The following is a 112,930-nucleotide window of genomic DNA, read 5'->3' on the forward strand; positions in this document are numbered from 1 at the left end:
GGCTATCCGGGCCTACCTGGCAATATTCACCGCGGAGTCAATAAAAAGACGGGGATGGGCCGCGAAGTCCGGCTCTGGTAGCCGCTGTAGCGGTTGGCGTTGATCTTATTGACCAGCTCCCAAAGCCGCGGGTAGTCGGCATCGTCCGGGCCCACTTTGCGGGCGGTCACTGGAATGCGCTTGGCTCCGACGTTGATCTCGCAGTCGGGACGCTTCCGCAGGTTGTGGTACCACCCGGGGTTGTGGTCGTCGCCCCCCTTGGACGCGACGATCACGTACGAGTCGCCGTCCTTGGCGTAGGTCAGCGTCGTGGTGCGCTGCTGGCCGGTCTTGGCGCCGATCGTGTGGAGCAGCAGGCTGGGCGGCATCCCCGGTATCTGGTGACCGACCCGGCCGTCGGTCTTGCGGTAGATCGTGTCGTGCAGGCGCAGGAACGGAATAAGCACGAATTGTTCTAGCGGAGTCAGATTGCTCATGGTTTCAGTCTGGCTGACTCCCGTTGAGCCGCGACACGGCCTCCCGCAGGATCTGCGCGGTGGCCTCCCGGTCGGGGTCGCGGCGCAGCAGCATCCCCTTGGCGAAGGACAGCTTGTCGCCCTCGCGCCGCGGCAGCACGTGCAGGTGGATGTGCATGACCGTCTGGAACGCGGGGCGGCCGTCATTGATCGCGATGTTCGTCGCGTCGGCCAACTCCGTTGTTCGGGCCGCGCGCGCGATCCGCTGGCCGATGGTGGCCATGCCGGCCAGCGTCTGCGGCGGGGTGTCGGTGAGGTCGACGGTGTGTCGTTTGGGGATCACCAGCGTGTGACCGCGGGTGAACGGGCGGATGTCGAGGATCGCCAGGTATCCGTCGTCTTCGTAGATCCGGTGGGCCGGGGCCTCGCCGGCGACGATCGCACAGAACACGCAGGGCATGTCGCCCACGGTACTGATCGCCGGATACGCTGCGGCGGTGGACGCTCGCGACGTCGCCTTCGCCGGCGCGGCCGAACAGGCCCGGATGCTGGCCGACGGCGAACTGACCGCGCCGGAGCTGCTCGAAATCTATCTGGACCGGATCGCGCGGCTGGACAGCGAGCTGCGCTGCTACCGCGTGGTGCTGGCCGACACCGCCCGCTACGAGGCCGCCGCGGCGCAGGACCGCCTTGACGCGGGGGAGCGGCTGCCGCTGCTCGGCGTGCCGATCGCGATCAAGGACGACGTCGACGTCGCGGGCGAGGTGACGGCGTGCGGCAGCGGCGGGCACCGCCCCGCGGCGACGTCCGACGCGGAGGCGGTCCGGCGGCTGCGCGCCGCCGGGGCGGTCGTCATCGGCAAGACCAATGTGCCCGAGCTGATGATCTTTCCGTTCACCGAGTCGCTGACCTTCGGCGCCACCCGCAACCCGTGGGACCTGAGGCGCACCCCGGGCGGCAGCAGTGGCGGCAGCGCCGCCGCGGTGGCCGCCGGGCTGGCGCCGCTGGCGCTGGGGTCCGACGGCGGTGGCTCGATCCGCATCCCGTCGTCGTGGTGCGGGTTGTTCGGCGTGAAGCCGCAACGCGATCGGGTGTCGCTGGAGCCGCACGACAACGCGTGGCACGGGCTGAGCGTCAACGGCCCGATCGCCCGATCGGTGCGCGACGCCGCGACGTTCCTGGACGCGACCTCGACCGTGCCGGGTCCCGAGGGCGAGTTCGTCGGGGCCGCTTCCCGTGACCCCGGCCGGCTGCGAATTGCCTTGAGCACCAAGGGCCCAATGCCGGTTCCCGTCCGGGTGGGCAAGGCGCAGCTGGCGGCCGTGCAGGAGGCCGGGGCGTTGCTGCGCGACCTGGGGCACGACGTCATCACCCGCGACCCCGAATACCCCCCGGCGGCGGTGTTGACCAACTACCTGCCCCGCTTCCTGCGCGGCATCAGCGACGACGCGGACGCGCAGGCCCACCCCGAACGCCTCGAAGCGCGCACCCGCAGCCTGGCGCGCGCCGGCGCGCTCTTCTCGGACCGCAGGATGGACGCGGTCCGTGCGGCGGAGCCGGCGGTGGCCGCCCGGATCCAGGCGATCTTCGATGACGTCGACGTCGTCCTCACGCCGGGCAACGCCACCGGCCCCTCCCGGATCGGCGCCTACCGGCGCCGCGGCGGCGTCTCGACGCTGCTGCTGGTGGCGCAGCAGGTTCCGTATTTCCCGATCTGGAACCTGACCGGGCAGCCCGCCGCGGCGGTGCCGTGGGACTTCGACGGCCACGGCCTGCCGATCGCCGTGCAGCTGGTCGGCCGGCCGTACGACGAGGCGACGTTGCTGTCGCTGTCGGCGCAGATCGAGGCCGCCCGCCCGTGGGCCCACCGGCGCCCGCCGGTGTCATGAGCCCGGTGTCATGAACATCGACGATCTGCTCGAGGGGCTCGAGGGCGACGCCCGCGCCGAGCGGGCCGAACTGGTGGAGTGGCTGCTGGATCAGGGCATCACCCGTGACGAGATCCGGAGCACCAACCCGCCCCTGCTGCTGGCCACCCGCCACCTCATCGGCGACGACGGCACCTACGTCTCCACCCGCGAGATCAGCGAGACCTACGGCGTCGACCTGGCGCTGCTGCAGCAGGTGCAGCGCGCCATCGGCCTCGTCCGGGTGGACGACCCCGACGCGGTGGTGCACATGCGCGCCGACGGCGAGGCCGCCGCCTTCACCCAGCGGTTCGTCGAGCTGGGCCTGGACCCCGAGCAGCTGGTGCTGGTGGTCCGGGTGCTGGCCGAGGGCCTGTCCCGCGCCGCCGAGGTCATGCGCTATGCCGCCCTGTCGACGATCATGCGCCCGGGGGCCACCGAGCTGGAGATCGCCAAGGCGTCGAAGGCATTGGTCAGCGAGATCGCGCCGGTGCTCGGCCCGATGATCCAGCACATGCTGTTCATGCAGCTGCGCCACATGATGGAGACCGAGGCCGTCAACGCCGCCGAGCGGGCCGCGGGCCAGCCGCTTCCCGGCGCGCGTCGGATCACCGTCGCGTTCGCCGACCTCGTCGGCTTCACCCGGTTGGGCGAAGTGGTGTCGGCCGAGGAACTGGGGCACCTGGCCAACCGGCTGGCCCACCTCGCCCGGGACGTGACCGTCCCGCCGGTGCGGTTCATCAAGACCATCGGCGACGCGGCGATGTTCGTCTGCCCCGAGCCGGCGCCCATGCTCGACGTCGTCCTGAAGCTGGTCGAGGCCGTCGACACCGACAACGACTTTCCCCGGCTGCGGGCGGGGGTCGCCTCCGGCATGGCGGTGAGCCGGGCCGGCGACTGGTTCGGCAGCCCCGTCAACGTGGCGAGCCGAGTCACCTCCGTGGCGCGCCCGGGCACCGTGCTGGCCGCCGATTCGGTCTGGGAGGCGCTCAGCGCCGCGGGCTACGACGGGAATTTGCAGGGCTCGTTCGCCGGTGCGCGCCGCCTCAAGGGCATCAAGAACGAGGTCAAGCTGTTTCGGATTCGCCGCGGCAACGCATAGGCAGGCCCGGGCGACTCTAGGGGGCGTTTGACGCTTAGGTCGTACGCGGCTGGTTTCCTACCCCGTTTCCCAGCGCTTCGAATCGGTCGCTTCCGGGCCTGCTTCGCTACCAAAAATACAACTCCGAACAGCCCATATCAACGGTTTTTCCGCACCAGAAGGACCGGACGGCCGCCCGGCCGGCGTTCGCCTCCGGTGAACGCCATTCCCTTACACGTGTAACGGTGTAATCATGTAATCATGAAGACCCACCACACCCATGGGCGGCGCTACGGCCGCCCCGGCGGCTGGCAACAGGCCCAGCAGCCCGACGCGAGCGGCGCGGCGGAATGGTTCGCCGGACGCCTACCGGAAGCCTGGTTCGACGGCGACCCCACGGTCATCGTCGACCGCGAGGAGATCACCGTCATCGGCAAGCTGGCCGACGCCACGGAAGAGAGCGAGGAGCGCGCGGAAGGCCGCGTCTCCCGGTTCCGCGAGGAGACCCGTTCCGAGCGAATGCGCATCGCCGACGAGGCGCAGGATCGCTACGGGCGCAAGGTTTCCTGGGGCGTCGAAGTGAACGGCGAGCGAATCCTGTTCACCCACATCGCCGTACCGGTGATGACCCGCCTGAAGCAACCCGAGCGCCGGGTGCTCGACACGCTGGTCGACGCCGGCGTCGCCCGGTCCCGCGCCGACGCGCTCGCGTGGACGGTCAAGCTGGTCGGCGAGCACACCGAGGAATGGCTGGCCAAGCTGCGCGACGCCATGTCGGCGGTCGACGACCTGCGCGCCGAGGGCCCCGACCTCCAGCAGTAAAGCCGCGGTGCGCCTTGGCTATTCGTTGCCAATCTTGGCGATGATCTTGTCGATGATCTGCCCACCCTGATCGGTGATGTGGTAGCCGCACGCGTTGATGTCGACGACGACGTTGTTCGCCACACCCATCGCCCGCTGGCACTCCCAGCCGTCGGCGCCTTCCTGCGTCTCCATCATGCTGATCTTCGGCGGGGAGCCGTTGAGTTGGGCGAACGACCACCGGTATTGCTTGCTCTTGTTCGTCACCGTCACCGTCTTGCCGGCGCAGCCCTTCCACTTGTCCGAGGAGGTCTGCACGAACGCCTTGGCCTTGTCGGCGGACGGGAACGCGACTACGGCCTGGTTGACCCAGTGGTCGTAGTTGTCACCCGGTTCGGAGGACACCAGCCCGCTCACCCCGGTGTAGCCGGTCCCCGCGTACACCGGGTCCTGGCTGGTGTAGAGCGCGCCCTGGCAGTTCGGCAACGACAGCGTCACCGACGAGGAGTCCATCGACGTGATGGGCTTGCCGGGCGTCATCTCCGAGGAACCCATGATGCTGTTGACGCCCGACGGGTCCAGCAGCAGCGCGCTGAGCCGGTCCGGTGACACGGGCTCCGGCGGCGGCGGCGCCGGTTTGGGCTTCAAGATCAGCCACGCCCCGACCGCGCCGACGGCGAGGACGACCACGACGGCGACGGCGGCGACGATGGGCCACGGGCTGCGCTTGGGCTTGGGCGGCGGCTGATTCCACCCCGGTTGAGCCGGGCCGGTGAATTGCGCGGGCGGCGGGGTGCCCCAGCTGCCGCTGCCGCCCTGGTAGTACGGCGCGCTGGGTTGACTCGCGGCCGGAACGGGGCCGCTCTCGGGCGCCCACGGCGGGGGGGTTTGGCCGGCCTGCGGGATGGGGCCGGAAGCGGGTCCCGGCGGCGCCGGGTAGGGCGGCGGCGTGGTGGCGCGCGGCTGCGGCGGGGTCACCGGGGGGGCCGCCAGCGTGGGGCCGGGGACGTCGGCGGTGCTGGCCTGTGCGGTCGCGGGCAGCGTGGCTTCCTGGCTGCGGCGCACGATGTTGTCGGCGTGGTCCTGGTCGGGGTCGGACAGGGCCTCGTGGGCGGCCAGCGCCAGATCGCCCGCGCTGGCGTAGCGGTCCTCGGGTTTCTTCGCCATGCCCCGCGCGATCACCGTGTCGAACGCCCGGGGGACGCCGGAGCGGACGTCGCTGGGCTTCGGGATGGGCTCCAGCAGGTGGGCGGTCACCAGGGTGCTGGCGCTGTCGGCGCGGTACGGCGGCGATCCGGTCAGGGCCTCGTGCAGCACGCAGGCCAGCGCGTAGATGTCGGCGCGGTAGGTGACCTCGTCATTGGAAAACCGTTCGGGCGCCATGTATTTCCACGTGCCCACCGCCGTGCCCAGCTGCGTCAGCTTTTCATCGGTGGTCGCACTCGCGATGCCGAAGTCGACCAGGTAGGCGAAGTCGTCCCGGGTGACCAGGATGTTGGGCGGCTTGACGTCGCGGTGCATCACCCCGGCGGCGTGCGCGGCGTCCAGCGCGGAGGCGATCTGGGTGATGATGGCCACCGCGCGCGGCGGGGTCAGCGGGCCGAACCGCTTGAGCAGGCTGTCCAGGTCCACGCCCTCGATCAGGCGCATCTCCATGTACATCTGGCCGTCGATCTCGCCGTAGTCGTGGATGGGCACCACGTGCGGCTCCTGCAAACGGCCGGCGATGCGGGCTTCGCGCTTCATCCGCTCGCGGAAAACCGGGTCCTTGCTGAACGTGTCGGACATCAGCTTGACGGCGACCGTCCACTCCTTGACGGTGTGCTCGGCCTCGTAGACCTCGCCCATGCCACCGCGGCCCAGCAGCCGTTTCAGGTGATAGGGCCCAAACATCGAGCCCACCCGTGAGGCCTGCGCGTCGCTCATCCCTGACCCTCCAAACCAACCCCGGACCCGCCGACCATATCAACACCGTCCGGCCCGAGCGGCCAGCCGCGTGCCCCTGATCCAGCAATCATTGTCACCGCGGGCGCCGCCACAGCAGGAGATAACGCCAAAACAGCAGCCGGCGCACGCGGGCGCGCGGCAGGGCCGCGGCCGCGACCGCACGGGCCTGCCGGGTCGTCAGCGGCGCGTCGACGACCTTCGGCATCGCCTCGTCGACCGGGTCCGGCGCGTACCAGCCGCCGGAACCCGTCGCCCGGAGCGTGGCGAAGAGCGCGCCCAACGCCCGATTGCCCAGCGCCGCAACGACTTCGGTGGGCGCCTCGCGGGGCAGGTCCACCCGGGGCAGGACGACCGCGGCCAGCACGCCGCCCGGCCGCAGCGCCGGCGCCAGGTGCCGCAAGGCCTCGTCGAGCGGCAGGTGATGCAACGCCGTGATCGACACGATCGCGTCGTAGTGATCCGCCGGCAACGGCAGTTCCAGCACGTCGGCGAGGATGGGGGTGACGTTGGCCGGTGCGCGGCGCCGGGCCGCTTCGATCATCGCCGCCGACCTGTCGACCGCGTCGACGTGCCGGGCCCTTCCGGCCAGCCGCGCCGCGAATGCGCCCGTGCCACAACCGACGTCGAGCACCCGCCCGCACGCCCGCGGCAGCTGGTTCAGTAGCACCCGCTGGTAATACGCGTTGTGGTCCCAGTCGAGTTTCACTAGGAGTGGGCGGCCCACCACTTGTAGAGCTGATCGAGGTTGGGTCCCTGCACATCCCCGCCGACGACCGCGAGCACCATGGTCTGCTGGTTGGTCCACATCACCTGCGGCTCATCGCCTTTGTATTTTCCGCACCCGATCTGACCGAGGATGGTGTTCGGGTCCTTGTTGTGCCACCAGGTGCCCGGTGAGGCCCTGTCCCCGGGGCACTTGACGGTCGTGGCGGCCTCCATGTAGCCGTTGAACGCGTCTTGCAGCCCCTTGAGATCGGTGAACAGCCCGTATTCCCCGACGTTGGGGCCGTTGGGTTCGGTGTTCTGCCCGCACATGACCGAGACGCTCGCGCCCGGCATCGGCTGGCCCTCCAGCTTGCAGACGCCGGGCGGGTAGCCCGCGGGCAGCAGGCCCAGCAGCTTGGTCGCGGCCCCGGGCGGCGGGGTGGACGTCGGCACCGTGGTGGTGCGGGTGGTCGTCCTCGTCGTGGTGGTGGTCGTGGTCGTGGTGGTGCCCGCGTTGGGGGTTTCGCTGTCGTCGTGCCCGACGGCCATCGAGATGCCGATCGCCGCGGCGACGAGGACGACGACGACGGCGGCCGCGCCGGCGACGATGACCCACGGGTTGCGCCTGCGCGGCGGCGGCGGATGCGCATGGCCGAAGGGGGGCGCGGTGAACTGCGGTGGCGGACCGGCCCACTGGGGTTGGCCGGGCGCAAGATTGGGCGCGGACGGGGCCGCGCGGGGAATGGGTCCGCTGTCCGGCGCCGGGGTCCGGACCGGTGCGGGCCGCGCGGGCGGGACGACGCCCTGGGTTGCCTTCACGCCCGGCAGGGTGGACTCCTCGCCGTGGCGCAGGATGTTGACCGCCTGGGTCTGATCGGGGTTGGTCAGCGCGTCGTGGGCGGCGCGGGCCAGGTCACCCGCGCTGCGGTAGCGGTCCTCGGGCTTCTTGGCCATGCCGCGGGCGATCACCCCGTCGAAGGCGCGGGGGATGCTCGAACGCTTGGCGCTGGGATGGGGGATGGGCTCCATCAGGTGGGCGCTGACCAGCACCCCGGCGCTGTCGGATTCGTAGGGCGGCGACCCGGTCAGGCATTCGAACAACACGCACGCCAGCGAGTAGATGTCGGCGCGGTAGTCCACCTCGTCGTTGGAAAACCGTTCGGGCGCCATGTATTTCCAGGTGCCCACCGCGGTGCCGAGCTGGGTCAGCTTCTCGTCGGTCTTCGCGCTGGCGATGCCGAAGTCGACCAGGTAGGCGAAGTCGTCGCGGGTGACCAGGATGTTGGGCGGCTTGACGTCGCGGTGGGTCACCTCGGCGGCGTGGGCGGCGTCCAGGGCCGAGGCGATCTGGGTGATGATGGCCACCGCGCGCGGCGGGGACAACGATCCGAACTGTTTGAGCAAAGTCCCCAGATCGGTGCCCTCGATGAGGCGCATCTCCAAATACATCTGCCCATCGATCTCGCCGTAGTCGTGGATGGGCACCACGTGGGGTTCCTGCAAACGGCCGGTGATGCGGGCCTCGCGGCGCATCCGCTCGCGGAACACCGGGTCGCTGCTGACCGATTCCGACATCAGCTTGAGCGCCACGGTCCACCCCTTGACGGTGTGCTCGGCCTCGTAGACCTCGCCCATCCCGCCGTGGCCCAGGGCCCGCTTGAGCTCGTAGGGTCCGAACATCGACCCCACCCGCGAGCCCGGCGCCCCGCTCATCGTTCCTCCCAACAACCGCGACCCGCCGACCCTATCAATCCGTTCCGATCCGGCCGGCCGGTCGCAGCAAGCACTCAGTTATCGCTGGCGGGGTTGGTGACGACCATCGTCTCGTTGGCGGCGTCCCATGCCTTGAGGAAGAGCGCCATCGGAATCTTCGAGTCGCGGCCCGCGTGAATGCCGCTGTCGTTCAGGTGGACGATGTTGGTCACGGTGTCGACGCCGATCACCACCACCGCGTGGTCACCGCGCGGGTTCCCCAGCTCGTCCGTCGCTTCGACCGGCACTCCCCAGATGAGTTCGGCGTTGACGCCGACGATCACCTTGTGGCCGGCGCCCAGTTCGCGCTCGAGGCCCTCCATGCCGGTGAGGAACCCGTCGGCCGGAGCGTGCTTCTTGTCGGTGGCCACAGATCCGATTTGGTAGCGGGCCAGCAACGTCGGGATGTCCGCAGGGGTGGTGCCATTGCCGGAATTGGGATTGTGGGTATCGGCGGGCTTGGTGTAGATCGAGCCGGGATGATTGGCGCTCGGGGTCGATTGGGCCATCTTGATGATGGCCTCCTCCGACGGCTCCTTGCCCGTCACCTGACCGATCACGTCGGCGCTCGCCATGAGGACGCAGTCGTCGTATTTCTGGTAGCGCCACCACTTGGCGGCGGCGGCCGGGTCGCCGTACATGGTGCCCGCGGCCGCGTCGGCCGTTCCGGCCGCTCCGAGGGCGACGGCCCCGGCCACCACCGCGAGGGTGGCGGCCTTGGCGATGTTGGCGATCTTGCTGGTTTTCATTGCTTGTCCTTTTCTCATTCCGTTCTCGTTCCGCTGTGTTGCGGTTTGGTTGAGAAAAGGTTCCAATGTCGGCCTTCTCGTTATCTCAATAGATTCTTGAAATTTACTGTCCGGCAAGATATTTCGTGCTTAAACTCCGACCCGAAACGAAGAATGAGGGACCCCGGTGATCGGGATCCCCCATTCGGGCGGGCGGGTCGGCTAGGTCAGCTGGGCGGACAGCTGCGGGCAGTACACCTGGGCCGCGTCGACGACGAAGTAGGCGGCCTGCTTGGTGGTCAGGTTCGTCTGGCTCAGCACCTCCGTGGCGACGTCCGTCCCGGTTTTGCCGGCGGCCAGCTCCTTGCACACCTGGTGGCCTTCCTTGATGGCCTCCTGCGGCGTGGTGAAGGTGACGCCGAGGCCCCTCATCTCGGTGATGAAGGTGTCGTCGGCGGTGCTGGCACCGGCGGCCCCGGCGGTGGCGATCGCCAGACCTGCGGCGGCGGCGCCGATGGCCGTGGTGACGACGGCGGTGATGCGGGGAGAGAACCGGGGAGAAAACATTGTCGTGATCCTTTGCTGGTGGGTTTGGCCCTTGGTGTGCTCAGCTTCGGGCCGAACCCTTGGAGGATTCTCAACGAATTCTTGATGCCCGCGTTACCCCTGGGTGACCTCGAACGTGAACTCGTGCTCACCGATGCGGATGTGGTCGCCGTCGTGCAGCGGGGTGGCCGAGCGGATGCGCTCCTGCTGCACCTGGACGCCGTTCGAGGACCGCAGGTCGTTGATGACCCAGCTGGTGCCCGTGTCGACGATGACGGCGTGGTGGCGGCTCACCTTGGGGGTGTCCAGCACGATGTCGTTGTCGCTGAGCCGCCCGATGCGGGTCGCCGCCTCCTGCAGCGGATAGCTGCGCCCCGCGCTTTCGCGCAGATACGCGACGGCGTTGCGCTCGGAAACCCTGGTGTGCTGGTCCATGACCGTCTGCGTGACGGCGGCGGTGGTCACGGCGATCTTCTTGACGTCCAACGGCTCCTGCCGCAGGATCCGGTCGTTCAGCGCCCGCAGGTTGGGCCCCGGGTCGATGCCCAGCTCGTCGGCGAGCGCCTGCTTGACGCGGCGGTAGGCCGCCAGCGCGTCGGACTGGCGCTCGGTGAGGTAGTAGGCGGTGATCAACTGCGCCCACAGCGGCTCGCGGTACGGGTGCTCGGCGATCAGGGCCTCGAGCTCGGTGATGACGGAAAAGGCGCGCCCGCAGGCGATTTCGGCTTCCGCCTTGGCCGTGTGGACCAGAATCTTCTCCTCGACGAGCGAGGTGGCGTAGGTCTCGACGAACTGAAAGTCGCGCAGGTCCTCGAGCACCGGCCCGCGCCACTCCGCCAGGGCCGCCGACAGGTGCTTGCTGGCCTGTTCGAACCGGGCAGCGGCGGCCGCGTGCACGCCCGCGGTCTTCTCGGCGATGAACCGCCCGATGTCGCAGGCGTTGTCGGCGGTGCTGAGGCGGTAGCCCGGGGGCGCCGCGGCCAGCGCCACCCGCGGGTCGATCCCGACGCCGCTGAGCAGCTTGCGCAGGTTGGACACGTAGGAGTGAATGCTGGCCCGGGCCCCCGACGGCGGCGACTCTTCCCACAGGGCCGTGATGAGCCTGTCGACGCCGACCGGGCTGTTGCGGTTCATCAGCAGCATGGCCAGCACGGCCCGCTGTTTGGGCGTGCCGAGGGGCACCAGGGCGCCGTCAACGCTCATCTCCAGCGGGCCGAGCAGACCGAACTCGAGGCGTTTGTCCACCATCGCGCGTCACACCCTCCCGTCTTCCGCGGCGTTGCGTCAATAGGTTGCGTCAATAGGTTGCGTTAATAGATTGTGATACGAACCCCGCGAATTCGGTAACACCACAACGCGACTAGAGCGTAACGACCATCAATTCGTCGCTCGTCGCCCACGCGCGCACGAAAAGCTCCATGGGAACCTGCTCGTCGCGGCCCTCGGCGATGCCGCTGTCGTTGAGGTGAACGATGCCGCGGGTCGCGTCGACACCGGTCACCACCACCGCGTGGTCGGATTCGGGGTTGCCGCTCTTGTCCTTCGCGTCGACGGGCTCGTGCCAGATGAGCTCCGCGTTGAGGCCGACGATCACCTTGTGGCCGCCGCCCAGCGCCTGCTTGAGCCCGGCGATGCCCGGGCGGATTCCGTTCACGGCGCGGTCGTCCCGGTCGATGACCACGGCGGTGACCCGATAGCGCGCGAGCAGCGTCGGGATGTCCTCGAGGCTGGCGCCGGCGCCCGAGTTCGGGTCGTCGGGGTTGGCCGGCTTGGTGTAGATCGGGCCGCCGTGGACCACGCTCGGGGTCGAGTGGGCCTTTTCGATGATGGCCGCCTCCGAGGGTGCCTCACCGGTTATCTGACCGATGACGTCGGCGCTGGACATGAGCACGCAGTCGTCGTATTGCTGCTGGTGCCAGTACCGGCCGGCGGCGACGGGGTCGCCGTACACCGCTTCCGAGGCCGCATTGGCCGGGGCGGCCAGCCCGAACGCCAGCCCCAACGTGGAGGCTCCGGCGAAGAGTGCGAAGGCGATTGTCCTGGCTGCGTTCATGAGAAAGACGTTCCGGCACCGGCCTTGTCGTTCTCTCTGCGAATTCTTGGAGCGCCCGGGTTACTTCGCGAACTGCGGGCAGTACGCCTTGGCGGCGTCGACGACGAAGTGATCCGCCTGGACCGCGCCCAGGTTGGTCTGGCTCAGCACCTGGCGGGCGATCTCGGGCCCGCTGTGGCCGGCGTTCAGCTCCAGGCACACCAGGTAGCCGTCCATAACCGCCTGCTGCGGCGAGTCGAAGCCGATGCCGTGTCCGCTGATCGTGGTGAGGAAGGCGTCGTCGACGCTGCTGGCCGACGCGCCGCCCGCAGTGGCCACAGCGAGCCCGGCGGCGCCCAGAGCGACAGCCGCGATGACGCGAGGTCTGAACATGGCGTCCAGAATTCGGCCGGCCCCTTGAGGGTTCCTCAACGAATTCTTGATGCGTGGCTAACCCTGGGTGGCTATGCCTGGGTCGCTATGCCTGGGTCATCGCGTAGTAGGCGCCGCGGCGCGCGAGCAACTGGGTGTGGTTGCCCTGCTCCACAATTCGGCCGGCCTCCACGACCAGGATGCGGTCGGCGTCGCGGATGGTCGAAAGGCGGTGCGCGATAATGAAACTCGTGCGGCCCCGGCGGAGCTCGCGCATGGCGCGCTGAACCAGGACCTCGGTGTGGGTGTCCACCGAGCTGGTCGCCTCGTCCAGGATCAGCAGTTGCGGCCGGGCGAGGAACGCGCGGGCGATGGTGATGAGTTGGCGTTCACCGGCGCTGAGGTTGGCGCCGTCGCCGCTGACCCGGGTCTGGTAGCCGGCCGGCAGGGTGCGCACGAAGCGGTCCACGTACGCCGCCCTGGCGGCCTCGATCACCTCGTCTTCGCCTGCCTCCGGGCGCCCGTAGGCGATGTTCTCCGCGATCGTGCCGTCGAACAGCCAGGTGTCCTGCAGCACCATGCCGATTCGCGATCGCAGCGACTGCCTGCTGACCGCGGTGATGTCGACCGCGTCGATCAGGATCCGGCCCGAGTCGACGTCGTAGAACCGCATCAGCAGGTTCACCATCGTGGTCTTGCCCGCCCCGGTCGGTCCGACGATCGCCACCGTGCTGCCCGGCTCGGCCACCAGCGACAGGTCGTGGATCACCGGCGTGCCCGGCCGGTACGCGAAGTTCACGTGCTGAAACTCGACGCGGCCGCCGTCGCGCGGGCCCTGGCCGTTGGGCAGCGTTCGCGCGGGGTCCGGCGGCTCCTCGGGCTCGTCGAGCAGGTCGAACACCCGCTCGGCGCTGGCCACCCCGGATTGCAGCGTGTTGTACATCCCCGCCACCTGGCTGACCGGCGCGTTGAACTGCCGCAGGTATTGGATGAAGGCCTGGATGCTGCCCAGCGTGATCTGCCCGGTCGCCACCTGCAGGCCGCCGACCACCGCGACGGCGGCGTAGCCGACGTTGCCGATGAACCCCGTCGCCGGCCCCACCAGGCCGGAGAAGAACTGGGCGCCGAAGCTGGCGCCGTAGACGTCGTCGTTGAGGCGGCGGAACTGCTCGCGCGCGGCGGCCGCGTGCCCGAACGTCCTGACCACCGTGAAGCCGCTGTAGGTCTCCTCGATGTGGGCGTTGAGGCGCCCGGTGCTGCGCCACTGGGCCACGAACAGGCGCTGCGAACGCCGCGCGATCGCCCGCGTCGCCAGCAGCGAGATCGGCACGGCCAGCAGCGTGATGCCCGCCAGCAGCGGCGAGATGGACACCATCATCGCCAGCACGGCCACCACCGTCAGGACCGCCGTCAGCAACTGGCTGATCGTCATCGACAGCGACGACTGGACGTTGTCGACGTCGTTGGTGACCCGGCTCAGCAGCTCGCCGCGCTGGCGCCCGTCGAAGTAGGACAGTGGCAGCCGGTGGATCTTGTCCTCGACGTCGGCGCGCAGCGCGACCATGGTGCGCTGAATGGTGACATTGAGCAACCGGACCTGCGCCCAAATCAGCAGCGCGGAAACAACATACAGCGCCAGGGCCAGCGCCAGCGTGCGGGCCACCGCCGCGAAGTCCACGCCCCGGCCCGGCACCACGTTCATCCCGGACAGCAGGTCGGCGAAGGCGTTCTGGCCGCGGGCGCGGGCGGCGGCGACGGCCTGTGCCTTGCTGATGCCGGCGGGCAGACCCCGCCCGATGACCCCGTTGAACAGCAGGTCGGTAGCGTGGCCGAGGATTCGCGGGACGACGACCCCGATCGCCGTGCCGGTGACGCCCAGCGCGATCACCGCGAGGCTCAGCCGCCGTTGCGGCGCAAGCCGTTTCACCAGCCGGGCCGCCGAGGACCAGAAGTCGCGGGAGCGCCCCGCCGCCGGCGCCACGGGCGCCACGGTCATTGCTCGCCCCCCACCCCGGCCCCCACCGACTGCGAGTCGGCGAATTCCGCGTAGACGGCGCAGTCGGCCAGCAGCGATTCGTGCGTGCCCGAGCCCACCAGCTTGCCGTCGTCGACGACGATCACCTGGTCGGCCTGGGCCGCGGTCGAAACGCGTTGGGTGACAACGATAATCGTGGAACCGCCGGACGCGCGGGCCAGCGATGCGCGCACCCGCGCGTCGGTGTGCACGTCGAGCGCGGCGAAGGAGTCGTCGAACAGGTAGATCGCCGGCCGGCGGATGACGGCCCGCGCGATCGCCAGCCGCTGCCGCTGGCCGCCGGAGAAGTTGATGCCGCCCTGGGCGACGCGCATCTCCAGCCCACTATCTGCTGGGCCGTGGGCCCGGACGAACCCGTCGGCGTCGGCCACCCGCAACGCCTCCCACATCTCGTCGTCCGTCGCGTCCGCCTTGCCGTACCTTAGGTTTTCGGCCACCGTCCCGGAGAACAGGTAGCCGCGCTGGGGGACCAGCCCGATCGCCGACCAGAGCCGCTCGCTGTGGTAGTCGCGGACGTCGACGCCGTCGACCAGGACGGCGCCGGAGGTGACGTCGTAGAGCCGGCAGATCAGGGACATCAGCGTCGACTTGCCCGAGCCGGTGCCGCCGACGATCGCGGTCGTCGTCCCGGGTGGGGCGGTGAACGAAATGTCTTGCAGCACCGGTCGATCGGCGCCCGGATAGGTGAAGCTGGCGCCGTCCAACCGCACCACGCCCGTGATCCCGCCCGGTGGGAATTGCGGGTTCGGCGGGTCCTGGACCGCAGCGCGGGTGTCGAGCACCGCGGTGATCCGTTCGGCGCACACCGCGGCGCGCGGCAGCACCACCAGCGTCATCGTGGCCATCAGCACGGCCATCAGGATCTGGGTGAAGTACACCAGGAAGGCGGTCAGCGAACCGACCTGCATCTGGCCGCGATCGATGCGCAGGCCGCCGAACCAAATCAGCGCGACGCTGGACACGTTGATGGTCAGCGTGGTCAGCGGCAGCATGAGCGCCTGCAGGTTGCCGGCGCTCAGCGCGGTGTTCGACAGCGCGGTGTTGGCGCGGGCGAACCGATCGCGCTCGTAGCCTTCGCGCGCGAACGCCCGGACCACCCGGACCCCGGACAGCTGGTCGCGCACCACGCGGTTGATGCCGTCGATCAGGCCTTGCATCCGCCGCAGCAGCGGCAGCATGCGCGACATGACGAGGTAGTTGGTCACGGCCATGACGGGAACGCTGACCAGCAGCAGCCAGGCCAGCGCCGCCTCCTGGTGGATGGCCATGAAGATCCCGCCCACGCACATGATCGGGGCGGTGATCAGCACGGTGCCGCTGATCTGGACCAGGTATTGGATCTGGCGGACGTCGTTGGTGCTGCGCGTCAACAGGGTTGGCGCGCCGAATCGGTCGGCCTCGGGCTCGGAGAAGGTGGTGACGTGTTCGAAGATCGCCTGGCGCAGGTCGCGGCCGAAGCCCATGCCCGCCCGCGAGCCGACGTAGACGGCCCCCACCGCGCACAGCACCTGCAACCCGGTGACCGAAAGCATCACCATGCCGAGCCGGACGATGGTGGCAGTGTCGCCCTTGGCGACGCCCTCGTCGATGATCGCCGCGTTGACCGTGGGCAGGTACAGCGACGCCAGGGTGCTGGTCAGCTGGAGCGCCAGCAGCACCGCAACCAGCCGCCGGTACGGCCGGATGTACTGGCGCAGCAGTGCCAGGAGCATGTCGTTACTGTCGCACACGGTGCGCGCCGCGTCGGTCACCACCGCGCTGAAATGCCTGCTCAGGCGTTGCGTCGGCGGTTGGCCCCCGCGCTGCCGCTACAGTGCATCGTGTGACGAGCAGAAGGCCCAGCATTGGGCCACGCGCGCGGGCGCTGGCTCTCGTGGCGTCGGCCTTGGCGATTCTGATCCCGACGATCGCGGGTTGCTCGGGTTCCGGCGACAACAAGCCCGGAGCGACGGCCTCGTCGACGCCGGGCAACGGGGAGGGCCACCACGGGCCGATGTTCCCGCAATGCGGCGGCGTCAACGATCAGACCGTGTCGGAACTGACCAAGGTGACCGGGCTGGTGAACACCGCCCGCAATTCGGTGGGCTGCCAATGGCTGGCGGGCGGTGGGATTCTCGGTCCCCACTTCTCCTTTTCCTGGTACCGCGGCAGCCCGATCGGGCGCGAACGCAAGACCGAGGAGCTGTCGCGCGCCAGCGTCGACGACATCAACATCAACGGCCACGGCGGCTTCATCGCCGTCGGCAACGAGCCCAACCTGGGCGACTCCCTCTGCGAGGTGGGCATCCAGTTCCAGGACGACTTCATCGAATGGTCGGTCAGCTTCAGCCAGAAGCCGTTCCCGCCGCCGTGCGACATAGCCAAGGAACTGGCCCGTCAGTCGATTGCGAACTCCAAATGAGCAGACGACCCGCGCGCGCCGCCGTCGCCGTGGTGTTCGCCGCGCTGCTGGTGCTGACCGGTTGTTCGAGGTCCATCGGGGGCAACGCGATCAAGGCGGGCGGCAACCCGCCGCGCAACAACAACTCTCAGCAGCAGTACCCGAACCTGCTCAAGGAGTGCGAGGTGCTGACCAGCGACATACTCGCCAAGACCGTCGGCGCCGATCCCCTTGACATTCAAAGCACCTTCGTCGGCGCCATCTGCCGGTGGCAGGCCGCCAACCCCGCCGGGCTGATCGACATCACCCGGTTCTGGTTCGAGCAGGGCAGCCTGGGCGAAGAGCGCAAGGTGGCCGAGTTCCTGAAGTACAAGATCGAGAACCGCGCGATCGCGGGCATCGAGTCCATCGTGATGCGCCCCGACGACCCCAACGGCGCGTGCGGCGTGGCGAGCAACGCCGCGGGCGTGGTCGGCTGGTGGGTCAACCCGCAGGTGCCCGGGATCGATGCCTGTGGGCAGGCGCTCAAGCTGATGGAGCTGACGCTGTCTACCAATAGCTAGCGCGGCACTTCGAAATCGGTCAGCGCCGCCCCGCCCGGTTCCAGCCCCTGCCACGCGCCCGGCACCGCCAGCACCGCGATCGCCGACGTCGGGAATTTCGCCGAAATGCGTTCCAGCACAGCGACGTCCGTCCCGTCATCATCGGCCAGGACGAGCGCCAGCGAAGACATCGTCGGCTCGTGGCCGATGACCAGCAGCGTGCCGACGTCGTCGGCCGTCTCGTTGATCTCCTCGATCATCGTCCCCGGGGTGGCGCCGTACAGCCGCGCGCTGTAGCGGACCGGGGCGCCGATTCCGGTCCTGTCCAAGGTCTGCCGCGCGCGCGTCGCGGTGGAGCACAGCACCGCATCGACGGCGGGGGCGTTGGCGCGCAACCAGTCCCCGGCCAGCCCGGCCTCCCTGATGCCGCGCGGCGCCAACGGCCGGTCGTGGTCGGGTACACCATCCGGGTAGTCGGATTTCGCGTGCCGCATCAGCAGCAGGGTGTGCCGTTCGCTCACGGGCTCACGCTAATCAGTGCCGGGGCGGCCGCGCTACCGTTGGGCGCCCTCGTCGCGCGGCGGCCTCCCGGCGGGGTTGCTGCGAGCGTCCGGGGTTGATCACAGTCGGGCTTGTGAAATTATCTATTCTCGCGCGGCGTCGGCAGGTGTAGCGTCACCCATGTTCGGATCGGTTCGCCTGGCCGATGGGGGTCGGGATCGACGAGACAGGTTCGTCAAGGCCGTCGGGGGCCGGGACCTCGCGTGGCAACTGAATGCCGTAGCACCCTAGTCAGCTTCGATTTGCTGAGTGCCTGCTACGGATGATCGCCCTGCCTCGAAGGAGGGAACCCTGATGAACGCCAACGACACGCGCCACAGGTTGGCTGATGACGAGAAGCGCCGGCGAATGGAGCAAATCGAAGACATCCTCCGCCGGCTCAATCCGGACTTGACCGACGAGCAACTGGAGGAGCTCATGGTGCAGTTTTGCCGGCGATCCGGCTTGTCCGATCGCTGAGCCCACCGCGGCCGGGCCGATCTTCGCGGTTTCGTCCGCACGCCAACGTGTTTCACATCCGCCGGCACATTATGCCGCATCGTCGTCGTCTTCCCCTCCTTCCTCGCGGCGGAGGAGCTTTTCGGGGTGCCAGTAGGTGTTGGTGCGGGGCTGGCCGCGCTCCAAGTGCGGTGGGGGGATCCACTCGGTTTCGCCTTTGGTGTTTTTGCGGGTGGTCCAGCCGTCGGGGCTGAGCATGCGGTGTTGCGCGCCGCAGGCGAAGGTGAGGTTGTTGACGTCGGTGCAGCCGCAGACGGCGTAGCCGGTGACGTGGTGGACTTCGCTGAAATAGCCGGGCACGGTGCAGCCGGGTGCGGTGCAGCCACGGTCCTTGGCGTACAAGACGATTCGTTGGGCAGGGGAGGCCAGCCGCTTGGTGTGATACAGCGCCAGGGTTTTGCCTTTGTCGAAGATCGCCAGGTAGTGCCGGGCGTGGCGGGCCAGGCGGATCACGTCGCTCATCGGCAGGATGGTGCCCCCGCCGGTCAGGGCACGCCCGGCGGCGGCTTCCAGCTCGGCCAGCGTGGTGGTCGCGATGATGGAGACGGGAAGCCCGTTGTGCTGGCCCAGGTTTCCCGACGCCAGCAGGGCGCGCAGCGCAGCCAACAGCGCGTCGTGGTTGCGTTGGGATGCCGAGCGGGCGTCTTTGTCGATGGCTTCTTGGGATGGTGGGCCGTCCACGCACGGCGCGTCGTCCAGGGGGTTGCACATGCCGGGGGCGGCCAGTTTGGCCAAGACGGCTTCGAGGGTGGCGCGCAGCTCGGGTGTGAGCCAGCCGCGCAGCTGCGACATGCCGTCGGCCTGCTGGTTACCCAGGGTCAGCCCGCGCCGGCGGGCGCGGTCGGCGTCGGTGTAATTCCCGTCGGGGTTGAGGCAATCGGCCACCGTGTCGGCCAGCGCGCCCAGCTGCTCGGGCCGAAACCGGGTGCCCTCTTGAGCCAGCTTGGCCTCGACCTGTTCGCGGGTGGCCTGATCGATCCAGCCGGGCAGCTCATGACAGAACCGCCGGATCACCGCGACCTGGCCGGTGCCGAGCGCACCGGCGCGCTGGGCCGCGGCCGTCGCGGCCAGCGCCGGCGCCAACGGTTCCCCGGTCAGGCCGTGGCGCGGACCCAGATCCGCGGCCTCCTTGATGCGCCGCGACGCCTCGGCGCGGGTGATCAACGTCGCCTCGGCGATCGCATGCGACAACTTGCCGCCCAACTCTTCGGCGGTGGCCTGGCGGGCGAGGCAATTGATCATCGGATGCTCAGCGGCCGGTAATCGCCGGCGCACCTTCTCGCAACGCTCCAACAATCCCAACCACTCCTTGGTGGTCAACGCCTCGCAGTCCAGCCCGACCACCTTGTCCGCGGCGGCATCCAGCGCGTCATAGGCAGCAGTGATCGCCTCCCGATCGGCGCGGCTGGAACTCATGCCCCCAAACTAGCCAAGGGGTCCGACAAAAAACGGCGGCGCAGAAGCCCATGAAACCAAAGTGACAGAAGGGATTTGGCGGGGCGCGATCGGGGACGAGTCGCATCGGGCACCGAGTCTGGCGAACAGGGGCCGAATGGCCCTAGGCCGGGATCGCGCCAAGAGCGGAGTCTGTGAAGTCGAATACGCCGAGTCCATCGCGTTGGCCGGGAGGAAGGTACCGACCCTTATGCTGCATTGCCCGAGCGCGCTGGACAACGGCGAGCACCTGCACGGCCAATGCGGTGCACGGTGAAGGCGATTCGGATCTCCGCCAGCCGCCTGGGGGAAGCCATCACGACTGATCTCTGCGAACGCTGCTACTGGTTGAAGCTTCATCTCAATCATCAGTTGCCGTTCCAGATATTTCCGAGCATCTTCAGTTCGATCGATTCGTACACGAAAGACGTCGTCCACTCCTGGTTTGATGCGCACGGAGTGCCGCCACAGTGGCTCGCACCGCTGGGACCGATTGTCGCCTACCAAGAACCCCGACACTGGTCCGACTTTCATACCGTCGATCCGGAGTATGGCATCGAGCTCACCGGGGTCGCCGACGCAATTTTCAAGTATGCGGACGGTTCCTACGTAATCGTCGACTATAAGACGGCGCGCTTCAGGGACCGTGAGAACAGGAAGTTGATGCCGCGCTACAACGTGCAGCTCAATGCGTACGCCCGCATTGCGGCTGACCGCGGCCCGCGCCCGGTGTCGCATCTCGCGCTCGTTTACATGGAGCCCGCCACGAAGGGCCACGCCGTAAACCACTGCGGAAACTGTCGCGAAGATGGTTTCGTCATGGGCTTCCGGGCGCGCGTGGTCGAAATCCCGCTCGGTGATGGGTTATTGAAGGACGCGATGGCCAGGACGAGACGGATTTTCGACCTGGCAGACGCACCCGACGGCGCTCCAGGGTGCGGCGACTGCCCGCTCGTGCTCGACTTGGCCGAGACGCTCTGGCCTGGAATCAGCGACGTCGACTTGGTCGACAAGCTGCAGCGCATGCTCGCGGCTCACGAAAAAAGCGCCGCGGTACCGCGACGCTAGGTCGATTCCCCCAACGGCGCGGAGACCTGCCGGTCCGCATCCCGCGCGTTGTCGGTCGGCGGTCCTAGACTTCGCGGTGCCCAGATAGCCACGACTCGAAAGGGGTCCGCCGGATGCGATTCCTGCACACCGCCGACTGGCAATTGGGCATGACCCGGCACTTCCTCGCCGGCGACGCCCAGCCGCGGTATTCGGCCGCGCGCCGCGACGCGGTGGCCGGGCTCGGCGCGCTGGCGGCAGAGGTGGGCGCGGAGTTCGTCGTCGTCGCCGGCGACGTCTTCGAGCACAACCAACTCGCCCCGCAGGTGATCGGGCAATCGCTGGAAGCCATGCGCGCCATCGGGATTCCCGTCTACCTGCTCCCCGGCAACCACGACCCGCTCGACGCGTCGTCGGTGTACACCGGCGCGCTGTTCACCGCCGAGTGTCCCGACAACGTCACCGTCCTCGACCGCGCCGGCGTTCACGAAATCAGGCCCGGACTCGAGATCGTCGCCGCGCCATGGCGCTCCAAGGCCCCGACCACCGACCTCGTCGCCGACGTCCTCGACGGCCTCACCCCCGGCCCAACGACCCGCATCCTCGTGGCCCACGGCGGCGTCGATGTCCTGGACCCCGACCGCGACAAACCCTCGCTGATCCGGCTCGCAAAACTCGAGAGCGCGCTGCGGCAAGGCGCCGTCCACTATGTGGCGCTGGGGGACAAACATTCGCTCACCGAGGTCGGCGACAGGGTCTGGTACTCCGGCTCGCCCGAAGTCACCAACTTCGACGACGTCGAGGCGGACCCCGGCCACGTGCTCGTCGTCGACGTCGACGACGACGGCGTCACCGTGGAGCCCCGCCACGTCGGGCGCTGGCGCTTCGTCACCCTGCACCGCCAGGTCGACACCAGCCGCGACATCGCCGACCTCGACCTCAACCTCGACCTCATGACCGACAAGGACCGGACCGTCGTGCGGTTGGCGCTGACCGGATCGCTGACGGTCACCGACCGCGCCGCGCTGGACGCGTGCCTGGACCGGTACGCGCGGCTGTTCGCCCACCTGCGCACCTGGGACAGCCACACCGATCTGGTGGTCGTCCCCGCCGACGGCGAGTTCACCGACCTCGGCATCGGCGGGTTCGCCGCCTCGGCCGTCGACGAGCTGGTCGCCACCGCGCGCGACGCCGACGCCGACAACGCCGCCGACGCCCAAGCCGCGCTCGCGCTGCTGCTGCGCCTCGCCGATCGGGGCGCCGCGTGAAACTGCACCGCCTCGTCCTGACCAACTACCGCGGCATCGCGCACCGCGAGATCGAGTTCCCCGACCACGGCGTGGTGGTGGTCTGCGGCGCCAACGAGATCGGCAAGTCCTCGATGATCGAGGCGCTCGACCTGCTGCTGGAATCCCGCGACCGTTCCACCAAAAAGGAAGTCAAGCAGGTCAAGCCGACCCACAGCGACGTCGGCTCCGAGGTCAGCGCCGAAATCAGCTGCGGCCCTTATCGTTTCGTCTACCGCAAGCGGTTCCACAAAAAGTGCGAGACGGAGCTGACGGTGCTCACCCCGCGCCGCGAACAGCTCACCGGCGACGAAGCCCACGAACGGGTCCGGGCGATGCTGGCCGAGACGGTCGACAACGACCTATGGCACGCCCAACGGGTGCTGCAGGCCACGTCGACGGCCGCGGTGGACCTGTCCGGGTGCGACGCGCTGTCGCGCGCCCTCGACGTGGCCGCGGGTGACGCGGCCGCGCTGTCCGGCACCGAGCCCCTGCTGATCGAGCGGATCGACGCCGAATTCGGCCGCTACTTCACCCCGACCGGACGGCCCACCGGCGAGTGGGCCGGCGCGATCAAACACCTCGACGACGCCGAGGCCGCGGTCGCCGAATGGGCGGCGGCGGTGGCCGAGGTCGACGACCGGGTCCGTCGCCACGCGGAGCTGACCGAGCGGGTGGCCGCGCTGGCACAGCAGCGCGCCGCCGCCGCGCCCCGGCTCGAGGCCGCTCAGCAAGCCGCCGAGCGGATCGCCGAACTGAGCAACCTGGCGCGCGAGGCCAAGCTGGTCGCCGAGGCCGCGGCCGCCACCGGCGCCGCGGCCACCGCCGCCCACGACGGGCGCGTGCGGCTGCTCACCGAAATCGAGACCCGCACCGCGAGCGTCGCCGCCGCGGAGGCGGAAGCACAAGAGGCCGCCGAAGCGCGCAACACGGCGGCGGCCGACGCAAAGGCCGCCCATGAAGCCGTCGAGCAGGCCGTCCAGGAGCTGGCCGACCTGCAGCTCCGCGCCGAATCCGCGCGCCGGGCCGTCGACCAGCTCGCCGCCCGCGAGGAGGCCGACCGGCTCGGCGCCCGGTTGGCCAAGATTGCGGCCCTCCAGCGCGACCGAGACCGCGTCTGCGACGAGCTCGCCGCGGTCAAAATCACCGAGGAATCGCTACGGCGAATCGAGGACGCCGCCGCCGCCGTCGACCGCATCGGCGGGCAGCTGGCGTTGACGTCGGCCGCGGTGGAATTCACCGCCGTCGCCGACATCGAGCTCGCCACGGGCGACCAACGGGTGTCGCTGCCGGCCGGCCAGAGCTGGTCGCTCACCGCGACCGGCCCCACCACGGTCGAGGTGCCCGGCGTGCTGATCGCCCGGGTCACTCCCGGCGCGACGACCCTCGACATCCAAGCCAAATACGCCGCGGCACAAGAAGAATTCACGAAAGCGCTGAAGGCCGCCGACGTGCCGGACCTCGCGTCGGCGCGATCGGCCGACCAGCGCCGCCGTGAATTGCAGGGCGGCCGCGACCAATTGGACGCCACCGTGTCCGGGCTGCGCGGCGATGAAGACGTCGACCAACTGCGCGACCGGCTGGCCCAGCTGCGTGCCGACCACCCTGCCGACCCCGGCCAACCAACGGACCCCAACGTCGCCCGCGCCGAACTCGACGCTGCCGAGGCAGCCCACACCGCCGCGACCACCGAATGCGAACAACGCCGCCGGGCCGCGGCCACCACCACCCCCGCCCTCGCCGAGTCATCCACCCGCGCAACGGTTTCCCGGAACCAGCTCGACGCCCAACGCGCCGAGCTGAACGCCGCCACCGACCGGCTGGCCCGCGAGCGCGCGCAGGTGAGCGACGAAGACCTCGCGACGGCGGCGCAAGCCGGGCTCAACGCCGCACAAGACGCCGAGCGGCGCGTGACCGAAATCGCCGACGAACTGGCGGCCGCCGCGCCGGACGCTGTCGACGCCGAATTGAAAGCCGCCACCGCGGAAGCGGAGACGCTGAGCAATCGGTACGAAGACGCCAACCGCGCCTTGCGCGAAATCGCCATCGAGCTCTCGGTTTTCGGCAGTGAGGGTCGCCAGGGCAAGCTGGACGCCGCCCAGACCGAACGCGAGCACGCCGCCAGCCAGCACGCCCGGATCGGCAGCCGGGCCCGGGCCGCGCAGCTGTTGCGCTCGGTGATGACACGCCACCGCGACACCACCAGGCAGCGCTACGTCGAGCCCTATCGCACGGAACTGCAGCGGCTCGGCCGCCCGGTGTTCGGTCCCAGCTTCGAGGTCGACGTCGACAGCGATCTGTGCATCCGCAGCCGCACCCTGAACGGCGTCACGGTGCCGTACGAATCGCTTTCCGGCGGCGCCAAGGAGCAGCTCGGCATCCTGGCCAGGCTGGCCGGCGCGGCCCTGGTCGCCAGGGAGGACACCGTCCCGGTGGTGGTCGACGACGCGCTGGGCTTCACCGATCCCGACCGCCTGGCCAAGATGGGGCAGGTGTTCGACACCGTCGGCGAACACGGCCAGGTGATCGTGCTGACGTGCAGCCCCGACCGCTACGACGGTGTACACGGCGCGCACCGGATCGACCTCAACGTTTAGCATGTAGCGCTCGACGGTATTTGTCTTGGTGGAGCGCTATGACCATGAACTCGAAACGGCGTCGGCAGCAGCAAAAGCTGGCGGCATTGCCCGGTGTGCGTGCGGTGCGTCGGCCCGTCTCGCCGGGTAGCGCCGACGAGTTCGACCTCTACTACGTGCGCGGCGGCCGCAAGTCCGACCACCCGCTGGTGATCATCCCGGGAGGTCCGGGAGTCGCGTCGGTCCAGATGTACAAGGGGCTGCGGCGCCGGGCCGCCGCCGCGGGCCTCGACGTCATCATGATCGAGCATCGCGGCGTGGGGATGTCGCGCCACGACGACTCCGGCGCCGACCTGCCGCCTGAGGCCCTCTCCGTCAATCAGGTCGTCGACGACGTGGCCGCGGTGCTCGACGACGCCCGCGTGGACTCGGCCGTCGTCTACGGAGCGTCGTACGGCACCTACATCGCCGCCGGGGTGGGGGTGCGCCACCCGAACCGGGTGCGGGCGATGGTCCTCGATTCGCCGCTGCTGTCGCGGCACGACATCGTGATCGTGCGACGCGCGATTCGCCGGCTGTTGCTGAGGGGAGACAGCCCCGAAACCGCCCCGCTCGCACCGAAAGTCCGCAAACTGGTCGACGCCGGCGTCATGACCGCGGCGGCCACCCAGGTGGTCGCGACGATCTACGGCCATGGCGGGGCGGCCCTGCTCGACCGGCAACTCGACCTGCTGCTCGACGACCGAAAGGTGTTGTGGTGGGCGCTGTCCCACTTCGCGACCCTGGGCAACCTGCCGTACCGCTACGAGGAAGACCTGGTGAGCCGCATCGCTTTTCGCGAACTCGACTACGCCGCCGAGCCCGACGGCCTGCCGCTCGACCCCGCCGTGGCCGAGCGTGAAAGCCGGACCCAGACGGCGACTTTCGAGGACGAGCCATACGACCTGCCGGCCGAGATGCCGAATTTCGGCTGGCCCACCGCGGTCGTCTCCGGCGGCCGCGATCTCATCACGCCGCCGCCGGTCGCCCAGCGGGTGGCGTCCCTGATTCCCAACGCGCAGCTGCTCAAGCTCCCCACCATGGCCCACAGCGCGCTGGACTTTCGCGAGCCCGCGGCCCTGGCCATCGCCGGCGCGGTGTGGCGCGGCGAGTTCGAGGGCCTGGTCGCCCAGGCGCCGGCGCTGGATGAGCTCCCGCCGCGACCGTCGGTCCGGTTGCTGTGGAAGGCGATCGAGCTTGCCGCCATCGCCGAGGGCGCGCTGCCGGCGCTGCGGCTGCCCGCGGTGTTGCGGCGGCGGGTCAGGTCCGCATGAACCCGATCGCGGTGTAGTTCAGGTCGCCGAGGCCGGCGGCCCCGAAGTTCGCCAGCGTGCTGCGCACCGCGACGTCGCCGGGGGACTGCGTCAGCGGCAGGCTGAATCCCTCGGCCCAGATGAGCTTGTCGAGGTCGTTGGCCAGCGCCTGCGCCTTGGCGGGATCGAGTTCTTCGAGCGTGCGCTCGATCGCCTCGTCGATCTCCGGGCTGCCGATCTTCCCGAAGTTGCTCGCCCCGTCGGACTGGTAGATCTGCGTGAGCGACGACAGCGGGAACGCGTCGCCGAGCCAACCGAACTGTGCGATGTCGAAGGCCCCGACGTTGACGTAGTTGGTGAAGAAGCCGCTGCCGGACCTCGCGACGAGTTCGAGCTTGACGCCGATCTGCGCCAGGCTGTGCTGGGCGATCTGCGCGAACACCTTGCTGCCCTGCGCGTCGTAGAACAGGTCCCGGATCACCAGCTGCCGGCCGTCGCGCTCCCGGAACTGGCCGTTGAGCTTCCACCCCAGGGCGTCGAGCTCCCGGCTCGCCGCGGCGGGGTCATAGGGGACGACGAAGCTGTTGTCCTGGTAGCCCTGCTGCCCGGCGACGTAGATGTGGTTGCCCAGCGCCACCGGGTTGCTGGTGAGGCCGTACTGGACCACCTTGGCGATGGTCTGCCGGTCGATGCCCTTGGACACGGCGACTCGTAATGCCTTGTCTTCCAGGATCGCCCCGTGGGCGCCGTTGAAGGTGAAGTGCGACCAGCTCGGGGCGGGGGCGCGCCGTATCGAAATGCCCTTGGTCCGTTGGGCGATGGTCAGCTGGTCGACGGTGCCGATCCCGGCCGCGTCGATCGTGTTGTTCTGCAGCGCCGGGATCCGGGCGGCGTCGTCGAGGACCAGGTAGGTGATGCTGTCCAGCCGTGGGCGGGCCCCCCACCATTTCGGGTTGCGGGTCAACACGATTCGCTGCGTGGTCCGATCCAGCGACGACACGATGAACGGGCCCGCCGTCGGGCCGGGCCCGTCGAGCTGGCCCTTGTTGAACGTCTCGGGCGTGGACGTCATGCTGGCCGGCAGCAGCATGCCGTTGCCGGCGAACATGCCGCGCCATTCGGCGTACGGCTTGGCGAACGTCATGACGGCCTGCCGGTCGTCGACCCCGCGGGTCACCGACGCGACGCGGTCGGCGCCGCTGGGCCCGGCGATCTGGAATTCCTTGTCGACGCCGGACAGGGCATGGATCTGGCTGGCGATGTCCTGCCAGGTGACCGGCGTCCCGTCGGACCACACGGCCTTGGGGTTGATGGTGTAGGTGACCACCTGCGGGTTGGTCCCGGTGAGCTCAACGCTGGTGAAGTAGTCGGTGTCGACGGTGGTCGAGCCGTCCGGCCCGATGACGAACGCCCGCGGCAAGGTCGCCTTCATCATCGAGGCGACCTCGGCCGAGTTGCCGTCGATGTTGAGAATGTTGAAGTTGGGCGGAAAGTCGCTGAGCGCCAGCCGCAGGTTGCCGCCGTCCCGCAGCGTGGCGGGGTTGCGCGGGTTGAGGTCGCTGGTCGTGCCGATCGAGGCCGTGTTGCCCGTCGGGGGCGTCAGGTCGATGGCCGGCGAGCACCCGGTGAGCACCAACCCGGCGATTATCATCAGACAAAGCCACGGCCGAGACTGCGCCCAGCGCGTGAAAACACCCCCAAACGACGCTCTGAGCGCAGACTCGGCGCCAAAGAACCTAGACATGCTTCCCCGGATCCGGTTGCGGGACCGCGCCCAGCAGCCGGCGCGTGTAATCGTGCTGCGGATTGGCGAACAGCTGCTCGCTGTCGCCCTGCTCCACGATGGCGCCGGCGTACATCACCGCCACGTCGTGCGCCAGGTGCTTGACCACCGAAAGGTCGTGGGAGACAAACAGATACGACAGCCCGAATTGCTCCTGCAGGTCGAGCAGCAGATTGATGATCCCGGCCTGGATGGAGACATCCAGGGCGGACACCGGCTCGTCGAGCGCCAGGATCTTCGGCTGCAACGCCAGCGCCCGCGCGATGCCGATGCGCTGCTTCTGGCCGCCGGAGAACTCGGCGGGGTAACGGGTCGCGTCCGCGCGGCGCATGCCCACGATCTCGAGCAGCTCGGCGACCCGCGCGAACGTCGCGTTCTTGTCGAAGCCGTTGGCGCGCAACGGTTCGGCCAGCAGCTCGTAGACGGGCAGCCGCGGATCCAGCGACGCCACCGGGTCCTGGAACACGACCTGGATGTCGCGCCGCAGCTCCCGCCGCCTCGCCGGGCTCAACGCGGCGACGTCGTCGCCCAGCACCTCGATCGAACCGGATTGCGGCGCAACCAGTTCCAGGATTTCGTGCAGCGTGGTCGACTTGCCCGAGCCCGACTCGCCGACGATGCCCAGCGTCCGGCCCTGCCGCAGCTCGAAGCTGATGCCGTCGACTGCACGGACCTCGCCGACGGCGCGGCGGAACACCACGCCCTTGGTCAGCCGGTAGGTCTTGACCAGATCGCGCACCCGCACCACGACCCTCGAGTCACCGGTCGGCTCGACACGCGAGAAGGTGTTGACCCCGTAGATGTCCGCGGCGCTGCGATCGCCAACCTGATCGGTGCGGATGCAGGCGGCCCGATGATCGGCCCGATGATCCAAGCCGACCTCGATCAATTCCGGTTCGGCGGCGCGGCATTCGTCGATGGCCAGCGGGCAGCGCGGCGTGAAGGGGCACCCCGGATCGAGCCCGGCCAGCGACGGCGGCGCGCCGGGTATGGGCACCAGCCGGGTGCCCTGCGCGGCGTCCAGCCGGGGCACCGACCCCAACAGCCCCACCGTGTAAGGCATCTGGCGGGCCCGGTAGAGGTCGCTCACGCTGGCCGACTCCACCACCCGCCCGGCGTACATCACCAGCGCCCGGTCGGCGAACTCGGCGACCACGCCCAGGTCGTGGGTGATGATGAGCACGCCGGCGCCGGTGACGTCGCGGGCGGTCTTGAGCACCTCGAGGATCTGCGCCTGCACCGTGACGTCCAGGGCGGTGGTGGGCTCGTCGCAGATCAACAGGTCGGGGTCGTTGGCGATCGCGATCGCGATGACGACGCGTTGCCGTTCACCGCCCGACAGCTCGTGCGGAAACGCCCGGGCACGCCGCTCGGGCTGCGAGATGCCAACCAGCTCAAGCAGTTCGACCGCGCGCCGGCGGGCGGCCTTGCGGCCGACGCGCGGCTGGTGCACCTCGATCGCCTCGGCGATCTGGTCGCCGACGGTGTACACAGGCGTCAGCGCGGACATCGGATCCTGGAACACCATGCCGACCGTCTTGCCGCGGAACCGTGACATCGCGTCGTCGCCCAGCCCCAGCAGCTCGGTGCCCTGCAACCGGACCGAACCCCGCACCCGCGCGTACTCGGGCAGCAGCCCCACCACCGCCATCGCCGACACGGACTTGCCCGATCCCGATTCGCCGACCATGGCCACGACTTCGCGGGGCTCGATGCGGTAGCTGATGCCGCGCACCGCGGTCACAGGCGGCCCGTCACTCGGGAAGGTGACGGCCAGGTCGGCAACCTCCAGCAGGGGGCTCATCGGCGCCCCAGCCCGCTGCCCGGGTCGAGCGCGTCGCGCAGCCCGTCGCCGGTCACGTTGGCGCACACCAGGATCAGCACCAGCACCCCGGCCGGGAACAGGAACACCCACGGGAACGTGGTCGCGGACTGGGTGCCGTTGGCGATCAGCGTGCCCAGCGACACGTCGGGCGGCTGGATCCCGAAACCGAGGAAGCTCAGGCCGGTTTCGGCCAGGATGGCCGAGGCGACGTTGAGCGCGGCGTCGATGATCAGGATGGACGCCACGTTGGGCACCACGTGGCCGACGATGATCCGGCGGCTGGAGACCCCCATATACCTTGCGGCGCGGATGAATTCGCGCTCGCGCAGGCTCATGGTCATGCCGCGGACCATGCGCGAGCTGATCATCCACCCGAAGGCGGCCAGCAGCAGCACCAACAGTAGGACGCTCGACGACTTCTTGACCCGCGGGGTGAGGATCGCGATCAGGATGAAGCTGGGCACCACCAGCAGCAGGTCGACCACCCACATCAGCACCCGGTCCCGCCACCCGCCGAAATAGCCGGCGACCGATCCGACCGTCGCGGCGATGCCGGTCGAGATGAACGCCACGCAGACGCCGATCAGCATCGACTTCTGCATGCCCCGCAGGATTTGCGCCAACAGGTCCTGGCCCATCGCGTTGGTGCCCAGCCAGTGCCGGTTGTTGGGCGGCTGCAGCAGCGCGTTGAAATCGAGGTCGTCATACGAGTACGGGAGCAGCGACGGCAGCGCGTAGCAGCCGACGAACAGCAGCACCAGCAGCGCCAGCGACGCCACCGCGAGCCGGTTGCGGCCAAACCGGCGCAGCACCAGCGTGCGGCGCGACGTGAACCCTTCCGGGGTCGAAACCCCTTGGGCTGCAGTAACTGTCATGACACCCGCACCCTCGGATCGAGCGCCGCGTAGAACACGTCGGACAGCAGGCCGGCCAGCAGCACCACCGTGCCGGAGAACAGCGTGATCGCCGCGATGATGTTGGTGTCCTGGGCCGAAATGCCTTGCACCAGCCACTCGCCCATGCCGTGCCAGCCGAAGATCTTCTCGACGAACACCGCGCCGGTGACCAGCCCGGCCACCCCGTAGGCGAACAGCGTGGCCAGCGGGATCAGCGCGGTGCGTAACCCGTGCTTGAACAGCGCGCGCCGGCGGGTCAGCCCCTTGGCGCGGGCGGTGCGAATGAAGTCCTGCCCGAGCACGTCGAGCATCGCGTTGCGCTGATAGCGGCTGTATCCCGCCGCGGCCATCAGCGCCAGGGTCATCGTGGGCAGGATCAGGTGCCGCAACCGGTCGAGCGACTGCGCCCAGAACCCGCCGGCCACGCCCGGAGACGTCTCACCGGTGTAGTCGAACAGATGAATCCCGACGGCCCAGTTGGTCCGCAGCGCACCCAGGATCAACAGGTTTGCGATGACGAACGACGGGGTGCTCAGCACGAGCAGCGCCAGCAGGGTGACGACGCGGTCGCTGAGCCGGTACTGCCGGATCGCGCCCCATGCCCCGGCGACGATGCCCAGCACCGTGCCCACCAGGGAGCCGACCACCAGCAGCCGCAGGCTGACCCCGACCCGGCGCCACAGCGTCGCGGCGACGGGCTGACCGGTGATGGTGGTGCCGAAGTCGCCCTGGGCGACGTGCGAGGCCCAGTTCGCGTAGCGGATCGGGATCGGCTTGTCCAGGCCGAGCGCGTGGGCCTTGGCGTCGATGACGGCCTGCGGTGGGCGCGGGTTGCGCTGCAACAGGCTGTCCAGCGGCGAGAAGGCCACCGAGGTCAGGCAGTAGGTCAGAAACGACGCCAGCGCCAGCAGCACGATGTAGTTGAGTAACCGGCGCGCTAGAAACCGGATCATGCCCGCCCGTTCCGCATTGGGACAGGTTAACCAGCCGAGCGGAGCCTTGTGATCCGGCTGATTTTCATGCGTGAATTACGGGTGGCCCGCTGCTACCTTCAGGCCGCCACACCCAGAGGAGGCTTGCGTGACGGTTACCGACGACTACCTGGCCAACAACGCGCAGTACGCGAGCAGCTTCAAGGGCCCGCTGCCGATGCCGCCGAGCAAACACGTCGCGGTCGTGGCGTGCATGGACGCGCGGCTCGACGTCTATCGCCTGCTCGGCCTCAACGAGGGCGAGGCCCACGTCATCCGCAACGCGGGCGGCGTCGTCACCGACGACGTCATCCGCTCGCTGGCCATCAGCCAGCGGCTGCTGGGGACGCGGGAGATCATCCTGATCCACCACAGCGACTGCGGCATGCTCACCTTCACCGACGACGACTTCAAGCGCGGCATCCAGGACGAGACCGGGGTCAAGCCGCCGTGGGCGGCCGAGGCGTTCCCCGACGCCGCCGAGGACGTCCGGCAGTCGCTGCGCCGCATCGAGAACAGCCCGTTCGTGACCAAGCAGGTCTCGCTGCGCGGCTTCGTCTTCGACGTCGCCACCGGCAAGCTCCAGGAAGTCACCCTCTAGCGCCCTCGCCTTCCCCGCGCGAGCAGACGCAGAATCGCACGGAAAGCCGCGATCTGATGCGATTCTGCGTCTGCTCGCCGCAATAACTAGCCCACCTTGTACGTGGCCAGCGCCTTGGCGACCAGCGTGCCGGCCGGGTCGACGATCTCGGCCTCGCAGTTGACCAGCGACCGGCCGCGCCGCAGCACCCGGCCCACCCCGATCAGATCGCACGCCCGGGCCGGCGCCATGAAATCCAGCGCCATCGACACCGTGACGCCCCGCAGCGACGGGGGAGCGTCCGCGCCGCACCACGCCGCCGCCATGACGGTCAGGTCGGCGAGGGTGGCGATGGCGCCGCCGTGCACCATGTCGCCGACCGTGACGTTGGAGGGATCCCACGGCAGCCGCAGCCGCACCCCGTCGTCGCCGAGCTGATCGGCGACGATCCCCAGCTTCGCGACGAAAGGCGATTGGGGGAGGAATTGCGAGATGACATCGCGGCCGCTCTGCGTTTCAGTTGCCATGCGTCCATGCTTTCGCACCGGCGAGCGCCCGCAAATACCCGACAGGTCATTGACACCCGCGGGACCGGCTGGTTCTATATAGGACAATGACCATAAAGATGGTCAATTCGATCAAGTTTACAGGGAATGCAACTATGACCAGCGCTGTCAACGCGGCCCCCGCCGCCGGCCAGTACGAGTTGAGTCATCTGCGCTCGCTCGAGGCCGAGGCGATCCACATCATCCGGGAGGTGGCCGCCGAGTTCGAGCGCCCGGTGCTGTTGTTCTCGGGCGGCAAGGACTCGATCGTCATGCTGCACCTGGCGCTCAAGGCGTTTAAGCCCGGGCGGCTGCCGTTCCCGGTCATGCACGTCGACACCGGACACAACTTCGACGAGGTGATCGCCGCCCGCGACGAGTTGGTGGCCGAGTCGGGGGTGCGGCTGGTGGTGGCGTCGGTGCAGGAGGACATCGACGCCGGCCGGGTCGTCGAGACGATCCCGTCGCGCAACCCGATCCAGACCGTGACGCTGCTGCGCGCCATCCGGGAGAACAAGTTCGACGCCGCGTTCGGCGGCGCGCGCCGCGACGAGGAGAAGGCGCGCGCCAAGGAGCGGGTGTTCAGCTTCCGCGACGAGTTCGGGCAGTGGGACCCCAAGGCCCAGCGGCCCGAGCTGTGGAACCTCTACAACGGCCGGCACCACAAGGGCGAGCACATCCGCGTCTTCCCGCTGTCCAACTGGACCGAGTTCGACATCTGGTCCTACATCGGCGCCGAGAAGATCAAGCTGCCGTCGATCTATTTCGCGCACCGGCGCAAGGTGTTTCAGCGCGACGGCATGCTGCTGGCGGTGGACCGGCACATGCAGCCGCGTCCCGACGAGCCGGTGTTCGAGGCCACGGTGCGGTTCCGCACGGTGGGCGACGTCACGTGCACCGGGTGTGTGGAGTCGGAGGCCGCCACCGTGAGCGAGGTCATCGCCGAGACGGCGGTGGCACGGTTGACCGAGCGCGGCGCGACCCGCGCCGACGACCGCATCTCGGAAGCTGGAATGGAAGACCGCAAACGGCAGGGTTACTTCTGATGACAACGTTATTGAGGCTCGCAACCGCCGGCTCCGTCGACGACGGCAAGTCCACCCTGATCGGGCGCCTGCTGTATGACTCCAAGGCCGTGATGGAAGACCAATGGGCGTCGGTGGAGCGGGCGTCGGAGGAGCGCGGCCACGACTACACCGACCTGGCGCTGGTCACCGACGGCCTGCGGGCCGAGCGGGAGCAGGGCATCACCATCGACGTCGCGTACCGCTACTTCGCCACTCCCAAGCGGAAATTCATCATCGCGGACACCCCGGGGCACATCCAGTACACCCGCAACATGGTGACCGGCGCGTCGACCGCTCAGCTGGTGATCGTGCTCGTCGACGCCCGCCACGGCCTGCTGGAGCAGTCCCGCCGGCACGCCTTCCTGGCGTCGTTGCTCGGCATCCAGCACATCGTGCTGGCGGTCAACAAGATGGACCTGATCGACTGGGACAGAGAGAGATTCGAGTGGATCCGCGACGAGTTCCACGCCTTCGCGGCCCGGCTCGACGTGCAGGACGTGGCCACCATCCCGATCTCCGCGCTCAACGGCGACAACGTGGTGACCAAGGGGGACAACTCGCCGTGGTACGAGGGCCCGGCGCTGCTGTCGCACCTCGAAGAGGTCTACATCGCCGGTGACCGCAACCTGGTCGACGTGCGTTTCCCGGTGCAGTACGTCATCCGCCCGCAGACCCACGAGCATCGCGACCACCGCAGCTACGCCGGCACGGTGGCCAGTGGGGTGATGCGCCCCGGCGACGAGGTGGTGGTGCTGCCGATCGGCAAGACCACCCGGATCACCGCGATCGAGGGCGCAGGAGGCCCTGTGGAGGAAGCGTTTCCGCCGATGGCCGTCTCGGTGAGCCTGGCCGACGACATCGACATCTCGCGCGGCGATATGATCGCGCGCACCCACAACCAGCCCAGGGTCACGCAGGATTTCGACGCGACCGTGTGCTGGATGGCCGACAACGCGGCGCTGGAGCCGGGCCGCGACTACCTCATCAAGCACACCACCCGGACCACCCGCGCGCGGGTGACCGCGCTGGAGTACCGGCTCGACGTCAACACCCTGCACCGCGACAAGGGCGCAGCGGCGTTGCAGCTCAACGAACTTGGCCGCATCTCGCTGCGCACCCAGGTTCCGCTGCTGCTCGACGAGTACACCCGCAACTCCAGCACCGGCTCGTTCATCCTCATCGACCCGAACACCAACGGCACGGTGGCGGCGGGCATGGTGTTGCGCGACGTGTCGGTGCAGACTTCCAGCCCCAACACCGTGCGGCACAAGTCGCTCGTCGGCGAGGGCGCCCGGACCCGCGGCAAGACGGTGTGGTTCACCGGCCTGTCGGGCTCCGGGAAGTCCTCGGTGGCGATGGAGGTCGAGCGGACGCTGCTCGAAAGCGGTATTCCCGCTTACGTTTTGGACGGCGACAACCTGCGCCACGGCCTGAACGCGGACCTGGGCTTCTCGATGGCCGACCGCGCCGAGAACCTGCGCCGGCTGGCGCACGTGGCCGCGCTGCTGGCCGACAGCGGCCAGGTCGTGCTGGTGCCGGCGATCAGCCCGCTGGCCGAGCACCGCGAACTGGCCCGCAGGGTCCACGCCGACGCCGGCCTGGAGTTCTTCGAGGTGTTCTGCGATACCCCGCTCGACGAGTGCGAGAAGCGTGATCCCAAGGGGCTGTACGCGAAAGTGCGCGCCGGTGAGATCGAGAACTTCACCGGCATCGACAGCCCGTATCAGCAACCGGAGAATCCCGACCTGCGGCTGACGCCGGACCGCGACGTCGAGGAGCACGCGCAGAGGGTCATCGACCTGCTGGAGTTGCGCCCGTAACCAGCCCACCGGCCAGTGGCACAATCCTCACCATGCGGATGTCGGCCAAGGCGGAGTACGCGGTGCGCGCGATGGTCCAGCTCGCCACGGTCGACGGCGGCACGCTGGTGACGACCGACGAATTGGCCCAAGCCCAGGGCATACCGCCGCAGTTTCTCGTCGACATCCTCACCAACCTGCGCACCGATCGTTTGGTGCGCAGCCACCGCGGCCGCGAGGGCGGCTACGAATTGGCCCGGCCCGGAAACGAGATCAGCATCGCCGACGTGCTGCGCTGCATCGACGGGCCGCTGGCCAGCGTCCGCGACATCGGGCTCGGCGATCTGCCCTATTCCGGGCCGACCGCGCCGCTGGCCGACGTGTGGCGGGCGCTGCGGGCCAGCATGCGCTCGGTGCTGGAAGAAACGAGCGTCGCCGACGTCGCCGCCGGCACCCTGCCCAAGCACGTCGCACAAATGGCCGACGACTACCGGGACCAGGAACACACGCGGCACGGTTCGCCGCGCGGCGATTAGCCGCCCGAGCCGTAGGGGCGGGTCAGGATCTCCATCGCGTGACCGGAGGGATCGAGGAAGTAGACGCCGCGCCCGCCGTCCCGCTGGTTGATCTCGCCCGGCCGCTGCTGGCGCGGGTCGGCCCAATGTTCCAGGCCGCGCGAGGAGATCTTGCCGTAGATCGCGTCGAAGTCGTCCTCGGAGACGAGAAACGCGTAGTGCTGGCGCCGCACTTCCTCCCCCTGGGGGGCGTCGGCGTAATCGAGGCTGGCGCCGTGCTCGAGCTCGACGATCATGAAGGGGCCGAACGGCTTGGGGCTGGGCAGGCCGAACAGTTCGGCGAGGAATTCCGCGGACGCCCGCTTGTCGCGGGCCGCGACGATGGTGTGGTTGAAACTGATGGGCATATCTCAATCATCCGCTTCTCGCGAGCGCGCGTGTCTGTACGGCGACACGCCGTGCGGGCTGACATTTTGCGCACCTTCGCGCGGCGCCGCGCCGCCCCTACTTGGGCGCCGTCAGTTCCAGCGCGATGTTGTCCGGGTCGCGGAACTCCAGAATGTACGACGGGCCAATGTCTTTGACGGGCTCGTGCGGCACGCCGACCTCGTCGAGATGCGTTGCCGCGGCGTCTAATTCGGCCCTGCTGCCGAGCCGGAACGCGATGTGGTCGAGGCCGCAGCGATCCTCGTTGAAGCGGTCCGTGGCGACCGGCCGCAGGCCGAGCAGCGTGCCGCCCAGGTCGTAGATGACGCCGCCGAACAGGAAGGCGAACTGGTTGCGGGTGGCCTCGTCGGCGTTCTCGGGAACCTCGAGCAAGACGGGCCAGCCGAACACGCTCTCGTAGAACCGCCGCGACCGCTCGATGTCGGTCACGGTCAGCCGGACATGCGCGATGGAGGTACTGGTGAAACCCATCTGTCTCATGCTGCCAGAATCGCGTCTGTGCAGATAGCGATGACCATGCCGGTGATGGAACCCGACCTTGACGCGGCGGTGCTCGAAAACTGGGCCCGCGCCATCGACGAGGGCCCGTTCTCGTCGCTGTGCTGGGGCGAGCGCATCGCGTTCGAAAACCCGGACAACCTGACGCTGCTCGGCGCGCTGGCCGCGTGGACCACCCGGGTGCGGCTGATGACCACGGTGATCGTGCCGCAGCTGCACGATCCCGTCATGTTGGCGAAGGGCCTGGCCACCGGCGACGTGCTGAGCGGCGGCCGGCTGACGGTGGGCATCGGCGTGGGCGGCCGGCACGAGGACTATCACGCCGTGGGCGCCGACCCGGCGTCGCAGACTATGCGCGGCATGGCCGACCGGGTGGCGGTGATGAAGCGGGTGTGGGCCGGCGAGAAGATCACCGAGTCGGTGCTGCCGGTCGGGCCGGCCCCGGTGCAGCCCGGCGGTCCGCCGCTGTTCGTCGGCAGCATCGGGCCGAAGACCGTCCGCAGCGCCGCGGCCTGGGCCGACGGGCTGGCCGGCACCACGCTGGACCTCGACGTCGCCAAGCAGAACGAGCTGTTCGACGTGGCGCGGGAGGCGTGGAGCAGCGCCGGCCGGCCCAAACCGCACCTGGTGACGTCGTTCTGGTTCGCGTTCGGCCCACCCGGGCAGGCCCGCGCCCAGGTCCATCGCCACCTGCTGCACTACATGAACTGGATTCCGGCCGAATACGTCGACGCGATGGCGCCCATGACCGGCTGGGCCGGCAGCGAGGACGAGCTGCTGGCGGTGCTGCGCAAGTTCGAGGGAATCGGCGCCGACGAGGTGCAGCTCATCCCGACGAGTTCCGACCTCGACCAGCTGCGCCGCGCGGCCGACGTCGCCGCGAAGCTTTAGGCCGACGCCCGTTCGTCGTCCGCGGCCGGCTCCTGCGGCGGCTGGCCCTTGCGCAGCGTCGCCAGCAGCTCGCGATACGGGCCGACGAGGTAGACGGTGTCGCCGCCGCGCAGCCAGGCGTCGCGGCGCGGGTGCAGTTCGACGGGCGTGTCCTGGCGGGTGATCGCGATGACCCGGGTCTGGGTGGACAGCTCGAACATCTTCAGCCCGTCGAGTTCGCTGCCGGCCGCCACGTGCATGGCGCCGACCATGAAGGAGCGCTGCCCCACCCAGAACGTCCCCAGCACCTGCAGGCCCATCGCGGCGCCGATGAACCACGGCGCGGCCAGATCGACGGTCGAGCGAACGTTCTCGAAGCCGAACCGCTGCGCCACCGCGGCGCCCAGCGCGCGGTCGTAGATGCGCAGCACGATCGGGACGTCGGTCCGGACCACCTCCGGCATGACCCGGGGTCCCAGCATCTCGCGCAGCACGATCCCGGTCTCGATGTTGGTCATGTCGTCCTGCGTCAACAACGCCACCGCGCGGGCCCGGTCGACGCGGGCCGCCGCCAGGGTCTGGCGCAGCGTCGCGTCCCCGAAGATCACCGGCACGTCCAGGTCCTCCGCCGCCGACAGGAACCGGTTGTTGTCGTCGCGCTCGATGACCGCCACCTCGTACCCGGCGCCGGCCAGGTCGGCGACGACGCGGCTGCCGAACGAGCCCAGCCCGACGACGATGACGTGATTGTGCAGATGGCGGGCCCGGCGGCGTCCGGCCGAATGGGCGAAACGCCGCGATAACAGCAGGTCCGCCATGAACGCGACGAGCAGCGCCGTGGTCGTCACGCCGGCGAGCATCAGCATGATGCTGAACAGTCGCAGCCAGGTGGGCTGCTGGAGGAAGCTGAAGTCGCCGTAACCGACGGTCGCGATCGTCTCGGTGCTGAAGTACAACGCGTCGAGCCACGTCATCTTCGCGTGCGGCTGGTAGCTGAAGCGCAGCACGACCGTCGACCCGATCAGCAGCAGCGCCACGGCGAACAGGGCGCGCGGCAGCATCGGGTTGACGTCGTCACGCAGGCCGCGCGCGGCGTCGACCAGTCGGCGCAGCCACGCTTGGCGTGACCGCCTCGCGGTGGGTTTCGGGACCTTGATGCCGCGGGCGGCCAGCTCGTCGGCGGTGCCGATCATCGCGGTCCAGTCGCCGGCGTGCACCTGCAGATCCCGGCCCGGACACGGCTCCACCGCGCCCGGGATGGCGCAGTGCTCGCCGTGGATGACCGCGACGGGCGCCAGGTCGCCGTAGATCTCGCGCAGTGTCGCGTCGCGCGGCGCCTCGGAGCCCGAGACGACGAACTTGATGCCCGCCGCCTCGAACGGGTGCACGGTGTGCGCCAGGCAGGCCTCGACGACCGACGGCGCCGCGAGGTCCGCGACGTCCAGAATCGCGCCGGGGCGCTTGTCGGCGGCCATCGCCGTCCGCAGCACATCGTTGGCCAGCCGCGCCACCACCCGCACGTCGGGATTGGCTTTCCTTGCCAGCAGGGCGATTTCGAGGTTTATCGCGTCGTCGTCCCCGGCGCAGATCACGGCGCGGGCGCGGGCGATCCCGGCGGTGGCGAGCTCGGTCGGGCTGGTGAGCTTGACGATGTGCACGCCGGCGTTGTTGAGCTCCTCGACGATCGTCGTCGCCAGCGCGTCCTCGCCGCTGACGATGATGTGGCTACGCATGCCGGAGCGACGGATCTCCCTATCGTCAGGGGTCATCGCTGCATTATCGCGGTCGCGGCGGCATCGCACGAGCCCACTGCCATACTCGGGCGATGCCCACGGCGAGGCGCGGCCACAGCAGCATCGACATCGCCGCACCGCCCGAGGTCGTCTACGACCTGATTGCCGACGTGGCGCGAATGGGCGAGTGGAGCCCGGAGTGCTACCGCTGCGAGTGGCTGGACGGCGCGACCGCGGCCGCCCCGGGCGTCCGGTTCCGCGGGCACAACCGGCTCGGACGCCTGCGCTGGGCCCGGACGGCAGTGATCGAGAGCGCCGAGCGGGGCCGCGAATTCGGCTTCGCCACCCTCAACGACGCCGCGGGTCGCGAGGAAACCCGTTGGCGCTACACGTTGCAGCCGTCGGCGTCCGGCACACTGCTCACCGAGTCGTTCGAATTCCTGTGGTGCTCGGTCGCCAACAGGCTTGCCGAGGCCCTGGTCCCGCGCGGACGTCAGGTCAACCGCGGCATCGAGGAGACGCTGCGGCGCATCAAGCGCGCCGCGGAGGCGCTACAGGACTTTGAAGTCCGAGGGTGACCAGAACGCCCGCATCGACGTGATCCTCGCGTCCTCGTCGAACGACATCGTCGAGATGGGGGAGAGCCGGCTTCGGGTGTCGCCACCGTCGAGCGTGAGGTTCCACAAGAACGCGGCTTCGCTGCCACCGACCCGGATCTCGAGGAGTTCCGTGTCCTTCTTGGCGTCCTGGAATCCGGCATAGAACTCGCGGATCGCGTCGTGGCCGCGGCGGATGTCCGCGCCGATCGGGTCCTCGAGGGTCGCGTCCTCGGCGTAAAGCGCCACGATGTCGTCGGTCTTGGCGGCGGCGACGAGCGCGAGGTAGCTCTTGACGGTCTCGGTGATGGCTTCGGGGGATGGCATGGCTCCGGACGCTACCGCACCGGTGATACTGGGCGACGTGCCCTTCATCGAATGCGTCGCGTCCCGCGAGATCTATCGGAACCGATGGCTGGTGGTGCGGGAGGACCAGATCCGCCGCCCCGACGGCAGCGCCGGCATCTACTCCGTGATCGACAAACCGACCTACGCGCTCGTGATGCCCTACGACGGCAACCGCTTCCGGCTGGTCGAGCAGTACCGCTATCCCCTCGGCGCGCGGCGCTGGGAGTTCCCGCAGGGCAGCGCCCCCGATCACGCGGAGGTCGACCCGCAAGAGCTGGCCGAGCGCGAGCTGCGCGAGGAGACCGGGCTGCGCGCGACGTCCATCGAGGCGCTGGGCCTGCTCGATGTCGCCGCCGGCATGACGAGTCAGCGCGGGTGGGCGTTCCTGGCCACCGGCATCGTCGAGGGCGAAGCGGACCGCGAGCACGAGGAACAGGACATGCACAGCGAATGGTTCTCACGCGCGGACGTCGAGGAGATGATGCGCACCGGGGTGATCGTCGACGCGCAGTCGATCGCCGCTTACGGCCTGTTCCTTTTGCGCGAGCGATGACTTCCGGGTCGCGCGTCGGTCAGTACCTATATGACGATCACAGACCGAAATCTCGACGGGTACGGCGCACCGCCGATCGAATGGGACCGCGTCCGGGCCACGCTGGACGGTGAGCTGCCGCAGGCGCCGGGCACCGGCGGCCCGCAGCGCCACACCGTCTGGCTGAGCACCATCAATCCCGACGGCAGCCCGCACGTCACGGCCGTCGGGGTAGTTCGTCGCGCCGGCAGCTGGTATTTCACCTCGGGGCTCGCGACGCGGAAGTCCCGCAACCTCGCTCGCGATGGTCGATGCGTACTCAGCGTCGCTACCGAGCCGTTCGACCTCGTCGTCGAGGGCGTCGCCGAGCGGGTCACCGCCGAGGGCGAACTGGCTTCCGTCGCAGCAGCTTTCGTCGACGGCGGATGGCCTTGCCAGGTGGCCGGCGACGCGCTCACTGCCCAGTTCAGCGCCCAGTCGGCCGGTCCGCCGCCGTGGCACGTCTACCGCGTGAAGGCGGCGACGGTGGTCGCGCTCGGCACGTCGGAACCGTTCGGCGCCACTAAGTTTCAGCTGGGCTGATATCTCCCACCGGAAAGGCCGGCAGCGGCGCGGATCTCGCGCCGCGCTGCGGCAGGGTCGGCGTCGGGAAATATGTAGTGGCTCAACGCCGTCCGCGCGATAGCGCCGGCAAGCGCGCGGGGGTCCACCGCCGTGGCGAAGGCGCCCTCGCGGGCGCAGCGCTGCAAGACCGCCACCAGCCCCTCGGCGAGCATCGGCAGCGCCTGGGCCATCTGGTCGTGGGCAAACGAAGGCTCCAGGTCGAGCAGCCGCCCGGGCGGTTGCGCCTCGACGAAGGTCGCGACGACGTCGACGGCCGCCTCCAGCCGGGCGACGCCGGCGACCCCGGACATCGCGTCGTCCATCGCGGCGGCGAAGCGGCGGCGTTCCCGCTTTCCCAGCGCGTCGATGAGCTCTTCCTTGGACGCGAAATAGCGGTAGATGGTCGGTCGCGAAACCCCGGCCAGGGTCGCCACATCCGAGAGGGACAGCTTCCGGGCGCCCGTCCGGAACACCAGCCGCTGGGCCGCGTCGAGGATCCGGTCGGACAGATCCACCGCGGCGGCCCCTACAGCTTGCCGAGCTCGCGCAGCCATGAGATCAGCAGCCGTAGGCCGTCATCGAAGGACATCGGCGCATAGCCGAGCCGCCGGGTGGTCAGGTTGTCGGTCGCCCTGGGCTTGCGCTCGCTCTTGGCCGCGGCCTTCGCGATCGCCATCAGGGTGGGCCCGAATTCGGCGGTCAGCGCCTCGGGGTCGCTGCGGTAGTCGAGATCCTCGACGCGGTGGTCGATTCCGGCGATCTCGCAGGCGCGGTTGATGCCGCCGGCGGTGCTGAAGGTGTCCTCGGGGCGGCCGACCAGCAGGTAGCGCTCGCCGGCCACGCCCTTGTCCAGCGCGGCGATCGACCCCTTCGCGACGTCCGCCCCCGCCACCCAGGTCACGGGAAAAGCCAGATAGCGCTTGATCTTTCCGCGCATGCCGGCCAGCAGCACCCGGTTGAAGCTGGTGCGGTGCAGCGCGCGCGCGACGACCAGGCCGGGACCGAAGATCGCGCCCGGGTGGCACGTCAGCACGTCGTCGCCCGCGCCCGCGCGCCGGTGCGCTTCGAGAAACGCGGCGAGCTTGGTGACGGTGTAGGGGTCGCCCGGCGGATTGCGCAGCACGGGCGCCTCTTCGAAATCGACACCGGTGCTCAGGTCGAGGAAGGTGGCGGTGCTCAGCGCGACCACCCGGCGCATGCCGTGGGCCTTGGCCGCGTCCAGGACGTTCGTGGTGCCGACCGTGTTGACGGCCTTGAAGTCGTCGAGGTCCTGGCTCGCGCCGCCCAGCAGCGCGGCGCAGTGAATGGCCGCCTCGGCGCCCTTCGCCGCGGCCAGCACGTCGTCGGCGTCGGTGATGTCGCCCTTGACCAGCTCGACGCCGATCGCGGTCAGCGCCGCGGCGTCGTCGGGATCGCGCACCAGCGCGCGAACGTGGTCGCCGCGCTCGATCAGCTGCTGGGCGACGTTGCCGCCGGTCTGCCCGGTCGCGCCGGTGACGAAGATCGTGCTGGCCATGGCGACCCTCCCGTGCATTACACATCGAACATATTCAGTACAGACCGTAAACCTTGACGTGCGGATATTCTATAGTCATCGTCATGGCACTCGATCCCTCCAGCGTTCTTCTGACCGACCGCGTCGCGGTCGTCACCGGCGGCGGCGCGGGCATCGGCCGCGGCATCGCGGCGGGACTGAAGGCCTTCGGTGCGCGCGTCGCGATCTGGGAACGCCACCCCGACACGTGCGCCTCGGCCGCCGAGGAGATCGGCGCGCTGGGCCTCACCGTCGACGTGCGCGACAGCGCCGAGGTGGACGCCGCGCTGGCGCAGACCTCCGCCGAGCTGGGGACGGTGTCGATTCTGGTCAACAACGCCGGCGGGGTTTTCTGGTCGGGCATCCTTGACACCAGCGAGAACGGTTGGGACGCGCTGTACAAGTCGAACCTGCGCCATGTGTACCTGTGCACGCAGCGGGTGGCGCGCGTCCTCGTCGAGCAGAAGATGCCCGGCAGCATCATCAGCGTCACCTCGATCGAGGGCGTGCGCGCCGCACCCGGCTACGCGACCTACGCGGCGGCCAAGGCCGGCGTCATCAACTACACCAAGACCGCCGCGCTCGAGCTAGCCCCGCACGGCATCCGGGTGAACGCGCTGGCGCCCGACATCACCCTGACCGAAGGCATCAGGGCGATCGCGCCGCCCGGCTCCGAGCAGCGATTCGGCCTCACGGTGCCGATGGGCCGGGCCGGTCACGTCGACGAAATGGCCGGCGCGGCAGTATTTCTCGCGTCCGAGATGTCCAGCTACATCACTGGTCAGACAATCCACGTCGACGGCGGCACCCACGCCGCCAGCGGCTGGTATCACCATCCGGAGACCGGCGCGTACGCGCTCGGTCCGACGAGCAACTAGGTGTCGAGGCCGACATGAGCCGACATCCCGCCGTCGATCGCGATCATCTGCCCGGTGATGTAGCGCGACGCGTCCGAGGCCAGGAAGGCGACGAGGTCGGCGACGTCCTGCGGTTCCCCGAGATACGGCGTCAACGTGGCCCGACCCAGGCGGCCGATGATCTCCTCGGACAGGTGCGCGCGCACGGCGTCGGTGAGGATCAAACCGGGGACGATCGTGTTGGCCCGCACGCCCGCCTTGCCCTCGCTGGTCGCGACGTACATCGTCAGCGTGTGCACCCCGGCCTTCGAGACGCCGTAGGCCAGGCGGGTGCGGTCGCCTTTGAGCGCGGCCCCCGACGACATGTTGACGATGGAACCGCCCCCGCCCCTTCGCATTTCGGGGACCGCGTACTTACACATCAGCAGCTGACTGCCGAGGTTGACCTCCAGGGATCGCTGCCACACGTCCAGCGGCATTTCGGCGACCGTGGTGTCCCGCGACAGGAAGTCGCTGGCGGTCAGCGCCGCGTTGTTGTGCAGGACGTCGACGCGCCCGAACTCTCCGGCCGTCGCTTCCACCACGGCTCGCGCCGTGGCCTCCCGCGCGAGATCGCCGCCGAGCGCGATCGCCCGGCCCCCCGTGCGCCGGATCTCGTCGGCGACCCCGGCGGCCTTCGCCTCGTCGACGTCGACGACGGCGACGGCGGCGCCCTCGCGGGCCAATTCCCGCGCCGTCGCCGCGCCGATTCCCCCGGCGCCCCCGGTGACTATCGCGACCTTGTCGGCAAGTCTGGACATCGAGTTCTCCCAACCATCGGGGCTTTTCGGCCTCGCACAAGAAAGTTAGCCTGATTCATGCCGCGTATTGCGCCAATCCCAATGGAAGAGCTGAGCTCGCGCTCCCGCGAGATCGTGGAGGCCGGCGTCGCCGCCGGGCTCTACGCCACCCCGGTGCCGCTGCAGATATTCGCGTATCGCAGCGCACAGCTCGAACAGATCAACATGGCCAGACACCAGCTGGGCGCCGGCAGCCTGCTCGGCGGCCGGATCCTCGAGTTGCTGCGCATCCGCAGCGCCCAGCTCGGCGAATGCGAGCCGTGCAGCCAGTCGCGCAAGCACGACTCGATCACCGACGAGGACGTCGCCTGCCTGCTCGCCCCGGGCCACGGCGACCTCACCCCGCAGGAACAGATGGCCGTCGAGTTCCTCGATTTGCTGTCGGCCGACCATCACGCCATGGACGACGAGTTCTACAAGCGGCTGGGGGAGCACTTCACCGCCGCGCAGATCATCGAGCTGGGGTTCACCTGCGCCGGGGTGATGGGGGTGCACCGCTTCATCCACACCCTCGACGTCTACGGCGACTCGCCGCCCGCCATCGAGTACAACCAGGATCAGGTCGACGCCACCAAGCCCGGCGTGACTACGTGAGCGGGTAGGGCCCGAAGCGGCCCCACGCGACGAAGACGGCGAGCGCCAGCAGCACCGCGTTCATCGCGACGAACGGTGTCTCCTTGCGCCGGGCGTGCACCACAGAAGCGCCGACCATCACCGCCGCGAGCCCAACTGCGGCCAGCGGCACCAGGATTGGCGCGACGTGCACCACGGCCGGCACGATCAGCCCGATCGCGCCGAGGATCTCGGCGACCCCGATGAGCCGGATCGTCGTCGGGCTGTAATCCTCCGCCCAACCGAAGCCCGAGCCCACCAACTGGTCCTTGGTGCGAACGAGTTTCAACAGCCCGCTGCCGACGAATGTGACCGCCAGAACGATCGCGACGATCCACAGCGCCATGTTCATCCAGACCTCCTCAGAGAAGGGCGATCTCGCGATCATCCAACGGCAGGCCGCCCGCGGCAAGGGTGCTAATCATTGGCACCCACTAGAGCCGGCGATGCAATTGCGGCAAGAATGACACCATGTCCGACCGGTCCTTCGACGCCACCAACCCGTTCCATCGAGTGATGCGCACCTTCGCCGCCACGAAGGTGGGGGCGGCGTTCATGCGCCCGGCCGCACACCACCTGGACCGACTCGTCACCAAGATCACCGGCGGCCGAAGTAGCTTCGCCGAAATCGTGACCGGGGTTCCCGCCGTCATTCTCACCACCACCGGCGCCAAGTCGGGTCAACCCCGCACCGTCGCGTTGTACGGAATCCCGCACCCCGATGGCGTGGGCCTCATCGCGTCCAACTGGGGCGGCGAAAAGCACCCGGCCTGGTACTACAACCTCAAGGCCAACCCGTCGGCCACGGTGTCGATCGGGCGCGACACCTGGCAGGCCACCGCCCGGCTCGCCACGCCGGCCGAGCGCGACGAGATCTGGGCGAAAGGGCTCAAGATGTATCCCGGCTGGCGCAAGTACGAAGTGCGGGCCGGCGACCGCCACATCGAGGCGTTCGTTCTCACGCGGGACTGAGCGGTCGATGTGGCCTGATGGTCAAGCCGGGCAAGGGGCTTGCCCTTCCAAGTCAGGTCGAGGTGATCAGGCGCTGTATGTGTGGAAGTATCACGCGGCACTCGGCTGCGCTGAGCTGCAACGTGCCGTGCTCACCCTCCCTGGTGTCGAACGACAGGGTCAAAGAGCCGTGTTCGATCAGCGGTGTCTCGCCAATGTGGCCTTGGTACGCCGCAAATTTGGGTTCCTCGATCACGACGAGCATCCAGTGCGATCCTTTCCCCGGTGTTCCCGGGCTCTCGCCAGTAACGTGCCTGTCAATTACCCCACACCGATTAACTCCTGCAGTCTGGCCGCGATGAAGTCCACTCGGCGTGCCCAGCGACGCACTGACTCGCGAGGCGACACCACCGACAAATGACCGCTTGAGCCCACAAACGCCGGGGCTACTTCGTCAGCCCTTCATTCCTCGCTCGCTTCGGACGAGCAGGGCGGGGCCGCCGAGCATGAGTGCCAGCGCGAAACCGGTGATGTCGGTGCTGGTGGGCTGGTGGGTGCTCATGTCGAACGCGGTGATCCCGAAGGTGGCGAGCAGGGTGAGCACGAAGACCATGCCGGTGTGGCGGGTCGGCCCGAAGGCGAGGAAGACAAGGCCGACTACGGCGATGAAAAGCGACAACATCAGGTCGGCACCTGAGCTTCGCGCCCGATCAACCTAGCCTCCTCATCGCCAGGCACACAGAGTAGCCGGTGCGTGGTGGCAGTGAGGTTTATTGCTCCAATCTCGCGCATTCCGGTGAAGGATCGCCCGGGTTCTTGTCTCCGTATTCAAAAGAGGCGCATTCGTTGTTCTCAAGTCCACCGGGGGCCGCTCGAAAGCGGTGTTGCGCAAGGCAACAACCCGCAGGGAGCGTCAGCCTCGCCGCCCGGCCCGATCGGCGAATGCGTCGAGCGCGGCGAGCACTTCAGGCGAACGCCACACTCGGTTGCGGGGGCCGCTGGTCGTCTCGATGAGGATGCCTGCCTTGGTAAGCGGGTTGAGGTAGCGGTGAGCGTTGGTGGATTCGATGCCGAGCTCCCGTGCGAGTAGCGCAGCGTTGACGACCGGTCGGCGGGTCAACAAATCGGCGACTTTCCATACAGCGGAGTCGGATCGCGCGGCGATCACGTCGTCCCAGCTCTCGCGGATGCCGCGAATGTCGGCGACCAATTGACGCCCATTCGCGATCGCGAGGACGCTGGCGCGTGAGAAGCGCTGAATGATCGGTGCGGCGTCGCCGGCGCGGTAGGCGGTGAGCGCGGCGAAATACGAGTCCGTGTCGGCCAGCAGCCCGGCCGAGACCGGCACCGTCACCTGGCGGATCAATCCTTTGTTGCGCAGCATGGCCTGCACCAGTGCGCGGCCGGTGCGTCCGTTGCCATCGGTGAAGGGATGAATGGTTTCGAACTGTGCGTGGGCCACTGCGATCTGCGGCAGCGCGGGAATGTCGGCGCGCTGCGCGAAGGTGATCAGGTCGTCGATGGCGCCAGGGACCAGCTCGTGGCGCGGGCCGACAAATGTCGCGCCGATGGGAGTGGAGCCACCGCCGATCCACACCGGCTCGGTACGGAATTCGCCAGGTGTATGGCGCGGCTCGTTGGTCATCAATGAGCGGTGCATCACCAATATGGCGTTAGCGTCGATAGCGTCGGACAGGCCGATCGCTGCTTGCATCGCAGCGGTGTTGGCGACGATCATCTCGGCATTGCGCTTGGCCTTGCCGCCGGGCAGCTCGGCCTCGGCGATAGCTCGCGACGACGCGGTCAGGTTCTCGATCTGCGAGCTGGCGGCGGACTCCGACCGCAGCAATACGGCGGCAAATGGTGCGATCTCGCCTCCGAGTTCGGCGTCGAAACGCGTGATCTCGCGGCTGGCGGATTCGGCTTCTGCCAACACGGACGCTGGCAAGTCCAGGACCACGTCGGCAATGCTGGCCGGCACGGCGGGGTGGTAGGTGCCGGACTTCGGCAGCGCAGCGCTCGCGTACCGCACCCCCTGCGGTTCCCAACGAACGTTCTCGTAGGTGACTGCGCTAAATGAAGTCACCGGCCTAGATTAACATCACTTGCGCCATAAGTGAAGTTAGTAGTCATGGTTGACTTCACTTAGCACTGCCCCCGCCCGTGCGCGCTACTTCGCAAAACTTACATGGCTAAGTGAAGTCATTGCTGCAGTCTGACCTCACCTGTGCATAGATCTGGCGCAGCCGCGGCAACGAATAGCGCAGCGCGGGCGGATCGTATCGCCGACCTTCTTCGCAATGAGTGCCCCCGGCAGGATTCGAACCTGCGGCCTTCTGCTCCGGAGACAGACACGAACCGGCCTGGGGCGTTCGGGGGCGTCCGGTGGCGGGTGCCCCGCGAGTCAGTGAAACCGCTGTGACCTGCGGAAACCATACGGATGCAGCCGGGGGCGTCCTGTGTCATCCGCACACGTCTGACCAGTGAGTTTCCGGTCAGGTGTGTCAACGGTGTGTCAATGACACCTGCGCTTCACCGGCACGCGTAACACCCCAGGGCTTCGGCTCGGCCATGACAGCGCGCTCACGGGCACGGCGGCCAGAGCGCGCTCACGGCACGGCGGCCCGTAGCGGCTCCCAGAGCGCCACCGCCGCGTCAAGACAGGCGTCCAACTCGGCGGCGTCGGCAAACGGGGCGAGCTCGGCACGGATCACGGCGGCCAGCTTCGGCGGCACCGCGTAGGCGCAGCGCAGCCGGAACAGGAACAGCGGCGACACCGACCCGTCTTCGGTGAACATCGAGCCGTCGCATAGCTCTAAGAGCTCGGCCCGCTCCTCGGCGTCGTCGCGGCAGGCCGCCGGTAGCCGCTGGACGACAGACTGGACGGCGGCCACGGCGGCGGCCCGCTGGGAGCCCGACGCCCGCAGCGGCTCGGCGGCGGCGGCCAACTCGGCGGCGGCCTGCGCGGCGATCACCCGCTGCACCGACGACCGCGACGCCTCGACCTCGCGGGCAATCACCCGCACCGACAAGCCCTGACCGTGCAGGGCCAGCACCCGCTCAACATCCATGCGCCCAGCATGACGCCCCATTCCAGCAAACACCGCCCCCGGTGTCCCGGCGTGTCCCGCCCAACGTCCCGACGCCCTGACCAGCACAAACGCACCAAAGTTAGCTGGCCACCACGACGGGCAGCCACCGCCCACCGTTCGGGGGGGACGCCCGTTCCCCCGAGGAATGTTGGTTTTGCGGTTCTGCGGGACTTTTGACCCCCCCTACCTGCCCTGCCCCGGCCAGGCCCTGCCTCCACTTCGACGTCTACCAGTGGGACCAGGCACCTTCGACCCGGACAACGCGGCACTGGCGTCTGTGCGGAAGGGTGCCCGAATTCCTCGACGAGCTTTACGATGCGGTCCTGGGCTCACGACGCTGAAGGAGGCCCTGCCATGGGATTGCCCGCATTGGTTCTCGTGCACGGAGGCGGGTTCGCCGCTGATTGTTGGGAGCCCACCATCGACGTGATCCGCAGCCTGGAGCCGGAACTAAAGGTGCTCGCTGTTGATCTGCCGGGGCGGCGAGGGAAGCTCGGTGACCTGATCGCCGCTTCTATCGGCGGCTGGGTGGACTCGGTGGTGTCGGACATCGAGGATGCTGCGCTCGACGACCTGGTGATTGTCGGCCATTCGCTGGCGGGGGTTACCGTCCCCGGTGTTGTCACCAAGCTCGGCTCGGCGCGTGTGCGGGAGATGATCTTGGCCACCGTGCAAGTACCAACCAACGGCAGCGCCCTGGTGGACACGCTTCCCGGGGCGCAGAGCTGGTACGCACGTCGCACCGCGAAACGCTATGTGCAGAAAGGCCGTTCGGTCCGTCCGGGAGGTTTGCCTACTGCGTTGGCGGGGTTTGTATTTTGCAACGGAATGACTCCCGCACAGCGCAGGTTCACGCTGGCTCGGTCCTGTCAGGAATCACCCTCAATCATGATAGAAAAAGTTGACCGCAGCGGTATGCCCGACGATGTGCCACGCACGTGGATACTCACTCGGCGTGATCGTGCCGTCCCGACAAAGATTCAACACGAGTGCATTGCCGCGCTTGGCGGAGTGCAGACGCTCATCGAGATCGACACCTGCCACATGCTGATGGTCAGCGAACCTGAACGGCTGGCAGAGATCCTCGTCGGGCGTTGCCGTTTGTACGAATAGCCCACGCACTAAATCCGTAGCGCCGCAACACCTTCCGGGGGTTAGCGGCAGAGCGCGGAAAGCGTTGGGGCGCTACCCTCACGCGGGCGTGGCACAAACTGGCCCGCAAAGCTGGGGTGCGGGCGATCCGGCTCCACGATGCTCGCCACAGCTGCGGTACGGCGCTGCACCTGCGCGGGGTGCCGCTGGCGGTCATCGCCAAGTGGTTGGGGCATTCCAACGCAGAGACCACGGCCCGCATCTATGCCCACAGCCAGGACGACGCGCTGGCAGCCTGCGCGGTCACGTTGGGTGAAGTTGTCAGGTAGGTGTGTCACCCGTGTGTCATCGGGCTTGAAACGGAACACCCCCGGCCATCGGTCGGGGGTGTTCATGCTGGTCAGGTGGTGCCCCCGGCAGGATTCGAACCTGCGGCCTTCTGCTCCGGAGGCAGACGCTCTATCCCCTGAGCTACGGGGGCGCACAAACAGAGATGGTGCGCCGTCGGGCCCAGCCAGAGTAACGCATCGGCGTGACGGTCGTGACCCCGCCACAGCTCAAGACCCGATCACGACGCCCGCGCCTGCACTCGGGCGCAGCGCCCCAGGTGAGCGCCCGGTGTGCTTCTTCACCAGTCGGTGCAGCGTCGCGGGGTCGGCCAGCCCGACGGACGCGGCGATCTCCTCGAGCGGCATGCGGGTGGTGCGCAACAGATGCAGCGAGCGCTCGAGGCGAACCCGCTGCACCAGCTGGAGCGGGCTGAGGCCCACGGCATTTCGCGTCCGCCGCGCCAGGGTCCGGGTGCTCAGGCCGCAAAACCGGGCCAGCGAGTCGAGCGTGTGCGGCTCGTCCAACCGGGACCGGACGAACCGCTCCAGCGTTGCGACCGTCTCGTCGCGCGCCGCCAGGTGCGAGGGGATGAGGAAGCTCGCCTGCGACGTCCGCTGATCGGCGACGAGCCGGTTCGCCAGCTCGTCGGTGAGCGCGGCGCCGCCGAAATGGCGCATCAGCGCGAGCATCAGGTCGATGTGGGCGAACGCGCTCCCGGCCGTCCAGATCGACCCGTCGCGCACGACCATTTCGTCGATGACGACCCTGGCCGCCGGCGCGACCGCGGCGAGGTCGGCCCCGAGCCACCACGTCGTGACGCAGCGCCGTTGATCGAGCAGCCCGGCCGCGGCCAGGACGAATACCGCCGTGCACGACGCCGCGATTTCCGCGCCGCAGGCGTCGGCGCCCGCCAGCCACTCGGCGGCGACGGCGACGTCGGCACCGGCGAGCCGCTCGGCGATTTCCTCCGGCTGTGCGGCCCCCAGCCCGGGCACCACGACGACGTCTCGCGCGCCGGCGTGCGCCAGGGGGTGCGCGGCGACGGCCAGGCCGCCGCGCAGGGCGACCTGGCTTTCCGGGGAGACGAACCGCAGGTCGAACGCGGGTTTGCCGAGGATTCGATTGGCCGCGGAGACGACGTCGATGGTCACACCCACCGCGCTGGCGCTGGCCCCGTCGAGCACAAGGACATCGAAACCGATCATGTGGCGAATTATGCAAGAAAGCTGTCCGCCTCGCCACTGGATTCTGCGGCGCGGCCGGAGGAGATTACGAGGGCAGGAATCCATTGAGAGGACATGCCATGCCGCTGATGCGCGTAACGCTGACACCCGGCGCCTTCGACGAGGCGGGCAAGGAGCGCCTCGTGACGGGTCTTACCGAGGCGGCGTGCCGCGCCGAGTCGGTGCCCGACCAGCCCCAGCACCGGATGCGGGCCCTGGTCCTGCTGCACGAGCTCTCGCCCGGAGGCTTTTACTCCGCGGGCCTGCCGGCGGACGCCGCGGTCGCCGGCGTCTTCATCGATTGGCAGGTCAGTGCCGGGGTGCTCGACGGGGCCCGCAAGGCGCGATTCGCCGGCGAGATTCAGGAGGTCGCCGCGTCGGCGGCTCAGACCAACGGCGACCGGACGGTCGTCACGTCGTGCGTCATCCACGAAGTGCCCGAAGGCCAGTGGGCTCAGAACGGTGCGATCCGCCGGCTCCCGGACATCGTCCCGATTGCGGGATTCGAGCACCTGACCTCCGTCGCGCCCGGATGATTCGCCCGGCAGACCAGTTGGCGCACGCCATGATTGGCGAGCCGAACTCCCGTTTCCGCCTGCCGACCCCGGCGCTGATCCTGGACGAGGCGGCGCTGGACGCCAACATCGGTCGAATGGCCGATCGCGCCCGCGGCAGGGTCGCCCTGCGCCCGCACGCCAAGACGCACAAATGCTCCTGGATCGCCAAGAAGCAGATCGCCGCCGGCGGGGTGGGGGTCTGCTGCGCCAAAATCGGTGAGGCCGAGGCGCTTTCGGCGGCCGGCGTGCGCGGCATCCTCCTGACGTCGCCGGTCGCCGATCCGCTGACGCCGAAGCGGCTGTGCGACGTGGCGGCGCTCGACCCCGGCTTTGCCTGTGTGGTGGATCATCCCGACCCGGCGACCGCGCTCAGCGCCGAAGCGTGCCGCCGCGGCATGCGCGTCGATGTCCTCGTCGACGTCGACGTGGGGCTCGGCCGCACCGGCGTCTCCGGTCTGCACCGGGCGGTCGCGCTGGCCGAGCACGTCCGCGGGTGCGACGGGTTGACGCTGGCGGGTGTTCAAGGCTACGGCGGTCATTGGCAGCACATCCCCGGCTTCCAAAACCGTTGCGACGCAGTCAAAATAGGCATGGAAACCCTGTCGGCAGTCCTCGACGCGCTGCGCACCGCCGGTCACCGGGTCGGCATCGTCACCGGTGGCGGCACCGGAACCGTCGCGGCCGATCTGACCCTGGGCGTGCTCAACGAATTGCAGCCCGGCTCTTACGTCTTCATGGACGCCCAATATCGCGACGCACTGGGCGACGACGACGACGGCGCCTTCCAAACCAGCATGTGGGTCTCGAGCCAGGTCGTGAGCGCCAACGCCGACGCGATCGTCACCGTCGACGCCGGCCTGAAGGCTTTCGCGACGGACGGACCCATGCCCCGCCCGGTCGGCGCCCGGTTCGGCGGCTCGACGTACGCGTTCTTCGGCGACGAGCACGGCGCACTGACCCGGCCCGCCGGCGCACCCGTCAGCCTCGGGGAACGCGTGGAGTTCACCACGCCGCACTGCGACCCCACCGTCGATCGGTATGACGCGTACCACATCGTCCGCGGCGACCGGCTGGTGGACATCGTGCCGATCGAGGCCGCCCGCGCCAGTCGGTAGCGGCCCAGGCCCCGGTGCGGCCCCGCTGCCCCCTCTAATAGATTCGGGGCCGGGGGACCCTAGCCAATAGGATGGACGCTCGTGACCCCCGCCGACCTGGCCGAGCTGCTCAAAGTCACCGCCGCCGCGGTGCTTGCCGAGCGCGGGCTGGACGCTGCCGCGTTGCCGGCGACGGTCACGGTGGAGCGGCCGCGTAATCCCGATCACGGTGACTACGCCAGCAACCTGGCGCTGCAGCTGGGCAAGAAGGTCGGCGCCAACCCGCGTGAGCTGGCCGGATGGCTCGCCGAAAAGCTGGCCGGCGCCGACGGCATCGCGGCGGCGGAGGTCGCCGGGCCGGGCTTCATCAACCTGCGCCTCGAGGCCTCGGCGCAGGCGGTGGTCGTCACCAACGTCATCGACGCCGGCGACGAGTTCGGGTACTCCGACGACCTGGCCGGCCAGAAGATCAACCTGGAGTTCGTCTCGGCCAACCCCACCGGGCCGATCCACATCGGCGGCACCCGCTGGGCCGCGGTCGGCGACGCGCTGGGCCGGTTGCTGTCCACCCAGGGCGCCGACGTGGTGCGCGAGTACTACTTCAACGACCACGGCGCGCAGATCGACCGGTTCGCGAACTCGTTGATCGCCGCGGCCAAGGGCGAGCCGACGCCGCAAGACGGCTACGCGGGCGCCTACATCAACGACATCGCCGCGCAGGTGCTGCAGAAGGCGCCGGACGCGCTGAGCCTGCCCGAAGCCGAAATGCACGAGACGTTCCGCGAAATCGGCGTCGACCTGATGTTCACCCACATCAAGGAGTCGCTGCACGAGTTCGGCACTGACTTCGACGTCTACACGCACGAAGACTCGATGCACACCAGCGGGCGCGTCGAGCAGGCCATCGCCCGGCTCCGCGGGACCGGCAACGTCTACGAGAAGGACGGCGCAACGTGGTTGCGCACCAGCGCTTTTGGTGACGACAAGGACCGGGTCGTGATCAAGAGCGACGGCAAGCCGGCCTACGTCGCCGGCGACATCGCCTACTACCTGGACAAGCGGCAACGCGGCTTCGACCTGTGCATCTACATGCTCGGCGCCGACCACCACGGCTACATCGCGCGGCTGAAGGCCGTGGCCGCCGCCTTCGGCGAAGACCCCGCCAGCGTCGAGGTGCTGATCGGGCAGCTGGTCAACCTGGTCCGCGACGGCCAGCCGGTCCGGATGAGCAAGCGGGCCGGGACGGTGCTCACGCTCGACGACCTGGTCGACGCGATCGGCGTCGACGCCGCGCGCTACAGCCTGATCCGCTCGTCCGTGGACACCCCGATCGACATCGACCTGGCGCTGTGGTCCTCGGCGTCCAACGAAAACCCGGTCTATTACGTGCAATACGCGCACGCGCGGCTCTCGGCGCTGGCGCGCAACGCCGCCGAGCTCGGCCTGATCCCCGATACCGGGCACCTCGAGCTGCTCAGTCACGACAAGGAGGGCACGCTGCTGCGCAGCATCGGCGATTTCCCTCGGGTGGTGAAAACCGCCGCCGCGCTGCGGGAACCGCATCGGATCTGCCGCTACCTGGAGGACCTCTCCGGCGACTACCACCGGTTCTACGACTCCTGCCGCGTCCTGCCGCAGGGCGACGAGCAGCCCACCGACCTGCACACCGCGCGCCTAGCGCTGTGCCAGGCCGCCCGCCAGGTCATCGCCAACGGCCTGACCATCCTCGGCGTCACCGCACCGGAGCGAATGTGAACGTCCATCCCGCCGGTCCCCGGCACGCCGACGAGACGCGCCACGCCGAAAGCCCGCCCCGCCCGCAATCCCCGGAGGAGCTGTTGCTGCTGGCGCCGAACGTGTGGCCGCGCGGCACAACTCGCGACGAATACGGTGCCGCCGTCATCGGGGGAGTGGCGGTCACCGACCTCGCCCACGAGTACGGGACCCCGTTGTTCGTCGTCGACGAGGACGACTTCCGCTCCCGCTGCCGCGACATGGCGACGGCGTTCGGCGGCGGCCACAACGTTCACTACGCCGCCAAGGCGTTCCTGTGCACCGAGATAGCGCGCTGGATCAACGAGGAGGGCCTGTCGCTGGACGTGTGCACCGGCGGGGAACTGGCCGTTGCGCTGCACGCGGACTTCCCGCCGGAGCGGATCACCCTGCACGGCAACAACAAATCCGTTGCCGAACTGACGGCGGCGGTCAAGGCCGGGGTGGGTCACGTCGTGCTGGACTCGATGATCGAAATCGAGCGCCTCGACGCCATCGCGGGCGAGGCCGGCATCGTTCAGGACGTGCTGGTGCGGCTGACCGTCGGGGTCGAGGCGCACACCCACGAGTTCATCTCCACCGCCCACGAGGACCAGAAGTTCGGGCTGTCGGTGGCCAGCGGCGCCGCGATGGCGGCGGTGCGCCGGGTGTTCGCCACCGACCACCTGCGGCTGGTCGGGTTGCACAGCCACATCGGCTCCCAGATCTTCGACGTCGCCGGCTTCGAGCTCGCCGCGCACCGCGTCATCGGCCTGCTGCACGAGATCGTCGCCGAGTTCGGCGTCGACAAGACGGCCCAGCTGTCGACGGTCGATCTCGGTGGCGGCTTTGGTATCTCGTACCTGGCGGCCGACGATCCCCCGCCGGTGGCCGAGCTGGCGGCCAAGCTGGGCGCCATCGTGCGCAGCGAGTCGGCGGCGGTCGGGCTGCCCACCCCCAGGCTGGTCGTCGAGCCGGGGCGCGCCATCGTCGGACCGGGCGCCATCACCCTATACGAGGTCGGAACCGTCAAGGACGTCGACGTGAGCACGACGGCGCACCGGCGCTACGTCAGCGTCGACGGCGGCATGAGCGACAACATCCGGACCGCGCTCTACGACGCGCAGTACGACGCCCGGCTGGTCTCGCGAGTCAGCGACGCGCCGGCGGAGCTGGCCCGCATCGTCGGAAAGCACTGCGAGACGGGCGATATCGTCGTCCGCGACACCTGGGTCCCGGGGGATCTGCAGCCGGGCGACCTGCTCGGTGTCGCCGCCACCGGCGCCTACTGCTATTCGCTGTCGAGCCGCTACAACATGATCGGCCGTCCCGCGGTGGTGGCCGTGCGCGGTGGGCGCGCCCGCCTGGTGCTGCGCCGGGAGACGGTCGACGATCTCTTGAGTCTGGAAGTGAGGTGACCCGTGCCCGGTAACGAAAAGCCCGTCGGCGTAGCAGTACTCGGGTTGGGCAACGTCGGCAGCGAAGTCGTTCGCATCATCGAGGACAGCGCCGCGGACCTGGCGGCCCGCGTCGGCGCCCCGTTGGTGCTGCGCGGCATCGGGGTGCGTCGCGTGGCCCCCGACCGCGGCGTCCCGATCGGGCTGCTGACCGACAACGTTGACGAGCTGGTGTCCCGCGACGACGTCGACATCGTCGTCGAGTTGATGGGGCCCGTCGAGCCCGCCCGCAAGGCGATCCTGGCCGCGCTCGAACACGGCAAGTCCGTGGTCACGGCCAACAAGGCCCTGCTGTCCATCTCCACCGGGGAGCTGGCCCAGGCGGCCGAAAACGCCCACGTCGACCTGTATTTCGAGGCGGCGGTCGCGGGCGCGATCCCCGTGATCCGCCCGCTCACGCAATCGCTGGCCGGCGACACGGTGCTGCGGGTGGCCGGCATCGTCAACGGCACCACCAACTACATCCTGTCCGAGATGGACAGCACCGGCGCCGACTACGCCAGCGCCCTGGCCGACGCCAGCGCGCTGGGCTACGCGGAGGCCGATCCCACCGCCGACGTCGAGGGCTACGACGCCGCGGCCAAGGCCGCGATCCTGGCCTCCATCGCCTTCCACACCCGGGTGCATGCCGACGACGTCTATCGCGAGGGCATCACCAAGATCACCCCGGCCGACTTCGCGTCCGCGCGGGCGCTGGGCTGCACCATCAAACTGCTGTCCATCTGCGAGCGTGTCACGGGAGATGACGGCCAGCAACGGGTTTCGGCCCGCGTCTACCCCGCGCTGGTGCCGCTGTCGCATCCGTTGGCCACGGTCAGCGGGGCGTTCAACGCGGTGGTGGTCGAGGCCGCGGCCTCGGGGCGGCTGATGTTCTACGGCCAGGGGGCCGGCGGCGCGCCCACCGCGTCGGCGGTCACCGGTGACCTGGTGATGGCCGCCCGCAACCGGGTGCTGGGCAGCCGCGGCCCCAAGGAATCCCGGTACGCCCAGCTTCCCATCGCCCCAATGGGTCTCATCCCCACCCGCTACTACGTCAGCATGAGCGTCGCCGACGAGCCCGGCGTATTGGCATCGGTGGCAACGGAATTCGCCAAGCGCGAGGTGAGCATCGCCGAGGTCCGCCAGGAGGGCATGGTCGACGAGGGCGGCCGGCGGGTCGGGGCCCGCGTCGTGGTGGTCACCCACACCGCCACCGACGCCGCGCTGTCCGAAACCGTCGATGCGCTGGCCGATTTGGACGTCGTGCAGAGCGTGACGAGCGTGCTGCGACTGGAAGGAAACGGCCTGTGAGCATCCCCCGGACCGCCGTCCACCAACCCTGGCCGGGAGTGATCGCGGCCTACCGCGACCGGTTGCCGGTCGGCGACGACTGGACCCCGGTCACCCTCCTGGAGGGCGGCACCCCGCTGATCGCCGCGACCCGGCTCTCGGAAAAGACCGGCTGCACCGTCCATCTCAAGGTCGAGGGCCTCAATCCCACCGGCTCCTTCAAGGACCGGGGCATGACGATGGCGGTCACCGACGCCCTGGCCCGCGGCCAGCGGGCCGTGCTGTGCGCATCGACCGGTAACACCTCCGCCTCGGCGGCGGCGTACGCCGCGCGCGCCGGCATCACCTGCGCGGTGCTGATACCGCAGGGCAAGATCGCGATGGGCAAGCTGGCGCAGGCGGTCATGCACGGCGCCAAGATCATCCAGATCGACGGCAACTTCGACGACTGCCTGGAACTCGCCCGCAAGATGACCGCCGACTTCCCGACGATCTCGCTGGTGAACTCGGTGAACCCAGTGCGCATCGAGGGTCAGAAGACGGCCGCGTTCGAGATCGTCGACGCGCTGGGCGCCGCCCCCGACGTGCACGCGCTTCCGGTCGGCAACGCCGGCAACATCACCGCGTACTGGAAGGGCTACACCGAGTATCACCACGAGGGCCTGATCGACACGTTGCCCCGCATGCTCGGCGCTCAGGCCGCCGGCGCCGCGCCGCTGGTGCACGGCGAACCGGTCCGCAACCCGGAGACCATCGCCACCGCGATCCGCATCGGCGCCCCGGCGTCGTGGACGGCCGCGGTCGCGGCGCAGCAACAGTCCAACGGCCGCTTCCTGGCCGTCACGGACGAGGAGATCCTGGCGGCATACCATCTCGTGGCCGCCTCCGAGGGCGTCTTCGTCGAGCCGGCGTCCGCCGCCAGCATCGCCGGGCTGCTCAAGGCCGTCGACGACGGCTGGGTGGCTCGCGGCTCCACGGTGGTCTGCACGGTGACCGGCAACGGCCTCAAGGATCCCGACACCGCGCTGAAGGACATGCCGACCGTGTCCCCGTTGCCGGTCGATCCCGTCCTCGTCGTTGAACGACTGGGTCTCGCGTAAGACATGACGGTTCAGATGCTGCCCGCCGGGCTGGTGGCCAGCGCCGTGGTGTCGGCGTCCAGCGCCAATCTCGGCCCCGGGTTCGACAGCATCGGCCTGGCGCTGGACCTGCGCGACGAGATCGTCGTGGAGACAACCGATTCCGGGCTGCAAGTGGTGGTCGAGGGTGAGGGCGCCGACCAGGTGCCGCTCGGCGCCGACCATCTGGTCGTGCGCGCGGTCCGGCGCGGGCTGGACGCCGTGGGCGTCGGCGCGCCCGGTCTGGTGGTGCGCTGCCGCAACGCCATCCCGCACTCCCGTGGCCTGGGCTCCTCGGCGGCGGCCGTCACCGGGGGTCTGGCAGCGGTGAACGGGCTTGTGGCGCAGACTGATTCGGCCCCACTGAGCGTCGATCAGCTGATCCAGCTGTGCTCGGAATTCGAGGGGCACCCAGACAACGCCGCGGCCGCGGTGCTGGGCGGCGCGGTGGTCTCCTGGACCGACAGCACCGGTGACCGGCCCCGCTACTCGGCGGTATCGCTTCGGCTGCACCAGGACATCCACCTGTTCTGCGCGATTCCCGAGGAACGCTCGCTGACCGCCGAGACCCGGGTGCTGCTGCCCAGCCTGGTCGGCCACGACGAGGCCAGCTTCAACGTGAGCCGGGCCGCGTTGCTGGTCGTCGCGCTCACCGAACGCCCCGACATGCTGATGCCGGCCACCGAAGACCTGCTGCACCAACCCCAACGCGCCCCCGCCATGCGGGCATCGGCGGAATATTTGCGGCTGTTGCGGCGTCATAGCATCGCAGCGACGCTTTCCGGGGCTGGTCCCTCGCTGATCGCACTGAGCACAGAGTCGGAGTTACCCACGGAGGCGCTGGAGTACGGCGCCGCGCACGGATTTGCCGTCACCAAGATGTCCGCTGGCGAAGGAGTTCGCTGGAGCCCGGGCGTCACCGTCGCCGGTTAATCCACAGCGTGGCCGGAGGGTTTGCTTGCTTCCGCTCCGGATGCAGGTTATCCTCGGAGCCGTCCAGCAATCGCAGCATCTGCATCTGCAACTGCCTTGCCGCTAGGACAACACCAATTCTTCTCGTGAACGAGGTTCGCCGTCTTCTCCGCCGATCCGGGCGATCACCGTTGCAGAGTCGATGATTGGGCGCACTCGGCAAATTGGCTGAATGCAACGAACCCCCGTATGACCTGATCAGCGGGGGAAGAAAGGAACTCCGTGACAGATACGGACCTATTCACGGCTGGCGAAAACACCGATAGCAATCACGCTTCGGACGCCGTGACCACAGACACACCCGACGTGAAAACCAACGCCTCGGCCGGCTCCCTGTCCACCATGGTGCTGCCCGAGCTGCGTGCGCTGGCCAGCCAGGCCGGCGTCAAGGGGACGTCGGGGATGCGCAAGAACGAACTGATCGCCGCGATAAAGGAAGTCAGGGGACAGGCCAACGGGACTGCGGCCCCGGCCGCCCCGGACACCGCCCCGGCGGACAGCGGCAAATCCGACAAATCCGACACGGCCACCGCCGATGCACCGGCGGAAGCGCCGGCCGCGCAAGGGGAACAGAACGGTTCCACCGGCGAGGCGCCGCGCCGCGAACGACGCGGGGCCTCCCGCGACGCGGGATCACCGTCCGAAGAGCGCGATCGCGACGACGCGGACACCCAAAAGGGTGGCGCCAACCGCGAAGCCGACAAGCGCCAGGACCGCCAACAGGACACCAAGACCGACGAGCGCGGCGGTGACCAGGGCGGCCAGCAGAATCGCGGCGGCTCGAACCAGCAGGACGACGACGGCGAAGGCCGTCAGGGCCGGCGGGGACGCCGGTTCCGCGACCGCGACCGCCGTCGCCGCGGCGAACGGTCGGGCGAAGGGGCCGACACCGAACTGCGTGAGGACGACGTCGTCCAGCCCGTCGCCGGAATCCTTGACGTGCTCGACAATTACGCGTTCGTGCGCACCTCCGGCTACCTGGCCGGCCCGCACGACGTCTACGTCTCCATGAACATGGTGCGCAAGAACGGCCTGCGCCGCGGCGACGCGGTGACCGGCGCGGTTCGGGTGCCCCGCGACGGCGAGCAGCCCAACCAGCGGCAGAAGTTCAACCCGTTGGTGCGCCTGGACAGCGTCAACGGCGGCTCGGTCGAAGAGGCCAAGAAGCGGCCCGATTTCTCCAAGCTGACGCCGTTGTACCCCAACCAGCGGCTGCGCCTGGAGACCACGCCGGACCGGTTGACGACGCGCGTCATCGACCTGATCATGCCGATCGGCAAGGGCCAGCGCGCGCTGATCGTGTCGCCGCCCAAGGCGGGTAAGACGACGATCCTGCAGGACATCGCCAACGCGATCACCAAGAACAACCCGGAATGCCACCTCATGGTCGTCCTCGTCGACGAGCGGCCCGAGGAGGTCACCGACATGACGCGCTCGGTCAAGGGCGAGGTCATCGCCTCGACGTTCGACCGGCCGCCGTCGGACCACACCTCGGTCGCCGAGCTGGCCATCGAACGCGCCAAGCGGCTCGTCGAGCAGGGCAAGGACGTCGTGGTGCTGCTCGACTCGATCACCCGCCTGGGCCGCGCCTACAACAACGCGTCGCCCGCGTCGGGCCGGATCCTCTCCGGTGGTGTCGATTCCACCGCGCTGTATCCGCCGAAGCGCTTCCTCGGCGCGGCCCGCAACATCGAGGAGGGCGGGTCGCTGACCATCATCGCCACCGCGATGGTCGAGACCGGGTCCACCGGTGACACGGTCATCTTCGAGGAGTTCAAGGGCACCGGTAACGCCGAGCTCAAGCTGGACCGCAAGATCTCCGAGCGCCGGGTCTTCCCCGCGGTCGACGTGAATCCGTCCGGCACCCGCAAGGACGAGCTGCTGCTCTCGCCCGACGAGTTCGCCATCGTGCACAAGCTGCGCCGCGTGCTGTCGGGTCTGGACCCCCACCAGGCCATCGACCTGCTGATGTCGCAGCTGCGCAAGACGAAGACCAACTACGAGTTCCTGGTGCAGGTGTCCAAGACGACCCCCGGGTCGATGGACAACGACTAAAGCAGACCCAGCGGCCGTGGCGGAGACGCTGCAGCAACTGCTTCGGCAGCGCTCGGACCAGGACACGCCGGCGCTGAAGTACGCCGACCGAGTCTGGACCTGGCGTGAGCACCTGGCCGACGCGGCCACCATGGCGGCCGCCGTCATCGGCGTCGCCGATCCGGACCGCCCGCTGCACGTGGGCGCCCTGCTGGGCAACACCCCCGAGATGCTGACGGCCATGGCGTCGGCGGCGCTCGGCGGCTACGTGCTGTGCGGCATCAACGACACCCGCCGCGGCGCCGCGCTGGCCCGCGACATCGCGCGCGCCGACTGCCAGATCCTGCTCACCGATCCGGCGCACAAAGGGCTGCTGGACGGCCTGGACCTGCCCGGCGTGCGGGTCTTCGACGTGTCCGGCGAGCCGTGGCGGGCGCTGCTGGCCGGCGCCGGAACGCTGACCCCGCATCGCGAGGTCGCGCCGACCGACACCTTCATGATGTTGTTCACCTCCGGCACCAGCGGCGACCCGAAGGCCGTGCGGGTCACCCACCTCGTCGTGCTGTTCGCCGGGGCGACGCTGATCGGGCGGTTCGGGCTCGACGCCTCCGACGTCTGCTACCTGTCGATGCCGCTGTTTCACGCCAACGCGCTGTACGCCGGGTGGAGCGTGGCAGTGGGCACCGGCGCGGCCATGGCCCCCGCGACTTTTTCGGCGTCCGGGCTGCTGGCCGACCTGCGCCGGTACGGGGCCACCTTCATGAACTACGTCGGCAAACCGCTGGCCTTCGTGCTGGCCACGCCGGAGCGACCCGACGACCGCGACAACCCGCTGCGGGTCGCGGTCGGCAACGAGGCGAGCGATCGCGACATCGCCGAGTTCAGCAGGCGGTTCGACTGCACGGTGTGGGACGGCTTCGGCTCCACCGAGGGCGCCATCGTCATCACCCGCGAGGACGGCTGCCCGCCCGGGTCGCTGGGCCGGGGCTTCCCCGGCGTCGCCATCTACAACCCCGACACCCTGGCCGAGTGCACGACCGCCACCTTCCGCGACGGCGCCCTGACCAACGCCGACGAGGCGATCGGGGAGCTGGTCAACACCACCGGCGCGGGGCTGTTCGCCGGCTATTACAACGACTCGGAGGCCACCGACGCGCGGATGCGGCACGGCATGTTCTGGTCGGGCGACCTCGCCTACAAAGACGCCGACGGGTGGATCTATTTCGCCGGGCGCAGCGGCGACTGGTTGCGCGTCGACGGCGAAAACATGACCACGGCGCCCATCGAGCGGATCTTGCAGCGGTTGGCACCGGTCAGCCACGTCGCGGTGTACGCGGTGCCCGACGAACACCCCGGTGACCAGGTGATGGCGGCGATCGTGCTGGCCGACGGCGCGGAGCTGACCCCCGAGGAATTCGGCCGGTTCCTGGCCGATCAGCCCGACCTGTCGCCCAAGGCGTGGCCCCGCCACGTCTGGCTCGCCGACCGGTTGCCGATCACGGCGACCAACAAGATCCTCAAACGCGAGCTCAGCGCGCTGGGCGCGACACCGGGCGGCGGCGCGGTGTGGACGCGCGACGCAAAAAGCCGCGTCTACCGCGACGCGTCTCGGCCCTGAGCAGCCGGGAATGCGGGCGACCAGCTCGCTGTTTGGGCTGATGTAGGTTGACCTGGCATAATCGACGGTCGACTACCCCAGGACCTGATCAGGTTCCCGGAGTTCGCGCCCGGTCCGGGCGGCAAACGATCGAAGAGGACATCATGAAAGCTGACATTCATCCCGCGTACGGGGAGACCACCGTGCACTGCGGGTGCGGGAACACCTTCACCACGCGCAGCACCAAGCCCGGCGGGCAGATCCACGTCGAGGTCTGCTCGCAGTGCCACCCCTTCTACACCGGCAAGCAGAAGATCCTCGACAGCGGCGGCCGGGTGGCCCGCTTCGAGAAGCGCTACGGCAAGCGCAAGGCCGCGGCCGACGCGGCCGAGTCGACCGACAAATAGCTGGCTTACCGACGCCCGAACTGTGCGAGCAGCACAGGCCGGGCGTCGGTTTGTGTCCGGGGCAGTCGGTCGCGTTTCAGAGAGGAGGCCAGCGTGACGAAGCCGGTACAGACCATCGACGTGTTGCTTGCCGAACACGCCGAGCTCGAGAAGCGCCTGGCCGACCCCGAACTGCACAGCAATCCCGACGAGGCGCGCAAGGCGGGACGCCGGTTCGCCCGGTTGGCCCCGATCGTCGCCACGCACCGCAAGCTGGAGGCCGCGCGCGGTGACCTCGAGGCCGCGCGCGAGCTGGCCGCCGACGACGAGTCGTTCGCCGATGAGGTGACCGAGCTCGAGGCGCGGGTGGGCGAGCTGGACACGCAACTCACCGACATGCTTGCGCCGCGCGACCCGCATGACGCCGACGACATCGTCCTCGAGGTCAAATCCGGTGAGGGCGGCGAGGAATCGGCGTTGTTCGCCGCCGACCTGGCCCGGATGTACATCCGCTACGCCGAGCGGCACGGCTGGAACGTCACCGTGCTCGACGAAACCACCTCGGATCTGGGTGGCTACAAGGACGCGACGCTCGCGATCGCCAGCAAGGGCGACGCGGCCGAAGGGGTATGGTCGCGGATGAAGTTCGAGGGCGGGGTGCACCGGGTGCAACGCGTTCCGGTGACGGAATCCCAAGGCCGCGTTCACACTTCGGCGGCGGGCGTGCTGGTCTACCCCGAGCCCGAGGAAGTCGGCGAGGTGCAGATCGACGAGTCCGACCTGCGAATCGACGTGTACCGCTCGTCCGGCAAGGGCGGGCAGGGCGTCAACACCACCGACTCCGCGGTCCGGATCACGCACCTGCCCACCGGGATCGTCGTCACCTGTCAAAACGAGCGGTCGCAGCTGCAGAACAAGGCCCGCGCGCTGCAGGTGCTGGCCGCCCGCCTGCAGGCCCTCGCGGAGGAAAAGGCGCTGGCCGACGCCTCGGCCGACCGCGCCAGCCAGGTCCGCACCGTGGACCGCAGCGAGCGGATCCGCACCTACAACTTCCCGGAGAACCGGATCACCGATCACCGAATCGGTTTCAAGGCACACAATCTCGATCAGGTGCTCGACGGCGACCTCGACGCGTTGTTCGACGCGCTCGCCGCCGCCGACAAGCAAGCGAGGCTGCAACAGGCATGACGCTGCGGCACGCGATCGACTCCGCTGCGGCGCAGCTCGCCGCGGCCGGGATCGGTTCCGCGCGCTACGACGCCGAGGAGCTGGCGGCCCACCTGGCCGGCACCGAACGCGGACGGCTGAGGTTGCTCGAGTCGCCGGGCGACGAATTCTTCGGGCGTTATCGCGACATCGTGCGAGCGCGCGCGCAGCGGGTGCCGTTGCAGCATCTCACCGGCACGGCGGCGTTCGGGCCGGTGACGCTGCGCGTCGGCCCCGGCGTGTTCATCCCGCGCCCGGAGACCGAGGCCATGCTGGAATGGGCTACCGCCCAACCACTCCCGGCCCGGCCCGTGATCGTCGACCTGTGCACCGGATCGGGCGCCCTGGCCCTAGCGCTGTCCCGGCACCGGCCCGCCGCGCGGGTGATCGCCATCGACGACTCCGAATCGGCCCTCGGCTACGCGCGCCATAACGCCGCCGGCACCGCCGTGGAACTCGTGCGCGCCGACGTCACCGCCGCCGGATTGCTCGCCGAGCTCGACGGAAGCGTCGACCTGGTGGTGGCCAACCCGCCCTACGTTCCCGACGATCATGCGGTGGAAGCCGAAGTGGCCCAACATGATCCGCCACACGCGGTGTTCGGCGGGCCGGACGGGATGGCGGTCATCGCCGCCGTCGTCCGACTCGCGGGACGCTGGCTGCGCCCGGGCGGCCGGTTCGCCGTCGAGCACGACGACACCACGTCGTCCCGAACCGTCGAATTGATCCAAACCACGGGGCTTTTCGAGGGCATCGAGGCACGCCGGGATCTGGCCGGACGGCCGAGGTTCGTCACCGCGCGAAGGGGGGAGCGGTGACCACGGTGTTCGACTGCTCCGATCCCGACCAGCGTTCGGTCGGAATCGCCTCGGCCGTCGGGGCGGTCAAGAACGGCCGGCTCGTCGTGCTGCCGACCGACACCGTGTACGGCATCGGCGCCGACGCGTTCGACAGCACCGCGGTCGCCGCGCTGCTCGCGGCGAAGGGGCGGGGCCGGGACATGCCGGTGGGCGTCCTCGTCGGCTCCTGGCACACCATCGAGGGCCTGGTCTACACGATGCCCGACGGGGCGCGGGATCTGATCCGCGCCTTCTGGCCGGGCGCGCTGAGCCTGGTGGTCACGCAGGCGCCGTCGCTGCACTGGGACCTCGGCGACGCCCGCGGCACCGTGATGCTGCGGATGCCGCTGCACCCGGTGGCCATCGAGCTGCTGCGCGAGGTCGGGCCCATGGCGGTGTCCAGCGCCAATGTCTCCGGCCGCCCGCCCGCGGTGCAGGCCGACGAGGCCCGCGACCAGCTCGGCGATCTGGTGGACGTCTATCTCGACGCGGGCCGCTCGCAGCAGCAGGCCGCCTCCACGATCGTCGACCTGACCGGTGAGGCTCCGCGCATTCTGCGGGCGGGCCCGGTCAGCGCCGAGCGGATCGCCGACGTGCTCGGCACCGACCCCGCAAGCCTGATCGCGTAGTCCGATTGCTCGGCTCCTCCTCACGCCGCTACGCGGCGCGCATCGTCGCCGAGCTAGCGCGAGCGCGGCCAGTCCGGCCTCAGCTCGGTGCAGTACGGTTTCGTTGGTGTCCAGCCTTGCCGGTGGTCTGCTCGCCCTGTCCGATCGCGGCACCGGCGTCCCGTTGCGCGAGCTGGCCGTTGTCGGGCTGACCGCCGCGATCGTCACGTACTTCGCGACCGGACCGGTGCGCGTGCTGGCCACCCGGCTGGGAGCCGTCGCCTACCCACGGGAACGGGACGTGCACGTCACCCCCACCCCGCGCATGGGCGGGCTGGCCATGTTTCTCGGCGTGATCTCGGCCGTCTTTCTGGCATGGCAGCTGCCGGCGCTCACCCGCGGCTTCGTCTACTCCACCGGCATGCCCGCCGTCCTGGTGGCCGCCGCGGTGATCGTGGGCATCGGCCTGATCGACGACCGCTGGGGCCTGGACGCCCTGACCAAGTTCGCCGGCCAGATCACCGCGGCCAGCGTGCTGGTCACCATGGGCGTCGCCTGGAGCGTGCTGTACATCCCGATCGGCGGCGTCGGAACGATCGTGCTGGACCAGGCGTCGTCGATCCTGCTCACCCTGGCGCTGACGGTGTCGGTCGTCAACGCGATGAACTTCGTCGACGGGCTCGACGGGCTGGCCGCCGGGCTGGGGCTCATCATGGCGATGGCGATCTGCCTGTTCTCGGTCGGCCTGTTGCGCGACCACGGCGGCGACGTTCTGTTCTATCCGCCCGCTGTCATCTCGGTGGTGCTGGCGGGGGCCTGCCTTGGCTTTCTGCCGCACAACTTCCACCGCGCCAGGATCTTCATGGGCGACTCCGGCTCGATGCTGATCGGCCTGATGATCTCCGCGGCCGCGACGACGGCGGCCGGCCCGGTTTCGCAAAACGCCTACGGCGCCCGCGACGTGTTTGCTCTGCTGTCACCGTTCCTGCTGGTGGCGGCAGTGATTTTCGTGCCGATGCTCGACCTTTTACTGGCGATAGTGCGCCGCACCCGCGCGGGCCGCAGCGCATTCAGCCCGGACAAAATGCACCTGCATCACCGGTTGCTGCAGATCGGCCATTCGCATCGCCGGGTGGTGCTGCTCATCTATTTATGGGTGGGCATTGTCGCGTTCGGCGCCGCCAGCACAATTTTTTTCAACCCGCGCGACACCGGCGCGGTGATGCTGGGGGCGATCGTGGTCGCCGGAGTGGCGACGGCGATCCCGCTCCTGCGCCGCCGCGACGAATTTGCCGACGAGGATTAGAACGAGCCTACGACACCCAGTAGTAGTGGCGCCCGTCGTATGGTACGGTGCAGGTAGAACCCCAAAAAGAAACCTTGAGGGTTGCCGGCCAGCCGGCCCTTCGGACGCTTGTCCGATCGCGCCGATTCGCGACCGACATAGGGAGCTACCCCTTGGGTGATTCCAGAGTGACGTGCGATACGCTCGGCGGGCCACCGATCGGTCGGTCGAGGGTTTCCCGCTCTACAACCTGGGATTGAGGTGCTGCAGTGACGACACCAGCGCAGGACGCGCCGTTGGTGTTCCCCTCTGTTGCTTTCCGTCCGGTTCGGCTATTGGCGATCAGCGTCGCGGTCACCGCGCTGGCGATGCTCGCCGCCGGATTGTCGGGCCGCCTCATGCTCGGTGTGTTCTTCGGTGTCGGGTTGCTGCTGGGTTTGCTCAACGCATTGCTGGTGCGGCGTTCGGTCGCGTTGATCACCGCCAAAGACCACCCGCTGAAAAGCTCGATGGCGCTCAATTCGGCGACCCGGCTGGCGATCATCACCGTTATCGCGCTGATCATTGCCTACGTTTTCCGGCCCAACGGCTTGGGCGCGATGTTCGGGCTGGCGCTCTTCCAGGTGCTCCTGGTCGTGTCGACGGCGGTGCCCGTGTGGAAGAAGCTGCGCACGGGCGAGCCGGTCGCATCCCTGGGCCCGGACGGGTCGGACGAAAGGAACACCAGCGATGACTGAAATGATCCTGGCCGGTTCCCAAATCGAGGTCGGCGAGCACACCACCGCCACGTGGCTGGGTTTGACGGTCAACACCGACACCGTGCTGTCGACCGCGATCGCCGGCGTGATCGTGATCGCCCTGGCCTTCTTCCTGCGCGCCAAGATCACCTCGAGCGGCGTTCCCAGTGGGGTTCAACTGTTTTGGGAGGCGCTCACCATCCAGATGCGCGACCAGATCGAGAGCGCCATCGGGATGCGGATCGCGCCGTTCGTGCTGCCGCTGGCCGTCACCATCTTCATCTTCATCCTGATCTCCAACTGGCTGTCGGTGCTGCCGCTGCAATACACCGACAAATCCGGCCACACCACCGAGCTGCTCAAGTCGGCGGCTGCGGACATCAATTACGTTCTGGCGCTGGCCCTTTTCGTGTTCGTCTGTTATCACGTGGCCGGCATCTGGCGCCGCGGCATCATCGGGCACCCCCTCAAGGTGCTCAAGGGGCACGTGGCGTTCCTGGCGCCGATCAACCTGGTCGAAGAACTGGCGAAGCCGATCTCGTTGTCGCTCCGTCTCTTTGGCAACATCTTCGCCGGGGGCATCCTGGTGGCGCTGATCGCGCTCTTCCCGCCCTACATCATGTGGGCGCCCAACGCGATCTGGAAATCTTTCGACCTGTTCGTCGGGGCGATCCAGGCCTTCATCTTCTCGATCCTGACGATCTTGTACTTCAGCCAGGCCATGGAGCTGGAGGAACACCATGACTAGCCCAGCCAGATAAGCCAACAGATAAAAGCTGGATAAAGGAGGAAAAGAATGGACCCCACTATCGCTGCCGGTGCCCTCATCGGCGGTGGAATCATCATGGGCGGCGGCGCAATCGGTGCCGGTATCGGTGACGGTATCGCCGGTAACGCGCTGGTGTCCGGCATCGCCCGGCAACCCGAGGCGCAGGGCCGGTTGTTCACGCCGTTCTTCATCACCGTCGGTCTGGTTGAAGCGGCCTACTTCATCAACCTGGCGTTCATGGCGTTGTTCGTATTCGCCACGCCCGTCACGTAGTTCGCTGTGATGGGTGACCCGAACCCCATGGTGCTCGCCGCCGGCCAGGTGGTCGCCGAGGGAGGCAAGGGGGGCAGCAACTTCCTCGTCCCCAACGGCACGTTCTTCTTCGTGCTCGCCATCTTCCTCATCGTGCTCGGCGTCATCGGCACCTTCGTGGTGCCGCCGATCCTCAAGGTGCTGCGCGAACGCGACGCCATGGTCGCCAAGACCGCCGCCGACAACAAGAAGTCGGCCGAGCAGTTCGAAGCCGCCCAGGCCGATTACGAAGAAGCCATGAAGGAAGCCCGCGTGCAGGCGTCGGCCTTCCGCGACAACGCCCGCGCCGAAGGCCGCAAGGTCATCGAGGACGCGCGGGCCCGTGCCGAGCAAGAGGTGATGGCGACGGTGCAGCTGGCCTCCGAGCAACTGAAACGGGAAAGGGACGCCGTGGAATTGGATCTGCGTGCCAACGTCGGAACCATGTCGGCGACCCTGGCCAGCCGGATCCTCGGCGTCGACGTCACGACCTCCGCCGCGACAAGGTAAATCGATGTCGACTTTTTTCGGACAGCTGCTCGGGTTCGCGCTCATCGTGGCGCTGGTGTGGCGGTACGCCGTGCCGCCGGTGCGCAGAATGATGGCCGCCCGGCAGGATTTGGTGCGCCAGCAGCTGGCCGATTCGGCCGCGGCCGCCGACCGGCTGACCGAGTCGACCACCGCCCACAGCAAAGCGGTTGAGGCGGCCAAGGAAGAGGCCGAGCAGGTGGTCGAAGAGGCCCGCGCGGACGCGGAGCGCATCGCGGAGCAGTTGCGGGCGCAGGCCGGCGTCGAGGCCGAACGCATCGCGGCGCAGGGCGCCCGCCAGGCCGAGCTGCTGCGGGCGCAGCTGACGCGCCAGCTACGCCTGGAGCTCGGACACGAATCCGTGCGCCAGGCAGGCGAATTGGTGCGCAGCTTTGTCGCCGACGCCGACCAGCAGTCGGCCACCGTCGACCGGTTCCTGGACGATCTCGAAGCCATGGCGCCCGCGCCCGCCGAGGTGGCGTACCCGCTTATGACGAAGATGCGCTCCGCCAGTCGTGAGGCGCTGGGCAGCCTGTCGGATCGATTCGGCACCATCGCCAAAAACCTTGACAACAATGCGCTTTCCAAGCTCTCCAGCGAGCTTGTGTCGGTGGCCAAGATGCTGGACGGCGAAATCGTCGTCACCCGGTATCTGACCTTGCCGGCCGAAGACGCGGCGCCCCGGGTCCGGCTGATCGAGCGGCTGGTGTCCGGCAAGGTCGGCGACGCCACGCTCGACGTGCTGCGGGCCGCCGTCTCCGAGCGTTGGTCGGCCAACTCCGATCTGGTCGACGCCATCGAGCACATCTCGCGGCAGGCGCTCCTGGAGGTCGCCGAACGCGAGGACCGGGTCGACGAGGTCGAAGAGCAGCTGTTCCGGTTCGCGCGCATCCTCGACGCGCAGCCGCGACTGTCCATCCTGCTGGGCGACTACGGGTCTCCCGCCGAAGGACGAGTTGAGTTGCTGCGCAAGGTGCTCGGGAGCGCTAGTGGCAGGGTCAACCCGGTCGCACGGGCGCTGCTGAGCCAGACCGTCGAGCTGTTGCGCGGCGAACCGGCCGAGGAGGCCATGAAGTTCTTGGCCCAGGTCGCGGTGGCGCGCCGGGGCGAAATCGTCGCGCGGGTCGGCGCCGCGGCCGAGCTCACCGACGCCCAACGCACCCGCGTCACCGAGGTTCTCAGCCGCATCTACGACCACCCGGTGTCGGTGCAGCTGCAGATCGATCCCGAATTGCTCGGCGGCCTGTTGATCGCCGTGGCCGACGAGGTGATCGACGGGGCGCTCTCGTCTCGGCTGGCCGCGGCGCAGGCCCAGTTGCCCGACTGACCACATCATCACTGACAGCATGCGAACGAAGATCAAGTAGGAAGACGAAAAGCCATGGCAGAGTTGACAATCTCGGCTGACGACATCCAAAGCGCCATCGAGGAGTACGTAGGCTCTTTCACCGCCGACACCTCGCGCGAGGAGGTCGGTACCGTCGTCGACGCCGGGGACGGCATCGCGCACGTCGAAGGTTTGCCGTCCGTCATGACCCAGGAGCTGCTCGAGTTCCCGGGCGGGGTCCTCGGCGTCGCGCTCAACCTGGACGAGCACAGCATCGGCGCGGTGATCCTCGGTGACTTCGAGAAAATCGAAGAGGGTCAACAGGTCAAGCGCACCGGCGAGGTGTTGTCGGTCCCCGTCGGCGACGCGTTCCTCGGCCGGGTCGTCAACCCGCTGGGCCAGGCGATCGACGGGCAGGGAGACATCGAGACCGACGAGCGGCGCGCGCTGGAGCTCCAGGCGCCCTCGGTGGTCGAGCGCCAAGGCGTGAAGGAGCCCCTGCAGACCGGGATCAAGGCCATCGACGCCATGACCCCGATCGGACGGGGCCAGCGCCAGCTGATCATCGGCGACCGCAAGACCGGCAAGACCGCGGTGTGCGTCGACACCATCCTCAACCAGCGGCAGAACTGGGAGTCGGGCGACGAACGCAAGCAGGTGCGTTGCGTGTACGTGGCCATCGGTCAGAAGGGCACGACGATCGCGGCCGTCCGTCGCGCGCTGGACGAGGGCGGCGCGATGGACTACACCACCATCGTCGCGGCTCCCGCGTCGGACTCCGCCGGCTTCAAATGGCTTGCGCCCTACACGGGTTCGGCGATCGCTCAGCACTGGATGTACGACGGCAAGCACGTGCTGATCGTGTTCGACGACCTGAGCAAGCAGGCCGAGGCATACCGCGCGATCTCGCTGCTGCTGCGCCGCCCGCCGGGCCGCGAGGCCTACCCGGGTGACGTGTTTTACCTGCACTCGCGGTTGTTGGAGCGCTGCGCCAAGCTTTCCGACGAGCTCGGTGGCGGATCGCTGACGGGCCTGCCGATCATCGAGACCAAGGCCAACGACATCTCGGCCTACATTCCCACCAACGTCATCTCGATCACCGACGGGCAGTGCTTTCTGGAGTCCGATCTGTTCAATCAGGGTGTCCGGCCCGCGATCAACGTCGGTGTCTCGGTGTCCCGCGTGGGTGGCGCGGCGCAGATCAAGGCCATGAAAGAGGTGGCCGGCTCGCTGCGTCTGGACCTGTCGCAGTATCGCGAACTGGAATCGTTCGCGGCCTTCGCCTCCGACTTGGACGCCACGTCCAAGGCGCAGCTGGAGCGCGGCGAACGGCTGGTCGAGCTGCTCAAGCAACGGCAGTACCAGCCCATGCCGGTCGAGGAGCAGGTGGTGTCGATCTTCCTGGGCACCGGCGGCCACCTGGACTCCGTGCCCGTCGAGGACGTCAGGCGGTTCGAAACCGAGTTGCTGGACCACATGCGGGCTTCCGAGGAGAAGTTCCTGGCCGGGATCCGCGACAGCCAGAAGCTTTCGGAAGAGGGCGAAAACCAGCTCACCGAGATCATCAAGAAGTTCAAGAAGGGCTTCGCGGCCTCCGACGGCGGATCGGTGGTGCCCGACGAGCACGTCGAGGCGATGGACGAAGAAGACCTGGAAAAGGAGTCGGTGCAGGTCAAGAAGGAAAAGCCGAAGAAGGACTCCAAGGACTCCAAGAAGGACAAGAAGTAGCTAACGATGGCGGCCACACTTCGCGAATTGCGCGGCCGGATCCGATCGGCGGGGTCGATCAAAAAGATCACCAAGGCCCAGGAGATGATCGCGACCTCGCGCATCGGTAAGGCGCAGGCACGGCTGGAATCCGCGCGCCCCTACGCATTCCAGATCACCGCGATGCTCACCACCCTGTCCGCCGAGGCCGCGCTCGACCACCCCTTGCTGGTCGAGCGGGAGGACCCGAAGCGGGCCGGCGTCCTGGTGGTGTCCTCCGACCGGGGCCTGTGCGGTGCCTACAACTCCAGCGTGTTCCGTCGCTCCGAGGAGTTGTTCTCCCTGCTGCGGGAGGAAGGCAAGACGCCGGTTCTGTACACGGTGGGCCGTAAGGCGCAGAACTACTTCAAGTTCCGCAACTGGGACATCACCGAGTCGTGGGCGGGTTTCTCCGAGCAACCGCAGTACGAAAACGCCGCGGAGATCGCCACGACCCTGGTCGACGCCTTCATGAAGGGCGCTGGGGACGACGAGGACCAGCAGTCCGACGACCAGGGCGTTGACGAACTGCACGTCGTCTACTCGGAGTTCAAGTCGATGATGTCGCAAACGGCGGTGGCCCACCGCATTGCCCCGCTGGTGGTGGAGTACATCGAGGAGGAGGAGGAACTGCACACCCTCTACTCCTTCGAGCCCGACGCGACGACGTTGTTCGACGCGCTGTTGCCGCGGTACCTGACCACCCGCGTGTACGCGGCGCTGTTGGAAGCGGCGGCGTCGGAGCTGGCGTCGCGCCAACGCGCGATGAAGTCGGCCACCGACAACGCGGACGACCTCATCAAGGAACTGACGCTGATGGCGAACCGCGAGCGGCAGGCCCAGATCACCCAGGAGATCAGCGAAATCGTCGGTGGCGCAAACGCGCTCGCCGACGCTAAGTAGCACCACGAGGAAGAAGAAACATGACTGCTACTGACCAGAAGACCAAAGAGAACGAGAAGTCCGGGGACTCCGACACCAGCGGACGCGTGGTACGGATCACCGGACCGGTCGTCGACGTCGAGTTCCCGCGCGGCGCCGTTCCGGAGCTGTTCAACGCGCTGCACACCGAGATCACTTTCGAGGAGATGAAGAAGACGCTCACCCTGGAGGTCGCGCAGCACCTGGGCGACAGCCTGGTGCGCACGATCTCGATGCAGCCCACCGACGGCCTGGTGCGTGGCGTTGAGGTCACCGATACCGGCAAATCGATCTCGGTGCCCGTCGGCGAGGGCGTCAAGGGCCACGTTTTCAACGCGCTGGGGTACTGCCTGGACAAGCCGGGGTATGGGGAGGACTTCGATCACTGGTCGATTCACCGCAAGCCGCCGGCCTTCGAGGAGCTCGAGCCGCGCACCGAGATGCTCGAGACCGGTCTGAAGGTCGTCGACCTGCTCACCCCGTACGTGCGTGGCGGCAAGATCGCGCTGTTCGGCGGTGCCGGCGTCGGCAAGACGGTGCTCATCCAGGAGATGATCAACCGCATCGCCCGAAACTTCGGTGGCACTTCGGTTTTCGCCGGGGTGGGCGAGCGCACCCGCGAGGGCAACGACCTGTGGGTGGAGCTCAAGGAAGCCGACGTGCTCAAGGACACCGCGCTGGTGTTCGGCCAGATGGACGAGCCGCCCGGCACCCGTATGCGGGTGGCGCTGTCCGCGCTGACGATGGCGGAGTGGTTCCGCGACGAGGCGGGCCAGGACGTGCTGCTGTTCATCGACAACATCTTCCGGTTCACCCAGGCGGGCTCGGAGGTGTCGACCCTGCTCGGCCGGATGCCGTCGGCGGTGGGCTACCAGCCGACGCTGGCCGACGAGATGGGCGAGCTGCAGGAGCGGATCACCTCGACGCGTGGGCGCTCGATCACGTCCATGCAGGCGGTCTACGTGCCCGCGGATGACTACACCGACCCGGCGCCCGCGACCACGTTCGCGCACCTGGACGCCACCACCGAGCTGTCGCGTTCGGTGTTCTCGAAGGGCATCTTCCCCGCGGTGGACCCGCTGGCGTCCAGCTCGACCATCCTTGACCCCGGCGTCGTCGGCGACGAGCACTACCGCGTGGCGCAGGAAGTCATCCGAATCCTGCAGCGCTACAAGGACCTTCAGGACATCATCGCCATCCTCGGCATCGACGAGCTGTCCGAGGAGGACAAGCAGCTGGTCAACCGGGCGCGGCGCATCGAGCGGTTCCTGTCGCAGAACATGATGGCGGCCGAGCAGTTCACCGGTCAGCCGGGTTCGACAGTGCCGGTGAAGGAAACCATCGAGGCGTTCGACAAGCTGACCAAGGGCGACTTCGACCACATCCCCGAGCAGGCGTTCTTCCTGATCGGCGGCCTCGACGACCTGGCCAAGAAAGCCGAAAGCTTCGGCGCCAAGCTCGATTCCTGAGGCATAAGTCGAAAGGCACAGTGGCATGGCCGAATTGAACGTGGAGATCGTCGCCGTCGACCGGAAGATCTGGTCGGGTGAGGCAACGTTCCTGTTCACCCGCACCACCGTCGGTGAGATCGGGATCCTGCCCCGCCACATCCCGTTGGTGGCGCAGTTGGTTGACGACGCCATGGTGCGGGTCGAACGCGAAGGCGAGGACGACCTGCGGATCGCGGTGGACGGCGGTTTCCTGTCGGTCACCGAGGAGACCGTCACCGTCCTGGCCGAATCCGCGGAGTTCGAGTCGGAGATCGACGAGAGTGCCGCCCGGGACGACGCCGAATCCGACGATCCCCGTATCGCCGCCAGGGGGCGCGCCAGACTGCGCGCCGTCGGCGCGATCGACTAACCGTCGCGATGAGCGCGCCCATGGTCGGCATGGTCGTGCTCGTCGTCCTGTTAGCCGCCGCCGTCCTGGCGCTGAGCTACCGGCTCTTGAAGCTGCGGCAGGGCGGAACCGCGGGAATCATGCGCGACATTCCCGCCGTCGGGGGCCACGGCTGGCGGCACGGGGTGATCCGCTACCGCGGCGGCGAGGCCGCGTTCTACCGGCTGTCCAGCCTGCGGCTGTGGCCGGACCGCCGGCTCAGCCGGCGCGGCGTGGAGATCGTGGCCCGGCGCGCCCCGCGCGGCGACGAGTTCGACATCATGACCGACGAGATCGTGGTGTTGGAGCTGCGTGACACGACGCAGGACCGCCGGTCGGGCTACGAGCTCGCGCTCGACAAGGGCGCATTGACCGCGTTCTTGTCCTGGCTGGAGTCCCGGCCCTCGCCGCGCGCACGCCGCCGCAGCGTTTAGCGAGCCGAGAGGCGTCGAAACTGCGGTGAGAGTGCGGTTTTGGTGCGAATCGCGCTCCAGGCGCAGACTCGATGCCGCTTTACCCCTTCGGCGCGCCGCCCCCGGGCCGCCAGAGCACATCCCCGCCGGGGTTGGCCACCCGCGCCAGGATGAACAGCAGATCCGACAGCCGGTTCAGGTATTTGGCCGGCAGCACGCTGACCCCGTCCGGCTGGGAATCGACCGCGGCCCACGCCGAGCGCTCGGCCCGGCGCACCACGGTGCGGGCGACGTGCAGCAGCGCCGACAACGGCGAACCGCCAGGCAACACAAAGGAATTCAGCGCCGGCAGCGCTTCGTTATATTTGTCACACCACGCCTCGAGCCGATCGATGTAGGGCTGGGTGACCCGCAGCGGGGGATGCGCGGGGTTTTCCACCACGGGGGTGGACAGATCCGCGCCGGCGTCGAACAAGTCGTTCTGGATCTGGCGCAGCACGCCCGCGATTTCCTCGGTGGGTTGGCCGAGGGCGACCGCGACACCGATCGCCGAGTTGGCCTCGTCGCAGTCCGCGTACGCAACCAGGCGCGGGTCGGTTTTGGAGACCCGTGAGAAATCGCTCAATCCCGTCGTTCCGTCATCGCCGGTTCGCGTATAGATGCGGGTCAGGTGGATCGCCATGAGCCAAACGGTACTCGGCTGACCGCGCCCGGCTGACTGACAAGCCGATACCGCTTCATTAGACTGACGCGGGTGACAGAGCGATTCGTGGTGACCGGCGGGAACCGGTTGTCCGGCGAAGTCGCTGTCGGGGGCGCCAAGAACAGCGTGCTCAAGCTGATGGCCGCGACCCTGCTGGCCGAGGGCACCAGCACCATCACCAATTGCCCGGACATCCTCGACGTGCCGCTGATGGCGGAAGTATTGCGCGGCCTGGGCGCCACCGTCGAACTCGACGGCGACGTCGCCCGCATCACCTCGCCGGACGAACCCAAGTACGACGCCGACTTCGCGGCCGTGCGCCAGTTCCGCGCCTCGGTCTGCGTGCTCGGGCCACTGGTCGGCCGGTGCAAGCGCGCCCGGGTCGCGCTCCCGGGCGGCGACGCGATCGGCTCGCGCCCGCTGGACATGCACCAGGCCGGCCTGCGGCAGCTGGGCGCGCAGTGCAACATCGAGCACGGGTGCGTCGTTGCGCAGGCGGATACGTTGCGCGGCGCGGAGATTCAGCTGGAGTTCCCGTCCGTGGGGGCCACCGAGAACATCCTGATGGCCGCCGTCGTGGCGGAGGGCGTCACCACCATCCACAACGCGGCGCGCGAACCCGACGTGGTGGACCTGTGCACGATGCTGAACCAGATGGGCGCACAGATCGAAGGCGCGGGCTCGCCGACCATGACGATCACCGGCGTCCCGCGGCTGCATCCCACGGAGCACCGCGTGATCGGCGACCGCATCGTCGCCGCCACCTGGGGCATCGCTGCGGCGATGACCCGCGGCGACATCGAGGTCACCGGCGTCGATCCGGCCCACCTGCAGGTGGTGCTGCACAAGCTCCACGACGCGGGTGCCACCGTCACCCAGACGGACAGCAGCTTCCGGGTCACCCAGTACGAGCGCCCGAAGGCCGTCAACGTGGCGACGTTGCCGTTCCCCGGGTTTCCGACCGATCTGCAGCCCATGGCCATCGCGCTGGCGTCGATCGCCGACGGCACCTCGATGATCACCGAGAACGTGTTCGAGGCACGCTTCCGGTTCGTCGAGGAGATGATCCGGCTCGGCGCCGACGCCCGCACCGACGGGCACCACGCCGTCGTGCGTGGCCTGCCCCAGCTGTCCAGCGCCCCGGTGTGGTGTTCGGACATCCGCGCAGGCGCCGGCCTGGTCTTGGCGGGACTGGTCGCCGACGGAGACACCGAGGTCCACGACGTCTTTCACATCGATCGCGGCTACCCGTTGTTCGTGGAAAACCTGGCGATTTTGGGAGCGGAGATCGAGCGGGTAGAGTAGTCAAAGTCAGTGCCCCACAAGGCCGGTCACCTCGCGAAGATGGCCGAAACCGGGGCCTTGACTCCCTCGCCGGATCGGTACTAGCCTGGCACGGCTGCCCCTGCAGCGGTCACCACAATGAGATGGCCAAAACTGGGGCTTGACGCCTCCGCCAGACCGGTATTAAGCTGGCAGGGTTGCCCGGAAGCGGGCGAAAACAAGCAAGAGTGTTGTTTGAGAACTCAATAGTGTGTTTGGTCTTTTTATTTTGTTGTTGTTTTTTTGACCATACTCTGCACCCCCCGTGTGTGGGTATGGTCGTTTTTTGATGCCAGTAATAATTGGTGTCTTTTGTTAGGTCAGATTTTCTCTGATTGTAAATTCACCTCGTTATCGAGGGGTTTTTGTTTGGAGAGTTTGATCCTGGCTCAGGACGAACGCTGGCGGCGTGCTTAACACATGCAAGTCGAACGGAAAGGCCCCTTCGGGGGTACTCGAGTGGCGAACGGGTGAGTAACACGTGGGTAATCTGCCCTGCACTTCGGGATAAGCCTGGGAAACTGGGTCTAATACCGGATAGGACCATTTAGCGCATGCTTTATGGTGGAAAGCTTTTGCGGTGTGGGATGGGCCCGCGGCCTATCAGCTTGTTGGTGGGGTGACGGCCTACCAAGGCGACGACGGGTAGCCGGCCTGAGAGGGTGTCCGGCCACACTGGGACTGAGATACGGCCCAGACTCCTACGGGAGGCAGCAGTGGGGAATATTGCACAATGGGCGCAAGCCTGATGCAGCGACGCCGCGTGGGGGATGACGGCCTTCGGGTTGTAAACCTCTTTCAGCAGGGACGAAGCGCAAGTGACGGTACCTGCAGAAGAAGCACCGGCCAACTACGTGCCAGCAGCCGCGGTAATACGTAGGGTGCGAGCGTTGTCCGGAATTACTGGGCGTAAAGAGCTCGTAGGTGGTTTGTCGCGTTGTTCGTGAAATCTCACGGCTTAACTGTGAGCGTGCGGGCGATACGGGCAGACTGGAGTACTGCAGGGGAGACTGGAATTCCTGGTGTAGCGGTGGAATGCGCAGATATCAGGAGGAACACCGGTGGCGAAGGCGGGTCTCTGGGCAGTAACTGACGCTGAGGAGCGAAAGCGTGGGGAGCGAACAGGATTAGATACCCTGGTAGTCCACGCCGTAAACGGTGGGTACTAGGTGTGGGTTTCCTTCCTTGGGATCCGTGCCGTAGCTAACGCATTAAGTACCCCGCCTGGGGAGTACGGCCGCAAGGCTAAAACTCAAAGGAATTGACGGGGGCCCGCACAAGCGGCGGAGCATGTGGATTAATTCGATGCAACGCGAAGAACCTTACCTGGGTTTGACATGCACAGGACGCCGGCAGAGATGTCGGTTCCCTTGTGGCCTGTGTGCAGGTGGTGCATGGCTGTCGTCAGCTCGTGTCGTGAGATGTTGGGTTAAGTCCCGCAACGAGCGCAACCCTTGTCTCATGTTGCCAGCGCGTAATGGCGGGGACTCGTGAGAGACTGCCGGGGTCAACTCGGAGGAAGGTGGGGATGACGTCAAGTCATCATGCCCCTTATGTCCAGGGCTTCACACATGCTACAATGGCCGGTACAAAGGGCTGCGATGCCGCAAGGTTAAGCGAATCCTTTTAAAGCCGGTCTCAGTTCGGATCGGGGTCTGCAACTCGACCCCGTGAAGTCGGAGTCGCTAGTAATCGCAGATCAGCAACGCTGCGGTGAATACGTTCCCGGGCCTTGTACACACCGCCCGTCACGTCATGAAAGTCGGTAACACCCGAAGCCAGTGGCCTAACCCTTTGGGAGGGAGCTGTCGAAGGTGGGATCGGCGATTGGGACGAAGTCGTAACAAGGTAGCCGTACCGGAAGGTGCGGCTGGATCACCTCCTTTCTAAGGAGCACCACGAAAAGCACCCCAATTGGTGGGGTGCAAGCCGTGAGGGGTTCCCGCCTGTAGTGGGCGGGGCCGGGTGCACAACAGCAAATGATTGCCAGACACACTATTGGGCCCTGAGGCAACACTCGGATCGATTGAGTGCTTGTCCCCCCATCTTGGTGGTGGGGTGTGGTGTTTGAGAACTGGATAGTGGTTGCGAGCATCTAAATGGACGCACTGCCAATGGTGGTGTGTTCGTTTTGTGTAATTTTATTCTTTGGTTTTTGTGTTTGTAAGTGCTTAAGGGCGCATGGTGGATGCCTTGGCATCGAGAGCCGATGAAGGACGTGGGAGGCTGCGATATGCCTCGGGGAGCTGTCAACCGAGCGTTGATCCGAGGATTTCCGAATGGGGAAACCCAGCACGAGTGATGTCGTGTTACTCGCATCTGAATATATAGGGTGCGAGGGGGAACGCGGGGAAGTGAAACATCTCAGTACCCGTAGGAGAAGAAAACAATTGTGATTCCGTCAGTAGTGGCGAGCGAACGCGGAACATGGCTAAACCGCACGCATGCGATACCGGGTAGGGGTTGTGTGTGCGGGGTTGTGGGATTGATACGTCCAGCTCTACCTGGCTGGAGGGTAGTCAGAAAGTGTCGTAGTTAGCGGAAGTGGCCTGGGATGGTCCGCCATAGACGGTGAGAGCCCGGTACGCGAAAACCCGGCACCTACCTTGTATCAACTCCCGAGTAGCAGCGGGCCCGTGGAATCTGCTGTGAATCTGCCGGGACCACCCGGTAAGCCTAAATACTTCTCGATGACCGATAGCGGATTAGTACCGTGAGGGAATGGTGAAAAGTACCCCGGGAGGGGAGTGAAAGAGTACCTGAAACCGTGTGCCTACAATCCGTCAGAGCCTCCTCGTGGGGTGATGGCGTGCCTTTTGAAGAATGAGCCTGCGAGTCAGGGACACGTCGCGAGGTTAACCCGTGTGGGGTAGCCGCAGCGAAAGCGAGTCTGAATAGGGCGCATCCCCTTTGGGGTGTAGTGGCGTGTTCTGGACCCGAAGCGGAGTGATCTACCCATGGCCAGGGTGAAGCGCGGGTAAGACCGCGTGGAGGCCCGAACCCACTTAGGTTGAAGACTGAGGGGATGAGTTGTGGGTAGGGGTGAAAGGCCAATCAAACTCCGTGATAGCTGGTTCTCCCCGAAATGCATTTAGGTGCAGCGTTGCGTGTTTCACCACGGAGGTAGAGCTACTGGATGGCCGATGGGCCCTACTAGGTTACTGACGTCAGCCAAACTCCGAATGCCGTGGTGTATAGCGTGGCAGTGAGACGGCGGGGGATAAGCTCCGTACGTCGAAAGGGAAACAGCCCAGATCGCCGGCTAAGGCCCCAAAGCGTGTGCTAAGTGGGAAAGGATGTGCAGTCGCAGAGACAACCAGGAGGTTGGCTTAGAAGCAGCCACCCTTGAAAGAGTGCGTAATAGCTCACTGGTCAAGTGATTGTGCGCCGATAATGTAGCGGGGCTCAAGCACACCGCCGAAGCCGCGGCAACCGAAAGGTTGGGTAGGGGAGCGTCCCTCATTCAGCGAAGCCACCGGGTGACCGGTGGTGGAGGGTGGGGGAGTGAGAATGCAGGCATGAGTAGCGATAAGGCAAGTGAGAACCTTGCCCGCCGTAAGACCAAGGGTTCCTGGGCCAGGCCAGTCCGCCCAGGGTGAGTCGGGACCTAAGGCGAGGCCGACAGGCGTAGTCGATGGACAACGGGTTGATATTCCCGTACCCGTGTGTGGGCGCCCGTGATGAATCAATTCTGCTAACCACCCAAAAGGTGGTCTATCAATCCCTTCGGGGTGCGAGGATCGCCGGCTGCGTGGGACCCGGATTGGTAGTAGTCAAGCAATGGGGTGACGCAGGAAGGTAGCCGTACCAGTCAGTGGTAATACTGGGGCAAACCTGTAGGGAGAGCGATAGGCAAATCCGTCGCTCATATTCCTGAGAGGTGATGCATAGCCGATTGAGGTGAATTCGGTGATCCTCTGCTGCCAAGAAAAGCCTCTAGCGAGCACACACACGGCCCGTACCCCAAACCGACACAGGTGGTCAGGTAGAGCATACCGAGGCGTACGAGATAACTATGGTTAAGGAACTCGGCAAAATACCCCCGTAACTTCGGGAGAAGGGGGGCCGGAATACCGTGAACAGCCTTGCGCTGGGAGCGGGATCCGGTCGCAGAAACCAGCGAGAAGCGACTGTTTACTAAAAACACAGGTCCGTGCGAAGTCGCAAGACGATGTATACGGACTGACGCCTGCCCGGTGCTGGAAGGTTAAGAGGACCCGTTAACCGCAAGGTGAAGCGGAGAATTTAAGCCCCAGTAAACGGCGGTGGTAACTATAACCATCCTAAGGTAGCGAAATTCCTTGTCGGGTAAGTTCCGACCTGCACGAATGGCGTAACGACTTCTCGACTGTCTCAACCATAGACTCGGCGAAATTGCACTACGAGTAAAGATGCTCGTTACGCGCGGCAGGACGAAAAGACCCCGGGACCTTCACTACAACTTGGTATTGGTGTTCGGTACGGTTTGTGTAGGATAGGTGGGAGACTGTGAAACCTCAACGCCAGTTGGGGCGGAGTCGTTGTTGAAATACCACTCTGATCGTATTGGACACCTAACGTCGAACCGTATATCCGGTTCACGGACAGTGCCTGGTGGGTAGTTTAACTGGGGCGGTTGCCTCCTAAAATGTAACGGAGGCGCCCAAAGGTTCCCTCAACCTGGACGGCAATCAGGTGTTGAGTGTAAATGCACAAGGGAGCTTGACTGCGAGACTTACAAGTCAAGCAGGGACGAAAGTCGGGATTAGTGATCCGGCACCCCCGAGTGGAAGGGGTGTCGCTCAACGGATAAAAGGTACCCCGGGGATAACAGGCTGATCTTCCCCAAGAGTCCATATCGACGGGATGGTTTGGCACCTCGATGTCGGCTCGTCGCATCCTGGGGCTGGAGCAGGTCCCAAGGGTTGGGCTGTTCGCCCATTAAAGCGGCACGCGAGCTGGGTTTAGAACGTCGTGAGACAGTTCGGTCTCTATCCGCCGCGCGCGTCAGAAACTTGAGGAAACCTGTCCCTAGTACGAGAGGACCGGGACGGACGAACCTCTAGTGCACCAGTTGTCCCACCAGGGGCACCGCTGGATAGCTACGTTCGGACAGGATAACCGCTGAAAGCATCTAAGCGGGAAACCTTCTCCAAGATCAGGTTTCTCACCCTTTTAGAGGGATAAGGCCCCCCGCAGAACACGGGTTCGATAGGCCAGACCTAGAAGCCCAGCAATGGGTGTAGGGAACTGGCACTAACCGGCCGAAAACTTACCAACACAAATCGCAACCACAATCCAGCGCCTGGCAGTAACGCCGTGGCGCACCACACCCCTCCACCAAACACATTTAAATAGAGTTACGGCGGCCACAGCGACAGGGAAACGCCCGGTCCCATCCCGAACCCGGAAGCTAAGCCTGTCAGCGCCAATGATACTGCCCGATCGGGTGGAAAAGTAGGACACCGCCGAACATATACAAAAACACCCCCGGCAACGGGGGTGTTTTTGCATTCTCCATTAATCGAATAGCGTCAAATTCTCGCGGCGCTTTTCCAATTCGAGCAGTGTGCGCTTTCGGTCGAGTCCGCCGCCGAAACCGGTGAGGCTTCCGTTGGCGCCGATGACGCGATGACACGGAACAATAATGGCGATCGGATTGTGGCCGTTGGCCCAGCCCACGGCGCGCGCCGAACCCGGGGCGCCGATCTGCTCGGCGATTTCCCCGTACGATCGGGTCTCGCCGTACGGAATTGTCAGCAGCGCCTTCCACACCCGCCGCTGGAATTCGGTGCCCCGCAGGTCGAGCTCGATGTCGAAGTCGGTGCGCTCGCCGGCGAAATAGGCGCTCAGTTGCGCGGCGGCGTCCTCGAAGGCCCGCGGATCCGGTGACCAGTCGGCGCGGTCCGGTTCGTAGGTCTGGTCGACCATGCGGAGATTCGTCAGGACCGAGCCGCTGCCGGCCAGGGTCAGGTAGCCGATCGGACTTTCGATGGTGCGGTAGCGGATCATGCGACTGCCCCCGGGGACTTGGGTGGCCAAAGGTTTACCGGATGCTCGAGGGTGGTCCACAGATGCTGGGTGGCATAGGAGCGCCAGGGCCGCCATCGGGCGCTGCGCTCGACGAGCTTGCGCTGATCGTCAGGCAGCCCGAGTTCCTTTGCGGCCAACCGTAGTCCGAGGTCGCTGGCGGGAAAGGCGTCCGGGTCGCCCAGGGCGCGCATCGCGATCACCTCCGCGGTCCAGGGACCGACACCGGGCAGCGCCAGCAACTGCGCCCGGGCGCCCTGCCAATCGCTGCCGGCGTCCAGCACGACGCTTCCGTCGGCCAGCCCGGCGATCAGCGCGGTGAGCGTCCTTTGGCGGGCCTTCGGCACCGCCAGGTGGACGGGATCGACCTCGGCCAGCTCTTCGACCGACGGGAAGGTGTGGGTCAACGCACCCCCGGGATCGTGGATCGGCCTTCCGTAGGCCGCGACCAGCCGGCCCGCGTGTGTGCTCGCGGCCTTGGTCGAGACCTGTTGGCCGAGGACGGCGCGCACGGCGAGTTCGGCCTCGTCGACCGTGCGCGGAATGCGTTGCCCCGGGGCCTTTTCCACCACCGTCGCCAGCTCGCGGTCGCCGGCCAGCGCGTCGACCACGGCTTCCGGGTCCGCGTCGAGGTCCAGCAACCGCCGGCACCGGGCGATCGCCGTCGTGAGGTCGCGGAAGTCGTCCAGCGCCAGTTGGCAGCGCACGTGGTCGACGGCGGGCGTCAGCGTCACGACCGCGCTGCCCCGGGGCAGCCGCAGGCTGCGCCGATAGGCGCCGTCGCGGATCTCCTCACAGCCGGGCACGATCCCGGCCGCGAGGTGACCGAACACACCCTCGTAGGCGAAGGGGGTGCGCACCGGAAGCCGAAGGCACAGCGCCCCAGGCGAATTCGCGTCCGGCGTCGACCCCGCCGCGCGTCGGCGCAGCGCCGTGGGTGTGAGCTCGAACACCAAACGCACGGTGTCGTTGAACTGCCGGATGCTGGAGAATCCGGCCGCGAAGGCGACGTCACCGAACGGCAGATCCGTTGTCTCGATGAGCACCCGAGCCGTCTGGGCGCGTTGCGCGCGGGCCAGGGCCAGTGGCCCGGCGCCGACCTCGGCCTGTAGGAGGCGCTCCAGCTGGCGGGTCGTGTAATTGAGCCGGGCCGCCAGGCCGCCCACGCCCTCCCGGTCCACCGTCCCGTCGGCGATGAGCCGCATCGTGCGCGCAGCGACGTCACCGCGCACGTTCCATTCGGGTGAGCCGGGAGACGCATCGGGGCGGCATCGCTTGCACGCCCGGAACCCGGCTCGCTGGGCTGCCGCCGCGGTGGGATAGAACCGCACGTTGCGGGCGAACGGCGGTCGCACGGGGCAGCTGGGCCGGCAATAGATCCGCGTCGTCAGGACCGCGGTGACGAACCAGCCGTCGAAGCGGGCGTCCTTGGACTGGACGGCCCGGTAGCAGCGTTCGAAATCCTCGTGCACGCTTCCACAGTTACACCCCACCACCGACAAAACTGGCGGAAAAGCGACATCGAGGTGGGGCGGCTTATCGCGCGCGGCTCAGTCGATCCCCGGATTCCAGGAGGCGGCTCTTTACGCCCTCGAGGTCTGCCTCGATCAGCGAGTGGTCCCGTTTACGCCAACGGCCCGCAATCATCACGGCTTCGATGTTGACGATGCCGGCGTGGAGTGCGGCGGCGATCGGATCCCGAGCCGGCCAGAGGTTGAGCGGTCGCGCGTCGACGACGACTAGGTCGGCTTGCATGCCCGGCGCGATTTTGCCGATCCGGTCGTCCAGCCCCAGGGCGCGCGCGCCCTCGACGGTCGCCCATGACAGCGCCTGCTTGCTGGTCACCGACGGTGCCGGGGCTATCGCGCCGGTCGCCTGCCGGTGGCGCTCGTGGTCGAGACCGCGCTGATGGGCCAGCGCGATGCGCGCGCCGGCCAGAATTTCACCCGGCACCGCGGTGTCGGTGTCGGTGCCCAGCGACGGTGCCGCGCCATGTCTTAACAGGTGTCCGGTGATCGGGACGCCATGACCGTGCCCGAGCTCGCTCTCCGGTGTGACGGTGAAGCTGACGCCTGCAGCGATCAGTCGCCCGAACCAGTCGTCGGTGAGACCGGCGCCGTGGACAACGTTGGTGTGCGGTCCGAATAGCCCAGCGGCTCGGACCGCTTCCCATCCGGGCCCCGGTTGGCCGCCGCTTTGATGCATCGAGGCGACGAGGCCGCGTTCGGCGGCGGCCCGCAAATCGGCCACGGCCACATCCGGTGTCGAGTATTGCGGCCCGGCGATCGCCATCCCGACGGCGAGTGTGCCGAGCGCTGAGGCGCGCCGGTCGAGGAGCCGGTCGACCTCGGCTAGCGGATGGGCCAAGTCGGGGGCCCGCGTTGGCGCTCCATGCAGAAACACGGCGCGGATGCCGGATCTTTCCAGCCCTTCGAGGGCCGCGTCGGTGTGCTCAGGCGTCGCGTTGTTGTGACACCAGTCACCCAGCGTCGTTGTGCCGCAGCTGATTTGATTGAGAGCACCGGCGAGGTTGCCGATGTAGACGTCATCGGGCGTGTAGCGGTCCGCAACGCCACCGTGCATGTGCCGCAGGTAGTCCAGCAGTGTCCAGTCGGCGCCCGCCAAGCGCAGCGCGCTCTGCCACGTGTGCAGATGCGCGTTGACAAGCCCGGGCATGATGACGCGACCGGGAAGGTCGACCGTCTCGGTGTCCGAATCGTCGGCGCGCTCGCCGAGTCCGGTGATCTGATCACCCTCGACGACAATGTCGATGCGCTCCGCATCGGGGCGCGCCGGCGACATGGTGATCACCTGCGCTCCTCGCAGCACGGTGCGGCTCATGGGCGGACTAACTCAGGCCGGGTCGGGCGCGTCCCACGGGACCGTGCCGGAAAGCCAATGGGTGATGCGCTCTTCCTGGTCGTTGCGGTGGAGGTGTCGCGGTGGCTGACCGAATGTCGCGTAGGGCCGGCACCGAACGACAACCCGGTTCTCTTCGCGACGCATGGCATCGACGACCGGCCGGGCTTCTGACGGGAGCGGCTGGCCCGACATTCTGGCGCCAACTTCCATCATGACGTCGCACACCAGGTCGGGGTCGTCGTCGATGACCGCGTCGGCATACACCTGCAAGTAGGCGAAGGGCCAACGTTCGTCGAGGACACACAGGCTGACCTTGCCGTCCCGCGCGATGACGCGGGCCTTGCCGCGCCCGGCCATCGTCGAGACCAGGAGCTCGTCCCCGTCCGTGGGGACGTAGTAGACAACCGACATTCCGGGCCCGTCGTTCTTTCGGCGGTAGCCGAAGACGCATGTTCGGTGAGTCCGCACGAACTCGCGGCGTTCGGATGGGAGCAGGTCCCGGTCGGTGGGAACGGTGAAGGGTTCCGTGGCAAGGGGTAGCAGCATGGCAACGCGTCTTCCGGTCTGGCTTGTAGGTGATCGGGCGGCACCCGATGTTTTATGGATACACCGTATCCGTTATTGCGTGAACGGTCAAGAGTCGCGATACTGGGCGCGTGACCCGAGGCAGCCCACCGACTCGAGACGACACCTCGGGTCGCCGGTCCCGCGGACGCCCACGGGTCCCGCTCGACCGGATCGTCGGCACGGCCCTCGAGATCGTGGACGACGAAGGCGCCGAGGCCCTCTCGATGCGGACCCTCGCGCAGCGGCTGGAGTCGGGGACGGCCACGCTGTATCGCCACTTCGCCAACCGGGGCGAGGTGGTTTCGCACGTGGTCGATCGCGTGTTCGGCGAGATCGAGTGCAGCACGGAGGGACTCGCCACGATGGGTTGGCAGCGGGCCTGCGAGTCCTTCGCACGAGCCACGTTTGAGGTGTTGCGCGAGCACCGCAACGTGGCTCCGCTGCTGGTCGACCAGCTTCCGCTCGGGCCCAATGCGCTGGCGCAGCGGGAAGCGTTACTGGCGGTCCTGCTCGACAACGGTTTTACCCCGCGTCTCGCGGCCCGCTCGTATGCGACGGTGGCCCGCTATGTCCTCGGCTTCGCAATTCAGCTCAGCGGTCGCGGATTCGATGAGCGGCACGCGTCCAAGCTTTTCCACTCATTGGATCCCCAGTCGTTCCCGGCGACCAGCGCGGTGGCCGACCACCTCCCGGTGCCGATCGATGAGGAGTTCGCGCTGGGACTCGAGCTCATCATCAGTGGTCTGGCGAAATACGCTGCAGCGCAGAGCGATGGAGAACCTACGTCGCGGCCTCGTGATGGACGCCCGCGGCGGCGGCGATGAAGTCGCGGGCCGGGCGGGACAATGGTCGCCCGGAATTCCAGATCAGGCCGACGTCGCGGTAGGCGTCGGCGTCTGCCAGCGGCAGCACGCTGACCCCGGCGGCGTGCTCGCTGCCGTCGATGGGCATCAGGCTGATGCCCAGTCCCGCGGCCACCAGGCCGGCCGTCGACGTGAGGGTCGCCGACTCGAGGATGATTCGCGGCTGGAATTGCGCTGCGGCGCAAAGCTCGTCGAGCAGGCGGCGCATGCCGAAGCCGGGCTGCATTGCTACGAACGGCTCGTCGGCCAGCTCGGACATCGATACCGCCGCGGCGACCGCAAGCCGATGGTCGCACGGGAAGGCGATACCGAGCCGCTGACGAAACAGGCTGCGCCAGGCGAGCTTCGGTGCCTGCGGCCGCGGCGAAACGACGCCGAGGTCGATCGACTCGGACTGCACGAGATCGCCGATCGATTCGGCGGCGCCTTCCTCCAGCGCGAACGTCACTCCCGGCGACGCTGCCCTGAACCCGGCGATCAAGCGCGGCACCACCGTCGACCCGAACGAACCGAGAAAGCCGAGCCGGATCTCGCCGACGGCCGGATTGGCCAGGTCGTCGATCGCCCGCCGCGCCGAATCGAGCTCGCTCTGGGCGCGGCGCGCGTGCTCGTAGAAGATTCGGCCGTAGGTGTTGAGCGTGAGCCGCTTGCCGCTGCGATCGAACAGCGCGACCCCGAGCCGCCGTTCCAGGCGCGCCAGCATGCGGGTGAGCGTCGGCTGGGCGATGTGCAGCTGTTCGGCCGCGGCCGTGACGTGCTGCAGCTCGGCGAGTGTGACGAACCACTCGTAGTCGCCGTCCTGCATCGCTTTCACCTCAACTTATGCGGATAGAGCATCATAACTCCACTAATAATTCATTTCCGTTCTCTCGCCGCGGCGCGAAACATCGTTGCCATGCCCATCGCCCACCAAGCCGGAAGCCGCGGATACCGTCGCGTGACGGCGGCGCTGTACGGAGCCGGCCTGGCGAGTTTCGCCGCGATGTACTGCACCCAGGCGCTGCTGCCGGCGTTCTCGTCTTACTACCGGATCACGCCGGCCACCGCCGCGCTCACGGTCGCGCTGACCACGGGAGTGCTGGCGGTGTCGATCGTCCCTGCGAGCGTGCTTTCCGAGCGCTACGGCCGCATCACCGTGATGCTCACGTCGGGGGTCGCGGCCAGCGTGATCGGGTTGCTGTTGCCCTTCAGTCCCTCGCTCGGCGTTCTGCTTGTCGGCCGGGCGCTGCACGGCGTCGCGCTCGCCGGGATACCCGCGGTCGCGATGGCGTTCCTCGCCGAGGAGGTGCACGCCTCCTCGCTCGGTTCGGCCATGGGCCGCTACATCGCGGGGACCACCGTCGGTGGGTTGACCGGGCGGATCGTCCCGGCGCTGGTCGTCGACGTCAGCAGTTGGCGGGCGGCGCTGTTGGTGTGTTCGCTGACGACGCTGGCCGGCACGGCGGTCTTCGCAATCCTGGTGCCGCGGTCGCAGTTCTTCACCCCGAAGGCCGCCAATGTGCGCGCCAGTGCGCGAAACCTCGCCGCGCACCTGCGAAACCCGGTGTTGCTGAAGCTTTTTGCGCTGGGCTTCGCGCTGATGGGCGGCTTTGTCACGGTGTACAACTACCTCGGGTACCGCTTGACCGCCCCGCCGTTCGGACTTTCGCCGTCGGTTGTCGGGCTGTTGTTCGTGCTGTACCTCGCCGGCACCGGGGCGTCGGTGGTGGCCGGGCGGCTTGCCGACCGCAGGGGACGCGCGCTGGTGCTCGGCGGCGCGTTGCCGATCACCGTGACGGGCCTGGCGCTGACCGTCCCGCACTCGCTGGTCGCGATCGTCGTCGGGCTCGGCGTGTTCACCGGCGGATTCTTCGCCGCGCACACCGCGGCCAGCGGCTGGGTGGGTGCGGCGGCGCGCCGGGATCGCGCCGAGGCGTCGGCGCTCTACCTTTTCAGCTACTACCTGGGCGGGTCGGTCGCCGGCGCATTCGGCGGGCTGGTCTACAGCGCCGGCGGGTGGCCGGCCACGGTCTGGTTCGTGGGTGCCCTAATCCTCGTCGCCGTGGTGCTTGCGGTGCTGCTGGTCAGGGAAGCGGGGCTCGGGTCAGGCGCCGAACAATTGGCTGATCTTCGAAAAGAGTTGCCAGACACCGTAAGCGAACGGAACGGCTACCCAGAGCCAGGCCAGCGCGATGCTCGGCTTCGTCATGGTTGCCTTTCCGGTTGTCGGTGGGGGACCGCCTCCGACGTCGGTGCGGCGGCCTCGGGCTCGTGATGTTTGGTGGCCACGGGCCGGATCAGCTCATTGCAGACCATTCCGATGACCAGCAGGGCGATCATCACCTCGAACGAGGCGAGGTAAAGGTCCGGGCCGTGTTTGCCGGCCGCCTTCTGCGAGTCCGCGATGGCGTTGACGATGAGGGGACCCAGCACGCCCGCGACCGACCACGCCGTCAGCAGCCTGCCGTGGATGGCGCCGACCTCGTAGGTGCCGAACAAGTCACGGAGGTACGCGGGAACGGTCGAGAATCCCGCGCCGTAGAACGACAGGATCAACAGCGTGCACAGCAGGAAGGTGACCTTGTTGGAATTGGTCGTCAGCGCCAGCGTGAGATACAGGAGCGCGCCGCCGCCCAGGTAGAGCCGATACATGTTCTTGCGCCCCAACGCATCCGACAACGACGACCATCCGATCCGGCCGAGCATGTTGGCCAGCGACAGCAGCGCGACGAACCCGGCGGCCGCGGAGGCCAACGCCGCCGCGCGGGGCGCCCTCGGGAAGAAGTCCTGGTAGATCGGCGAGGCCTTTTCCAAGATGCCGATGCCGGCGGTCACGTTGAAGCAGAGCACCACCCACAACAGCCAGAACTGGGGCGTCTTGATCGCGTTGGCGGCCGACACGCCGGCCGTCGTGATCAGCGATCCGGCCCTCTGCGGCTTGGGTTTCCAGCCCTGCGGCGTCCATCCCGGCGCCGGCACCCGGATCAGCAGGCACCCCATCGCCATGAACACCGCGTAGGTGCAACCCATCACCAGGAAGGTCCTGGCGACGCCGGCGGTGCTGTTGCGGCCGAACGCGTCGAGCAGGCTGTTCGTCCACGGGGACGCGATCAGCGCCCACCGCCGAAGCCCATGATCGCCAGGCCGGTCGCCATGCCGGGCCGATCGGGAAACCACTTGATGAGCGTCGACACCGGCGAGATGTAGCCGATACCCAGGCCGACCCCTCCGACGACCCCGTATCCCAGCACGACGAGCCAGTATTGGTGAACCGCAACCCCGCATCCGGCGATCAGCAACCCACTGCAGAAGCACACGGTGGCAACGACCATGGCCCAGCGCGGTCCGTAGTGGTCGACGCGCGTGCCGAACGCCGCGGCCGAAAGGCCCAGCATCACAATGGCTACCGTGAACGGCATCGCGCTGGCGGTTCCGGAGACGTGCAGCGATTTCTCCAACGGGATCTTGAAGACGCTCCAGGCGTAGGCCGATCCGATGGCGAGGTGGATGGACAGCGCGGCCGGCGGAACCAGCCAGCGGCTCCATCCGGGGCCAGCAACGATTCGCGAACGGTCAAGCAGCGCAACAGTTGTCAATATGCACCCTTCTCACACGGGCCGGAGCTTCACCACTATCGGTGCGGCGCGACGTGCGGGTCAAGGCGCGATTTCTATTGTCCTATAAAGGATTTCTATCGACGGTGCTCATCGCCGTTGACCACGGGCGTTGTCAGTTCGAATTAGCGATCGGACCGACTGACCCCCACCGGGGCGGCCAGCCGCGTCGAACGCTCGTACCCGCGAAGGGTTACGGTATCGTCCAAAGACCAACGGGCACTTTCCTCTTCGCTGGCGCACTCGATCGCGCCGGCCGTCGCGAGCAATTTGCCCGGGCGTGACTTGGCCAGCTCGCACAGCCGCGCGGCCTCGTTGACCGGCTCGCCGATGACGGTGTATTCGAACCGTTCCTTGGCGCCCACGTTGCCGGCGACGACCTGGCCGGCCGCCACCCCGATGCCGGCGTCGAGCTCACGCATCTCACCGGCGAGCCGCTCGGCGATGCGCCGCGCGGCGGCCAGGGCCTCGTCCTCGGGGGAGTCCAGGTGATTCGGGGCCCCGAAAATGGCCAGCGATGCATCGCCTTCGAACTTGTTGACCAGGCCGCGATGGCGGTCCACTTCCTCGACAACGATCGCGAAAAACCGGTTGAGGACTTCCACGACCTCGGTCGGCGGTTGGGTGGTCACCAGTTGGGTGGAGCCGACGATGTCGATGAAGACGACGGCGACGTGGCGTTCCTCGCCGCCCAGTTTCGGCCGCTCGCGTTCGGCGGCGAGGGCGACTTCCCGGCCGACGTGCCGGCCGAAAAGATCGCGCACGCGTTCGCGTTCGCGCAGCCCGTCGACCATCGCGTTGAACCCACGCTGCAGCTCACCGAGCTCGGTGCCGTCGAAGACCACCAGGTTCCCTCGCAGGTTGCCCTGCTCGACGCGGCGCAGCGCCGCGCGCACCACCCGCACCGGGGTCGCCGTCAGCCAGGCCAAAATCCACATCAGGGCACAACCGAAGATCAGCGTGGCGAAGCACATGATCAGCACGCCGACCGCGAACTCGGTCTCGGTCAGGTTGCGCAGCAGGATCTGGAACATCGCCAGCAGGCCAATGCCGATGACGGGCACGCCGGAACCCAGGAACCAGACCACCATCGTCCGGCCCATGATGCCCGCCGAAAACCGCCGCGGCGGCGGTCCCGCCTCGAGCGCCTGGGCGGCGATCGGGCGCAGCGCGAACTCGGCGAGCAGATAACTGGCGGTTGCCACCAGGACGCCGGAGAAGCTGACGACGAGGAGGAACCGCGGGATGAACAACGTGTTGGCCAGGCCGTAGAGGATCGTGTACACCACCGTCCCGATGCCCCACAGGACGAGGTCGTACATGGCGAGCCGCCACGGCGCCAGAAAGGTGTTGCGCTCGTCCTCGGCGGTGGGCGCGCGCTCCTCGATCGCCCAACGCAAAGAGAGCACGGTGCGGCGGGTGATCCAATACGTGCCCACCGCCAGGGCCGCGGCGATGTAGGCCGGGGAGACGCCGAACGTGAGCCAGGCTGGCGCGTCGTGGAAGATGCTCGGCTGGGGAATGGCCACGATCACCAACAGCAGTGCCACCCCGATGCCGATGAGGTTCACTCCCAGGATCAGCACGGTCATGATGACCTGGATGCGGATGCGACGCCGCCGTTGGCTTTCCGCCACCCGCCCGAGGATCAATGAGCCGTACGCAGGGGTATCCGGCAGGCGGCCGCTCTGGCGGGTGATCCTCTCGAGCACCCGGCCGATACGTTGGGCCACGCTCATTTTGGCCGACATCGTGGCGCCAGCCTAATTTGTCGCCCACGCTCTAAGGTGAGTCGGGTGCGCCTAGTCATCGCCCAATGCACCGTCGACTACGTCGGTCGGCTCACCGCACACCTGCCCTCCGCGCGAAGGTTACTGCTGTTCAAGGCCGACGGATCCGTGAGCGTGCACGCCGACGACCGCGCCTACAAGCCGTTGAACTGGATGAGCCCGCCGTGCTGGCTGACCGAGGAGCTCGGCGGCGAGGCGCCGCTGTGGGTGGTGGAGAACAAGGCCGGCGAGCAGCTGCGCATCACGGTGGAGGAGATCGAGCACGACTCGAGCCACGACCTGGGCGTCGACCCCGGATTGGTGAAGGACGGCGTCGAGGCCCACCTTCAGGCGTTGCTGGCCGAGCATGTGCAGCTGCTGGGCGAGGGATACACCTTGGTCCGCCGCGAATACATGACCGCGATCGGACCCGTCGATCTGCTGTGCCGCGACGAACGGGGCGGCTCGGTCGCGGTGGAAATCAAGCGGCGCGGCGAGATCGACGGCGTCGAACAGCTCACCCGCTATCTCGAGCTGCTCAACCGCGACAGCGTCCTGGCGCCGGTCAAAGGCGTCTTCGCCGCCCAGCAGATCAAGCCGCAGGCGCGCACTCTCGCGACCGATCGCGGAATCCGTTGCATCACACTGGACTACGACAAGATGCGCGGCATGGATAGCGACGAATACCGGCTGTTCTGATGTGTCCGCGCCGCAGACCGCCACGTCGACGACAGCCCGCGGGTTCCTCGGCAATGCTGCGTCGGATCGAGACAGGGCCGGATGGCTACGAGTACGAAGTGCGCCCGGTGGCCGCGGCTCGCGCCGTCAAGACCTATCGCTGCCCCGGGTGTGACCATGAAATACGTTCCGGCACAGCGCATCTGGTGGTGTGGCCGACTGAATCGCCTGCAGCGGTCGAGGACCGGCGGCACTGGCACACGCCGTGCTGGACCAACCGCGCAACGCGCGGCCCGACGCGAAAGTGGTCGTGAAACCGGCGTGGATTCACCAGTGTGCGGCTGGCCGCACGCTGGACACCGAACGTGCGGCTGGCCGCACACTCGGCGCGGGCTTTTACGAAGCGGGCTCGACCAGCTCGATGAGGACGCCGCCGGCGTCCTTGGGGTGGATGAAATTGATCCGCGAGTTTGCTGTGCCGCGCCGGGCCGCGTCGTAGACGAGGCGCACGCCCTGCTCGCGCAGCTGCTCGCAAATGGTGTCCAGATCGCTGACCCGAACCGCCATCTGCTGGATGCCCGGTCCGCGCTTTTCCATGAACTTCGCGATCGTCGACGAGTCGTCGAGCGGGGCCATCAGCTGGAGCTGCGCGCTGGTGCCGGGGACGGCCAGCATCGCCTCGCGGATGCCCTGGTCATCGTTGACTTCCTCGTGCACCAGGATCATGCCGAGGTGGTCGTGGTACCAGGTGATTGCGGCGTCTAGGTCGGCGACCGCAATGCCGACATGATCCAGGCCGGTCACCAAGGACGTTGCCAGGAGGTGGCGGGCGTCAACTTGATCGGTCGTCATCTCACCACGGTAACGTGGCGGCAAAGATTCCGCTTCTCCAGGTAGCGGAAACGGCCGTTGGCGCACGCCCGGGAGGTACTCATGAAGACGTCGGTGATAGTTGCTGGGGCGCGGACGCCCATCGGCAAGTTGATGGGTTCGCTGAAGGATTTTTCGGCCAGCGACCTGGGCGGCATCGCGATCGCGGGCGCGCTGGAGAAGGCCAAGCTTCCGGCGAGCGCGGTCGAGTACGTGATCATGGGCCAGGTGTTGACGGCCGGGGCCGGCCAGATGCCCGCCCGTCAGGCGGCGGTCGCGGCGGGCATCGGCTGGGACGTCCCGGCGCTGACCATCAACAAGATGTGCCTGTCCGGCATCGACTCCATCGCGCTGGCCGACCAGCTCATCCGCGCCGGGGAGTTCGACGTGGTGGTGGCCGGCGGCCAGGAGTCGATGACGAAGGCGCCGCATTTGCTGATGGACAGCCGGGCCGGCTACAAGTACGGCGACGTCACGGTGCTCGACCACATGGCCTACGACGGCCTGCACGACGTGTTCACCGACCAGCCGATGGGCGCGCTGACCGAGCAGCGCAACGACCTCGACCAGTTCACCCGCGCCGAACAGGACGAGTACGCCGCGCGGTCGCACCAGAAGGCGGCCGCGGCGTGGAAGGACGGCGTCTTCACCGACGAGGTGGTGCCGGTCAATATCCCGCAGCGCAAGGGCGATCCGCTGCAGTTCACCGAGGACGAAGGCATCCGCGCCAACACCACCGCCGAGTCCCTGGCCGGCCTCAAGCCCGCCTTCCGCAAAGACGGCACCATCACGGCCGGTTCGGCGTCGCAGATTTCCGACGGCGCGGCCGCGGTCGTGGTGATGAACAAGGCCAAAGCCCAAGAGCTGGGGCTTTCCTGGCTGGCCGAGATCGGCGCGCACGGCGTCGTGGCCGGCCCCGACTCGACGCTCCAGTCCCAGCCCGCCAACGCGATCAAGAAAGCGCTCGGCCGCGAAGGGATTTCGGTGAACCAGCTCGACGTCGTCGAGATCAACGAGGCCTTTGCCGCGGTGGCGCTCGCCTCGACCCGCGAGCTGGGCATCGATCCCGACCTCGTCAACGTCAACGGCGGCGCGATCGCGGTCGGGCACCCGATCGGCATGTCGGGCGCCAGGATCACGCTGCATGTGGCCCTGGAGCTGGCCCGCCGCGGCTCCGGCTATGGCGTTGCGGCCCTGTGCGGGGCGGGCGGTCAGGGCGACGCGCTGATCCTGCGGGCCGGTTAGGCGCTCTGCTTAACGTTGCTGGCGTAGGCCCTTCGGGAAAGTTTGTGATTTAGGTCATAAGCACCCATCGGCGCCGCGGAGGGGCCTATTCGGGGGCATCCGCGCGCATGACAGACTTGACGACGTGACGCGTCCGCGACCCAGTATCGGGCCCGCACTGGCCGGTGCGGTCGATCTTTCCGGTCTCAAGCAGCGAGCCCAACAGAGCGCTTCTCCGCCCGGCCCCGGCGGGCCGGCGGCCCCGGGGGCGATCGAGGTGACCGAGGCCAACTTCGAAGCCGAAGTGCTGGTCCGGTCCGACGAAGTCCCGGTGGTGGTCGTGCTGTGGTCGCCGCGCAGCGACGCGTGCGTGGAGCTCGTCGAGACGTTTTCCGGCCTGGCGGTCGAGGACGCCGGCAAGTGGTCGCTCGCGACGGTCAACGTGGATGTGGCCCCCCGGGTGGCCCAGATATTCGGTGTCGACGCGGTCCCGACCGTGGTGGCTTTGGCCGCCGGCCAGCCGCTGTCCAGCTTCCAGGGGGTGCAACCGCCCGACCAGTTGCGGCGCTGGGTCGACTCGCTGTTGTCGGCGACCGCCGGGAAGCTAAGGGGCGCAAGCGGTTCCGAGCAAGCCGAAGTTGACCCGGAGTTGGCCCAGGCCCGCCAGCAGCTTGAGGACGGCGACTTCGCCGGCGCCAAGCAGTCGTATCAGGCGATCCTGGACGCCAACCCGGCGAGCGCCGAAGCGAAGGGCGCGATCCGCCAGATCGACTTCCTCACGCGCGCAACGGCGCAACGCCCCGACGCCATCGCGGTGGCCGAGGCCGCGCCGGGCGACATCGAGGCCGCGTTGGCGGCCGCCGACGTGGAAATCCTCAACCAGGATGTCGGCGCCGCGTTCGAGCGCCTGACTGCCTTGGTGCGCAGCACATCTGGCGACGATCGCACCCGGGTGCGCACCCGCTTGATCGAGCTGTTCGAACTCTTCGATCCCGCTGACCCCGAGGTCATCGCCGGTCGGCGGAACCTCGCCAACGCGCTGTACTGAGTCCGCCCTACTCGGGTTCCAGCCACAGCGCCGACGTCGGCGGCAGGACCATGACGGCCGAGGCGGGGCGACCATGCCACGGGTCCTCTGTGGCGTCGACGCCGCCCATGTTGCCGATTCCCGAGCCGTTGTAAATGGTCGCGTCGGTGTTGAGCACCTCGCGCCAGCGGCCGGCGTAGGGCAGGCCCAGTCGGTAGCCGCTGTGCTCGGAACCCGCGAAATTGAATACGCAGGCCATAACCGATCCGTCGTTGCCATACCGGAGGAAACTCAGCACGTTGTTGGCCGAGTCGTTGGCGTCGATCCAGGAATAGCCGTCGGGAATCGTGTCTTGGCTCCACAGCGCGGGGCGGCTCCGATAAATCTGGTTGATGTCGCGCACGAAGCGCAACACCCCGTTAGAGAAGCCCTGCTCGTCGAGCTGCCACCAATCCAAACCATTCTGCTCGGACCACTCCGCGCGCTGAGCGAATTCCTGGCCCATGAACAACAATTGCTTGCCCGGGTGTGCCCACTGGTAGGCGAGCAGGCTGCGCAAGCTCGCGGCCTTCACGTGATTGTTGCCCGGCATCCGGCCCCACAGCGTGCCCTTGCCGTGCACCACCTCGTCGTGGCTGATCGGCAGCACGTAGTTCTCGCTGAACGCGTACAGCATCGAGAACGTCATCTCGTGGTGGTGGTAGCTGCGGTAAATCGGGTCGCGGCTGATGTAGTCGAGCGTGTCGTGCATCCAGCCCATGTTCCACTTCATCGAAAAGCCAAGGCCGCCAAGGTTTGTCGGTCGCGTCACCCCGGGCCATGAGGTCGACTCCTCGGCGACGGTGACGATGCCGGGAGCGGCCTTGTGGGCCGTGGCGTTCATCTCCTGCAGGAACTGCACCGCCTCCAGGTTTTCCCGCCCGCCGTAGACGTTGGGGGTCCAGCCGCCCTCGGGGCGCGAGTAGTCCAGGTAGAGCATCGACGCGACGGCGTCCACCCGCAGGCCGTCGACGTGGAACTCTTCGAGCCAGTACAAGGCGTTGGCCACCAGGAAGTTGCGCACCTCCGCGCGGCCGAAGTCGAAGACGTAAGTGCCCCAGTCGAGTTGCTCCCCGCGCTTGGGGTCGGCGTGCTCGTAGAGCGGGGTGCCGTCGAATCGTCCCAGCGCCCACGCGTCCTTGGGAAAGTGCGCCGGCACCCAGTCCACGATGACGCCGATGCCGGCCCGGTGCAGCGCGTCGACCAGCCCCCGGAAGTCGTCCGGCGTGCCGAACCGCGACGTCGGCGCGTAGTACGACGTGACCTGGTATCCCCACGACCCCGCGAACGGGTGCTCGGCGACTGGCAGCAGCTCCACATGGGTGAACCCGTGCTCCACAACATAATCCGTCAGCTCACGGGCGAGCTGGCGGTAGCTGAGCCCCGGGCGCCACGAGCCGAGGTGCACCTCGTACGTGCTCATCGGCTCGAACACCGGATTGTGTTGCGCGCGGCGCGCCATCCAGTCGGCGTCCTCCCACGTGTAGCTGCTGCGCGTCACGCGCGACGCGGTGTGCGGCGGAACCTCGGTGGCGAAAGCCATGGGATCGGCGCGCTCGGTCACCACGCCGTCGGCGCCGTGCACGCGAAACTTGTACAGGCCCTCCACGGGAAAGCCCGGCCAGAACAACTCCCACACCCCGGAGGAGCCGAGCACCCGCATGGGCGCCTCGTTGCCGTTCCAGCCGTTGAACTCGCCGATCAGGTTGACGCCCTTGGCGTTGGGCGCCCACACCGCGAACGAAACCCCGGACACGACGCCGTCGGCCGTGGTGAACGAGCGGGGATGGGCCCCAAGGACTTCCCAGAGCCGCTCGTGGCGGCCCTCCCCGAAGAGGTGAAGGTCGACTTCACCCAGGGTGGGCAGGAAGCGGTAGGCGTCGGCGACGACGTACGGGTCGGAACCCTCGTAGGTCACCTCGAGCCGGTAGTCGATCAGGTCGACGAACGGCAGGGCCGCCGCGAACAGGCCCGCTTCGACATGCTGCAGCGGGAACCGGTCCCCGCCGACGAGCGCGACGACTTCCCGCGCGTGCGGGCGAAACGCCCGGATGACGGTGTGGTCACCGTACTCGTGTGCACCCAGGATGCCGTGCGGGTTGTAGTGCGCACCGGCCACCAGGCGCGCCAGGTCCGCCGGATCGGGCGCCAGATTTAATCCGGCCAGTTCATCGGTTCGGCTCACGGCCCGTCACCTCCTACGCAGCAGCGTGATTCGCGATTCGTACGGTATGAGCGGCATGTTGATGATGTGCGCGACCGCCTGCGCGGGATCGAGGCGAATGTAATTGGACTGCCCCCATTGAAATTCCTGACCGCTGATCTCGTCGCGCACCCAAAAGCGCTCATAAGGCTCCATACCCAATGCCGCCATGTCCAACCACAGCGTCGCTTCCTCGGGTCCGAACGCGTTCAGCGACACCACCACCAGCACGCAGTCGCCGGTGGCCGGGTCGAACTTGCTGTAGGCCAGCATCGCGTCGTTGTCAACGCCATGGAAATGGATCGTGCGCAGCTGCTGCAGCGCCGGGTGCAGGCGGCGAATCATGTTGAGCCGCTTGATGAAGGGCTCGAGCGATCGCCCCTCGGCCAGCGCGCCCGCGAAGTCGCGGGGCCGCAATTCGTACTTCTCGGAGTCCAGGTACTCCTCGCTGCCCTCCCGCACCGCGCGGTGTTCGAACAGCTCGTAGCCGGAGTACACGCCCCAGGCGGGACCCATGGTCGCCGCCAGCACGGCGCGGACGGCGAACATGCCCGGGCCGTTGTGCTGTAGCACCGCGTGCAGGATGTCGGGGGTGTTGACGAACAGGTTCGGCCGGCGAAAGTCGGCGAGAGCGGCGATGTCGTTGCCGAACTCGGTGAGCTCCCATTTGGCCGTGCGCCAGGTGAAGTAGCTGTAGGACTGCGTGAAGCCGAGCTTGGCCAGGCCGTATTGCCGCGCCGGCGGTGTGAACGCCTCCGATAGGAAGAGCACGTCGGGATCGGCGTCTTTGACCTGACCGATCAGCCAGGCCCAGAAGTCTGGGGGCTTGGTGTGCGGATTGTCGACCCGAAAGAACTTGATGCCGTGGTCGATCCAGTGCCGGACCACCCGCAGCACCTCGTCGTAGAGTCCCGCCGGGTCGTTGTCGAAGTTGATCGGATAAATGTCCTGGTACTTCTTCGGCGGGTTCTCCGCGTAGGCGATGGTCCCGTCGGGCAGTTCGGTGAACCACTGCCGGTGGTCGCGGGCCCACGGATGGTCCGGCGCGCATTGCAGCGCCAGGTCCAGCGCCACCTCCATGCCCAGATCGCTTGCGGCGGAGACGAAGTCGTCGAAGTCGTCGATCGTGCCCAGGTCCGGGTGAATCGCGTCGTGGCCGCCCTCGTCGCTGCCGATCGCCCACGGCGATCCCACGTCTCCGGGCGCTGCGGTGGGGGAGTTGTTGCGGCCCTTGCGATGTACCTTCCCGATCGGATGAATGGGCGGCAGGTAGACGACGTCGAAGCCCATGTCCGCGATACGCGGTAGCTGGGCGGCCGCCGTGGCGAACGTGCCGTGCACGGGCTTGCCGTTCGCGTCCCGGCCGCCCGTCGAGCGGGGGAACATCTCGTACCACGCGCCGAAGCGGGCCAACGGCCGGTCCACCCACACCCCGAACTGCTCGCCGCGGGTGACCAGGTCCCGCAACGGAAACTCCGCCAGGAGTTCCTCGATTTCGGGGTCCAGCGCAAGCGCCGTGCGGGTGACCGCGTCGCCCGGTGCGCGCAGCGCCTTGGCCGCCGCCAGCAGCGGATCGCGCCGCGCCCGCGGCACACCGGTCGCGGCGCGCTCGAACAGTACGGCCCCCACCAGCAGATCGTTGGACAGCTCGGTGGCGCCCTGCCCGGCATCGAGCTTGGCGACCAGCCCGTGCCGCCACGAGTGGATGGGATCGCCCCACCCGTCGACGCGGAAGGTCCACAGCCCGACCCGGTCGGGGGTGAACACCCCGTGGAACACATAAGGTTCCTGGCCCTCGGTCATCGGCAGCAGCAGCGGCTTGATCCGCTGCTCGGCCGCCTTGCCGTCGAGCGCTGGCGCGGTCCGTTCGGGGGCCGCGACGGCCTTGATCCGGCGGGCTTCGGTCGCCTGCGGGTAACGCTGCCCGAGGTAGCGCACGACCAGGGTCGCCGCGACCGCCTCGTGGCCTTCTCTCCAGACCGCGGCGCTTACCGGGACCATCTCACCGACCACCGCCTTGGCGGGGTACGCGCCGCAGGAGACGACGGGCTGGACGTTGTCGATCTCGACACGACCGGGCACAACCACTCCGTTTCGATTGTGTGGCGAGACCGCGCTGTGCTTTCGTCGCGGAATGTCTCGCCGCTCAGAAACTTCCTGTCGTGGGGACTTCATCGGACGGACCGCATCGTTGCGGCCCAATAACTAACCGATACCCACCCTAGTGGGCGATCACACACCGCTGAAAGCAAACGGGCGCTCGCTGGACCTGCGAGCGCCGAAATCCTCAGTAAGGTAATGACGTGTGAAAGCCCTTCGCCGCTTTACCGTCCGTGCTCATTTGCCCGATCGTCTGGCCGCGCTGGATCAGCTTTCGACCAACCTGCGGTGGTCGTGGGACAAGCCCACGCAAGACCTTTTCGCGGCGATCGACCCGACGCTGTGGGCGCGGTGCGGCTCCGACCCGGTGGCGCTGCTCGGGGCGGTGAGCCCGGCGCGGCTCGACGAACTGGCGCTCGACGAAGAATTCGTCGGCCGGCTCGATGCGCTGTCGGCCGACCTGAACGATTACCTGAGCCGTCCGCTCTGGTATCAGCAGCGGCAGCACGCCGGGGCCGCGCTGCCGGCCGCCATCGCCTACTTCTCGATGGAGTTCGGCGTGGCCGAGGTGCTGCCCAACTATTCGGGCGGCCTGGGAATCCTCGCCGGCGACCACCTGAAGTCCGCGTCCGACCTCGGCGTCCCGTTGATCGCGGTGGGCCTGTACTACCGCTCCGGCTACTTTCGGCAGTCGCTGACCGCGGACGGCTGGCAGCACGAGACCTACCCGGCGCTGGACCCGCAGGGCCTGCCGCTGCGGCTGCTCACCGACGCCGCGCGCGAACCCGTGCTGGTGGAACTGACGCTTCCCGACTCGGCGCAGCTGCGGGCGCGGGTCTGGGTCGCGCAGGTGGGTCGCGTCCCGCTGCTGTTGCTGGATTCCGACGTCCCGGAGAACGAGCACGAACTGCGCGGCGTCACCGATCGCCTATACGGCGGCGACCAGGAACACCGCATGCGCCAGGAGATCCTGGCCGGCATCGGCGGCGTGCGCGCCATCCGCGCGTTCACCGCCGTCGAGGGCCTGCCGGCGCCCGAGGTGTGGCACATGAACGAGGGCCATGCGGGGTTCCTCGGGGCCGAACGCATCCGCGAGCTGATCACCGATTCCGGCCTGGACTTCGACACCGCGCTGACCGTCGTGCGGTCGGCCACCGTGTTCACCACCCACACGCCGGTGCCCGCCGGTATCGACCGCTTCCCGGTCGACATGGTGCGGCTTTACTTCGACGACGGGCTGCAGGACGGCGCCGACGGGGCGACGAAGGCCAAGGGTGCGCCCGCCCTGCTGCCGGGCGTGCCGACCGCGCGGATCATCGCGCTCGGCGCGGAGGACGATCCGACGAAGTTCAACATGGCCCACATGGGCCTGCGGCTGGCCCAGCGCGCCAACGGCGTCTCACTGCTGCACGGCCGGGTCAGCCGGGCCATGTTCAACGAGCTGTGGCCGGGATTCGATTCGGCCGAGGTGCCGATCGGGTCGATCACCAACGGCGTGCACGCGCGCACCTGGGCGGCCCCGCAATGGCTGCAGCTGGGGCGCGAGCTGGCCGGGTCGGACTCGTTCGGCGATCCCGGCGTGTGGCTGCGGGTGCAGGAGGTCGACGCCGGGCATCTGTGGTGGATCCGGTCGCAACTTCGGGCGCTGCTGGTCGAGGACGTTCGGCGGCGGCTGCGCCGCTCGTGGCAGGAGCGGGGCGCGCCGGATGCCGAACTGGGCTGGATCGCAACGGCTTTCGATCCCAACGTGCTGACCATCGGGTTTGCCCGGCGGGTGCCGACGTACAAGCGCCTGACGCTGATGCTGCGCGACCCCGAACGGCTCGAACAGCTGCTGCTCGACGAGGAGAGGCCGATCCAGCTGATCGTCGCCGGCAAATCGCACCCCGCCGACGACGGCGGCAAGGCGCTGATCCAGCAGGTGGTGCGGTTCGCCGACCGGCCGGACGTGCGCCACCGCATCGCCTTCCTGCCCGACTACGACATGTCGATGGCCCGGCTGCTGTACTGGGGCTGCGACGTCTGGCTGAACAACCCGTTGCGCCCCCTGGAGGCCTGCGGCACGTCGGGGATGAAGAGCGCGCTGAACGGCGGGCTGAACCTGTCCATCCGCGATGGCTGGTGGGACGAGTGGTACGACGGCGAAAACGGTTGGGAGATACCGACTGCCGACGGCGTCGCCGACGAGTCCCGTCGCGACGACCTGGAGTCCACCGCGCTGTACAACCTGCTGGAGCAGTCGGTGGCGCCGAAGTTCTACGAGCGCGACGAACACGGGGTCCCGCCACGGTGGATCGAGATGGTGCGCCACACGCTGCAGACGCTCGGCCCGAAGGTGTTGGCGTCCCGCATGGTTCGCGATTACGTCGAGCAGTACTACACGCCGGCGGCGGAATCGCTGCGCAGGACCACGGCGGCCGAGGACGGCGGCGCCGAGTTCGACGCGGCCCGCGAGCTGGCCGTCTATCGCCGGCGCGCCCACGATGCGTGGCCCAAGATCACCATCACCGACGTCGACAGCACCGGCCTGCCGGACACCCCGGTGCTCGGCTCCAAGTTGACGCTGACCGCGACCGTGCAGCTGGACGGCCTGGCGCCCGACGAGGTCACGGTCCAGGCGCTGGTGGGCAGGGTCGACACCGGCGACGCGCTGCTGGACCCGGTCACCGTCGAGATGTCCTACACCGGCACCGCGGAGGGCGGCAATCAGGTCTTCTCGACGACCACGCCGCTGCCGCTGGCCGGCGCGGTGGGATACACGGTGCGCGTGCTGCCGAACAACCCGATGCTGGCCGCCAGCAACGAGCTCGGTCTGGTCACGCTGGCTCGCTAGACGCGGGTGCGCGCAGCCGTTCCAGCGCGGCGCGAACCCGCGCGCCGTCGGTCGTCGCCCAGAACGGCGGCAGCGACGCGCGCAGGTAGCCGCCGTAGCCGGCGGTCACCATCCGCGAGTCCAGGACCGCGACCACGCCCCGGTCGCTGACGCGGCGCAGCAGCCGGCCCGACCCCTGCGCCAGCAGTAGCGCGGCATGGTTGGCGGCGACGGCCATGAAGCCGTTGCCGCCGCGCGCGGCCACCGCGCGCTGCCGCGCTCCCAGCAGCGGGTCGTCGGGCCGCGGGAACGGGATGCGATCGATCAGCACCAGCGACAGCGACGGCCCCGGCACATCGACGCCTTGCCACAGCGACAGGGTGCCGAACAGCGAGGTCTCCTCGTCGGCGGCGAACTGCTCGACGAGCGCCGAGGTGCTGTCGTCGCCCTGGCACAGCACCGGCGTCGACAGCCGCCCGCGCATGGCCTCGGCGGCGGCACGGGCGGCGCGCATCGACGAGAACAACCCCAGGGTGCGCCCGCCGGCGGCGGTGATGAGTTCGGCGATCTCGCTCAGCTGCTCGGCCGAGCCGGTGCCGTCGCGGCCCGGCGGCGGCAGGTGGGCGGCCACGTACAGGATCCCGGCCTTAGCGTGCTCGAACGGCGACCCCACGTCGAGACCACGCCAGGCCGCCGGTTCCTCCGAGTCCGTTCCGGCCAGGCCCCAGGCCGCGGCCATGGCCTCGAAGGACCCGCCGATCGCCAGCGTCGCCGACGTCAACACCGTCGTCGAGCGCGAAAACACCTCGGTGCGCAGCAGGCTGGCGACCGACAGCGGCGCCACCCGCAACACCGACCGCACCGAACCCCGGTTGTCCTCGTGCTCGAGCCAGACCACGTCGGTGCGATCCGGAATGGGTGGGGTGAACGACGTCAGGATCCGTGACGCGGTGTCGGAGATCTCGCTCAGCGCCGCAACGGCTTCGGCGCGCGCCGACGCCACCTTGGTGTCGCTGGTGGTGTCGATCGCCGAGCGCGCCGCCGTGGCCACGTCGCGCAGCGCGGTCAGGTAGGTCGCCAGCTCGTCGTCGAGGCGGTCGATGCGGCCCGGCGTGCCGTCGTGGATGTACGCGGAGAAGTTGGCGGTCGTCGCCTCCAGCCGCTGCACCAGTTCGGGATTAACCAGCCGGGCGATCCGGCGCGCGGCGACGCCGAGGGCGGCCGACGTCAGTTCCGCGGTGGCCACCGACGTCACCCGGTCGACCAGCTCGTGCGCCTCGTCGACGACCAGCAGCGCGTGCTCGGGCAGCACGGCCGACTCCGCGACGGCGTCGATGGCCAGCAGCGCGTGATTGGTGACGACGATGTCCGCGGCGCCGGCCCGGCCACGCGCCCGCTCGGAGAAGCACTCGGCGCCGAACGGGCAGCGCGCCACGCCCAGGCATTCCCGGGCCGACACGCTGACCTGCGACCAGGATCGGTCCGGCACGCCGGGCTTCAGGTCGTCACGGTCGCCCGATTCGGTCGTCGACGCCCAGGCGGTGAGCCGCTGCACGTCGCGCCCCAGCGCGCTGACCGCCACCGGATCGAAGAGCTCTTCCTGCGGCCGTTCGTCGTCCGGCTCGCCGCCTGCGGCGCCGTTATGGATCTTGTTCAGGCACAAGTAGTTTCGGCGCCCCTTCAGCAGCGCGAAGCGGGGCCGGCGCGGCAGCGCGTCGGCGAGCGAATCGGCCAGCCGCGGCAGGTCGCGATCGACGAGCTGGCGCTGCAGCGCGATCGTGGCCGTCGACACGACGACCGGCGCGTCGTCGGTGACCGCGCGAACGATCGCGGGGACCAGGTAGGCCAGCGACTTGCCGGTCCCCGTGCCGGCCTGCACGACGAGGTGCTCGCCGGTTTGGAAGGCCCGCTCGACGGCGCCGGCCATCTCCACCTGGCCGCGGCGCTCGCTGCCGCCGAGCGCGGCGACAGCGACGGCGAGCAACGCGGACACGGACACGTCGATCGTGGTCATTCCCCCGCTCTCAGGGCCGGATCTGCGTCGTCGGGATCGCGGGCTCGCCGTGCGACAGGTTCAGCCCCTCCCAGGGCAGGCTGCGCAGTCCCGAAGTCACCAGCCCCCGCGCCGTCGACAGGTCCGCGTCGAACACCGCCTGCCCGCCGCGGACCAGGGGCATCGTGACCAACCGGCACGGTTCGGTGGTCTCCGGTGGGCGCCCCGCGGGGTACACCACCTCCTCGGTGATCGTCCCCGTCGGACGCGCCAGGCGCAGCGCCTCCTTGCGGCCGCCGCGGGATTCCTTGTGGCTGCTTCGCTTTTGGACGGGCATGCCGTCCACCTCGACCAGCTTGTAGACCATGCTCGCGGTCGGCGCGCCCGAGCCGGTCACCAGCGACGTGCCGACGCCGTAGCTGTCGACCGGCTCGGCGCGCAGGGCGGCGATGCTGAACTCGTCGAGATCGCCGGACACCACGATGCGGGTTTGCGTGGCCCCCAGCCCGTCGAGCTGTTCGCGCACCTGACGGGCGAGCACCCCGAGCTCACCGGAGTCGATGCGCACGGCGCCGAGCCCGGTGCCGGCGGCGGCGACTGCGTTGGCCACGCCGGTCGTCACGTCGTAGGTGTCCACCAGCAGCGTGGTGCCGGCGCCCAGCGCGTCGACCTGGGCGCGAAACGCCGCCACCTCGTCCGGGCCGTCCCGGTGCGTGTGCAGCATGGTGAACGCGTGCGCGGACGTGCCCTCGGCGGGAATCCCGTATCGGCGCTGGGCCTCCAGGTTGGAGGACGCGGCGAAGCCGGCGATGTACGCGGCGCGGGCCGCCGCCACCGCCGCCTGTTCGTGGGTTCGGCGCGATCCCATCTCGACCAGCGGGCGGTCCCCGGCCGCGCTGACCATGCGCGCCGCCGCCGACGCGATCGCCGTGTCGTGGTTGAAGATCGACAGCGCCAACGTTTCCAGAAGCACGCATTCGGCGAAGCTGCCGTGCACCGACAGCACGGGCGACCCGGGGAAGTAGAGCTCGCCTTCGGCGTAGCCGTCGATATCCCCGCCGAACCGGAAATCGCGCAGGTACGCCAGGGTGCCCGGGTCGAGAAATCGCGCCAGCAATTCGCACGCCTCGTCGTCGAACCTGAACTGCGGCAACGCTTCCAGGAGCCGGCCGGTGCCGGCGACCACGCCATAGCGGCGCCCTTCGGGCAGGCGGCGGGCGAACAGTTCGAACGTGGTCCGGCGGTGCGCGGTGCCGTCGCGCAGCGCCGCCGCCAGCATGGTCAACTCGTACTTGTCGGTCAGCAGCCCAGCCGGGACCGGCTCGTTCATTCCGCAACGGTAACGGCTGGGGGCGGCGCGCGTGTGCCTCGGTATCGTAGGGGCCATGGTTGTTGCGTCAGCGCCCACGAAACCGGGCACTACCGGGCAACGCGAGTCCGCGCCGGTCGACGTCACGGCCAGCCCGTGGGTCACCATCGTGTGGGACGACCCGGTCAACCTGATGACCTATGTGACGTATGTCTTCCAGAAGTTATTCGGCTACAGCGAGCCGCACGCGACGAAGCTGATGCTGCAGGTGCACAACGAAGGCAAGGCGGTGGTCTCGGCGGGCAGCCGGGAATCCATGGAAGTCGACGTGTCCAAGCTGCATGCCGCCGGTTTGTGGGCGACGTTGCAGCAGGACCGCTGAGATTCGAGGCAGTCCGGGACTCCTTGTGCGCAAATGGAAGCGCGTCGATACCGCCAACGGCCCCCGTTTTCGGTCCGCCTTGGCGTCCCACGAGGCTGCCCTGCTCAAGAACCTCGTCAGCGCGATGATCGGCCTGCTCGACGAGCGCGAATCTTCTTCACCCACAGACGAACTCGAGGAGATCACCGGCATCAAGACCGGGCACGCCGAACCGCCACGCGATCCGACGCTGCGTCGGCTGCTGCCGGATTTCCACAATCCCGACGACGCCGCCGGACCCGATGACGCGGACGACAAAGCTTCCGGCGACGCGCCCGACAGCCTCAACGCCGCGCTGCGCAGTCTGCACGAACCGGAGATCATTGCGGCCAAACGCGCTGCCGCACAACGGCTTCTGGACACCGTTCCGGACAACGGCGGCCGTTTCGAGCTGACCGAGGGCGACGCGAACTGCTGGATCGCGGCGGTCAACGACATCCGGCTGACGCTGGGGGTGATGCTCGAGATCGGCCCGGAAGGCCCGGAACGCCTTCCCGCCGACCACCCGCTGGCCGTGCATTTCGACGTCTACCAGTGGCTGACCGTCCTGCAGGAGTATCTGGTCCTGGCGCTGATGGGGGGACCGGCCGGATGAACTCGATCACCGACGTCGCGGGCATCCGCGTCGGTCACCACCAGAGGCTCGACCCCGACGCGTCGATGGGCGCCGGCTGGGCCAGCGGCGTGACGGTCGTGCTGACCCCGCCCGGGACGGTCTGCGGCGTCGATTGCCGCGGCGGTGCGCCCGGCACCCGCGAGACCGACCTGCTGGATCCGGCGAACACCGTGCGGTTCGTCGACGCGGTGCTGCTCGCCGGCGGCAGCGCCTATGGACTGGCGGCCGCCGACGGGGTCATGCGCTGGCTGGAAGAGAACGGGCGCGGCCTGGCCATGGAAGGCGGCGTGGTGCCCATCGTGCCGGGCGCGGTGATCTTCGACCTGCCGGTCGGCGGCTGGGACCGCCGCCCGACCACGGAGTTCGGCTATGCGGCCTGCGCGGCCGCCGAAGCCGGCGCGGTGGCCGTCGGGACCGTTGGCGCCGGGGTCGGCGCTCGCGCCGGGGTGCTCAAGGGCGGCGTCGGGTCGGCGTCGACGACGTTGACGTCCGGGGTCACCGTCGGCGCCGTCGTCGTCGTGAACTCCGCGGGCGAGGTCGCGGACCGCGCGACCGGCCTGCCATGGATGACCGACCTGATCGCCGAGTTCGGGCTGACGCCCCCGCCCGCCGAGCAGATCGACGCGTTCGCGCAGCTGCCGTCGCCCCTGAATCCGCTCAACACCACGATCGCCGTCGTCGCGACCGACGCCGCGCTGAGCGCGGCCGGGTGCCGGCGCATCGCGATCGCCGCCCAGGACGGGCTGGCGCGGACCATCCGGCCGGCGCACACCCCGCTGGACGGCGACACCGTGTTCGCGCTGGCCACGGGGGCCGTCGAGGTGGCCCCGGACGCGGGCTCCAAGCCGCCGCCCGCCGCGTTCTCGCCGGAGACGGGCCTTGTCACCGAGGTCGGTGTGGCCGCGGCCGACTGCCTGGCCCGCGCGGTGCTTTCCGCGGTCTTCGCCGCCGAATCGGTCGCCGGAATACCGACCTACCGAGCCGTGTTGCCCGGAGCATTCGCCTGAGGGCCGGCTGGAAGTATCTGTCCACCGGCGCCTATGCCGGTAGCCTGGACGATGCGGAGAACGCTCTAGAAGGGCAGCTATGGGCATGACGCGCCGGCGACGATGCAGAGCGCAGCGATGAGGAGGAGTGGCGCTCAATGAGCGGGCAGGTCGGGCAGCCGCGCACACCAGCAAAGCAATCGAAAAAGCGACCCCAATGGATGGTCGGTGGGGCGACGATCCTCACCTTCGTCGCGCTCCTCTACCTGGTCGAGCTGATCGACCAGCTGATGGGCGGCAGGCTGGATTCCAACGGCATCAGGCCGCTGGAGGCCGACGGCCTGTGGGGGATCATCTTCGCCCCGGTTCTGCACGCCAACTGGCAGCACCTGATGGCCAACACGATCCCGCTGCTGGTGCTGGGATTCCTGATGACGCTGGCCGGGTTGTCGCGGTTCGTCTGGGCCACGGCGATCGTATGGATCCTGGGCGGCTTCGGCACCTGGCTGATCGGCGACGTCGGCAGCAGCTGCGGGCCGACCGACCACATCGGCGCCTCCGGCCTGATCTTCGGCTGGCTGACGTTTTTGCTGGTGTTCGGGGTATTCGTGCGCAGGTTCACCGACATCGTCATTGGGTTGGTGGTGTTGTTCGCATACGGCGGCGTGCTGTTGGGCGCGATGCCGGTGCTCCACCAATGCGGCGGCGTGTCCTGGCAGGGCCACCTGTCCGGTGCGGTCGCCGGCGTCGTCGCGGCGTATCTGCTGTCTGCCCCGGAGCGCAAGGCCCGCGAAAAGAAAGCCGGCGCGCGACGCGCCAAGGCATGAGTTCGCCGTTAGCGCCCGTCGGGGTCTTCGACTCCGGCGTCGGGGGACTGACCGTCGCGCGGGCGATCATCGACCAGCTGCCCGACGAGGACATGATCTACGTCGGTGACACCGCCAACGGTCCCTACGGGCCACTCACCATTCCCGAGGTTCGCGCGCACGCGCTGGCCATCGGCGACGACCTGGTCGACCGCGGCGTCAAGGCGTTGGTGATCGCCTGCAACACGGCGTCGGCGGCGTGCCTGCGCGACGCCCGCGAGCGCTACGACGTCCCCGTCGTCGAGGTGATCTTGCCGGCGGTTCGGCGCGCGGTCGCCACCACCCGCAACGGGCGCATCGGCGTCATCGGCACCCGGGCGACCATCAACTCGCACGCCTACCAGGACGCGTTCGCCGCCGCCCGGGACACGGAGATCACCGCGGCCGCCTGCCCGCGGTTCGTCGACTTCGTCGAGCGCGGCGTGACGAGCGGGCGCCAGGTGCTCGGGCTGGCCGAGGGCTACCTCGAGCCGCTGCAGCGCGCGCAGGTCGACACGCTCGTGCTCGGGTGCACGCACTACCCGCTGCTGTCCGGGCTGATCCAACTGGCGATGGGCGAGAACGTCACGCTGGTCTCGAGCGCCGAGGAGACCGCCAAGGAGGTGCTGCGGGTGCTCACCGAAAAGGACCTGCTGCGCCCGCATGACGCGCCGCCCGCCACGAGGGTCTTCGAGGCCACCGGCGATCCCGAGGCCTTCACCAAGCTTGCCGCGCGGTTTCTCGGGCCCGCGGTGACCGGTGTTCAGCCGGTGCATCAAACCCGCGCCCGCTAGGCGCGCGGGGAGATTCTGATCACACCAAAGCGGCAATGTTTTCTCCATCGCCCCATCGGGCATGGCACAGTAGTGTCCGTGCGAATAACCGTGCTCGGCTGCTCGGGCAGCGTGACCGGTCCGGATTCGCCTGCATCGGGTTATCTGCTTCGGGCACCGGATACCCCGCCGCTGGTACTCGACTTCGGCGGCGGTGTTTTGGGCGCGCTGCAGCGCTACGCCGATCCCGGCTCCGTCCACGTGCTGCTGTCGCACCTGCACGCCGACCACTGCCTGGACGTGCCCGGGCTGTTCGTATGGCGCCGCTACCACCCGTCGAAGCCGCTCGGCAAGGCGCTGTTGTATGGGCCGGGCGACACCTGGTCCCGGCTGGGCGCCGCGTCGTCGCCCTACGGCGGCGAGATCGACGACTGCTCCGACATTTT

The 112,930-nt window shown here is 68.2% G+C and carries 105 protein-coding genes, 2 tRNA genes, 3 rRNA genes and 4 pseudogenes (1 of these 114 cut by a window edge); 65 read left to right on the forward strand and 49 right to left on the reverse strand.

What is annotated here, in order from left to right; genetic code table 11:
- Positions 1-26 precede the first annotated feature (26 nt).
- Together AC5Y7V_RS14010 and AC5Y7V_RS14015 are read right to left on the reverse strand one after the other, a co-directional pair.
- A complete protein-coding gene (locus tag AC5Y7V_RS14010; RefSeq protein WP_499880658.1) occupies positions 27-476 on the reverse strand; it encodes a nitroreductase family deazaflavin-dependent oxidoreductase in 450 nt (149 codons plus the stop codon).
- A 4-nt stretch (positions 477-480) separates the two neighbouring features.
- Complete coding sequence (locus tag AC5Y7V_RS14015) at positions 481-915, reverse strand: HIT family protein (RefSeq protein WP_499880659.1); 435 nt, start codon at positions 913-915, stop codon at positions 481-483.
- 37 nt (positions 916-952) lie between these two features.
- Between AC5Y7V_RS14015 and AC5Y7V_RS14020 the strand changes: the two genes are divergently transcribed.
- The 3 genes from AC5Y7V_RS14020 (at position 953) to abmR (ending at position 4,265) form a co-directional block, all read left to right on the forward strand.
- The gene (locus AC5Y7V_RS14020; RefSeq protein ID WP_499880660.1) at positions 953-2,344 is read left to right on the forward strand and encodes an amidase; all 1,392 of its coding nucleotides are present in this window, start codon (positions 953-955) and stop codon (positions 2,342-2,344) included.
- A 10-nt stretch (positions 2,345-2,354) separates the two neighbouring features.
- A complete protein-coding gene (locus tag AC5Y7V_RS14025; protein ID WP_499880661.1) occupies positions 2,355-3,464 on the forward strand; it encodes an adenylate cyclase regulatory domain-containing protein in 1,110 nt (369 codons plus the stop codon).
- A 240-nt stretch (positions 3,465-3,704) separates the two neighbouring features.
- A complete protein-coding gene (abmR, locus tag AC5Y7V_RS14030; protein ID WP_499880662.1) occupies positions 3,705-4,265 on the forward strand; it encodes an ATP-binding transcription factor AbmR in 561 nt (186 codons plus the stop codon).
- A gap of 18 nt (positions 4,266-4,283) precedes the next feature.
- On the opposite strand, the gene AC5Y7V_RS14035 is transcribed toward abmR, so the two are convergent.
- The 10 genes from AC5Y7V_RS14035 to AC5Y7V_RS14080 all read right to left on the reverse strand — a co-directional run bounded on the left by AC5Y7V_RS14035 (position 4,284) and on the right by AC5Y7V_RS14080 (position 16,073).
- Positions 4,284-6,170, reverse strand: coding sequence for a serine/threonine-protein kinase PknH/PknJ (locus tag AC5Y7V_RS14035; RefSeq protein ID WP_499880663.1), 1,887 nt, complete (start codon positions 6,168-6,170; stop codon positions 4,284-4,286).
- 94 nt (positions 6,171-6,264) lie between these two features.
- The gene (locus AC5Y7V_RS14040) at positions 6,265-6,897 is read right to left on the reverse strand and encodes a class I SAM-dependent methyltransferase (protein WP_499880664.1); all 633 of its coding nucleotides are present in this window, start codon (positions 6,895-6,897) and stop codon (positions 6,265-6,267) included.
- Positions 6,897-8,609: a serine/threonine-protein kinase gene (locus AC5Y7V_RS14045; RefSeq protein ID WP_499880665.1), complete on the reverse strand. Its 1,713-nt coding sequence runs from the start codon at positions 8,607-8,609 to the stop codon at positions 6,897-6,899. The genes AC5Y7V_RS14040 and AC5Y7V_RS14045 overlap by 1 nt, the downstream gene beginning before the upstream one ends.
- 74 nt (positions 8,610-8,683) lie before the next feature.
- A complete protein-coding gene (locus AC5Y7V_RS14050; protein ID WP_499880666.1) occupies positions 8,684-9,397 on the reverse strand; it encodes a C39 family peptidase in 714 nt (237 codons plus the stop codon).
- Between the two features lie 201 nt (positions 9,398-9,598).
- Complete coding sequence (locus tag AC5Y7V_RS14055; RefSeq protein WP_499880667.1) at positions 9,599-9,943, reverse strand: DUF732 domain-containing protein; 345 nt, start codon at positions 9,941-9,943, stop codon at positions 9,599-9,601.
- A gap of 93 nt (positions 9,944-10,036) precedes the next feature.
- Positions 10,037-11,170: a BTAD domain-containing putative transcriptional regulator gene (locus AC5Y7V_RS14060; RefSeq protein WP_499880668.1), complete on the reverse strand. Its 1,134-nt coding sequence runs from the start codon at positions 11,168-11,170 to the stop codon at positions 10,037-10,039.
- Positions 11,171-11,282: 112 nt separating this feature from the next.
- Positions 11,283-11,975 (reverse strand): cysteine peptidase family C39 domain-containing protein, encoded by a 693-nt coding sequence (locus AC5Y7V_RS14065; protein WP_499880669.1) that lies wholly within the window; start codon positions 11,973-11,975, stop codon positions 11,283-11,285.
- A gap of 60 nt (positions 11,976-12,035) precedes the next feature.
- Complete coding sequence (locus tag AC5Y7V_RS14070; RefSeq protein ID WP_499880670.1) at positions 12,036-12,347, reverse strand: DUF732 domain-containing protein; 312 nt, start codon at positions 12,345-12,347, stop codon at positions 12,036-12,038.
- Positions 12,348-12,432: 85 nt separating this feature from the next.
- Positions 12,433-14,322 (reverse strand): ABC transporter ATP-binding protein, encoded by a 1,890-nt coding sequence (locus tag AC5Y7V_RS14075; protein WP_499880671.1) that lies wholly within the window; start codon positions 14,320-14,322, stop codon positions 12,433-12,435.
- Complete coding sequence (locus AC5Y7V_RS14080) at positions 14,319-16,073, reverse strand: ABC transporter ATP-binding protein (RefSeq protein WP_499880672.1); 1,755 nt, start codon at positions 16,071-16,073, stop codon at positions 14,319-14,321. Before AC5Y7V_RS14080 ends, AC5Y7V_RS14075 begins: the two co-directional genes overlap by 4 nt.
- A gap of 131 nt (positions 16,074-16,204) precedes the next feature.
- Here AC5Y7V_RS14080 and AC5Y7V_RS14085 point away from each other — a divergent pair, with 131 nt between their 5' ends.
- On the forward strand, positions 16,205-16,762 hold the full coding sequence (locus tag AC5Y7V_RS14085; RefSeq protein WP_499881015.1) for a DUF3558 domain-containing protein: 558 nt from the start codon (positions 16,205-16,207) through the stop codon (positions 16,760-16,762).
- The gene (locus AC5Y7V_RS14090; protein WP_499880673.1) at positions 16,759-17,304 is read left to right on the forward strand and encodes a DUF3558 domain-containing protein; all 546 of its coding nucleotides are present in this window, start codon (positions 16,759-16,761) and stop codon (positions 17,302-17,304) included. Before AC5Y7V_RS14085 ends, AC5Y7V_RS14090 begins: the two co-directional genes overlap by 4 nt.
- On the opposite strand, the gene AC5Y7V_RS14095 is transcribed toward AC5Y7V_RS14090, so the two are convergent.
- Positions 17,301-17,777: a SixA phosphatase family protein gene (locus tag AC5Y7V_RS14095; RefSeq protein ID WP_499881016.1), complete on the reverse strand. Its 477-nt coding sequence runs from the start codon at positions 17,775-17,777 to the stop codon at positions 17,301-17,303. The two genes, AC5Y7V_RS14090 and AC5Y7V_RS14095, sit on opposite strands and share 4 nt — an antisense overlap.
- Before the next feature lie 361 nt (positions 17,778-18,138).
- On the opposite strand from AC5Y7V_RS14095, the gene AC5Y7V_RS14100 reads away from it, so the two are divergent.
- Positions 18,139-18,303 (forward strand): hypothetical protein, encoded by a 165-nt coding sequence (locus tag AC5Y7V_RS14100; protein WP_499880674.1) that lies wholly within the window; start codon positions 18,139-18,141, stop codon positions 18,301-18,303.
- A 69-nt stretch (positions 18,304-18,372) separates the two neighbouring features.
- On the opposite strand, the gene AC5Y7V_RS14105 is transcribed toward AC5Y7V_RS14100, so the two are convergent.
- The gene (locus AC5Y7V_RS14105; protein ID WP_499880675.1) at positions 18,373-19,758 is read right to left on the reverse strand and encodes an HNH endonuclease signature motif containing protein; all 1,386 of its coding nucleotides are present in this window, start codon (positions 19,756-19,758) and stop codon (positions 18,373-18,375) included.
- A 291-nt stretch (positions 19,759-20,049) separates the two neighbouring features.
- Here AC5Y7V_RS14105 and AC5Y7V_RS14110 point away from each other — a divergent pair, with 291 nt between their 5' ends.
- The 4 genes from AC5Y7V_RS14110 to AC5Y7V_RS14125 all read left to right on the forward strand — a co-directional run bounded on the left by AC5Y7V_RS14110 (position 20,050) and on the right by AC5Y7V_RS14125 (position 25,998).
- Positions 20,050-20,844, forward strand: coding sequence for a PD-(D/E)XK nuclease family protein (locus tag AC5Y7V_RS14110; protein WP_499880676.1), 795 nt, complete (start codon positions 20,050-20,052; stop codon positions 20,842-20,844).
- Between the two features lie 113 nt (positions 20,845-20,957).
- Positions 20,958-22,091 carry a metallophosphoesterase family protein gene (locus AC5Y7V_RS14115; protein WP_499880677.1) on the forward strand — a complete coding sequence of 378 codons (1,134 nt, stop codon included), beginning with the start codon at positions 20,958-20,960 and terminating at the stop codon, positions 22,089-22,091.
- Positions 22,088-24,706: an AAA family ATPase gene (locus tag AC5Y7V_RS14120; protein ID WP_499880678.1), complete on the forward strand. Its 2,619-nt coding sequence runs from the start codon at positions 22,088-22,090 to the stop codon at positions 24,704-24,706. The genes AC5Y7V_RS14115 and AC5Y7V_RS14120 overlap by 4 nt, the downstream gene beginning before the upstream one ends.
- Before the next feature lie 38 nt (positions 24,707-24,744).
- A complete protein-coding gene (locus AC5Y7V_RS14125; RefSeq protein WP_499880679.1) occupies positions 24,745-25,998 on the forward strand; it encodes an alpha/beta hydrolase in 1,254 nt (417 codons plus the stop codon).
- On the opposite strand, the gene AC5Y7V_RS14130 is transcribed toward AC5Y7V_RS14125, so the two are convergent.
- From AC5Y7V_RS14130 to AC5Y7V_RS14145, 4 genes are all read right to left on the reverse strand, one after another.
- Positions 25,985-27,628 carry an ABC transporter family substrate-binding protein gene (locus tag AC5Y7V_RS14130; protein WP_499880680.1) on the reverse strand — a complete coding sequence of 548 codons (1,644 nt, stop codon included), beginning with the start codon at positions 27,626-27,628 and terminating at the stop codon, positions 25,985-25,987. The genes AC5Y7V_RS14125 and AC5Y7V_RS14130 overlap by 14 nt on opposite strands.
- Positions 27,629-27,713: 85 nt before the next feature.
- The gene (locus tag AC5Y7V_RS14135) at positions 27,714-29,564 is read right to left on the reverse strand and encodes a dipeptide ABC transporter ATP-binding protein (protein ID WP_499880681.1); all 1,851 of its coding nucleotides are present in this window, start codon (positions 29,562-29,564) and stop codon (positions 27,714-27,716) included.
- A complete protein-coding gene (locus tag AC5Y7V_RS14140; protein WP_499880682.1) occupies positions 29,561-30,460 on the reverse strand; it encodes an ABC transporter permease in 900 nt (299 codons plus the stop codon). Before AC5Y7V_RS14140 ends, AC5Y7V_RS14135 begins: the two co-directional genes overlap by 4 nt.
- Positions 30,457-31,434, reverse strand: a complete 978-nt coding sequence (locus AC5Y7V_RS14145; protein ID WP_499880683.1) for an ABC transporter permease — start codon at positions 31,432-31,434, stop codon at positions 30,457-30,459. Before AC5Y7V_RS14145 ends, AC5Y7V_RS14140 begins: the two co-directional genes overlap by 4 nt.
- 127 nt (positions 31,435-31,561) lie before the next feature.
- Between AC5Y7V_RS14145 and AC5Y7V_RS14150 the strand changes: the two genes are divergently transcribed.
- Positions 31,562-32,053 carry a beta-class carbonic anhydrase gene (locus tag AC5Y7V_RS14150; protein WP_499880684.1) on the forward strand — a complete coding sequence of 164 codons (492 nt, stop codon included), beginning with the start codon at positions 31,562-31,564 and terminating at the stop codon, positions 32,051-32,053.
- A gap of 86 nt (positions 32,054-32,139) precedes the next feature.
- On the opposite strand, the gene AC5Y7V_RS14155 is transcribed toward AC5Y7V_RS14150, so the two are convergent.
- Positions 32,140-32,559 carry a PaaI family thioesterase gene (locus tag AC5Y7V_RS14155; RefSeq protein ID WP_499880685.1) on the reverse strand — a complete coding sequence of 140 codons (420 nt, stop codon included), beginning with the start codon at positions 32,557-32,559 and terminating at the stop codon, positions 32,140-32,142.
- A gap of 86 nt (positions 32,560-32,645) precedes the next feature.
- Between AC5Y7V_RS14155 and cysD the strand changes: the two genes are divergently transcribed.
- The 3 genes from cysD to AC5Y7V_RS14170 are packed head-to-tail and all read left to right on the forward strand — an operon-like array spanning position 32,646 to position 35,979.
- A complete protein-coding gene (cysD, locus tag AC5Y7V_RS14160; RefSeq protein ID WP_499880686.1) occupies positions 32,646-33,623 on the forward strand; it encodes a sulfate adenylyltransferase subunit CysD in 978 nt (325 codons plus the stop codon).
- The gene (gene cysC, locus AC5Y7V_RS14165; RefSeq protein ID WP_499880687.1) at positions 33,623-35,464 is read left to right on the forward strand and encodes an adenylyl-sulfate kinase; all 1,842 of its coding nucleotides are present in this window, start codon (positions 33,623-33,625) and stop codon (positions 35,462-35,464) included. The genes cysD and cysC overlap by 1 nt, the downstream gene beginning before the upstream one ends.
- Before the next feature lie 32 nt (positions 35,465-35,496).
- A complete protein-coding gene (locus tag AC5Y7V_RS14170; protein ID WP_499880688.1) occupies positions 35,497-35,979 on the forward strand; it encodes an Rrf2 family transcriptional regulator in 483 nt (160 codons plus the stop codon).
- Here AC5Y7V_RS14170 and AC5Y7V_RS14175 read toward each other — a convergent pair.
- The gene (locus tag AC5Y7V_RS14175; protein ID WP_499880689.1) at positions 35,976-36,365 is read right to left on the reverse strand and encodes a VOC family protein; all 390 of its coding nucleotides are present in this window, start codon (positions 36,363-36,365) and stop codon (positions 35,976-35,978) included. The genes AC5Y7V_RS14170 and AC5Y7V_RS14175 overlap by 4 nt on opposite strands.
- Before the next feature lie 97 nt (positions 36,366-36,462).
- A complete protein-coding gene (locus AC5Y7V_RS14180) occupies positions 36,463-36,876 on the reverse strand; it encodes a VOC family protein (RefSeq protein WP_499880690.1) in 414 nt (137 codons plus the stop codon).
- A gap of 39 nt (positions 36,877-36,915) precedes the next feature.
- On the opposite strand from AC5Y7V_RS14180, the gene AC5Y7V_RS14185 reads away from it, so the two are divergent.
- Entirely contained in the window at positions 36,916-37,794 is an 879-nt protein-coding gene (locus AC5Y7V_RS14185) for an LLM class flavin-dependent oxidoreductase (protein ID WP_499881017.1), read from the forward strand.
- On the opposite strand, the gene AC5Y7V_RS14190 is transcribed toward AC5Y7V_RS14185, so the two are convergent.
- Positions 37,791-39,506, reverse strand: a complete 1,716-nt coding sequence (locus tag AC5Y7V_RS14190) for an NAD-binding protein (RefSeq protein ID WP_499881018.1) — start codon at positions 39,504-39,506, stop codon at positions 37,791-37,793. The genes AC5Y7V_RS14185 and AC5Y7V_RS14190 overlap by 4 nt on opposite strands.
- Positions 39,507-39,598: 92 nt before the next feature.
- Between AC5Y7V_RS14190 and AC5Y7V_RS14195 the strand changes: the two genes are divergently transcribed.
- Positions 39,599-40,084 (forward strand): SRPBCC family protein, encoded by a 486-nt coding sequence (locus AC5Y7V_RS14195; RefSeq protein ID WP_499880691.1) that lies wholly within the window; start codon positions 39,599-39,601, stop codon positions 40,082-40,084.
- On the opposite strand, the gene AC5Y7V_RS14200 is transcribed toward AC5Y7V_RS14195, so the two are convergent.
- Complete coding sequence (locus AC5Y7V_RS14200; protein WP_499880692.1) at positions 40,058-40,429, reverse strand: nuclear transport factor 2 family protein; 372 nt, start codon at positions 40,427-40,429, stop codon at positions 40,058-40,060. The genes AC5Y7V_RS14195 and AC5Y7V_RS14200 overlap by 27 nt on opposite strands.
- Here AC5Y7V_RS14200 and AC5Y7V_RS14205 point away from each other — a divergent pair.
- Together AC5Y7V_RS14205 and AC5Y7V_RS14210 are read left to right on the forward strand one after the other, a co-directional pair.
- Positions 40,428-41,003, forward strand: a complete 576-nt coding sequence (locus AC5Y7V_RS14205; RefSeq protein WP_499880693.1) for an NUDIX domain-containing protein — start codon at positions 40,428-40,430, stop codon at positions 41,001-41,003. The two genes, AC5Y7V_RS14200 and AC5Y7V_RS14205, sit on opposite strands and share 2 nt — an antisense overlap.
- A gap of 30 nt (positions 41,004-41,033) precedes the next feature.
- The gene (locus tag AC5Y7V_RS14210; protein ID WP_499880694.1) at positions 41,034-41,564 is read left to right on the forward strand and encodes a pyridoxamine 5'-phosphate oxidase family protein; all 531 of its coding nucleotides are present in this window, start codon (positions 41,034-41,036) and stop codon (positions 41,562-41,564) included.
- Here AC5Y7V_RS14210 and AC5Y7V_RS14215 read toward each other — a convergent pair.
- The gene (locus tag AC5Y7V_RS14215) at positions 41,552-42,100 is read right to left on the reverse strand and encodes a TetR/AcrR family transcriptional regulator (protein WP_499880695.1); all 549 of its coding nucleotides are present in this window, start codon (positions 42,098-42,100) and stop codon (positions 41,552-41,554) included. The two genes, AC5Y7V_RS14210 and AC5Y7V_RS14215, sit on opposite strands and share 13 nt — an antisense overlap.
- A gap of 11 nt (positions 42,101-42,111) precedes the next feature.
- Positions 42,112-43,101 carry an NAD-dependent epimerase/dehydratase family protein gene (locus tag AC5Y7V_RS14220; RefSeq protein ID WP_499880696.1) on the reverse strand — a complete coding sequence of 330 codons (990 nt, stop codon included), beginning with the start codon at positions 43,099-43,101 and terminating at the stop codon, positions 42,112-42,114.
- Positions 43,102-43,184: 83 nt separating this feature from the next.
- Between AC5Y7V_RS14220 and AC5Y7V_RS14225 the strand changes: the two genes are divergently transcribed.
- Complete coding sequence (locus AC5Y7V_RS14225; RefSeq protein WP_499880697.1) at positions 43,185-43,997, forward strand: SDR family NAD(P)-dependent oxidoreductase; 813 nt, start codon at positions 43,185-43,187, stop codon at positions 43,995-43,997.
- On the opposite strand, the gene AC5Y7V_RS14230 is transcribed toward AC5Y7V_RS14225, so the two are convergent.
- Positions 43,994-44,776 carry an SDR family NAD(P)-dependent oxidoreductase gene (locus AC5Y7V_RS14230; protein ID WP_499880698.1) on the reverse strand — a complete coding sequence of 261 codons (783 nt, stop codon included), beginning with the start codon at positions 44,774-44,776 and terminating at the stop codon, positions 43,994-43,996. The genes AC5Y7V_RS14225 and AC5Y7V_RS14230 overlap by 4 nt on opposite strands.
- 81 nt (positions 44,777-44,857) lie before the next feature.
- Here AC5Y7V_RS14230 and AC5Y7V_RS14235 point away from each other — a divergent pair, with 81 nt between their 5' ends.
- A complete protein-coding gene (locus AC5Y7V_RS14235) occupies positions 44,858-45,409 on the forward strand; it encodes a carboxymuconolactone decarboxylase family protein (protein WP_499880699.1) in 552 nt (183 codons plus the stop codon).
- On the opposite strand, the gene AC5Y7V_RS14240 is transcribed toward AC5Y7V_RS14235, so the two are convergent.
- A complete protein-coding gene (locus AC5Y7V_RS14240; RefSeq protein ID WP_499880700.1) occupies positions 45,402-45,779 on the reverse strand; it encodes a DoxX family protein in 378 nt (125 codons plus the stop codon). The two genes, AC5Y7V_RS14235 and AC5Y7V_RS14240, sit on opposite strands and share 8 nt — an antisense overlap.
- Positions 45,780-45,898: 119 nt before the next feature.
- On the opposite strand from AC5Y7V_RS14240, the gene AC5Y7V_RS14245 reads away from it, so the two are divergent.
- Positions 45,899-46,399: a nitroreductase family deazaflavin-dependent oxidoreductase gene (locus AC5Y7V_RS14245; RefSeq protein ID WP_499880701.1), complete on the forward strand. Its 501-nt coding sequence runs from the start codon at positions 45,899-45,901 to the stop codon at positions 46,397-46,399.
- A 52-nt stretch (positions 46,400-46,451) separates the two neighbouring features.
- On the opposite strand, the gene AC5Y7V_RS14250 is transcribed toward AC5Y7V_RS14245, so the two are convergent.
- From AC5Y7V_RS14250 to AC5Y7V_RS14270, 5 genes are all read right to left on the reverse strand, one after another.
- Positions 46,452-46,643 carry a hypothetical protein gene (locus AC5Y7V_RS14250; protein WP_499880702.1) on the reverse strand — a complete coding sequence of 64 codons (192 nt, stop codon included), beginning with the start codon at positions 46,641-46,643 and terminating at the stop codon, positions 46,452-46,454.
- A gap of 189 nt (positions 46,644-46,832) precedes the next feature.
- Positions 46,833-47,060 (reverse strand): hypothetical protein, encoded by a 228-nt coding sequence (locus AC5Y7V_RS14255; RefSeq protein WP_499880703.1) that lies wholly within the window; start codon positions 47,058-47,060, stop codon positions 46,833-46,835.
- Between the two features lie 231 nt (positions 47,061-47,291).
- Complete coding sequence (locus AC5Y7V_RS14260) at positions 47,292-48,464, reverse strand: Fic family protein (RefSeq protein ID WP_499880704.1); 1,173 nt, start codon at positions 48,462-48,464, stop codon at positions 47,292-47,294.
- Positions 48,465-48,683: 219 nt separating this feature from the next.
- Positions 48,684-48,758, reverse strand: a tRNA-Arg gene (locus AC5Y7V_RS14265).
- A 229-nt stretch (positions 48,759-48,987) separates the two neighbouring features.
- Positions 48,988-49,449, reverse strand: a complete 462-nt coding sequence (locus AC5Y7V_RS14270) for a helix-turn-helix domain-containing protein (protein ID WP_499880705.1) — start codon at positions 49,447-49,449, stop codon at positions 48,988-48,990.
- A 375-nt stretch (positions 49,450-49,824) separates the two neighbouring features.
- Here AC5Y7V_RS14270 and AC5Y7V_RS14275 point away from each other — a divergent pair, with 375 nt between their 5' ends.
- Positions 49,825-50,583, forward strand: a complete 759-nt coding sequence (locus AC5Y7V_RS14275) for an alpha/beta fold hydrolase (protein WP_499880706.1) — start codon at positions 49,825-49,827, stop codon at positions 50,581-50,583.
- An 86-nt stretch (positions 50,584-50,669) separates the two neighbouring features.
- Positions 50,670-50,891 (forward strand): annotated as a pseudogene (locus AC5Y7V_RS14280) (tyrosine-type recombinase/integrase); the annotation flags it as partial.
- A gap of 76 nt (positions 50,892-50,967) precedes the next feature.
- On the opposite strand, the gene AC5Y7V_RS14285 reads toward AC5Y7V_RS14280, so the two are convergent.
- Both AC5Y7V_RS14285 and AC5Y7V_RS14290 read right to left on the reverse strand, forming a co-directional pair.
- Positions 50,968-51,043, reverse strand: a tRNA-Arg gene (locus AC5Y7V_RS14285).
- 76 nt (positions 51,044-51,119) lie between these two features.
- Positions 51,120-52,097: a GlxA family transcriptional regulator gene (locus AC5Y7V_RS14290; protein ID WP_499880707.1), complete on the reverse strand. Its 978-nt coding sequence runs from the start codon at positions 52,095-52,097 to the stop codon at positions 51,120-51,122.
- A 107-nt stretch (positions 52,098-52,204) separates the two neighbouring features.
- Between AC5Y7V_RS14290 and AC5Y7V_RS14295 the strand changes: the two genes are divergently transcribed.
- The 24 genes from AC5Y7V_RS14295 (at position 52,205) to AC5Y7V_RS14410 (ending at position 76,920) form a co-directional block, all read left to right on the forward strand.
- Complete coding sequence (locus AC5Y7V_RS14295) at positions 52,205-52,651, forward strand: hypothetical protein (RefSeq protein ID WP_499880708.1); 447 nt, start codon at positions 52,205-52,207, stop codon at positions 52,649-52,651.
- A gap of 29 nt (positions 52,652-52,680) precedes the next feature.
- Entirely contained in the window at positions 52,681-53,787 is a 1,107-nt protein-coding gene (locus tag AC5Y7V_RS14300) for an alanine racemase (RefSeq protein ID WP_499880709.1), read from the forward strand.
- Between the two features lie 81 nt (positions 53,788-53,868).
- The gene (argS, locus tag AC5Y7V_RS14305) at positions 53,869-55,521 is read left to right on the forward strand and encodes an arginine--tRNA ligase (protein ID WP_499880710.1); all 1,653 of its coding nucleotides are present in this window, start codon (positions 53,869-53,871) and stop codon (positions 55,519-55,521) included.
- A complete protein-coding gene (gene lysA, locus AC5Y7V_RS14310) occupies positions 55,518-56,936 on the forward strand; it encodes a diaminopimelate decarboxylase (protein ID WP_499880711.1) in 1,419 nt (472 codons plus the stop codon). Before argS ends, lysA begins: the two co-directional genes overlap by 4 nt.
- Before the next feature lie 3 nt (positions 56,937-56,939).
- Entirely contained in the window at positions 56,940-58,265 is a 1,326-nt protein-coding gene (locus AC5Y7V_RS14315; protein ID WP_499880712.1) for a homoserine dehydrogenase, read from the forward strand.
- Positions 58,262-59,344, forward strand: a complete 1,083-nt coding sequence (thrC, locus tag AC5Y7V_RS14320; protein ID WP_499880713.1) for a threonine synthase — start codon at positions 58,262-58,264, stop codon at positions 59,342-59,344. Before AC5Y7V_RS14315 ends, thrC begins: the two co-directional genes overlap by 4 nt.
- A gap of 3 nt (positions 59,345-59,347) precedes the next feature.
- Entirely contained in the window at positions 59,348-60,295 is a 948-nt protein-coding gene (gene thrB, locus AC5Y7V_RS14325; RefSeq protein ID WP_499880714.1) for a homoserine kinase, read from the forward strand.
- A 261-nt stretch (positions 60,296-60,556) separates the two neighbouring features.
- Positions 60,557-62,389, forward strand: a complete 1,833-nt coding sequence (gene rho, locus AC5Y7V_RS14330; protein WP_499880715.1) for a transcription termination factor Rho — start codon at positions 60,557-60,559, stop codon at positions 62,387-62,389.
- A 16-nt stretch (positions 62,390-62,405) separates the two neighbouring features.
- Positions 62,406-63,986, forward strand: a complete 1,581-nt coding sequence (gene fadD1 / locus AC5Y7V_RS14335; RefSeq protein WP_499880716.1) for a fatty-acid--CoA ligase FadD1 — start codon at positions 62,406-62,408, stop codon at positions 63,984-63,986.
- Positions 63,987-64,129: 143 nt separating this feature from the next.
- A complete protein-coding gene (gene rpmE, locus AC5Y7V_RS14340) occupies positions 64,130-64,372 on the forward strand; it encodes a 50S ribosomal protein L31 (RefSeq protein ID WP_499880717.1) in 243 nt (80 codons plus the stop codon).
- A 93-nt stretch (positions 64,373-64,465) separates the two neighbouring features.
- A complete protein-coding gene (gene prfA / locus AC5Y7V_RS14345) occupies positions 64,466-65,539 on the forward strand; it encodes a peptide chain release factor 1 (RefSeq protein ID WP_499880718.1) in 1,074 nt (357 codons plus the stop codon).
- Positions 65,536-66,375, forward strand: a complete 840-nt coding sequence (gene prmC, locus AC5Y7V_RS14350; RefSeq protein ID WP_499880719.1) for a peptide chain release factor N(5)-glutamine methyltransferase — start codon at positions 65,536-65,538, stop codon at positions 66,373-66,375. Before prfA ends, prmC begins: the two co-directional genes overlap by 4 nt.
- Positions 66,372-67,025 carry an L-threonylcarbamoyladenylate synthase gene (locus tag AC5Y7V_RS14355; RefSeq protein ID WP_499880720.1) on the forward strand — a complete coding sequence of 218 codons (654 nt, stop codon included), beginning with the start codon at positions 66,372-66,374 and terminating at the stop codon, positions 67,023-67,025. Before prmC ends, AC5Y7V_RS14355 begins: the two co-directional genes overlap by 4 nt.
- 103 nt (positions 67,026-67,128) lie before the next feature.
- Positions 67,129-68,310 carry a glycosyltransferase family 4 protein gene (locus AC5Y7V_RS14360; RefSeq protein WP_499880721.1) on the forward strand — a complete coding sequence of 394 codons (1,182 nt, stop codon included), beginning with the start codon at positions 67,129-67,131 and terminating at the stop codon, positions 68,308-68,310.
- 248 nt (positions 68,311-68,558) lie between these two features.
- Positions 68,559-69,026, forward strand: coding sequence for an ATP synthase subunit I (locus AC5Y7V_RS14365; protein ID WP_499880722.1), 468 nt, complete (start codon positions 68,559-68,561; stop codon positions 69,024-69,026).
- On the forward strand, positions 69,019-69,774 hold the full coding sequence (gene atpB / locus AC5Y7V_RS14370; protein ID WP_499880723.1) for a F0F1 ATP synthase subunit A: 756 nt from the start codon (positions 69,019-69,021) through the stop codon (positions 69,772-69,774). The genes AC5Y7V_RS14365 and atpB overlap by 8 nt, the downstream gene beginning before the upstream one ends.
- 48 nt (positions 69,775-69,822) lie before the next feature.
- A complete protein-coding gene (locus AC5Y7V_RS14375) occupies positions 69,823-70,068 on the forward strand; it encodes a F0F1 ATP synthase subunit C (RefSeq protein ID WP_066928722.1) in 246 nt (81 codons plus the stop codon).
- Between the two features lie 9 nt (positions 70,069-70,077).
- Complete coding sequence (locus AC5Y7V_RS14380) at positions 70,078-70,596, forward strand: F0F1 ATP synthase subunit B (RefSeq protein ID WP_066928719.1); 519 nt, start codon at positions 70,078-70,080, stop codon at positions 70,594-70,596.
- Between the two features lie 4 nt (positions 70,597-70,600).
- Positions 70,601-71,941, forward strand: coding sequence for a F0F1 ATP synthase subunit B/delta (locus AC5Y7V_RS14385; protein ID WP_499880724.1), 1,341 nt, complete (start codon positions 70,601-70,603; stop codon positions 71,939-71,941).
- Positions 71,942-71,995: 54 nt separating this feature from the next.
- Entirely contained in the window at positions 71,996-73,669 is a 1,674-nt protein-coding gene (atpA, locus tag AC5Y7V_RS14390; RefSeq protein WP_499880725.1) for a F0F1 ATP synthase subunit alpha, read from the forward strand.
- Between the two features lie 6 nt (positions 73,670-73,675).
- Positions 73,676-74,590, forward strand: coding sequence for a F0F1 ATP synthase subunit gamma (locus AC5Y7V_RS14395; RefSeq protein WP_499880726.1), 915 nt, complete (start codon positions 73,676-73,678; stop codon positions 74,588-74,590).
- 20 nt (positions 74,591-74,610) lie between these two features.
- The gene (gene atpD, locus AC5Y7V_RS14400) at positions 74,611-76,077 is read left to right on the forward strand and encodes a F0F1 ATP synthase subunit beta (RefSeq protein WP_499880727.1); all 1,467 of its coding nucleotides are present in this window, start codon (positions 74,611-74,613) and stop codon (positions 76,075-76,077) included.
- 25 nt (positions 76,078-76,102) lie between these two features.
- On the forward strand, positions 76,103-76,468 hold the full coding sequence (locus tag AC5Y7V_RS14405) for a F0F1 ATP synthase subunit epsilon (protein ID WP_499880728.1): 366 nt from the start codon (positions 76,103-76,105) through the stop codon (positions 76,466-76,468).
- Positions 76,469-76,476: 8 nt separating this feature from the next.
- Positions 76,477-76,920, forward strand: coding sequence for a DUF2550 domain-containing protein (locus AC5Y7V_RS14410; protein ID WP_499880729.1), 444 nt, complete (start codon positions 76,477-76,479; stop codon positions 76,918-76,920).
- A gap of 79 nt (positions 76,921-76,999) precedes the next feature.
- On the opposite strand, the gene AC5Y7V_RS14415 is transcribed toward AC5Y7V_RS14410, so the two are convergent.
- On the reverse strand, positions 77,000-77,581 hold the full coding sequence (locus AC5Y7V_RS14415) for a cob(I)yrinic acid a,c-diamide adenosyltransferase (protein WP_499880730.1): 582 nt from the start codon (positions 77,579-77,581) through the stop codon (positions 77,000-77,002).
- A 72-nt stretch (positions 77,582-77,653) separates the two neighbouring features.
- On the opposite strand from AC5Y7V_RS14415, the gene murA reads away from it, so the two are divergent.
- From murA to rrf, 4 genes are all read left to right on the forward strand, one after another.
- Complete coding sequence (gene murA, locus AC5Y7V_RS14420; protein WP_077102943.1) at positions 77,654-78,907, forward strand: UDP-N-acetylglucosamine 1-carboxyvinyltransferase; 1,254 nt, start codon at positions 77,654-77,656, stop codon at positions 78,905-78,907.
- Positions 78,908-79,291: 384 nt separating this feature from the next.
- Positions 79,292-80,811, forward strand: a 16S ribosomal RNA gene (locus tag AC5Y7V_RS14425).
- A 275-nt stretch (positions 80,812-81,086) separates the two neighbouring features.
- Positions 81,087-84,184, forward strand: a 23S ribosomal RNA gene (locus tag AC5Y7V_RS14430).
- 81 nt (positions 84,185-84,265) lie between these two features.
- Positions 84,266-84,378: ribosomal RNA gene (rrf, locus tag AC5Y7V_RS14435) — 5S ribosomal RNA — on the forward strand.
- The 16S, 23S and 5S rRNA genes sit together here, the layout of an rRNA operon.
- A gap of 46 nt (positions 84,379-84,424) precedes the next feature.
- On the opposite strand, the gene AC5Y7V_RS14440 is transcribed toward rrf, so the two are convergent.
- The 4 genes from AC5Y7V_RS14440 to AC5Y7V_RS14455 all read right to left on the reverse strand — a co-directional run bounded on the left by AC5Y7V_RS14440 (position 84,425) and on the right by AC5Y7V_RS14455 (position 88,342).
- On the reverse strand, positions 84,425-84,916 hold the full coding sequence (locus AC5Y7V_RS14440; RefSeq protein ID WP_499880731.1) for a methylated-DNA--[protein]-cysteine S-methyltransferase: 492 nt from the start codon (positions 84,914-84,916) through the stop codon (positions 84,425-84,427).
- Positions 84,913-86,406, reverse strand: coding sequence for an AlkA N-terminal domain-containing protein (locus tag AC5Y7V_RS14445; RefSeq protein ID WP_499880732.1), 1,494 nt, complete (start codon positions 86,404-86,406; stop codon positions 84,913-84,915). The genes AC5Y7V_RS14440 and AC5Y7V_RS14445 overlap by 4 nt, the downstream gene beginning before the upstream one ends.
- A 64-nt stretch (positions 86,407-86,470) precedes the next feature.
- Positions 86,471-87,775, reverse strand: a complete 1,305-nt coding sequence (locus tag AC5Y7V_RS14450; protein ID WP_499880733.1) for an amidohydrolase family protein — start codon at positions 87,773-87,775, stop codon at positions 86,471-86,473.
- Between the two features lie 12 nt (positions 87,776-87,787).
- On the reverse strand, positions 87,788-88,342 hold the full coding sequence (locus tag AC5Y7V_RS14455) for a pyridoxamine 5'-phosphate oxidase family protein (RefSeq protein WP_499880734.1): 555 nt from the start codon (positions 88,340-88,342) through the stop codon (positions 87,788-87,790).
- A 191-nt stretch (positions 88,343-88,533) separates the two neighbouring features.
- Here AC5Y7V_RS14455 and AC5Y7V_RS14460 point away from each other — a divergent pair, with 191 nt between their 5' ends.
- Entirely contained in the window at positions 88,534-89,187 is a 654-nt protein-coding gene (locus AC5Y7V_RS14460; protein ID WP_499881019.1) for a TetR/AcrR family transcriptional regulator, read from the forward strand.
- Here the strand turns inward: AC5Y7V_RS14460 and AC5Y7V_RS14465 are convergent.
- A complete protein-coding gene (locus AC5Y7V_RS14465) occupies positions 89,144-90,031 on the reverse strand; it encodes a LysR family transcriptional regulator (protein WP_499880735.1) in 888 nt (295 codons plus the stop codon). The genes AC5Y7V_RS14460 and AC5Y7V_RS14465 overlap by 44 nt on opposite strands.
- A 90-nt stretch (positions 90,032-90,121) precedes the next feature.
- Between AC5Y7V_RS14465 and AC5Y7V_RS14470 the strand changes: the two are divergent.
- Positions 90,122-91,291 (forward strand): annotated as a pseudogene (locus tag AC5Y7V_RS14470) (MFS transporter); the annotation flags it as partial.
- Between the two features lie 18 nt (positions 91,292-91,309).
- On the opposite strand, the gene AC5Y7V_RS14475 reads toward AC5Y7V_RS14470, so the two are convergent.
- The 4 genes from AC5Y7V_RS14475 to AC5Y7V_RS14490 form a co-directional block, all read right to left on the reverse strand.
- On the reverse strand, positions 91,310-91,414 hold the full coding sequence (locus AC5Y7V_RS14475) for an MFS transporter small subunit (protein WP_499881020.1): 105 nt from the start codon (positions 91,412-91,414) through the stop codon (positions 91,310-91,312).
- Positions 91,411-92,382: an MFS transporter gene (locus AC5Y7V_RS14480; protein ID WP_499880736.1), complete on the reverse strand. Its 972-nt coding sequence runs from the start codon at positions 92,380-92,382 to the stop codon at positions 91,411-91,413. The genes AC5Y7V_RS14475 and AC5Y7V_RS14480 overlap by 4 nt, the downstream gene beginning before the upstream one ends.
- Positions 92,316-92,801, reverse strand: a complete 486-nt coding sequence (locus tag AC5Y7V_RS14485; RefSeq protein ID WP_499880737.1) for an MFS transporter — start codon at positions 92,799-92,801, stop codon at positions 92,316-92,318. Before AC5Y7V_RS14485 ends, AC5Y7V_RS14480 begins: the two co-directional genes overlap by 67 nt.
- A gap of 143 nt (positions 92,802-92,944) precedes the next feature.
- Positions 92,945-94,570, reverse strand: a complete 1,626-nt coding sequence (locus AC5Y7V_RS14490) for an adenylate/guanylate cyclase domain-containing protein (protein WP_499880738.1) — start codon at positions 94,568-94,570, stop codon at positions 92,945-92,947.
- Positions 94,571-94,615: 45 nt separating this feature from the next.
- On the opposite strand from AC5Y7V_RS14490, the gene nucS reads away from it, so the two are divergent.
- Both nucS and AC5Y7V_RS14500 read left to right on the forward strand, forming a co-directional pair.
- Entirely contained in the window at positions 94,616-95,287 is a 672-nt protein-coding gene (nucS, locus tag AC5Y7V_RS14495) for an endonuclease NucS (protein WP_499880739.1), read from the forward strand.
- A complete protein-coding gene (locus AC5Y7V_RS14500) occupies positions 95,287-95,580 on the forward strand; it encodes an Rv1322 family protein (RefSeq protein ID WP_499880740.1) in 294 nt (97 codons plus the stop codon). The genes nucS and AC5Y7V_RS14500 overlap by 1 nt, the downstream gene beginning before the upstream one ends.
- Before the next feature lie 82 nt (positions 95,581-95,662).
- On the opposite strand, the gene mce is transcribed toward AC5Y7V_RS14500, so the two are convergent.
- Positions 95,663-96,118, reverse strand: a complete 456-nt coding sequence (mce, locus tag AC5Y7V_RS14505; protein ID WP_066928684.1) for a methylmalonyl-CoA epimerase — start codon at positions 96,116-96,118, stop codon at positions 95,663-95,665.
- Between the two features lie 81 nt (positions 96,119-96,199).
- Between mce and AC5Y7V_RS14510 the strand changes: the two genes are divergently transcribed.
- Both AC5Y7V_RS14510 and AC5Y7V_RS14515 read left to right on the forward strand, forming a co-directional pair.
- A complete protein-coding gene (locus AC5Y7V_RS14510) occupies positions 96,200-97,381 on the forward strand; it encodes an acetyl-CoA C-acetyltransferase (protein ID WP_499880741.1) in 1,182 nt (393 codons plus the stop codon).
- A 124-nt stretch (positions 97,382-97,505) separates the two neighbouring features.
- Positions 97,506-98,408 (forward strand): tetratricopeptide repeat protein, encoded by a 903-nt coding sequence (locus AC5Y7V_RS14515; RefSeq protein ID WP_499880742.1) that lies wholly within the window; start codon positions 97,506-97,508, stop codon positions 98,406-98,408.
- A gap of 7 nt (positions 98,409-98,415) precedes the next feature.
- On the opposite strand, the gene glgB is transcribed toward AC5Y7V_RS14515, so the two are convergent.
- Together glgB and AC5Y7V_RS14525 are read right to left on the reverse strand one after the other, a co-directional pair.
- On the reverse strand, positions 98,416-100,611 hold the full coding sequence (gene glgB / locus AC5Y7V_RS14520; protein WP_499880743.1) for a 1,4-alpha-glucan branching protein GlgB: 2,196 nt from the start codon (positions 100,609-100,611) through the stop codon (positions 98,416-98,418).
- Positions 100,612-100,617: 6 nt separating this feature from the next.
- Positions 100,618-102,711, reverse strand: coding sequence for an alpha-1,4-glucan--maltose-1-phosphate maltosyltransferase (locus tag AC5Y7V_RS14525; RefSeq protein ID WP_499880744.1), 2,094 nt, complete (start codon positions 102,709-102,711; stop codon positions 100,618-100,620).
- A gap of 223 nt (positions 102,712-102,934) precedes the next feature.
- Here AC5Y7V_RS14525 and glgP point away from each other — a divergent pair, with 223 nt between their 5' ends.
- Positions 102,935-105,562, forward strand: coding sequence for an alpha-glucan family phosphorylase (gene glgP, locus AC5Y7V_RS14530; RefSeq protein WP_499880745.1), 2,628 nt, complete (start codon positions 102,935-102,937; stop codon positions 105,560-105,562).
- Here glgP and AC5Y7V_RS14535 read toward each other — a convergent pair.
- Together AC5Y7V_RS14535 and AC5Y7V_RS14540 are read right to left on the reverse strand one after the other, a co-directional pair.
- Positions 105,546-107,555, reverse strand: a complete 2,010-nt coding sequence (locus tag AC5Y7V_RS14535; protein WP_499880746.1) for an ATP-dependent DNA helicase — start codon at positions 107,553-107,555, stop codon at positions 105,546-105,548. The two genes, glgP and AC5Y7V_RS14535, sit on opposite strands and share 17 nt — an antisense overlap.
- Positions 107,556-107,565: 10 nt before the next feature.
- A pseudogene (locus AC5Y7V_RS14540) lies at positions 107,566-108,935 on the reverse strand (nicotinate phosphoribosyltransferase).
- Between AC5Y7V_RS14540 and clpS the strand changes: the two are divergent.
- The 7 genes and pseudogenes from clpS to AC5Y7V_RS14575 form a co-directional block, all read left to right on the forward strand.
- Complete coding sequence (gene clpS / locus AC5Y7V_RS14545; RefSeq protein ID WP_066928670.1) at positions 108,920-109,225, forward strand: ATP-dependent Clp protease adapter ClpS; 306 nt, start codon at positions 108,920-108,922, stop codon at positions 109,223-109,225. The pseudogene AC5Y7V_RS14540 and the gene clpS overlap by 16 nt on opposite strands.
- A 25-nt stretch (positions 109,226-109,250) precedes the next feature.
- The gene (gene aosR, locus AC5Y7V_RS14550; protein ID WP_499880747.1) at positions 109,251-109,859 is read left to right on the forward strand and encodes an oxidative stress transcriptional regulator AosR; all 609 of its coding nucleotides are present in this window, start codon (positions 109,251-109,253) and stop codon (positions 109,857-109,859) included.
- Positions 109,856-110,887 (forward strand): P1 family peptidase, encoded by a 1,032-nt coding sequence (locus tag AC5Y7V_RS14555; RefSeq protein ID WP_499880748.1) that lies wholly within the window; start codon positions 109,856-109,858, stop codon positions 110,885-110,887. The genes aosR and AC5Y7V_RS14555 overlap by 4 nt, the downstream gene beginning before the upstream one ends.
- Positions 110,888-110,889: 2 nt before the next feature.
- Positions 110,890-110,976, forward strand: a pseudogene (locus tag AC5Y7V_RS14560) (hypothetical protein); the annotation flags it as partial.
- 48 nt (positions 110,977-111,024) lie between these two features.
- On the forward strand, positions 111,025-111,693 hold the full coding sequence (locus tag AC5Y7V_RS14565) for a rhomboid family intramembrane serine protease (protein WP_499880749.1): 669 nt from the start codon (positions 111,025-111,027) through the stop codon (positions 111,691-111,693).
- Positions 111,690-112,505 carry a glutamate racemase gene (murI, locus tag AC5Y7V_RS14570; protein ID WP_499880750.1) on the forward strand — a complete coding sequence of 272 codons (816 nt, stop codon included), beginning with the start codon at positions 111,690-111,692 and terminating at the stop codon, positions 112,503-112,505. Before AC5Y7V_RS14565 ends, murI begins: the two co-directional genes overlap by 4 nt.
- Before the next feature lie 72 nt (positions 112,506-112,577).
- A protein-coding gene (locus AC5Y7V_RS14575; RefSeq protein WP_499880751.1) for a cyclic nucleotide-degrading phosphodiesterase crosses the window boundary here: on the forward strand, positions 112,578-112,930 show its beginning. It continues 430 nt past the right edge of the window; 353 of the gene's 783 nt are visible here — the first part of the coding sequence; its start codon is at positions 112,578-112,580; the stop codon falls past the right edge of the window.

This window comes from Mycobacterium sp. NGS34, from assembly GCF_059812845.1.

Coding starts and splice junctions, on each gene's coding strand:
- AC5Y7V_RS14010 (WP_499880658.1), bottom strand. CDS start 476: ATGAGCAATCTGACTCCGCTAGAACAATTCGTGCTTATTCCGTTCCTG.
- AC5Y7V_RS14015 (WP_499880659.1), bottom strand. CDS start 915: ATGCCCTGCGTGTTCTGTGCGATCGTCGCCGGCGAGGCCCCGGCCCAC.
- AC5Y7V_RS14025 (WP_499880661.1), top strand. CDS start 2,355: ATGAACATCGACGATCTGCTCGAGGGGCTCGAGGGCGACGCCCGCGCC.
- abmR (WP_499880662.1), top strand. CDS start 3,705: ATGAAGACCCACCACACCCATGGGCGGCGCTACGGCCGCCCCGGCGGC.
- AC5Y7V_RS14035 (WP_499880663.1), bottom strand. CDS start 6,170: ATGAGCGACGCGCAGGCCTCACGGGTGGGCTCGATGTTTGGGCCCTAT.
- AC5Y7V_RS14045 (WP_499880665.1), bottom strand. CDS start 8,609: ATGAGCGGGGCGCCGGGCTCGCGGGTGGGGTCGATGTTCGGACCCTAC.
- AC5Y7V_RS14050 (WP_499880666.1), bottom strand. CDS start 9,397: ATGAAAACCAGCAAGATCGCCAACATCGCCAAGGCCGCCACCCTCGCG.
- AC5Y7V_RS14055 (WP_499880667.1), bottom strand. CDS start 9,943: ATGTTTTCTCCCCGGTTCTCTCCCCGCATCACCGCCGTCGTCACCACG.
- AC5Y7V_RS14060 (WP_499880668.1), bottom strand. CDS start 11,170: ATGGTGGACAAACGCCTCGAGTTCGGTCTGCTCGGCCCGCTGGAGATG.
- AC5Y7V_RS14065 (WP_499880669.1), bottom strand. CDS start 11,975: ATGAACGCAGCCAGGACAATCGCCTTCGCACTCTTCGCCGGAGCCTCC.
- AC5Y7V_RS14070 (WP_499880670.1), bottom strand. CDS start 12,347: ATGTTCAGACCTCGCGTCATCGCGGCTGTCGCTCTGGGCGCCGCCGGG.
- AC5Y7V_RS14075 (WP_499880671.1), bottom strand. CDS start 14,322: ATGACCGTGGCGCCCGTGGCGCCGGCGGCGGGGCGCTCCCGCGACTTC.
- AC5Y7V_RS14080 (WP_499880672.1), bottom strand. CDS start 16,073: ATGCTCCTGGCACTGCTGCGCCAGTACATCCGGCCGTACCGGCGGCTG.
- AC5Y7V_RS14090 (WP_499880673.1), top strand. CDS start 16,759: ATGAGCAGACGACCCGCGCGCGCCGCCGTCGCCGTGGTGTTCGCCGCG.
- AC5Y7V_RS14095 (WP_499881016.1), bottom strand. CDS start 17,777: ATGCGGCACGCGAAATCCGACTACCCGGATGGTGTACCCGACCACGAC.
- AC5Y7V_RS14100 (WP_499880674.1), top strand. CDS start 18,139: ATGAACGCCAACGACACGCGCCACAGGTTGGCTGATGACGAGAAGCGC.
- AC5Y7V_RS14105 (WP_499880675.1), bottom strand. CDS start 19,758: ATGAGTTCCAGCCGCGCCGATCGGGAGGCGATCACTGCTGCCTATGAC.
- AC5Y7V_RS14115 (WP_499880677.1), top strand. CDS start 20,958: ATGCGATTCCTGCACACCGCCGACTGGCAATTGGGCATGACCCGGCAC.
- AC5Y7V_RS14125 (WP_499880679.1), top strand. CDS start 24,745: ATGACCATGAACTCGAAACGGCGTCGGCAGCAGCAAAAGCTGGCGGCA.
- AC5Y7V_RS14130 (WP_499880680.1), bottom strand. CDS start 27,628: ATGATAATCGCCGGGTTGGTGCTCACCGGGTGCTCGCCGGCCATCGAC.
- AC5Y7V_RS14135 (WP_499880681.1), bottom strand. CDS start 29,564: ATGAGCCCCCTGCTGGAGGTTGCCGACCTGGCCGTCACCTTCCCGAGT.
- AC5Y7V_RS14140 (WP_499880682.1), bottom strand. CDS start 30,460: ATGACAGTTACTGCAGCCCAAGGGGTTTCGACCCCGGAAGGGTTCACG.
- AC5Y7V_RS14145 (WP_499880683.1), bottom strand. CDS start 31,434: ATGATCCGGTTTCTAGCGCGCCGGTTACTCAACTACATCGTGCTGCTG.
- AC5Y7V_RS14155 (WP_499880685.1), bottom strand. CDS start 32,559: ATGGCAACTGAAACGCAGAGCGGCCGCGATGTCATCTCGCAATTCCTC.
- cysD (WP_499880686.1), top strand. CDS start 32,646: ATGACCATAAAGATGGTCAATTCGATCAAGTTTACAGGGAATGCAACT.
- cysC (WP_499880687.1), top strand. CDS start 33,623: ATGACAACGTTATTGAGGCTCGCAACCGCCGGCTCCGTCGACGACGGC.
- AC5Y7V_RS14170 (WP_499880688.1), top strand. CDS start 35,497: ATGCGGATGTCGGCCAAGGCGGAGTACGCGGTGCGCGCGATGGTCCAG.
- AC5Y7V_RS14175 (WP_499880689.1), bottom strand. CDS start 36,365: ATGCCCATCAGTTTCAACCACACCATCGTCGCGGCCCGCGACAAGCGG.
- AC5Y7V_RS14180 (WP_499880690.1), bottom strand. CDS start 36,876: ATGGGTTTCACCAGTACCTCCATCGCGCATGTCCGGCTGACCGTGACC.
- AC5Y7V_RS14185 (WP_499881017.1), top strand. CDS start 36,916: ATGACCATGCCGGTGATGGAACCCGACCTTGACGCGGCGGTGCTCGAA.
- AC5Y7V_RS14190 (WP_499881018.1), bottom strand. CDS start 39,506: ATGCGTAGCCACATCATCGTCAGCGGCGAGGACGCGCTGGCGACGACG.
- AC5Y7V_RS14195 (WP_499880691.1), top strand. CDS start 39,599: ATGCCCACGGCGAGGCGCGGCCACAGCAGCATCGACATCGCCGCACCG.
- AC5Y7V_RS14205 (WP_499880693.1), top strand. CDS start 40,428: ATGGCTCCGGACGCTACCGCACCGGTGATACTGGGCGACGTGCCCTTC.
- AC5Y7V_RS14200 (WP_499880692.1), bottom strand. CDS start 40,429: ATGCCATCCCCCGAAGCCATCACCGAGACCGTCAAGAGCTACCTCGCG.
- AC5Y7V_RS14210 (WP_499880694.1), top strand. CDS start 41,034: ATGACGATCACAGACCGAAATCTCGACGGGTACGGCGCACCGCCGATC.
- AC5Y7V_RS14220 (WP_499880696.1), bottom strand. CDS start 43,101: ATGGCCAGCACGATCTTCGTCACCGGCGCGACCGGGCAGACCGGCGGC.
- AC5Y7V_RS14225 (WP_499880697.1), top strand. CDS start 43,185: ATGGCACTCGATCCCTCCAGCGTTCTTCTGACCGACCGCGTCGCGGTC.
- AC5Y7V_RS14230 (WP_499880698.1), bottom strand. CDS start 44,776: ATGTCCAGACTTGCCGACAAGGTCGCGATAGTCACCGGGGGCGCCGGG.
- AC5Y7V_RS14235 (WP_499880699.1), top strand. CDS start 44,858: ATGGAAGAGCTGAGCTCGCGCTCCCGCGAGATCGTGGAGGCCGGCGTC.
- AC5Y7V_RS14240 (WP_499880700.1), bottom strand. CDS start 45,779: ATGAACATGGCGCTGTGGATCGTCGCGATCGTTCTGGCGGTCACATTC.
- AC5Y7V_RS14245 (WP_499880701.1), top strand. CDS start 45,899: ATGTCCGACCGGTCCTTCGACGCCACCAACCCGTTCCATCGAGTGATG.
- AC5Y7V_RS14250 (WP_499880702.1), bottom strand. CDS start 46,643: ATGCTCGTCGTGATCGAGGAACCCAAATTTGCGGCGTACCAAGGCCAC.
- AC5Y7V_RS14255 (WP_499880703.1), bottom strand. CDS start 47,060: ATGTTGTCGCTTTTCATCGCCGTAGTCGGCCTTGTCTTCCTCGCCTTC.
- AC5Y7V_RS14270 (WP_499880705.1), bottom strand. CDS start 49,449: ATGGATGTTGAGCGGGTGCTGGCCCTGCACGGTCAGGGCTTGTCGGTG.
- AC5Y7V_RS14275 (WP_499880706.1), top strand. CDS start 49,825: ATGGGATTGCCCGCATTGGTTCTCGTGCACGGAGGCGGGTTCGCCGCT.
- AC5Y7V_RS14290 (WP_499880707.1), bottom strand. CDS start 52,097: ATGATCGGTTTCGATGTCCTTGTGCTCGACGGGGCCAGCGCCAGCGCG.
- AC5Y7V_RS14295 (WP_499880708.1), top strand. CDS start 52,205: ATGCGCGTAACGCTGACACCCGGCGCCTTCGACGAGGCGGGCAAGGAG.
- AC5Y7V_RS14300 (WP_499880709.1), top strand. CDS start 52,681: ATGATTGGCGAGCCGAACTCCCGTTTCCGCCTGCCGACCCCGGCGCTG.
- thrB (WP_499880714.1), top strand. CDS start 59,348: ATGACGGTTCAGATGCTGCCCGCCGGGCTGGTGGCCAGCGCCGTGGTG.
- rpmE (WP_499880717.1), top strand. CDS start 64,130: ATGAAAGCTGACATTCATCCCGCGTACGGGGAGACCACCGTGCACTGC.
- prmC (WP_499880719.1), top strand. CDS start 65,536: ATGACGCTGCGGCACGCGATCGACTCCGCTGCGGCGCAGCTCGCCGCG.
- atpB (WP_499880723.1), top strand. CDS start 69,019: ATGACTGAAATGATCCTGGCCGGTTCCCAAATCGAGGTCGGCGAGCAC.
- AC5Y7V_RS14375 (WP_066928722.1), top strand. CDS start 69,823: ATGGACCCCACTATCGCTGCCGGTGCCCTCATCGGCGGTGGAATCATC.
- AC5Y7V_RS14380 (WP_066928719.1), top strand. CDS start 70,078: ATGGGTGACCCGAACCCCATGGTGCTCGCCGCCGGCCAGGTGGTCGCC.
- AC5Y7V_RS14385 (WP_499880724.1), top strand. CDS start 70,601: ATGTCGACTTTTTTCGGACAGCTGCTCGGGTTCGCGCTCATCGTGGCG.
- atpA (WP_499880725.1), top strand. CDS start 71,996: ATGGCAGAGTTGACAATCTCGGCTGACGACATCCAAAGCGCCATCGAG.
- AC5Y7V_RS14395 (WP_499880726.1), top strand. CDS start 73,676: ATGGCGGCCACACTTCGCGAATTGCGCGGCCGGATCCGATCGGCGGGG.
- atpD (WP_499880727.1), top strand. CDS start 74,611: ATGACTGCTACTGACCAGAAGACCAAAGAGAACGAGAAGTCCGGGGAC.
- AC5Y7V_RS14405 (WP_499880728.1), top strand. CDS start 76,103: ATGGCCGAATTGAACGTGGAGATCGTCGCCGTCGACCGGAAGATCTGG.
- AC5Y7V_RS14410 (WP_499880729.1), top strand. CDS start 76,477: ATGAGCGCGCCCATGGTCGGCATGGTCGTGCTCGTCGTCCTGTTAGCC.
- AC5Y7V_RS14415 (WP_499880730.1), bottom strand. CDS start 77,581: ATGGCGATCCACCTGACCCGCATCTATACGCGAACCGGCGATGACGGA.
- AC5Y7V_RS14440 (WP_499880731.1), bottom strand. CDS start 84,916: ATGATCCGCTACCGCACCATCGAAAGTCCGATCGGCTACCTGACCCTG.
- AC5Y7V_RS14450 (WP_499880733.1), bottom strand. CDS start 87,775: ATGAGCCGCACCGTGCTGCGAGGAGCGCAGGTGATCACCATGTCGCCG.
- AC5Y7V_RS14455 (WP_499880734.1), bottom strand. CDS start 88,342: ATGCTGCTACCCCTTGCCACGGAACCCTTCACCGTTCCCACCGACCGG.
- AC5Y7V_RS14465 (WP_499880735.1), bottom strand. CDS start 90,031: ATGCAGGACGGCGACTACGAGTGGTTCGTCACACTCGCCGAGCTGCAG.
- AC5Y7V_RS14475 (WP_499881020.1), bottom strand. CDS start 91,414: ATGACGAAGCCGAGCATCGCGCTGGCCTGGCTCTGGGTAGCCGTTCCG.
- AC5Y7V_RS14490 (WP_499880738.1), bottom strand. CDS start 94,570: ATGTCGGCCAAAATGAGCGTGGCCCAACGTATCGGCCGGGTGCTCGAG.
- AC5Y7V_RS14500 (WP_499880740.1), top strand. CDS start 95,287: ATGTGTCCGCGCCGCAGACCGCCACGTCGACGACAGCCCGCGGGTTCC.
- mce (WP_066928684.1), bottom strand. CDS start 96,118: ATGACGACCGATCAAGTTGACGCCCGCCACCTCCTGGCAACGTCCTTG.
- AC5Y7V_RS14510 (WP_499880741.1), top strand. CDS start 96,200: ATGAAGACGTCGGTGATAGTTGCTGGGGCGCGGACGCCCATCGGCAAG.
- AC5Y7V_RS14535 (WP_499880746.1), bottom strand. CDS start 107,555: ATGACCACGATCGACGTGTCCGTGTCCGCGTTGCTCGCCGTCGCTGTC.
- clpS (WP_066928670.1), top strand. CDS start 108,920: ATGGTTGTTGCGTCAGCGCCCACGAAACCGGGCACTACCGGGCAACGC.
- AC5Y7V_RS14555 (WP_499880748.1), top strand. CDS start 109,856: ATGAACTCGATCACCGACGTCGCGGGCATCCGCGTCGGTCACCACCAG.
- AC5Y7V_RS14565 (WP_499880749.1), top strand. CDS start 111,025: ATGAGCGGGCAGGTCGGGCAGCCGCGCACACCAGCAAAGCAATCGAAA.
- murI (WP_499880750.1), top strand. CDS start 111,690: ATGAGTTCGCCGTTAGCGCCCGTCGGGGTCTTCGACTCCGGCGTCGGG.